This window comes from Ruegeria sp. YTSA219 (genome assembly GCF_059609985.1).
Map to the genome: position 1 here is coordinate 57088 of NZ_JBXWMT010000008.1, position 111934 is coordinate 169021.

The window sequence follows — 111934 nt, forward strand, 5'->3', positions numbered from 1 at the left end:
AACCGCCCGGTGTCCACACCGGGCGGTTTTTCCTTCAGATCATCTGAAAGATGATCCCTGCGATCACTGCGCCGACTATCCCCAGGCCCAGATAGGTCACAAACACTTTCGGCCTGACCAGCGACCATACCGCAGCCATGGCCGGGATCGAGCTGACCGCACCCGCGATCATAAAGGACATTGCTGCCCCGGCGCTCATCCCCTGCTCCATCAGACCTGCCAATAGCGGCGGCGCGACGTATGAGTTCAGATAGGCCGGCATCCCAACAAGTGCCGCGATGATTATGGGCAACACGCCGTCTCCTCCGACCGCGCGTGCGATCAGATCAGCGGGTACATAATTGATCAGCAACGCCTCGAGAACATAGGCAAGCGCCAGCCATTTCAACAAGAACAGGCCGTTCCGAAAAAACTCGCTACGAAATCTATTCCGGCGCGCAGGGTCATGCCAGAATTTCCAGACCGGTTTGTCCTCTTGCTTAGGTCCACAACTGCCGCATCCAGCTGGTTGGTAGTTCCGCAAAGGTTGGGTCAACACACCGCTGCGCGTCATGGTGCGCACGACGAATCCGCCAAACAGGCCAAGTGCCACTGCGGCTAAGGCTTTTCCGATAGCAAAGGGCCATCCCAAAGCGCCAGCCGTAATCAACAGCGTCGGCGGGTCGATCAGCGGAGAGCTGAGCCAGAACGCCATAACCGCAGACAGTGGCGCCCCAAGCGCCAGTAAACCAGCAATGAACGGGATGACCTCGCAGGAACAGAATGGGGCCAACCCGCCAAACAGGGCAGCCAAAAGGATCATCCGCGTCTCGCGGCCTTCAAAGGCTCGGGCCACCATGACTTCGGCACCGGTGGCCTTGAGGTATGACAACAGCAGCACAGCAAACAGAATATATTGGCCGGTATGGGCCAGTGCCTTACCGGCAAATGTTATCACCTCGGTAAGATTGCCTGGGTCGAGTATCGCCACCGCGATCAGAATAGCGACAATCACCGCCCATGGGGTTTTGATCAGGTCGAAGACGGTTTTGAACGGAGCCCGAGGGCTCTGAGTAAGGTCAGCCATCGTTTGCCGCCTTTCCAGTTTCGTCCGCACAACATTCCGACAGAATGAACTGCGCGAGGTTTCTGAGATGGTCATACCGGGCACGGTTGATCGTGGTGCGCCCGATCTTTTCCTGTTCGACAACGTCACCGGCCGCAAGAAACCGGAGGTGATGGGCCAGCGTCGACGGGGCGATGCCGGTCCTCTCTTGGATCTGACCTACGGTCAGCCCGGCCTCTCCGGCGCGAACGAGTGTCTTGAGGACTTTCAGTCGCGCCTCTGACCCCATCGCCGAAAATCCTGCTGCAGCGGTTTCCCACATATCCACAACTCCAATAAACTAGATTTCTAGTTATATAGAGATATGGAAAGGCGCCGTCAACAAATTCTGATCAGAATTCGTGAAAAGGGCGTAAGTCCAGATTGCTCAATCAATAAGGCCACTCTATAAGGTCTTATGGGGATTTCAGTAGATACGTTCTTTCTAGAGCTGAATGGGCAAGGCACCTTGCAGGCCCAGATTCAGCAAATGATTGCAGAAGGTATCCTGTCAGGCCGTTTCCATGTCGGAGAAAAACTGCCCTCGTCGCGTAAACTGGCCTCGCATCTGGGTGTCAGCCGGATCACCGTGACATTGGCTTATACCGAGCTGTTGGCCAATGACTACCTGACGGCCCGGGGCCGATCTGGGTATTATGTGTCGGAAAATGCGCCAGTACCGCCTAAATACACGCCCATCCAACGGGGCACTGAGACCGTGGATTGGGACAAGGCGCTGGCCCGCCGGTTTGTAGATTCGGATGTGTTGCCCAAGCCCTGGAATTGGCGGGACTATACCTATCCTTTTATCTATGGTCAGGCGGACCGAACCCTGTTCGATCATGCCAACTGGCGACTATGCGCAGTGCGGGCATTGGGGCACAAGGATTTCGAATCGCTGACCCGCGACTATGTCGATCAGGACGATCCGTTGCTGATCGAGTTCATCGCCCGCCACACTCTGCCCCGCCGTGGAATCTCGGCACGCCCCGAAGAAATATTGATCACACTGGGGGCGCAGAACGCACTTTGGCTGGCGTCGCGCATTCTGCTGACTCACAATCACACCGCCGTCATCGAAGACCCCTGTTACTATGCGCTGCGCAGCCTGTTGAACCATTGGGACTGCGCGGTCGTACCCATTGGCGTGGACAAGGATGGCCTGCCACCCGAGGCGCTGCCCGATGAAACGGATGTCATCTTCACCACGCCCAGCCATCAGAGCCCGACAACCGCAACCATGCCGATCACCCGTCGCCGCCAACTTTTGGATCGTGCCCGGGATCTGGACGCAATGGTGGTCGAGGATGACTATGAATTCGAAATGGCGTTTCTGGGGGCGCCCTCACCCGCGCTGAAGTCCATGGACCGGGATGGACGTGTCATCTATGTGGGCAGCTTCTCAAAATCGCTGTTCCCTGGATTGCGCCTTGGTTACATGGTTGGATCCGAGCCGTTTATCCGCGAGGCGCGCGCGCTGCGCTCTTTGGTGCTGCGCCACCCGCCGGGCCACATTCAGCGCACTGCAGCGTATTTTCTGTCTCTGGGACATTACGATGCTCAGATCAGGCGCATGTCCAAAGAGCTGTCCAAGCGGCGGGATGCAATGGACAAGGCTATCGACGAATACGGGCTGTCGGTGGCCGGGCGCGGTGTGATGGGCGGATCTTCGATGTGGATGTCCGCCCCCGAACATGTCGACATGTCCCAGCTGGCGCGCAGCCTGCAAAACCAAAGCGTTCACATCGAGCCTGGTGCACCGTTTTTCGCAGGGCCAGATAGGCCACAGAACTTCTACCGGCTCGGATACTCATCCATCGCGCCCGACCGCATCGCTCCGGGCGTGAAGCTGATCGCGGATGTCATCCAAACGCAGTAGCCCGCGTCTGGACCTAATCCGCATTTCGTTTTGGACCTAACGCCATTCCGTCCCTTGGGCCACAACCGTACCCAAAGGCTGGGCTGATCGTCCGGCTTCATCCACAAATCCGCGGAGACAAATCAGATGAAAATGACCACCGAAGAGGCCTTTGTTAAAGTTCTGCAGATGCACGGGATCGAGCATGCGTTTGGGATCATCGGTTCGGCGATGATGCCGATCTCGGATATTTTTGGAAAAGCTGGCATTACGTTCTGGGATTGCGCACACGAAGGCTCGGGCGGGATGATGGCTGACGGGTACACACGCGCCACCGGCAAAATGTCGATGATGATCGCGCAGAACGGACCCGGGATCACCAACTTTGTTACTGCCGTCAAAACCGCCTACTGGAACCACACCCCGCTGCTGCTGGTGACCCCTCAGGCCGCAAACAAGACCATGGGTCAGGGCGGTTTCCAGGAGATGGAACAAATGCGCATGTTCGCGGACTGCGTCTGCTACCAGGAAGAAGTACGCGACCCTTCGCGGATGGCCGAAGTTCTGAGCCGCGTTATCACCAAAGCCAAGCGCGCCTCGGCACCGGCACAGATCAATGTTCCACGTGATTTCTTCACTCAGGTTGTCGATATCGAACTGCCTGCCGTAGTTGAATTTGAACTGCCTTCTGGCGGCGCATCAGCCGTTACCGAAGCCGCCGCGCTGCTGTCGGATGCCAAGAACCCTGTCATCCTGAACGGCGCGGGCACGGTTCTGTCCGCTGGCGGCATCGAAGCCTCGAAAGCACTGGCCGAGCGTCTGGACGCCCCGGTTTGTGTTGGCTACCAGCACAATGACGCCTTCCCGGGCTCGCACCCGCTGTTTGCTGGCCCGTTGGGTTACAATGGCTCGAAAGCCGGTATGGAGCTGATAAAAGAAGCAGACGTGGTTCTGTGTCTCGGCACTCGCCTGAACCCGTTCTCGACTCTTCCTGGCTATGGTATGGAATACTGGCCGGCGAATGCAAAGATCATTCAGGTTGACATTAACCCCGACCGCATTGGCCTGACCAAGAAGGTATCTGTCGGTATTGTTGGCGACGCAGCCACCGTTGCAACCAATATCCTGGCACAGCTGTCGGACACCGCAGGTGACGAAGGACGCGATGCACGCAAAGCGAAGATTGCGGAAACCAAGTCACGCTGGGCGCAGGAACTGACTTCGATGGACCACGAGCAGGACGATCCGGGTACCACCTGGAACGAACGCGCCCGTGCAGCCAAGCCCGACTGGATGAGCCCGCGCATGGCGTGGCGCGCCATTCAGGCAGCCCTGCCGAAAGAGGCGATCATCTCGTCCGACATCGGCAATAACTGTGCCATCGGCAACGCCTACCCATCCTTTGAAGCGGGCCGCAAATATCTTGCCCCCGGGCTGTTCGGCCCCTGTGGATACGGATTGCCATCTGTCATGGGTGCCAAGATCGGTTGCCCGGATGTGCCTGTCGTTGGGTTCTCGGGTGACGGCGCCTTTGGTATTGCTGTAACCGAACTGACCGCAATCGGCCGCGATGAATGGCCCGCAGTCACCCAGATCGTTTTCCGCAACTATCAGTGGGGTGCTGAAAAGCGCAACTCGACCCTGTGGTTCGACGACAACTTTGTCGGAACCGAACTGGACACCAAAGTGTCCTATGCCGGTATCGCTCAGGCCTGTGGCCTGAAAGGTGTCGTGGCCCGCACACAGGACGAGCTGACTGCAGCCCTGAATCAGGCCATTGAGGATCAGAAGAATGGGATCACCACGCTGATCGAAGCCATGATCAACCAGGAACTGGGCGAGCCCTTCCGTCGGGACGCAATGAAGAAACCGGTCGCGGTGGCAGGCATCAGCAATGACGACATGGAACCGCAGGCGGGGGTATAATCCGCGTGAAACCGCTGCGCGCCATTCTCGGGACGGCCAGCGCGTCGGACAAGATCATCGCCCTGTCAGAGGGCGATGATCCCCGCGTCGTGGAAGGTGCGGTCAGGGCCGTAAAAGAGGACGTTGCACGGATCATCTTGATCGGCGACGGGGCCAAAATTTCGGCCCTTCTGGATGCGCATGAAGGATTTGATCCCACTCGGATAGACATTCTTGACCCGGCGCATTCCTCAATCACCCCGGAACTGGCTGAAGCGCTGTTTAATCGCCGCAAGCACAAGGGCATGACCCTTGAAGAGGCAGTGCAACAGATCACCAACAGGCTGACCTTTGCCGCCATGCTGGTGCATCAGGGTATCGCTGACGGCACCGTGGGCGGAGCGGTTGAAACCACCTCTGACACAGTTCGCGCGGCGTTGCAGATCATCGGAACAGCGCCGGGTACAACAATGGTATCCAGCTTTTTTCTCATGCTGTTCTGTCAGGATCATCACGAGGTCAAAGGCGCGCGCATCTTTGCCGATTGTGGCCTGGTGGTGGATCCAAACGCCGAAGAAATGGCGGAAATTGCCCGCGCATCAGCCGCATCCTATTCAGCTTTGACTGGAAACACGGCGCGTGTGGCGATGCTGTCTTTTTCCACCTCGGGAAGCGCCGAACACCCAAAAGTATCCAAGGTCGTCGAGGCAACCCGGATCGCACGTGAAAAAGATCCGAACCTTCTGATCGACGGAGAGCTGCAGTTCGATGCCGCCTTTGTCCCCGAGGTTGCGGCGCAAAAGGCGACGGATTCGCCACTGAAGGGCGAAGCAAATGTCTTTATCTTCCCCAGCCTGAATGCGGGCAATCTGGGCTATAAGATCGCACAGCGCATCGGAGGGGTTGAGGCAATCGGGCCAGTCCTACAAGGCCTGGCCAAGCCGGCAAATGATCTATCGCGCGGCTGTACGGCAGAGGACATCCTTCACATGATCGCCGTGACTGCTGTTCAAGCACAACATGGCGAAAACGGAATATAAGTCTCGACAAGTCCGTGAAAAACAAATTTTATTCCGGTTCCCGGCAATACTCGGGGGAATACCGGTCTGCAAACTACAGGGGCGCCTATGAACCAGCCAGTGATTGACACCTCGCCCAAAGTCTCGGACGAGATCCGGCAGACCACCTGTTACATGTGCGCCTGCCGCTGTGGCATCAACGTTCACATGAAAGACGGCAAGGTCGCCTATATCGAGGGCAACCGAGACCACCCAGTGAACAAAGGCGTTCTGTGCGCCAAAGGGTCCGCGGGCATTATGCAGGTCAACGCGCCGTCGCGCTTACGTAAACCGCTGCGCCGTGTCGGCCCGCGCGGATCGGGCGAGTTCCGCGAGATCGAATGGGACGAGGCAATCAGCACCGCCGTCGGCTGGATGAACGAGTTGCACGAAACCGCACCGCACAAGCTGGCCTTCTTTACCGGACGCGACCAAAGCCAAAGCTTCACCAGCTTCTGGGCACAGAATTTTGGAACCCCAAACTATGCCGCCCATGGCGGGTTCTGTTCCGTCAACATGGCAGCAGGGGGCATCTATACGATGGGCGGTGCGTTTTGGGAGTTTGGCCAGCCCGACTGGGACCACACCAAACTGTTCATGCTGTTCGGCGTGGCCGAAGACCACGACAGCAACCCGATCAAGATGGGGATCGGCAAGATCAAGGCACGCGGCGCACGGGTGATCGGTGTGAACCCGATCCGATCAGGCTATAACGCTGTGGCCGATGACTGGGTCGGGATCACCCCCGGCACCGATGGGTTATTCATCCTATCGCTGATCCATGTGTTGATGAAGGCGGGCAAGATCGACCTGGATTACCTCAGCCGTTATACCAACGCGCCTGTTCTGGTGAACGCATCCGAAGGCCCCGAGAAGGGTCTGTTCTTGCGCGATAGTGACGGCAAACCGCTGGTGATCGACCGGGCCACAGGCGAACTCACTGCGTTCGACAAGCCGGGCGTGCGCCCGGACTTGTCGGCTACTTACGAAAAGGACGGCGTCACCCATCGCCCGGTTTTCCACCTGATGGCCGAGAAATACCTAAGCGACGAGCACGCCCCTGAGGCCGTGGCTGACCGCTGTGGCATCCCGGCCAGTCGCATTCGCGCCATCGCGGCGGAAATCGCCCGCGTCGCCTTTGACGAGGCGATCGAGTTGGATCAGGAATGGACCGATTTCCGCGGCGAATCCCATGCTAAGATGATCGGTCGCCCGGTCAGCTTCCACGCCATGCGTGGCATCTCGGCCCATGCCAACGGGTTCCAGACCTGCCGCGCGCTGCACGTGCTGCAGATCATCCTCGGCACGGTCGAAGTTCCGGGCGGTTTCCGCTTCAAACCGCCCTATCCCAAACCAGTCGAGGCGCACCCTACCCCGCATGGCGACCGCCGCCCCGGCAGACCCCTGGAAGGCCCCCATCTAGGCTTCCCCCGCGGGCCCGAAGACCTGTTGCTGGACGACTGCGGCACTCCCCAACGGATCGACAAAGCATTCACATGGGAAAACCCGATGTCAGCCCATGGGCTGATGCATATGGTAATCTCAAACGCCGCCGCCGGTGATCCCTACAAGATCGACACGCTGTTCATGTATATGGCGAATATGTCGTGGAACTCCTCCATGAACACTAAAGGTGTGATGGAGATGCTGACCGCCAAGACCGAAGACGGCAAATACGTCATCCCAAACATCATCTATTCCGATGCCTATTCCTCGGAAATGGTGGCCTATGCCGACTTGATCCTGCCCGACACCACCTATCTTGAACGGCACGACTGTATCTCGCTGCTCGACCGCCCGATCTGCGAGGCAGACGCCGCCGCCGACGCAATCCGCTGGCCGGTGATCGAGCCCGACCGCGACGTGCGAGGCTTTCAGTCGGTGCTGGTGGAACTGGCCAACCGCATGAGCTTGCCAGGCTTTACCAACGAAGACGGTACGCCGAAGTGGAAAGACTACGCTGACTATATCGTTAACCATCAGCGAAAACCCGGTATTGGCCCGCTGGCCGGGTTTCGAGGCGAAAATGGCGACAAAGAAGGTCGTGGCGAGGTCAACCCCGACCAGCTAAATCGCTACATCGAAAATGGCGGCTTCTACGTCGCGCATATCCCCGAAGGGGCGGATTACTACAAACCCTGGAACGCTGCCTATCAGGATTGGGCAGTGGGGATGGGTATCTACGACAGCCCGCAACCCTATCTGTTCCAGCTCTATTCAGAACCGATGCGCAAGTTCCAACTGGCCGCCGAAGGCCACGGGGACCGGCAACCGCCGGAAAATCTGCGCCAGCGCCTCAAGGACACCATGGACCCGCTGCCGATCTGGTACGAAACCGATCAGCAGGGCAATGAAGGTTTCACAATCAATGCCCTGACTCAGCGCCCGATGGCGATGTATCACTCATGGGGCACCCAAAACGCCTGGCTGCGCCAGCTACACGGGCGCAACCCGCTTTATGTGCCAACCAACCTGATGCGCGAACACGGGATGCAGGACGGCGACTGGGCCAAAGTGACGTCTCCGCACGGGGAAATTACTGTTCCGGTCATGGAGATGGCCGCGCTGAATGAAAATACTGTCTGGACTTGGAATGCCATCGGCAAACGCAAAGGTGCTTGGGCCCTGCAGGAAGACGCACCAGAGGCCACCAAAGGCTTTTTGCTGAACCACCTGATCCACGAACTGCTGCCGTCAAAAGGCGATGGAATGCGCTGGGCCAATTCTGATCCGATTACAGGTCAGGCGGCTTGGTTCGACCTGAAGGTCAGGATCGAAAAGGCGGCGCCACCTTCGGATGCAGAAAGCCAGCCCGAATTCAAACCGATCAAATCACCGGTCGGCACCGGACCAAAAGATCTGGCGTGGAAGGTAGGAAAATGACCCAGCTCCCCCAATCCACAGACAAGAAAATGGGTCTGGTCATCGACCTGGACACCTGTGTCGGCTGCCATGCCTGTGTGATATCCTGCAAAGGCTGGAACACCGAAAACTACGGGGCGCCCCTGTCGGATCAGGACGCTTATGGCGGCAACCCGTCCGGCACCTTCCTAAACCGGGTACATTCCTACGAGGTCCAACCCGAACAGGGTCACGCCCAGCTGATCCACTTCCCCAAATCCTGCCTCCATTGCGAGGACGCGCCCTGCGTCACCGTCTGCCCCACCGGGGCCAGCTATAAGCGGGTCGAGGACGGTATCGTATTGGTCAATGAAAGCGACTGTATCGGCTGCGGGCTTTGCGCCTGGTCCTGCCCTTACGGCGCGCGTGAGATGGATATGGCCGAGGGCGTGATGAAGAAATGCACCCTCTGCGTGGATCGCATCTATAACGAGAACATACCCGAAGTGGACCGCGTGCCATCCTGTGTGCGGACCTGCCCCGCCGGAGCCCGCCATTTCGGTGATCTGGGCGACGCAGATAGCGATGTCAGCAAATTGGTCGCCGAACGTGGTGGCATGGATCTGATGCCTGAAATGGGCACCAAGCCCGTTAACAAATACCTGCCACCTCGCCCTAAAGATCAGATCGAGGACCAGGTCGACATTCTCGCGCCCCTTCTGGCCCCGGTAGCCGAAGAGCCCAAGGGCTTTCTGGGTTGGCTCGACAAGACACTGGAGAAGCTCTGATGCATCCGGCCCCATCTGTCATTATCTTCACTACCTTGTCCGGTCTGGGCTTTGGGCTGCTGTTTTTTCTGGGCCTTGGGATGCCGGATGTCACCGGGTGGGTGGCCTTCGTATTCTATGCCATGGCCTTTGGCCTGTCGGTGGGCGGGCTGATGGCCTCGACCTTTCACCTGGGCCATCCTGAACGTGCGTGGAAAGCATTCACCCAATGGCGGTCAAGCTGGCTCAGCCGTGAGGGTTGGTGCGCAGTGATCGCCTTGATTCTTCTGGGCTTCTACGCGCTGGGCGCCGTCTTCTTTGGACAGCGTTGGGGTGTTCTGGGCGTCCTTGGCGCGTTGTTTTCGCTGGCAACAGTTTTCACCACCTCAATGATCTACACCCAGCTCAAGACAATCCCACGTTGGAACATGAAACTGACACCAATCATGTTTCTGAGCTTCAGCCTTGCCGGTGGCTCGCTTCTGGCCGGTCAGGTCAGCCTTGCCGTCCCTCTGTTGGTGGTCGCTGCCGTTGCGCAGGCATTTTACTGGTGGCAAGGGGATAAGGCATTTGCGAACTCAGGAACAAACCTTGGCACCGCTACGGGTTTGGGGCAGCGCGGGGCAGTGCGTGCGTTTGAGCCTCCACATACAGGTACAAACTATCTTCTGCGCGAATTTGTCCACGTGGTTGGCAGGAAACATGTGGACAAATTGCGGGTCATCTCGTTTGTGCTGGCCTTCCTATTGCCGGTCATCCTGCTGATCCTGCCGTTCAACCACTTCTTCGCTCTTCTGGCTGCGCTGTCGCATGTGGCCGGCGTTGCAGTTTCGCGTTGGCTGTTCTTTGCGCAGGCCGAGCATGTCGTGGGTCTGTATTACGGCAAACGGTAAAGAAGGGTTACAGCAGACCTGCGTGGTTCATGGCTGCGTCAATGGCTGATTTGGTGCTGTCGTCCAACGTGGTCAGCGGCGAGCGAACTTCTTCGCTGCACAAGCCCAGCTTGCTGAGGGCGTATTTGGCCCCGACCAGACCGGGTTCGATAAAGATCGCCTCATGCAGAGGCATCAGGCGGTCCTGATAAGTCAGCGCTTTGGCATAATCCCCCTGCAGGGTGGCCTGCTGGAATTCGGCACATAGCTTGGGCGCAACATTCGCCGTGACCGAGATACAGCCCACACCACCATGCGCATTGAAACCCAGCGCCGTGGCGTCTTCGCCCGACAGTTGGCAAAACTCAGGCCCGCAAGAGGCGCGCTGTTGGCTGACACGCCCCAAATCTCCGGTTGCGTCTTTAACCCCAACGATCCTCGGCAACTCGGCCAGCTCACCCATCGTCTGGGGCGTCATGTCGATGACGGAACGGCCTGGAATGTTGTAGATGATGATCGGAATATCAGAACAATCATGTAGTGTGCGGAAATGCTGAATTAGGCCCTTCTGGGTCGGCTTGTTGTAATACGGGGTCACCACCAGAGCGGCATTCGCGCCGACTTGCTGCGCAAATTGAACGAATCGGATCGCCTCGACAGTGTTGTTCGAGCCCGCACCAGCGATCACCGGGACACGACCGGCTGCGGCATTGACAACTTCTGCCACCACCGTTTCGTGTTCTTCATGGCTTAGGGTTGGGCTTTCACCGGTGGTCCCCACCGGCACCAAACCGGTCGAGCCTTCCTGAATTTGCCATTCCACCAAACGTTTGAGCGTGCCCAGATCCAACTCGCCATTCGAAAACGGGGTAACGAGGGCTGGCATCGAGCCTTTGAACATGACACGCTCCTTGCTGTGCGGTTAGCAATTTTTGCGCCTTGGGCAATCACATTCCTAGCAATGTGTGTTGATCCCGCCGGCGCAAGGTTTATCCTAAATGGCTCTATCCTTGGTTGGTTGGGAAATGCAAGGCATGACACGCGTTCTGGCGCTTTTGACAGCGGTGATTCTGGCATCCTTCGGGCCGGCCCAAGCCGACTCGGTGGGCGATCTGCGCGCTGGCATGTATGAAATGCGAAAGGGCGATTGGAACGCAGCGCTGCAAGAGGCAGGCCCGCGCGGATCTGTGTCACGTGACATCATCGTATGGCATTGGCTGCGCGAGGGGTTCGGAAGCTCGGGCGATGTGCTGGTATTTCTGAACCGCAGGCCGGATTGGCCGGGGCTGGCATGGTTACGGCGCGAAAGCGAACCCGCCTTTACCGGGGCGGACCCGGACCGGGTGTTGAAATTCTACGCCGGCACTGCCCCGCAAACGGCGGAAGGGGCGCTGAATTTCGCCGTAGCGCTGAAGGCTAAAGGGCGGCAGGGTGATGCGCAGGCGGATATCGTTACCGCCTGGCGTACGATGCCGATGGGATCGGGCCTGCAGAAAGACTATATCGAGAACTTTGAAACATTGCTGAAACCCCACCACGCGGCGCGGCTAGACCGGATGCTGTGGGACGGTCATCTGATCAGCGCAGGACAAATGCTGCCATTGGTGAATGACGATCAGCGCAAGCTGGCCGAGGCGCGGATTGCATTGCAAAAACGTGCGCCGGGTGTTGATGCCAAAGTAGGGGCGGTTCCCGATTCCGTGGCCGGATCGGCGGGGCTTGCCTTTGACCGCTTTGTCTGGCGAGACAAAAAGGAACTGGATGACAGTGCGATTGATCTGATGCTGGCGCGGTCATCCAGCCCGGATGCTCTGGGCGAGCCAGACAAATGGGCCGAGGGCCGTCGCCGGTTGGCCCGGCTTGAGATGCGCAACGGTGATATGAGCCGCGCATACAAGATTGCCTCTAGTCACCATATGACGCCGGACATGGGCTATGCCTATGCCGATCTCGAATGGCTTTCCGGATTCCTTGCCCTGCGTCGGTTGAATGATCCGGCAACGGCTGTGCGGCATTTCCAGAACTTCTCGGGCGCGGTGCAGTCACCGATTTCCAAGGGACGCGGCGGGTATTGGCTGGGTCGGGCCTATGCCGCGCAGGGGGATGCGGAAAAGGCTTATGAGGCCTATGCCATGGGTGCTGATCACCAGACCTCGTTCTACGGGCTTCTTGCCGCCGAACGGATAGGGCGCCCTTTCGACAGCGATCTGGCAAACCCGCGAAGGGCACCGCACTGGAAACAAGCGGAATTTGCCGATTCCAGCGTTCTGGAAGCGGGGCTATTGCTGTTGCGCGCAGGTGAGGCAAACCTATCCGAGCGGTTCCTGACCCATCTGGTTGAGGGGCTCGACCCCGTTCAGGCAAGCCAACTGGGCGATCTGGTCATCGAACTGAACGAACCACATCTGGCGGTGATGATCGCCAAGCGCGCCGCGACCACCGGCGTTGTCCTGCCCGCCGCGTATTACCCGGTTCATCCCGTGGCAGATCTGGGCCTGCCCATGGCCAAAGAAATGACGCTAGCAATCGCCCGGCGCGAAAGCGAGTTTGACCCGGTTGTCATCAGCGGCGCGGGCGCGCGCGGGCTTATGCAGGTGATGCCCGCGACGGCAAAAGTTGTGGCCCGGAACATGGGCATTCTAAGCAGCCACCAAACCGGAAAACTGACTTCGGACTGGCGATATAACGCCAAATTGGGGGCGAATTACCTGTCCGAGCTGGCAGCAGAATTCAACGGCAATGTGGTGATGATGGCTGCGGGGTATAATGCCGGGCCGGGCAGGCCGATCTCGTGGATGAAACGCAATGGCGACCCGCGCCGGGGTGAGGCCGATATCGTCGACTGGATCGAATTCATACCCTTTAGCGAGACCCGCAACTATGTCATGCGCGTCGCCGAAAGCCTGCCTGTGTATCGCGCACGGTTGGGGCAGCAGGCGTTGCCGGTGCCATTTTCCGAAGAACTGATCGGGTCAACTCTGGCGTCGTTCGCGCCATAAGGTGAACAGTCCGGCGGCAATAACCAATGTGGCCCCTGCAACAACCGCGGGTCGCAAGCTTTCACCAAAGACCGAGATTCCCAGAATGGCGCTCCACATCAGGTGAAAATAGGCAAAGGGCTGCACGGCGCTGGCCTCGGCCATTTCGTAGCACTTAATCAACAACCAATGTCCCAGAACTCCGGTCAGGCAGAGCAGGCCCATCCAAAGCCAGTCACCGCCCTGCATAGGCTCCCAAAACCACACGCCCACGGCCGTCATGGCAACCGCCCCGGCGATGCCGGTCCAGAAAAAACTGGTGGCGGTAGTGTCGCGCCGCGCCGCATAGCGGGTCAGCAGGCCATAGACGGCAAACATCAGGGCCGAGATCAACGGGATCACCGCCCACGGATTGAACACTCCCACCCCGGGCTGCAAAATGATCAGAACACCAATACATCCCACGCCGATGGCTGACCACCGACGCCAGCCGACCTTCTCGCCCAGAACGGGTCCGCTGAGCGCCGCCACCAGCAGCGGATAGCAGATGAAAACGGCCTGGCTTTCAATCAGGCCCAGGATGGTAAAGGCATAAACCGCGACGCAGATCTCTCCGGCCAGAAGCACCCCGCGCAGGATCTGCAGCCCAAGCTGGTTGGTGCGGGCCGTGGCCGCGATACCGCCGGGTGCGCGCAGCGCCTGAGCGACGACAAACGCAGCGAAGAACCAATAGCGGATCATCACGACCATATAGGTGTTATAAGTCCCGGCCAGATGGCGCGAGATACCGTCCTGCAGCGCAAACACCACGGTAGCCGCGATCATCAGCGCGATACCGGCGCGGGTGTTGTTCTGTTGGGTCATGGCTTGACCGCCCGAGTCATGTGGCGCTTGCGCCCATAGCCCGGTGCGCGGGTGACGGTGAACCCTACGTCCTCGAGCCCGCGCCGGACGAACCCGGCGGCGGTATAGGTAGCCGCAGAGCCATTGAGCGCCGTGTGATCGGATACCTGCTGCATCAGCTCTGCGTCCCAAAGTTCGGGGTTCTTGGCCGGAGAGAACCCGTCCAGAAACCAGGCATCGGCCTGCCCCGACCATGCGGACAGGGTGGACCGCGCGTCGCCCTCGATAACCTCAAGCTGCAGGGTGCCCAGATCGCAGGTACCGCCCTGCCATTGGGACAGGAACCGGTCGGCCCAAGGGGACAACTCAGGAAAGGCGGCCAGAGCACGCGTCATGTCGTCTGGCGCCATTGGATAGGCTTCGAAACTGGTGAATGTCAGCGGGGTCGTTTGGCCAGCCTTTTCCCATTCGGACCAGACAGTCAGCAAGTTCAGGCCGGTGCCAAAACCAAGCTCGGCAATATGAAACCCCGGCGCAAACCGCGCGGGCAGGTCATTGCCCGCCAAAAACACATGCCGCGTCTCCTCCAGCCCGTTCTGCAACGAGAAATAGGGGTCGTCGAAACGGTCTGAGACAGGTATCTGCCCGTCTTTCCAGGTCAGTTCGGCGCGCTGGTCTGCCATCGGGGAATCCTGTAGCTAAGCGGCGCGACACTGAACAAGGAAAAGGGGAATGGCAATGGTCGATGTGACGGTGCGAGGCGCGGGCATTTTTGGCCTTTCGATCGCCTGGGCCTGCGCTAGACGCGGCGCAAAAGTTCAGGTCATAGATCCTTTTGGCCCCGGTGCCGGGTCCAGCGGCGGCCTTGTCGGGGCTTTGGCCCCGCATGTGCCCGAGAACTGGAATGCCAAGAAAGCTTTTCAATTCGAAAGCCTGATCATGGCCGAACCCTTCTGGAAACAGGTTGAGGCGACCGGAGGCGTCTCAGCCGGATATGCCCGGTTGGGTAGGCTGCAGCCCATCGCAGATAGCCGCACGCTGGATCTGGCCCATGCACGTACGGTCACCGCCGCAGAGCTATGGCAGGGGCGGGCCGAATGGCGCGTTGTTGCAATGGATGAGGTCGGGTCGTGGTGTCCTCCCAGCCCTACCGGCTTTGTGATCCACGACACGCTTAGCGCCCGGATGCACCCAAGGCGGGCATGTTCTGCACTGGTTTCGGCGCTGGCGGTGATGGGGGTTGAGGTCAAAACCGATGCGGCCAATCAAGGGCATATCATTCACGCCACCGGGCTTTCTGGCTTGCTAGAACTGAACGACGCCTTTGGCAAAACGGTCGGCAATGGCGTCAAGGGACAGGCGGCTTTGCTGCGGTTCGATGCCGGGGACGTCTCCCAGCTGTTTGCAGATGCCGTTCACATTGTCCCGCATGCAGATGGTACATTGGCCATCGGATCAACCTCGGAACGGGATTATGACAATCCGACCAGCACCGATGCGGCGCTGGATGATGTCCTGGACCGGGCCACACGGGCGGTTCCGGTCCTGCACGGTGCCGAAGTGATCGAACGCTGGGCCGGGATCCGACCCCGCAGCAAAAGCCGTGCGCCGATGTTGGGTGCGCATCCGCTGCACGCCGGAGAATTCATCGCGAATGGAGGGTTCAAGATCGGCTTTGGTATGGCGCCCAAAGTGGCAGAAGTCATGGCCGAACTGGTGCTTGAAGGACGCGATGAAATCCCCGCAGATTTTCAACCCGAGGCTTCTTTGTGACCTCCCTCGACGACACCCCAGTTCGCCTGCAACCGGACGATCCGATATTGCCACAGGTGTTACGCCTGATCCGCCACAGCTTTGCATTCATGGAGGGGCGTATAGACCCGCCCTCGTCAATGCATCGCCTGACCGAGGAAACGCTTAGGCAACAGGCCCGCGACCACGAGGTTTGGATCATAGGCAATCGCCCGGATGCGGTCGTCTTTTTGACACCCAAACAGGACTGTCTGTATCTGAGCAAACTGGCTGTGGACGAAACCCGACGTGGTCAGGGGCTGGCACAGCGTCTGGTCGATCTGGCATCCGCGCGGGCGGTTGAAATAGGTTTTGCGACGCTGGAACTGAAGGCACGGGTCGAATTGGTCGAAAACCATGCCTCCTTTGCCCGGATGGGCTTTGTCAAAACGGCGGAAACGGCGCATCCCGGGTTCACCCGGGCGACCTCGATTACCATGCAGAAACATTTAGGCTGAGGCTTCGGCAATCATACATTGGCGCCCGTCTGCCGCACGCACCCACAGGGTATTGCCCCTCCGGCACAGGCTCGCAGTTTCGAAATGCATCAATGCCGAGGTTGCGCGGAAAGAAAACTGCGCCAATGGGCCCATCACATCTTCCGCAAACAACATCAGGTGCTGCGCCAAAAGCGGGCCATGCACGACCAGCCCGGCATATCCTTCGACATCACGGGCATAGTCGATGTCATAGTGAATGCGGTGTCCGTTAAATGTCAGGGCCGAGTAGCGAAACAGCATTGTGCTGTCGAAGGACAGCTCGCGATGTTCGGTTTCATCCTGCCTGGCCAGTGGTGCCGGAGGGGTGGCCGTATCTGCCGAGGGGTCTTGGCGGTAAACCAGATCCTGCCATTCGGTCAGGCGCAGCGCACCGCTCTGCCAAACCTCGTGGCGCAACGTGACAAAGCCCAAGGGGCCGGTGCGTCCCGATTTCGAACTCGAACTTTCACATAGCGATCGCCGTTCGGCTAACTGACCTGCTATCAGAGGCGCGAAAAACTCCAAGCGTCCGCCTGCCCACATTCTGCGGGGTAAGCCCATATCGGGGATCAGGCCCCCGACTTTGGGATGTCCGTCGCGCCCAAGTTGGCCGGGTGGCTGCGGAGTCCAGAAGTACAGGTGATGAAAGAACGGCGGCAACGCAGTGCCGCCCCTCACAGTTGCCTGTTTCCTAAGCGCCATCTGCAACGCGCCAGCACGGGCTGCGTCCATCACATCTGTCTGAATTTCCATCGACATAGCGCAAGATTAGGCGGCCTGCCCCATACGGGCAAGCAAACCGGCAGTTTCAGAAACCGGCCTCTGACCGCAAGTTCCTCATCAAGGTCCGAAGGGCGTTTTCATAGCGTTCGTTAACCAGCTTGCCCTGCGCGTCGAATTCGTTCGAACTGTCGGCCAGATGAATTTCCGGCCCTTGCAAGATGCGCGTCTGGAACGGAACCATATAGCTGCGCAGTATCATCTGTGCACGTTCCCCGCCGGCACGACCCGCAGCGGCAGACATCACCGCAACCGGCTTGTTCGCCCAGGGCTTATCCTTGGTGCGACTTACCCAATCCAGCGCATTCTTCAACACGCCGGACGGCGCTTTGTTATATTCCGGCGTCGAAATGATCACCGCATCCGCACGGGCGATCTGACCGGCCAAAACCTGAACGCCCTTGGGGATGCCCTCGCCTTCTTCAAGATCGCCGTCATAGAGCGGCAAGTTCAGGTCAGCCTCGATATGGGTGCCCGGCTCAAACAGCCGCGCCGCCTCGCGAAGCAGTTTTCGGTTGGTGGCATTTTGGCGCAGCGAACCTGACAGGCTCAGAAGGATCGGTTCGGACATAAAGGTCTCCGTTCAGGCGTTTTCCAGAAGGTAGCTCCTGATCACCGCCAGCCAAAGCCCACTTGACGCGCAGTCAATGTGCAAAAACGGGCACCTTGACGGTGCCCGGTCACATCAGGTGTTGCCGTTGGGGATGATTTCGATATCAACCCGACGATTCCGCGCCTTCCCTTCGGGTGTGAGATTCGAGGCCGCAGGTCGGTTCTCACCCAAACCGATGGTGCTGATACGGGCCCCGTTCACACCATTGGCTTGCAGAACATCCGCCACGGACCTAGCCCGACGCTCAGATAGGGCCTGATTATAAGAGGCTTCGCCATCACTATCCGTATGGCCAATGACCTGAACGGCCGAGTTGGGATATCTCACCAAATTCTGACCCACCCGGACCAAATCAGAACGCAATGCAGGCCGTACGGTCGAGCTGTCGGTGTCAAAGGTGATGTCGTTGGGGACGGTAACAATCAGGCGGTCGCCCGCGTTGACGATTGTGATGCCGTCATTTGCCAGCTGCTGGCGCAACTCAGCCGCCTGACGGTCCAGTTGATTGCCGATAAGGCCGCCACCTGCCGCACCGATTGCACCACCAGCCAGCGCACCCAAAAGCGGATCCGAGTCGTTCGCAATGGCCCCGACACCGGCACCAACCAACCCACCCAAAAGCGCACCCTGTTTGGTATTTTGATTGGGGTCCGAGGGCAAGTTCAGCGTTCCGGGGTCGGTGCAGCCCGCCAAGAACAAGGCCGAGCAAAGCCCAGCAGAAACAACAAGCTTGGAAATCGTCATGATATCACCTTCTGCTCAGAGGCCCGTTTGCCGGGTCCCATTATTTGGCACAGTATATCGCCCTGCCCCCCCGCAGGCTCAAGCAACAATCAGGTGATATCGGCGAATACCCGCCGTTCAATGGGCCTCGGCAGGGGAACCCCATTGGTTCTGCTCCTGCCAGATCTCCCGCAGCGGCTGCCCTTGGCCGCAGAAATGATCGTCAACCATTTCGCAGGCCCAGACGCGATCGGTCCGAAAATGGCGAAAACCGTTGCGCAATTCGCACCACGCAACCAGCATCGTGCACTCGATATGATAGATCAGGGCAACCGGACGGACGACCCGTTCGGAGCGAACGTCTTGCGAGCTGACATATGTGAGGCGAAGCTTGCGCTCGTCCCGGATGGCTTCGCGGTAATTCACGACCGGGATACAGCCCTTGGCCGGATCATCAACCGGAGCCCCCCAAGGCGCGACCTGCAACCAGTCGGGACTTGCGCGCAGGCCTTCTATTTTCCGGCAAATGCGTTTGGCGGCCTCTTGCAGGGTACTGTCGCCGGTCCGTGCCAGCATTGACAGACCGACCCAAAGCGCCTCGACCTCTTCAGCGTCGAAGTTCAGTGGTGGCAAGTCATAGCCCCGCCGCATCAGATACCCGACGCCGGCTTCGCCCTCGATCGGTGTGCGTTGGGCCTGCAGTGCCGCGATGTCGCGATACACCGTGCGCACCGAGACTTCGAGCTTTTGCGCCAGCATCTCAGCGGTAACCGGGGCGTCGGCGGCACGCAGAATCTGGATGATTTCAAACAGGCGGGACGAACGGCGCATGGCAAACTCCGGTTTCTCTGCTGACACCTTAGCACACCCCCCTGACAACGCGCTGTCAGGAGTGATGCGGGATGCTGGTTCAACAATTCACAGGAGATTACTGATGCCCAGCCTCGACAATCACGTAATGATGACACTGCAACTGGGACGCTGGTCCCAGGACCATACCCTGCGCGCCTTTGAAATCGAACGCGAGATCATGGCCAGCCGACAGCCCTGCGCCCCAAAGAAACGCACCAGACGGTTTTCGTTGGGCAATCTCAAGCTGCTTTGGACCAATCCCGCCTGAGCCTAGAACCCGGCCTTGGCGCGAAACTTCATCGACGTCCCGCTATCGGGGCTTTTCAGGCGCAATTCCTCGGAATGCAGCATGAGGCGCGGAAAGGCCCGTGCCTCACCTTTTGCATAGAACGGATCACCCAAAATCGGATGCCCTAGCGCCAGCATGTGAACCCGCAGCTGGTGCGAGCGCCCGGTTTTCGGGAACAGGCGTATGCGGGTGGTGTTGCCTTCGTATTTGACCACGCGCCAATCCGTCACCGCAGGTTTGCCGGTCTCATGACACACCATTTGCAGCGGCCTGTTGGGCCAATCCACAATCAACGGCAGATCAACGGCTCCGGTCTTTGCCTCGACCAGACCCCAGACCCGGGCGATATAGGTCTTGCGAGTTTGACGCTGTTCGAACTGCATGCTCAGATTGCGCTGAGCATGAGGGGTTTGGGCAAAAACCATCACGCCCGAAGTGTCGCGGTCCAACCTGTGTACAAGCAGGGCTTGCGGGAACGCCGCCTGCACACGGGTCAACAGACAATCGGCCAGATGCTCTCCGCGACCCGGTACGGACAAAAGCCCCGAGGGCTTGTTCACCACAATCAGATGCGCATCTTCGTGCAGCACATCCAGCGGTGTTTTCGGGGGATCGTAGGTCTCGCTCATGCGGGTCTGCCTATCGCAAGCGACAACCTCCCGCAACGTCGTGCTTGCCTGAACTGAATAGTTCAGCAAATCATGCGACAACTCGGAGGAGAAACAATGCACCCAACAATCGAACAACTCAAAGATGTCATCACAAAAGGCGATGACAGTCTGATTCACGAGTTTCTGGCCGAAGACGTGCGTTTTCTGCCGCCGACCTACTACAGCACCTGGGCCGGGCGCGAACCCGTGGCGGCTCTGCTAGGGCATGTGGGGCAGGTATTCTCGGACTTCAGCTATCGTCGGATCATGGGTGACGGCAAAGACTGGGCGCTGGAATTTCAGTGCAAGGTTGGTGATCTGGATGCGGTTGGTGTGGACTTGATCCGGCTGAATGATGAAGGCTTGATCGAAAAGTTCGAAGTGGTCATGCGCCCACTTAAAACTATTGCAGCCCTGCGCACCGAGATGATGGCACGCGTGGCAAAAGACCCTCGCTTTACCAATTTCAAGGACGCTTTGGGTTGACCAAGCCTTCCCGGATCGGAGCTGATCAGTTTCTGAGATTACCGCTGTTGCCACTATTGGCGGCACAGGGGATTTCAGTTCGACGAAAGGCGCGGTTCCTGCCCGAACCGACCGGGCCGCGCGAAGGCCGTGAAGGGCGCGGCCCGCGTTTGCGGTTGCTAATCGCAGGCGACAGCTCGGCAGCAGGTGTTGGCGCTGGCACCCAGGCGCAGGCTTTGTCCGGGCAGTTGGTCGCACAGCTAGCAAAAAGCCACAGTGTCGAATGGCGGCTCGAGGCTATGACAGGGCATACAACGCTGGATACACTGAAACGCCTTGACGGTCTGACAGATCAATTTGATGCCGCCATTACGGCGCTTGGCGTCAATGACGTCACCCGTGGCGTCACTAAAAAGCGGTTTGTCGAACACCAATCCCGTCTGATGCAACTGATCACCGACCAGCTTGGAGCCCGGCGTGTCATTGTAACGGCCGTTCCCCAGATGAGTCGGTTTCCCGCCTTGCCGCAACCGCTTGCCTGGGTGCTGGGGCGTCAGGCTGCCCGCCTGGACCAAGGCCTGCAACAGATTGCGACCGGCTTCCCGCAAATCCGCCATCTGTCCATTGATTTACCCGACGACCCGGCGCTGGCCGCCTCGGATGGCTATCATCCCAGCCCCAAAGCCTATGCGATCTGGGCGCAGAAGGCCGCCGAATTGCTGCGTCAGACCTGAGCGCGTATCTGCCGGATCATCGGGATCGAGTAGACCACAAGTGCGGCCCAGATCAGCGGAAACGCAATCATGCGGCCACGGTCAATCTGCTCTCCAAAAACCGCGATGGCAGTCACAAAAATCATGGTCGGCGCGATGTATTGCAGGATGCCCATCGTCGACAGGCGCACCAGTTTGGCACCATTGGCATAGATCAGCAACGGCACCGCGGTAACCACCCCTGCCCCGGCCAGCAGCATGGTGTCGGTTGCGACCAGCCCGAAATGCCCCGTCCCGTTGATCCCCAGCCAAGTCACATAAACCAATGCGGGGATCAGCAGGATCAGCACTTCCAGCAAGAACCCCTGATTTGGCCCGATGGGGAGTGAGCGTTTGAAGAAGGCGTAGAACCCCCAGCTGAACATAAGCCCCAACGCCGCCCAAGGCAGGCTTCCGGCCTCTACAACAAGAACCACCACCCCGGCTGCGGCCAACCCAACAGCAATCAGCTGCGTCCGGTTCAAAGGTTCGCGCAGCAGCACCGCGCCCAGCGCGATACTGAACAGCGGATTTATGTAATAGCCCAGCGCTGCGTCCAGCGCGTGCCCACTGGCTATGGCCCAGACATAGATCGCCCAGTTCACCGATATCAACGCAGCCGTCAGACAGGCCATGCCCAGCATCTTGGGATCGCGCAAAGCTGACTTCAGATCCCGCGTCCGCCCCAGTGCGATCAGCAACAGCCCGGCCAAAGGCACCGACCAGATGATACGATGCGCCACAATCTCAACCGGCGCGATATGGGCCATCGCCTTCATGTATATGGGCAAGAAGCCCCACAAAACATAGGCCGTTACCGCCAGAACAAGTCCTTTTGGCGTATCGGCATTCTGTGTGGGTGTTGCGTCAGCCATTGCGGATCTCCGGGAATACCGGTCGTCTTTACGGCAACCCGGACATACTTGGGAACCGCGAAAACTGTGAAGCAACCCATCAGGATATTTGATATGTGAGACCAGAACAAAGCCGGAGCGCCGCAGCGCTCCGACAATTTGATTACACTTTGACGCGTTCGGATTTCGGATCGTACATCGGTTTCAACGTCGCCTCGGCCTTTACCTTCACGCCGCACACGTCGATCTCATAGGTTGACCCCAGAACATCCGCCGCATTCTCACCCTCGCAGGGCACATAGCCCATACCGATAGCGCCACCCAAAGTATGACCATAATTGCCCGAGCTGAGATAGCCGACATATTCCCCGTCCCGCACGATCGGTTCATTATGGAACAACAGCGGTTCCGGGTCGGTCAGGCGGAACTGAACTAGGCGGCTTTTCGGCCCGCTTTCCTTGCGGGCAATCACTGCTTCGCGCCCGATAAAGTCACAGCCTTTGTCCACCTTGACCGCAAAACCAAGCCCGGCATCCACGACGTTGTCCTCGCACGTGATGTCATGACCAAAATGGCGAAAGCCCTTTTCGATCCGGCAACTGTCCATCATGTGCATGCCACAGAGTTTTAGGTCCATGTCCTGACCGGCCTCATGCAGCGTTTCGAACACATGGCCCGCCATATCGGCGGACATGTAGATCTCCCATCCCAGCTCGCCCACATAGGTCACCCGATGAGCGCGGGCCAGGCCCATGCCGATCTCGATCTCTTGTGCGGTGCCAAAGGGGTTGGTCGCGTTCGAGAAATCCGCCGGCGAGACCTTTTCCAGCAAAGCGCGCGCATTGGGGCCCATCACGGCCAAAACGCCTTCGCCAGCGGTGACATCGGTTATGACCACGTTGAAGCTACCCACATGGCGCATCATCCAGGTCTGATCCGCCAGCCGCGTCGCCGCCGGGGTCACGACCAGATAGGCGGTCTCGGTCAGACGGGTCACCGTCACATCCGCCTCGATCCCGCCGGTGCGGTTTAGGAACTGGGTATAGACGATCTTGCCGTTCGGCACCGAATAATCGCCGCCCCCAATATAGTTCATGAACGCCTCGGCATCCGGTCCTTCAACGCGAATCTTGCCAAAAGAAGACATGTCGTACATGCCCACATTCTCGCGCACCGCGCGGTGTTCAGCAGCTGAGTTCTCGAACCAATTCTGACGTTTCCAACTGTACTGGTATTCGCGCTCCTGCCCCGGATTTGCGTACCAGTTTGCACGCTCCCAGCCCGCCAGTTCACCAAACACCGCGCCCTGCTCTTTCAGATGGTGATGGAACGGGGTGCGCCGAACACCGCGCGCAGTGGCTTTCTGGCGATAGGGGTAGTGGTCGGCGTACAGCAGGCCCAGCGTCTCTTTCGAACGCTCAAACAGATATTGCTTATTGCCCTGAAACGGCTGCATCCGGCTGATATCCACATCGCCCAGATCAAACGGTTTCTCGCCGCTATCCATCCATTCCGCCAGCGCCATGCCCGCACCGCCCGCAGATTGAATGCCGATCGAGTTGAAGCCCGCCGCGACCCAGACATTGTCCATCTCGGGCGCGAGACCGAGGTGATAGGCATCGTCGGGGGTAAAGCTCTCTGGTCCATTGAAGAATGTATGAATCCCAGCCTCGGCCAACATCGGCATCCGGTTACACGCAGCTTCTAGAATGGGCTCAAAGTGGTCGAAATCCTCGGGCAGCTGGTCAAACTCAAAGCTCTCTGGGATGCCGTTCATCCCCCAGGGCTTGGCATTGGGCTCAAAAGCACCCAGCAGGATTTTGCCCGCATCTTCCTTGTAATAGGCGCATTCATCCGGCACCCGCAGAACCGGCAGTTGCGACAGTCCGTCAATGCCTTCGGTGACGATGTAGAAATGTTCGCAGGCGTGCAGCGGGACGTTCACACCGGCCATCCGGCCGACCTCATGCCCCCACATGCCGGCGCAGTTCACCACCATATCACATTCGATATGGCCCGAGCCGCTGCCGTCATCGGCAACCCAGTCCACGCCCGTCACGGTACGGCCCTGTTTGGTGATGTCGGTGACCTTCACCCGTTCCTTGGTAATGGCACCGCGTTGCCGTGCGCCCTTGGCCAGGGCCAGCGCGATATTGGCCGGGTCACCCTGCCCGTCCAGCGGAAGATAGACCGCGCCCTTGACGTCTTCGACATTCAGATGCGGATACATTTCCTTGACGCGCTCATTGGAAATCTCTTCGACCTCAACGCCAAAGGCACGTGCCATGGCAGCCAGGCGATAGATCTCTTCACGGCGTTCCTCAGTCAGTGCCACGGTAATCGATCCACAGCGTCTAAGCCCGGTGGACACGCCGGTTTCCTCTTCCAGCGCGCCGTAAAGCTCCTGCGTGTATTTTGCCAGTTTGGTCATGTTGGACGAGGCCCGCAGCTGAGCGATCAGACCCGCCGCATGCCATGTGGTGCCGCTGGTCAACTGCTTGCGTTCAAGCAGCACAACATCGCTCCAACCTTTCTTGGTCAGATGATAGGCAACCGAGCATCCGATGACGCCGCCGCCGATGATGACAACTCGGGCTTTGTTTGGAAGATCAACCATCCTGAGGTCTCCGCTGAATCAGGTTTTGGGCACGTTGCCATGGAAGATCGGCAATAAATGCACCAAAAGCGTCATGTTATAGGCGATTTTCACCTATGTGACGCAGCCCGTCTTTCGCGCCTCAGAACAAAGGGCGTGACCCCGAAAAAGCTTTTGTAAACCGAGGAGAAACCGTTCGGAAAGCCGCAGGCCAGACCGATTTCCCGAACGCTCATCGTGGTGTTCAGCAGCAGGTTGTTAGCCTTCGCCAGCCGCATCTCGCGATAGAAACCGTTTGGACTGGTGCCAAAGAAAGCTTTGAATTTTCGCTCAAGCGATCGGTTCGAAAGATTTAATGCCTCGACAATCTGCTGGATGGGTAAGGGGTCTTCGATATTGGCCTGCATCAGCTTGATACATTGATCCAGCTTGGCGTCCCCAGTAGCTGTCAGTTGCGCCCCCGAGAAAGGCTGCATCGATGAAAAGTCGCGGATATTTTCGTGCAGCATGATATTGGCCACCGTCATCTTGGCAGGCCCCGAGATGTGGCGTCCGATCACGGACAAAGCAACATCGGTTGTCGCCTCCATCCCTGCGCAGGTCACGACTTGGCCCTGTTCTGTGGCTATCGACAGCTTCGCCTCGAACCGGGCCCCGCGTTCACTCAGGAAAGAGGCGTTTTCCCAATGGGTCGCCATGTCTGCGGTGCCAAATTCGTCAATATAGCGGCTGGCAGCTTCGGCCAGCAAAAAGACCTGAGCGCCTCGGAACGTATAGTCCGATACAACCCGTCCGATAGACAGATCGGGGTGGTCAGGGTCGGAATTTCCGATCACAAACAGATAATCCGCCTTGGGATGGGTTGATACGGGTTCAGTTTGGACCGTCGCATCGCTGCTGCTGGCAATGGGCCCACCTTTCAGAGACCGATAGGTAAAGCTGAAGGGCGGGTTGGGGCAGACGCGGTTGGCCAGCCTCAGAACCTCAATCAATGCGGCAAGCTCCAACAGCACATAGCCCGGCGCGACCAGAACATCGAAATGTATCTGCGCCTTGTCGGTCAAGCTATCTGGTCGTTGCCGCATCTTTACCCCCTTCAGACGATGCTGTGGCCAGCAGCGCACAGCCGATCTGCCAGTCGCTGAATGTGATCGGGACCGACTTCGCAGCATCCGCCGATGATAGTTGCACCCTGCGCCACCCACCCCATCGCCTGATCAGCATATTCATCCGGCCCAAGGTCGTGGCGCTGTTGCAGCGCATCGACGGTTGGGGCGTCTTGTAGAAATTCCTGGGTAATCCCGGTGAAGCCATTGGCATATGCCCCAAACGGACGCCCGAAGGTGGCGATAATATTCAGCGCAGCGGGCACCGCCTCGGGGCGCGAGCAGTTGATCAGCACGGCCTCAGGCGTAAAGCGATCAACCAAAGATGCTATTCCCGACAATGGCTCACCCGACCGAAGCCGCGTCCCATCATCATCCATCACGGACAGCGCCAGCCAGACCGGCTTGTCTGCCTGTTCCGTTCCACGCAACGCGCCTTCGGCCTCTTGCACCGACGACACGGTTTCGATCAGGAACAGGTCAACGCGATCTGCCATCATCGCCACCAGTTCGGTGAATTTCTCTGCCGCCTCTTCGACCTCTGGATTCAGGTCCGGCCGGTAAGAGGCGAGAAGCGGACCCAAAGCCCCAGCGATGCGCCTACCCGCCGGGCGCGCACGCTCGGCCTGCGACAGGGCCGCCTCGATCAGATCTGGCAGCTGATCACCCAAGCCGACACGGTCCAGACGCGACCGGTGAACAGCATAGGTATTTGTCGTGGCCACAGTCGCACCGCGTGAGAAATAATCCGCATGCACATCCCCGACCAACTCGGGATGGTCCATCATCACCCGGGTCGACCACAAAGGCGTCGGCGCATCACCGCTGCGTTTGACCAGTTCCTGTCCGATAGACCCATCCAGAAGGGTTATATCTGCCATCAATGAACCTCCTCAGGGAACCAGAACCAGTTTTCCCGGAAACGTTTTTGACTGAAAGTCCTCTTGCGCCGTCGCAATGTCTTTCAGCGGATAGGTTTTTGAAATCAGGGGCTTGATCCGCCCCGCATTCATCAGTTCGACCAGGCGACCGAAGACTTCGAACGGCTGATGGGTGCTGCCGTGAATGGTAATGTCGCGCAGATAGATATCCCGCAGATCGGCTTGAACAATCGGGCCAGCAATCGCACCCGCGACGGCATAGTGACCGCCCGGTTTCAGCGCCAGGATCAGGTCAGCCCATGCAGGTCCGCCCACCACGTCAATGACCACGTCGAACATGTCGGTGGGCAGCGACGCATCCCGGTTGAACGTGGCGGTCGCGCCCTGGCTTTTCACCGCTTCGGCCTTGGCCGCACCGGTCACGCCCCAAACCGAGGCACCGCGCAGCGCCGCCAGTTGCACAGCGGCAAGGCCGACGCCACCGGATGCGCCGGTGATCAGCACCTTTTGCCCGGCAGTCACACCGGATCGGGTCAGCATAGCCTCGGCGGTTCCAAAGGCGCAGGGGATGGCAGCGATTTCATTGTCGGACAGGGGTGAGGCGCTGACATCATAAAGGTCATCGGCCTGCACCAAACAATATTGCGCAAAGGCGCCGTCAATCTCGGACCCAAGCACGATGAAGCCTGTCGGGTTGCCCGGTCGCGGACGTGGCAGGTTGATCGGACAGGTCACGCGCTGGCCCGGGGTGAACCCGGTCTCGGGCCCCGCGATTTCGACGATGCCGCACAGGTCACCGCCCTGAATGCGCGGGAAATTCAGCGCGCCACCCCAGCCTCCGGCTTCGACCTCTTGATCCACCGCATCCGTAGCGCCGGTCACATCCGAGGAGTACCAGCCGATACGAGTGTTGATATCGGTGTTGTTCACCCCGGCTGCGGCCACACGGACCAGAACCTGCCCCGGCGCAGGGGTTGGGACGGGTATATCGTCACGCCATTCCAGCGCCTCGGGCCCGCCGTGACAGGTCAGGAATACACCGGACATCGTTTTAGGCAGTGTCATGATCAGACCTCGTCATCGGGATGAGGCGGCACAGAGCCCATCGGGACAATGTCAAACCGCGCGTTCAATTCGGCCATTTTCACCTCATCGGCGAAGTCCGCCTCAGTCATCTTGGCCAGCTCAGCAAGGAAGCCGTCAAAACCGGCAGGCTGGAAAATCATCAGCATCTTGGCTGGTGCTTTACCAGCAACGCGGCAGGCATGCGGCATACCGGGCGGCACATGCATCGTGCTGCCCGGCCTACAGCGATGCCAGTCGCCATCAACGTAGAAGTCCACTTCGCCTTCCAGAAAATAGAAGCTTTCGGCATGGGTTTCATGGCGATGAAGGCCAAGCGCAAAGCTGGCCTTCAGATTGTCTTCCATGAGCGTATAGGCGCCATCAGTATCCCGGGTCGAAACCTTCACAAATGTGTGGTCATTTTCCCAGTCATAATTGAGGCCCTCTCCGGGCCCCAGTTTTGAATAACGCGTGCTCATGCAGGTCTCCTTCGGGCGATCAGGCGCGCAGCCGCTCGTTTTCTGGATCCCAGAGCGGTTTATCGTCCTGTACCACGGCGCGCCGCTTTTCACCGAAGATTTCGATTTCAAGCTCGGTACCTGCCACCGCCAATTCGGGACGGATCATGCCCAGCGCAATGGATTGGCCAACGCGATACCCCCAAGCGCCCGAGGTGGTTTCGCCAACGATCTCGCCGTTGTGCCAGATACAGGACATGTAGGGTGCATCCGCGTCACCTGCCTCGACCAACATAGTGGCAAACGCCTTTTTCACGCCCTGCTGCTTTTCGTTCAGGATCGCGGCCTTGCCGGGGAAGTCCTGCGGTTTGTCAAGTTTGACGAACCGTTCCAACCCGCCTTCCAACAGAGAGTAATCAGTGGACAGATCGCCTTTCCAAGCCCGATAACCCTTTTCGATGCGCAGAGAGTTCAGGGCGTACATCCCGAACGGTTTGGCACCAGCGTCAAGGATCGCGCCATAGATCGCGGGCATATGGTCGTTCAGCGCGTGAACCTCCCAGCCAAGTTCTCCTGCAAACGAGACGCGGATCAGGAATGCGGGCTGACCTGCAACCGTGGCCGATTGATGGGTCAGCCAGCCACTGGACAGGTCCGCATCGCTCAGCCCCGCCAGAATGTCGCGCGATTTTGGACCTGTCACGATCAGCGTGTCACGAGTGGTGGTGACATCCTCGACGGTGACGCCAGTGGGCATTACCTCGGTCAGGATATCGCGGTCATGCCATTGCGCTGTAGCGGCCGTGATCATGACGAACTCGTCATCGCCGAGGCGGATACAGGACATTTCGGTCAGGATCCGGCCGCGACCATCTGAGATATAGACCAGGTTGATGCGACCCACCTTGGGCAAACCGCCGGTGACCAGCGACCGCAGCGCCTCGGCGGCACCCTCACCTTTTACGATGAAACGCGAAAATCCGGGCAAGTCCAATACGCCGCAATGATCACGGACAGCCTCGCACTCTTCCTTGATCCGCTTCTCCCATGGCCCCGAACGGCCCCAGGTATGGGTCGCTTCTTCAGAGGTATCGTCGCCCGGTTGCGCAAACCAGTTGGCGCGTTCCCAGCCGTTATAGGGCCCCATCACGCCGCCCAATTCCTTGACCTTGGTGTGGACAGGCGACAGCTTTTTGTCGCGCGCGGCGGGCCATTCATGGTGCGGGAAATGCATGGCGTATTCGTTGCCATAGACCTCAAGCCCCTTCTGGTTGCAGTAATCCTGATCGGTGTAATCGGTGTAACGGCGCGGATCGACGGCCCACATATCCCACTCAGTTGCACCATCGACGATCCATTCGGCCAGCACCTTGCCGGCACCACCGCCCTGCGCGATGCCGAAGGTAAAGGTATGCGCCTCAAACGCGTTGGTCACGCCCGGCATCGGGCCAACCAGCGGCAGCCCGTCCGGCGCGTAGGGGATGGGTCCGTTGATCACCCGGCCCACGCCCGAGGTCCCCATCAGCGGCACCCGCTCCATCGCGTCGGTGACGATGTCTTCGATCCGGTCCAGATCATCATTCCATAGCTGGAAACTGAAATCCTCGGGCATCGGATCATCCTCGGTCATCCAGTGGCCCTTGCAGTTGGGCTCATAGGGGCCAAGGTTGAATCCGTTCTTCTCCTGCCGAAGGTAATACGAGATATCCACGTCGCGCAGAAGCGGCAGCTTTTTACCACCATTGGCCTTGGACCATTCCTCGATCTCGGGCACTTCGTCGGTCAGCAGGTACTGGTGGCTCATCACCATGGCCGGAACGGTGCGACCGCCGAAGGGCTTGAACCATTCACCCACACGCTGGGCGTAATACCCGGCGGCATTGACCACGTGGTCCGCTTCGATATCGCCCTTGTCGGTATGCACGATCCAGGTCTTGTCTTCCTTCTGGGTCACACCCGTGGCCGGGCAGAAACGCAGGATCTTCGCCCCCATGTCGCGCGCACCCTTGGCCAGTGCCTGGGTCAACTGCGCCGGGTCGATGTCGCCATCGGTCGGGTCGAACAGAACACCCTCAAGGTCATGAGTTTCCAGGAACGGGTAATGCTCTTTGGCCTGTTCGGGTGTCCACATCTCCATCTCGATGCCCTGATAACGGCCCATCGCCATTGCCCGCTCGAACTCCTGCACCCGCTCTTTCGAATGGGCCAACCGGATTGAGCCGGACTGGTGATAGTTCATCGGATAGTCGACCTCTTCACCCAGCCGCGCATAAAGCTCGGTCGAATAGCGCTGCATGTTCATGATCGCCCAAGAGGTCGAAAAGGTCGGCACGTTGCCAGCTGCATGCCAGGTCGACCCGGCGGTCAGCTCATTTTTCTCCAGCAGAACACAATCGGTCCAGCCCTTTTTGGCCAGATGATACAGGGACGATGTCCCCACCACTCCGCCACCGATAATAACCACGCGGGCTTTTGTCGGAAAATCACTCATGTCTTTCAGTCCCTGTTACTGTGCCTCTTGAGGCAGATCGTCCGTGATGTCGTAATAGTCGCCCTTGTCGGCCACAAAGATATGGCGGGCGAGGGTCAGGCCGGTGGGTGCATCCAGCGCCCCCATAGCAATGGCAATCCGGTCTTCGTCCTTATGCTGCCAGAACAGATAAGAGCCGCAGGCGTTGCAAAATCCCCGTCGGGCGATGTCGGTAGCACGAAACCAGCTCAGCGTATCGCTGGCGGTGAAGGTGATGTCGTCTTGATGGGCCGAGGTCGAGGCCCAGACATGACCCGACTGTTTGCGGCATTGACCGCAATGGCAGGCCGAGGCGGCAGGAAGATCGCCTTCGATCTTGAACGCAACCGAGCCGCACAGACAGGAACCTGTATGCATTTCGCTTATCCCCTTGCTGCTGGCGCGCTGGTGGTGCCCAGCAACACGCCATAAATGATGAAACAGGTGGCCATGACCCGGCGCACCCAGATGTTGAACACGGCCCCCAGTGCGGCCCGCCCCATAAGCGCACCTAGAAGAGTGAACCCGATGTAGCTGAGCGTTGTGATGATCAGCGCCGTTGGCATGATGACCAACATTTGCTCCCAGATCGGCACATCCGGCTGCACGAATTGCGAGAATGCAGCAAGATAACCCGCGACGCTTTTGGGGTTGATTGTCGCGACGGCCAGCGCGTGCAGATAGACATGCCGTGCAGGGCGTTCGGAAATAGGGGCGGGATTTGCTGCAGCCTTCCAGCCTCGGACACCCAGCCAGATCAGAAACCCTGCGCCCACCAGCTTGGCGATGAAGAATCCGGTGGGTGAGGCCGCGATCAAGGCCGTCACCCCAAGCGCCGACAAAACCAAAAAGGCGCTGGCTTGGGTCAGGATCGCCAAGACACCCAGCATCGCTTTTGCGAAGGGCAGGCTCATCCCGTTCGAGATACAGTTCACCGCGTTAGGCCCCGGTGTGGTTACAAACACCACCCAGAACAGCGCGAATATGGTCCAGGCCTCGAAACTCATCAGTACACCGGAGGTGCGATGACCCAGATGACCACAGCAGGCTCATCATGAGGGTTCGCCCAAATATAGGGTTCGTTCTTGATCCGAAAACTGTCACCGGGCCCAACCGAAAAGCTTTGCGCGCCGATGGTCAGATTCAACTGACCGGAAATCACATAGCCAACCTCTTGCGTGGGGCGGTCCGCCGGATTCTGCATCTTGGAATGCGGCTCAAAGGTGGAATGCACCATCTCAAAATCGTCAGTCAGATCGGGTGACAGCAGTTCCTCGATCAGACCTTCTTCGCCCGACCCCATAGGGCGGCGCGACCCGGCGCGCACGACATAGCCTTGTTCATTGGCGGGGGCGGCAGAATGGGCGAACAGCATGGACATCGGCACACCCAGACATTCCGCGATCTGACGCAGGTCTGAAATTGACGGTTCGGACTTGTCGCGTTCAACCTGGCTGAGCCATCCGACCGACCGGTTCAACCGCTCTGCGATCTCGGTCAGCGTCAACCCACGCGCCTTACGCAATGCGCGAATGTCGGCTCCGAGCGTTGCACTGTGGGGGGCTTGGCTGTTCACCGAACTCTCCGATTTCTGGTGAAATTTTCCTCGTGTTTTTCACGATGCCGCGAATCGGTGAAAATTCCAAGCATTTTTTCACTTGGGAAAATCGACGCATTTAGCTATCCGTCAGCTATGTGGATTGCGGTTATATACCTGTGGGTCATCAACGGCCTGACTTTGCTGGCCTTTGGTTGGGACAAGCTGCGCGCCAGACGCAGAAAAAGCCGGGTTCCGGAACGCAGGCTATTGTGGCTGGCGGCACTGGGCGGCAGTCCCGGTGCGCTGGTCGGGCGTAGGATTTTCAATCACAAGTCCCGAAAAGGCCGGTTTTCCCTGTCGCTGTTTGCGATCTTTGCGACTCAGGTCGGGCTGGCATATTTCCTAATCACAGACATTCTGTAGTTGGCTTGATCCGCAAGCCACGTAAGATCCCGATGGGATCTAGGAAATGTCGCAGACATACATATCGGTATCGTCGGTGGAGTGAGCTGAGGATCGCGTGAACCCCGATTTCTGTAGCACACGGGCAGAGGCGGGATTGCTGTGCTCGACCCCGGCCAAAAACCGAATGGCGCGGCTCGTGCCGCAGGCCGCGATAAAGCCGGACACAAGTTCGGTTGCATAGCCACAGCCCCAGGCTCGTTCGGCAAACAGATATCCAAGGTGAATGGCTGGTGCGGCCTGATCTTCGGGTTCTGAGGCCAGTATCAGCAGTCCGATCAGCTGATTATTTTGCCTTAGCCGAACAAGAAGAACATCGCTTTCGGTCTTGCGTGCCGCGATCCAGTCGGTCATCCCGCTGGGCGTTTCTTCGACCTGCATCGAAGGCGGCAGGGGCTCAAGAACCGCTGGTGTCAGGACGGTTGCCAACTCGGCCGTCAACGCTGAAAGGCGACCAGCTTCAGAGACTTCCACTTGCCAGTGGCAGACGGCAAGCCGCTCTGTGGTGAATTGGTCCGGGATCATGCCTTGGCCAGTCGCAATTAGTATCCATTCCAGTCTAACAGACGGGCTGATTTTGCGTCAGGCCCCTCTTAACTCACCCGAAAACGCCTTTGACAATATGGCAGACAGCTTTTCTGCGTCCTCATCCGTGAACGCATCCGGCTGGTCACTGTCGATGTCAAAAACCGCGATGACCTCGCCCGAGGCATTGCGCACCGGAAGCACCAGTTCGGACTGCGTAGACGAGGCGCAGGCAATGTGACCTGGAAACGCATGCACATCCGCCACCAACTGTACCTTTCCGGTCCGCGCCGCGGCACCACAGACACCGCGCCCGAAGGGAATAACCAGACACCCGTGACCACCCTGATAGGGGCCGATTTTCAAAATGCCCGGATCTGTTACGCGATAGAACCCCGTCCAGTCAAACCGATCATCGGCGTGATGAACCTCACAGGCGATTGTCGCCATCAGAGCAACTTGATCTGTCTCGCCTGCGGTTAGGGCGACGATTGTCTTGGTCAGCGTATCGTAGTCAACGGTCATGGGGGGCGGGTCCGGTCAGTGATCTTGTAAACAGGTTCTACAGCACCGGACCTATGGTGGAATCGGCCCCGCGTCAAACGCGCTCAATCGCGATTGCAGTCCCCTCTCCACCACCGATGCAGATCGCCGCCACGCCGCGTTTCAGATCCCGCTTTTCCAACGCGTTCAGCAGGGTGACCATGATACGCGCTCCCGAAGCGCCGATAGGATGACCCAGAGCGCATGCACCACCATTCACATTTACCTTGTCACGCGTCAGACCCATCTCATGCATGAATGCCATCGGCACCACGGCAAAGGCTTCGTTTACTTCCCACAGATCCACATCATCATTGGACCAGCCGATTTTGGCCAAAAGCTTTTGCGCAGCGGGAACTGGCGCAGTCGTGAACAATCCCGGAGCCTGCGCATGGCTGGAATGACCCAGAATGCGCGCCCGAACCGAGAGGCATTGCGCTTCGGCGGCTTCAGCTGACGCCAGAACCAGAGCTGCCGCCCCATCAGAGATCGACGACGCGTTGGCCGCCGTCACCGTTCCACCCTTGCGAAAAGCCGGTTTCAGCGAAGGTATCTTTTCCGGGCGGGCGGTTTTCGGCTGCTCGTCCGCGGACTGCGTGACCTCGCCTTTCCTTGTACGGACGGTTACCGGAGTGATTTCACCGTCGAACGCGCCGCTGTCCTGCGCGGCCAGCGCGTTGGATAGGGACTGCAGGGCGTATTCGTCCTGCGCTTCGCGGGTGAACTGGAACGCCTCGGCACAGTCTTCGGCGAAAGTGCCCATCAGACGACCTTTGTCGTAGGCGTCCTCCAGCCCGTCCAGAAACATGTGGTCGACGACCTGAGCGTGCCCCAAGCGCGCACCCTCACGCATTTTGGGCAACAGGTAGGGCGCGTTCGTCATACTCTCCATCCCGCCTGCGATCATTGTGTTGGCATGGCCCAATGCGATCTGATCGAAGGCCATCATCGCAGCCTTCATCCCTGATCCGCACATCTTGTTGAGCGTCGTGGCCGGGACCTCTTGGCCCAAACCGGCTGCAAACCCAGCCTGACGTGCAGGGGCCTGACCCTGACCGGCTGGCAGAACGCAGCCCATCAGTACTTCGTCAACCGTTTCAGCACCGGCACCCTGCAGCGCGGCCCGGATCGCGGCTCCACCCAGATCGGCGGCAGAAACACCATCGAACATTCCTTGAAATCCACCCATCGGGGTACGTGCTGCTCCGGCGATTACAACTTGCTTCATCTGGGCGCTCCTAAATTCTTGTCATTCAATGGATACCGAATGGTAAGAATTCCCGTCTAGCGTATTTCTACGAGCGATTTCAGTTAAAGGACCGTCACGTATGGGCCTGTCCAGTACTACGACCAACAATATTCAAATAATTACTGTACAATCCAACCGGATTGATGCCGCAATGGCCATTCAGTTCAAAGAAAACATGCGCACGGAAACCGAAGGTGGGGCTGTGCGCGTGGTTCTGGATCTCAGCGGTGTCGAATTCATTGACTCCAGTGGTTTGGGCGCCATTGTCGCAGCCATGAAACAACTCGGGGCTGAACGGCGCCTGGATCTGGCAGGTCTTCAGCCTTTTGTGGAAAAGGTGTTTCGTCTTACGCGCATGGACACAGTGTTCAAGCTTTACCCAACGATGGATGACGCACTGTCCGGTGCGCCGGATTGAACACAAGGAGAAACTGAACAGGCGCAAGGCTAATGTGTAACGGCATCAGTTTCGATTTGAGCTTCGCTGCGACCGAGGTCGAAGCAAGCTCTGGCATTGCCAAGTTGAGCCAGGCACTGTCGTCCAAAGGGCTGCCTGCACACAAAGCGGCTGATGTCAGAATTGCCCTGGCCGAAGCCATTAACAATGTCGTTGAACACGCCTATGCCGGAACCACGCCCGCCAGCGTAAAGGTACACTGCCGCCTGCATCAGAACTGGTTGGAAATCCTCATCTCGGATACCGGCAATCCCCTTCCTGGCTTTCGCGTACCAGAAGGTGCACCTGCACCTCTGGGGGAAAGACGTGAAGACCTGCCCGAGGGGGGATTTGGATGGTTTCTGATCCACCAACTGACCAGTGAAATCCGCTATGACCGTAGCGAAGGCTGCAACCGGTTGTCACTGCGATTCAGTTTTCTCGACGCGGATTAGGGCTATAAAACGTCACAATAAGGCCCTTTTCGAACCATTGTAGCGCCGCAAACAAAGATCAAAGTCTTAACTGTAGCTCAGATAGCTTCCCTCGGCATCGTATGTCACAGCCCCCACCCAGTGAACGATGCCGAGGAACTTCCCCTTTGATTTGACTGGACAATACCCGGACGCGCGATACCTTCTGCGCGATCACACGGGAAGGCAGCGCAATGCGGGATTTTCAGGCACCAGGCAGATCCGAAGTTTTTTCGACCGAAGGGATGTGCGCCACATCTCACCCGCTGGCAGCCCAAGCGGCCCTTGGCATTCTACAGCAAGGTGGCAACGCGATGGACGCAGCCATCGCCGGGGCAGTGCTTTTGGGATTTTGCGAACCACAAATGACCGGCCTGGGCGGAGATTGCTTTGTTCTGTACAACCGCGCCGGAGAAGATGAGGTTCGGGCCCTCAACGGCTCTGGCCGGGCACCGGCAGCAGCCAACGCTGGCAGCTTGCGCGATAAGGGCCTGACTGCAGTTCCGCTCAATACACCGGATGCGGTCACCATTCCCGGCGCGGTCGAGGCGTTCTGCCAGCTGGCCGAAACCGAGGGCAAACTAGGGCTGGACGCCATCCTGCAACCCGCCATCCGCTATGCAGACCAGGGCGTGCCGGTCGCCCCACGTGTGGCTTTTGATTGGGGCCCGGGTGCTAACACGTTGCAGGGGGCAGCCAGGAACCACTATCTGCTGAAAGGAGACGTTCCAAAGACCGGAGACATGTTCCGGTCCGCCGGGCAGGCAGAAGTGCTGCGCAGAATCGCCAAATACGGACGAAAGGCGTTTTACGCGGGCGAGGTCGCCGAAGATATTATCTCGACCCTGACGGCCATGGGCGGGGTACACACAGCAGAAGATCTGGACGCGACCGCTGCCACACCCACAGTTCCGGTCGCAGGGCACTATCGTGGCTTGGACCTGCTGGAACATCCGCCCAATGGCCAAGGTGCAACCGCCCTTTTGCTGCTGAATATCCTCAAGAACTTTGACCTCGGATCCATGGATCCGCTATCCGCAGAGCGTCTGCATATCGAGGCCGAAGCCTCAAAACTCGCCTACGATGCCCGCAACAGGTTCATCGCCGATCCGGATCATACGACACACGCAGACAGGTTTTGGGACCAGACAACAGCCGATCGGCTGGCAGAGCTTATCAATCCAAACCATGCCATGCCCGCTGCTGCCCCACTGACCGAAGCCATTCACAAGGACACGGTTTATATCACGGTGGTCGACAGGGACAGGATGGCGGTATCGCTGATCTATTCGATCTTTCATAGCTTTGGATCGGGTATCGCCTCTGAGAAATTCGGCATTCTGCTGCAAAACCGCGGGTCTGGATTTACGTTGCAATCAGGCCATCCGAACGAGTTTGGCGGCGGCAAACGCCCGATGCACACGATCATTCCCGGCATGTTGAAACAGAAAGGCAAAATCCTGATGCCCTTCGGCGTGATGGGTGGTGCCTTTCAGCCCACAGGACATACAAAGCTGGTCTCGCTGCTAACTGACGATGAGTTTGCGCTGCAGCAGGCCATAGACGCACCGCGGGCCTTTGCAGACGGACCTGTCTTGAAACTGGAACGCGGAATTTCGCGGAAGGTCGCGCAACAATTATCTGAAATCGGCCACAAAGTTCTGATTTCAGAAACACCTCTTGGCGGGGCTCAAGCGATCCGAATCCAGAAGAGCGGCGTTTTGCAAGGCGCAAGCGATCCGCGAAAAGATGGGTGCGCGCTTGGTTATTGACAGTATGGGCCCGGTTTCACCCGCGCTTCCATTTTTAGTTCAAATGGAAATGCAACGGATATGCGCCGTTTTCAAACGGACCAAACATATCGGGGATATCCGGATGCTCGACCGGTTCTCCGGACTGGTCGGCAATCAGATTTTGTTCAGAAACATAAGCAACATAGAAGGATTGGTCATTTTCCGCCAACAGATGATAAAACGGCTGATCCTTGATCGGCCTGCTGTCTTCGGGAATGGCCTGATACCATTCTTCGGTATTTGAAAACTCTGGGTCCACGTCAAAAATCACCCCTCGGAAGGGATGTTTTTTGTGGCGGACGACTTGGCCCAGCCGGTACTTTGCTTGTGTCTTTAGCATCACGTTTGCCCCCAAAGGTCTTACTACCCGTTTCCTCATAGGAATGCCAATCATTGATCTAAAATAATGGGAAACAGTCTGTGAACCTCTTACTGACAGTACTCGAAATCGTGGCCCCGGTCTTCCTCTTGGCGGGGATCGGGTTTGCCTGGGTCAAACTTGGCTTTGAATACAGGCTGCAATTTGTGACCCGCCTTGCGGTGACGCTCGCCGTGCCCAGCCTGATTTTCGTGGCCCTGATGCAAACCCAGATCCCGCCCGGAGAGCTGACCCGGTTCACTTTGGCCGCCATCACAGGCCATGTCGGGCTGGCGGTCGCATTTGGCGTATTTGTCCGGGCCAGCAAGCTGGAAAGGCGCACCTATCTGGCGCCGCTGATATTCGGCAACACGGGGAATCTGGGCCTGCCTCTGGCCATTTTTGCATTTGGGCAGGCAGGCTTGGGTTTCGCGGTGATATTTCTGGCCGTTACCGCCCTGTTTTCCTTTACTTACGGGATCTACCTGGTGGCGGGAAAAGGCGCTTTCGGCAAGGTAGCACGTGAACCCATGGTTTGGGCTACTCTGCTGGGGGCGCTGTTTCTGTGGCAGGGCTGGCAAACACCTGTCTTCGTGACCAATACGCTGGACCTGCTGGGACAGATGGCGATTCCGATGATGCTGATCACGCTTGGTGTTGCGATTGCGCGGCTGACCACCAGAAAGCTAGGGCAAGCGGTCTGGCTATCGGCGTTGAAACTGATCGTGTGTTTTGCCCTGGCATGGGCAATCGCAAAAGGGTTTGATCTGGATAACGTCGCGTTCGGCGTTCTAGTGGTGCAGATGTGTACGCCGGTTGCCGTAACCTCATACCTGCTGGCCGAACGGTTCGAGGCGGATTCCGACGCTGTTGCCGGGCTGGTTATGGTCTCAACCCTGATGTCCGTCGGCGCTTTGCCTATAATTCTAGCTATTGTTCTGTAGCGATTGTGATTTCCTAATCGCTCAATCTGCGCTAGAATGAAGAAAAAAGGCACGAGGCACATGAGCAGAATTCTTATCGTACTCTTCGGGGTGCTGCTTTTGGCATCCTGCGGGGGTGGTTCCAAACAACCGCCCAGCAAGCTGAATGATGCATGCAGCATTGCACGTGAACGGCCGGAATACATCAAGGCGTTCAAAAGCACCGAACGGAAATGGGGCATCCCCGTTCACGTTCAGATGGCGACGATCTATCAGGAAAGCCGCTATAAACACGATGCGCGCACACCGCATCAATATGTTCTGGGTGTGATCCCGATGGGCCGCCAGAGCAGCGCCTATGGCTTCAGCCAGGCGCTGGACGGGACATGGGATGAGTATCAGCGCGAAACCGGCAAACGCCGGGCCAAGCGGGACCGTATCCGCGACGCTTCGGATTTCATCGGCTGGTACATGAACAAAAGCTATGAGCGGAATGGCATCCAGCCAAGCGACACGCGCAATCAGTATCTGGCCTATCATGAAGGCCATACCGGTTATGCCCGCGGCAGCCATTACAGCAAGACGTGGTTGCTGAACGTGGCCAATGATGTGGATGCGCGCGCCCGGATGTACCAGGCGCAACTGTCAGGCTGTCGTTACTGAACAAACAGCGGGTCAGCGATTGCCTGACCCGCTTCTGTTCTTGTTCGAAAACAAGCTGCTGCTTAGATTTTTTTCGGTATCAAGCTGTCCCAGCAGAACCGTTGTCTGTCCGCCTGCATTATCGTGGATCACCCATTTTCGCAGCTCAACCGGATCGCCAGTGAACATCAGCTCAATTCGACCGGAGTCAGGGTTTTTCGGGTCCTGTGCTGTCACGACAGTGGCCGTTCCGTCAAAGTCATGCCCAACCACCATATTAGCCTGACCCAGATCGACATTCCGTGCCAGAACCAGAGACAGAGGTGTTCGCTTTAACGGATACTGCTCGGGCGGTTGATTGGATTTCGGATCGAAAATCTGAACGGTGCCAGCGCGTGCCAACACAACGGCGCTGTCTGGCGGGTCATATTCGAACCGCATCTTTCCAGGCCGTGCGATCCACAGCTTTCCTGTGCTCAGTGAGCCATCATCATTGACCTGTGTAAATGTCGTCTCGACAGTTTTCAGACCATTCAGGTAATTCGATATCTGCGACAGCGGCAACTTGTCCGCAGCCCAGGCGGCGGGTGTGGCCAGTGTCAGTGCAAGGGCAAAAGCAATCTGTTTCATAAGACCCAGATAAGCGCTCTGCCCTTGTTATTAAATATCCTATTGCTCTGGCACCAGGATTTCGCGTTTTCCGACGTGATTCGCCGATGAAACAATGCCTTCGTCCTCCATCTGCTCAACCAGACGCGCAGCTTTGTTATAGCCAATGGCAAGTTTCCGCTGGATATACGAGGTCGAGCATTTGCGATCCTTGATCACAATCGCCACGGCCTGATCGTAAAGGGCGTCTTCGCCATTGGTGTTGCCCCCGGTGTTCAAACCCAGAACAGCGTCGATATTATCAGCCTTTTCCTCGGTCGGTCCATCGACCACACCGCTCATATAATCCGGCGGGCCGAATTGCTTCAGATGGTTGACGATTTCCTCGACCTCTTCATCCGAGACAAACGGACCGTGGCAACGTGTGATCTTCGCGCCACCCGCCATATACAGCATGTCACCCTGACCCAGCAGTTGTTCGGCGCCCATTTCACCAAGAATGGTGCGGCTATCGATCTTTGACGTCACCTGGAAGGAAATCCGGGTCGGAAAGTTCGCCTTGATCGTGCCGGTAATCACATCGACCGAGGGGCGCTGCGTGGCCATGATCAGGTGGATACCCGAGGCCCGCGCCATCTGCGCCAGACGTTGGATGCAGGCCTCGATCTCTTTGCCAGCGACCATCATCAGGTCGGCCATCTCGTCGACAATAACAACGATATAGGGCATCGACTCGGGTGCGAATTCCTCGGTCTCGAACATCGGTTCACCCGTTTCGTCGTCAAAACCGGTCTGGACCGTGCGGCTGAACATTTCGCCCTTGGACAGCGCGTCCTTCACGCGGCCGTTATAGCCCGCGATGTTACGCACGCCCATCTTGGACATCTTGCGATAGCGATCCTCCATCTCTCCCACGACCCATTTCAAGGCGACAACCGCCTTCTTCGGGTCGGTCACCACGGGTGAGAGCAGATGCGGGATGCCGTCATAGACCGACAATTCCAGCATCTTGGGGTCGATCATGATCAGGCGGCATTCATCCGGCGTCAGCTTATACAGCAACGACAGGATCATCGTGTTGATCGCCACCGATTTACCGGAACCGGTGGTCCCCGCGATCAGCAGGTGGGGCATCTTGGCCAGATTGGCCACAACGGATTCACCGCCAATATCCTTGCCCAGCGCCAAAGGCAGCGCCTGATTGCCGTCTCCGAAGTCACGGCTCGAAAGGATTTCGCGCAGCACCACCATTTCACGGTTTTCATTGGGCAGTTCGATCCCGATGACCGAGCGGCCCGGCAGGGTCGAAACCCGCGCCGAGAGGGCCGACATCGAGCGGGCAATGTCATCCGACAGACCAATAACACGGCTGGCTTTCAAACCCGGAGCCGGCTCAAGTTCGTACATGGTGACAACCGGACCGGGGCGGACGCTGACGATCTCACCTTTGACGCCATAGTCATCCAGCACATTTTCCAACATCCGCGCATTCTCTTCCAGGGCCTCATCGCTCAGGTGATGGCGCTGAATGCTGGAGGGGTTGGACAGCAGGCCCAGCGGAGGCAGTTCGAAATCGGAGTGCTTTTCTTCGAACGACAACGCGGGCTGGGCCTCGGCCTGGGCCCGGCGCGAGGGTGGCGGGGTGCGGCGCACGGGTTGAGCAACCACCGGCTTGCGCGGCTCGGCCACGGGGATTTTCATCGCCGGGCGGGCTTGCGGCATCTCATCGGCGTCATCCTCGAAAACGGCCTCGTCATCGAAATCCGGCTCGGGCGCAAAATCCTGATGCAACGGTTCCTGCCATTCTGTTTCAGGCTGCGCTGACAGCATCGGCTCGGGCGGCAGCCCGGTTGATGTCACCGGCGGCTCTGGCGGCAGTTCGTCGGCATGACCTGCATTCAGGATCAACGGATCAGGTCCACGGCCCCGCCCTTTGGTCAGCGGCAGGTCGGGATCGGGCTCAGGAGCCATCTCTCCGACTGCAACCTTACGGTTGCGCACGGCGGCAGAAATCTTTGAACGGATACGGTCCTCACCCGGCATTTCCTCGTAACCCGCGACAGGTTCACGGTCGATCAGCTCGGGTTCGGGCATAGGGTCCGGGCGGCGGATCAGATCAGGAATGCGCGACAGAAGGCCGGTCTTTACCGGTTCGGGCGCTTCCAGAAGTGGCTCGTTGAAAACAGGGTCCGCAAAGGCAATCTCGTCGTCGAACACGGCCCCTTCGGCGCGGGCCAACTTGCGTTCGTCCCATTGGGCACGACGTTCGCGCGCAGCCTCCGCTGTTGCGGCAGCCCCACGGCCCAGCAGATTCATCAATATGTCATAGGACATGACCAGCCCCAGCAGGAAGGCGCGGAACCCCTTGCGCACGTCATCCTTGGTGAAACCAAGAACAAACACGCCCAGCGTCAGCATCCCAATAGCCATCGCCAGAGACATCAGCTTGACAATAAAATGCGAGGATATGGGCAACAAGGTCAGGAAGGCCCCCATGACCGTATCCCCAAACAATCCACCCAGACCAAAACTATGCGTTACGCGCCAAGCCTCACCCGGCACTAATGTCGCCGCATAGACCGAGACAATGGCGATCCAGATCGGTGCAAATATCAGGCGCGCGACGGCACGATCTTCACCGAAATGCCCGGCAAAACGCACACCCCAGCCGATCAAAACCAACGCGATGCTCCAACTGCCCCAACCGACAATCATGAACAATGGCGCCGCGATCGAGGCACCAACACGACCCATCCAGTTCTGCACTGGTGCATCCGTCGACACCATCCAGTTCGGGTCATCCGGTGTGTAGGACCAGATCATCGCCGCCGAAGCCAACCCAAGTAGGATCAGGGCGATGCCGATCAACTCTTTGCTGCGCCTTTCGATGGCGGCCTGAGTCGTGCTGTCCAGCAATGGATCGCGGTTGCGCGCGTTATATGATGCCATTTTGCCCTCGTACCTCACGAATAGATGCAGTCGCGGAGCGTGATCAGCCCCTGCCGCATCTCTGTTTTTGGGGCCACCATAGCGACCCGGATAAATTGCTCGCCCGGGTTTTGCCCCGGATCACCTTGAGAAAGATATGCACCCGGCAGCACCCGAACTCCGGTCTGCTGCCACAGTTTCAATGCGGTTTCCTCGCCATTCTCGACCGGCAGCCACAGAAAGAACCCTGCCTCGGGCGGCATATAGCCCTGGATGCCTGCAAACACCTGGTCTGCGATGGCGTATTTTTCCTGATAGAGCGCGCGATTCTCGTCCACATGCGCCTCATCGGCCCAGAGCCTTGCGGCGGCGGCCTGCAACGGCAGCGGCAATGGCGCGCCTGCATAATTGCGTAACTGCTTGACCCGCTTGATCGTTTCCGGCCCGCCTGCAATCAGGCCAGACCGCAGCCCGGCCACGTTCGACCGCTTTGACAGCGAGTTGAACAGGGTGATCCGTTCAGGATCAGCGCCCAGTTCCTTTGCGACCGTCAGAACACCTGTAGGCGCTGTGTCGCGGTAAATCTCGGAATAGCATTCATCGGCGAAGATGCGGAAATCATATGTTTCAGCCAACCGGATCAGCTCGACCCAGTATTCACGCGTGGCAACTGCGCCCTGCGGGTTGGCCGGTGAGCAGATATAAGCGGCGACAGTGCGGTTCAGCACATCCGCGGGCAATCCCGCATAGTCCGGCAGATGATCTGTGGCCGCCGTGGCCGGGACAAAAACCGGATCAGCCCCGACCGAGATCGAGGCAACCATATAGACCTGATAGAACGGGTTCGGGCACAGAACGACCGGTTTTTGTCCGTATTTCTGTTCGGGGCACAGCGCCATGGCGGCGTTATACAGCCCTTCGCGCGTCCCGTTCAGGGCCATAACCTGCGTGTCCGGATCCATCGTGACGCCATAACGGCGTGCAATCCAGTCAGTGATCGCACCGCGCAGCTCGGCCGAACCCTCATTCGGCGGATATCCCTGAAAACCGGCAGCATTTTCCGCAATCACGTCGCTGACCCAGGCCGGAAAAGCGTGCATCGGCGCGCCAATGGTCATGTGAATCACTTCACCGCCCGGTTGGTGATGATCCAACAGGGTGCGCAGGCGCGGGAATGCGTATTCCGGAAGGTTCGAAAACCGCTCGGGGAAATTCATAACTACTGCCTCAATATCGGGATCATTTCGCCCCGTTTTCAAGCAGGTTACAGTCCGGGCGGGGCTTCGTCCAGACAAAGCGGTGCCGAACCAGGGGATTGTGGCATTCAGGCCAATGCGGCCTCGGCCGCGGAACCAAGCCGCAAAAGCGCCTCTTCGGACCCCGGATAACCCATCATCATCAGCCCGCAGCCCGGTTTTCCGGTCGGCAAGGTCAGCGCTGCCAGCCCCATGAGGTTGCCGATCCGGGTGTTCCGCAAAGCCAGCAGGTTTTCGGTGACGTAATAGTCATGATCGCTCATCAGCCGTTCAAGATTAGGCGGCAGGATCGGTGCAGTTGGGGCCAAAACGGCGTCAAACCCGGCAGTGGCCACGTCCCATGCACCGCGACACGCCTTCAGCCTTGACCAGGCTGCAACATAATCGGGGCCCGAAGCATTTCGTCCGGCACGGAACCGTTCGAGTATTTCGGGATACATCACATCTGGGTTGGCCTCAATCACATCGCGCCACAGGCCATAGGCTTCGGTGGTGTAAAGAACCCCCGACAGCCCCATCGCGTCGGCTAGTTCAGGGACCTCAAGAGGCAGGATATCTGCACCGGCCTCACGCAACCGATCCAGGGCATCCTCGTAAGCGACACGCGGCTCTGCGCGCAAATCATCCTTGGCGACAGTCTGCAAATCCGCGAAACGACGCCCCTTTAGATTGGCTCCGCGCAAATCAGCTGGCGTCCCGCCCTCCAGCACGGCCAGCATATGGGCCGCATCTTCGACCGAGCGGGCCAGCGGTCCAACGGTATCAAACCGCAGGCACAACGGGACTGTACCCTCCAGGCTGACCCGCCCGGCAGTGGTTTTCAGCCCGACCAGATTGTTCCAGGCTGACGGTATCCGCACTGACCCACCGGTATCCGAGCCGATCGCGCAAGCTGCCAACCCCCAAGCCACGGAAGCCGCAGCCCCCGAGGATGAACCGCCGGGAACCGCATCCTCATCATCGATGCAGGGCGGTGTTCCGGTGATCGGGTTCAGGCCCAGACCCGAGAAAGCCAGCTCGCTCATATGGGTTTTGCCAAGACATACAGCGCCCATGGCACTGGCATTTCGCAGCACGACTGCATCAGTTTTGGGAACCCGGTCTTTCAGCAGTGCCGTTCCTGCCTCGGTGGCAGTCCCGGCAGTATCGAACAGGTCTTTCCAACTGATCGGCACCCCATCCAACAATGATCGGCGCAATCCCAGCTTGGCCCGCTCCTGCGCCGCCTCAGCCTCGGCTCGGGCGCGCGCTTCGGTCACGCGGGCATAGATTCGGTCGCGATGCGGGTGGGCTGCTATCGCAGTCAGAAAGGTCTCTGTCAGTTCAACCGGGTCAATCTGGCCCATGCCAATGCCCCGACCCAGATCACAAGCCGTCATCGACAACCAATCCTGCATCACTGCCCCCTTCGATTTCTGCATTCCCAGCGACGGTAGCGACAGGACCGCACATGGACAATCCCGAATGGGCGCGCATAGTGCGCAGCATGGAACAGAGCTCGGATATCCTGATCGTCGGCGGCGGCCTGAATGGCCCCGCTTTGGCTTTGGCACTGGCACAAACAGGGCACAGAGTTACCGTCATTGACGCGCTGGCCGAAAAGGTTCGCAAAAATGCGGCTTTTGACGGCAGAGCCTATGCGTTGGCCCTGGCCTCGCAGCGCCTGCTAGAGGCGATTGGGGTTTGGACACGGGTTGCCAAACACGCCCAGCCAATGCTCGAAATCAAGGTCACCGATGGCCATGCAGGCGCTGGCCCGTCGCCGTTTTTCATGCATTTCGACCATGCCGAGATCGAAGAAGGTCCGATGGGCTTTATGGTCGAAGACCGCCACCTGCGCCGTGCCTTTCTGGACGCGATGGCCGCGGAAAAGGCCATTACCCAGATCAGCGGCAAGACGGTAGTGTCACAGCAGACCTCGGGAACAGGCGTCAGCCTGACATTGGATGATGGCGCGGTCGTCAAGGGTGCGCTGCTGATCGGATGCGATGGGCGTCGCAGCGGCACTGCGGAACGTGCCGGGATCAAACGCACAGGATGGGATTACGGGCAGACCGCGCTGGTCTGCGCCATCGAACATGACTTGCCGCATCATGGCATCGCGCATCAGTTCTTCATGCCACCCGGCCCTTTGGCCATTCTGCCTCTGACCGGCAATCGCAGCTCTATCGTCTGGAGCGAGCGAACAGAAATGGCCAAGCGCATCAACGCCCTGCCCGAGGAGGACTATCTGCAGGTCCTGCGCCCCAGATTCGGCGATTTCCTGGGCGAAATCCGTCTGGCCGGAGATCGGTTTACCTATCCGCTGAACCTGACCATCGCCAACTCTTTCATCGGAGAACGGATGGCACTGGTCGGAGACGCAGCCCATGGAATGCACCCGATTGCAGGCCAGGGCCTGAATGCGGGCCTGCGCGACGTGGGCGCCCTGGCCGAGGTGCTGACCCTGGCCGGACGGCGCGGGGAAGATATTAGTTCGCCACTGGTTTTGGAGCGTTTTCAGGAATGGCGACGGTTTGATACCGCGTCTTTGGCGATGGCGACGGATATGTTCAACAAACTGTTTTCCAACGACAATCCTCTACTACGGATCGGACGGGATATCGGGATGGGCGTCGTCGGGTCACTACCCGGCCTGCGTCGCGGTTTCGTGCGCGAGGCCGCCGGCCTGACTGGGGACCTGCCAAAACTACTGCAGGGTCGGGCGATCTAGTCCAGCTCGCGCGCCTCATCCACCAACATGACAGGAATGCCATTGCGGATAGGAAAGGCCAAACTCGCCGCTTTTGACACCAGTTCCTGCTTTTCAGCGTCATAATGCAGCGTTGTATGCGTCTTCGGACAAATTAGCGCCTCAAGCATGTGGCGGTCAAAAGCGTGTTCAACGGTGGTCATTGTAGTGTTTCCTCATTCGCTCCGCCGCGCATGGCGAATTCAATCAGTGTCACCAAAGTCTCGCGCCGGGTGCGCAAACAGGGAGCCTCTAGCAAGGCTTGTTTTTCTTCCGGATCAAAATCCAGCAACATCGACAGCGAATTCACAAGCAGTTCATCATTCGCGTCTTTCAACATATCCCAATCAGCCGACAACTTTCGCGACGAAAAGAACTTTTCCAACAGCTTCATAAGCCCCACGCGATCAAACCCCTCGTCGTGCTCGACCTTGCCAAGATCACGGTCAAACCCGCGCCAGGTCACGTTACAACGGCGGTATGGGGTAAATGCATCCAACTCGGCCTGAATACGGAACCGGGAGATGCCAGTCAGAGTGATCAGATAGCGGCCGTCTTCAGTTTCGGAAAACTGCGTCACCCGCCCCGCGCAGCCAATTTGGTGCAGCTTGTTTTCGTTGCTTTGACAGGGATTCGGTTGAACCAACCCGATCAACCGTTCCTGGGTTTTCAAAGCGTCGTCCAGCATCTGCAGATAGCGCGGCTCAAATATATGCAGCGGCAAGCGCGATCGGGGCAGCAACAGCGCCCCGGGCAAAGGGAAAACGGATACCGTTTCCGGCAGATCAGCGGGATGCATCATGTACCCGAGTGTAGCTCTGATCCAGAATTAGGCAAATATCATCGAGCTGAGCTTGCGCCGCCCGTTCAGAACAATCGGATCATTAGGTTTGAGCGCATCAAATATCGTGAACAGCTGAGACTTGGCCGCGCCGTCGTTCCATTCACGGTCGCGGCGGAACATTTCCAGCAGCTGCGCCACCGCCTCTTCAACCTCGCCATTGGCATGCAGGGCCTGCGCCAGATCGAACCGTGCCTGATGATTGTCAGGATCGGCCTCAACCGCTGCGGTCAATTCGGCCACCGGGCCGGCATCTGCCGCTTGCTTGGCCAGTTCCAACTGTGCGTTTGCCGCTTCAAGCTCTGGCGATGTGGAAATCTCCGCCGGGGCCCCGTTCAGAATTGCTTCGGCCTGCTCCAGATCACCCGTGGCGATATGCGCGCGTACCAGCCCGCCATAGGCAGCGGCGTGGTTCGGATCTTCGCCCAGAATGGCGGCAAAGGTCTGTGCCGCATCCCCCGCAGCACCTTCGGTCAACATTTCCTCGGCAGCCTCGACAGCATCGTCCAGTTGACCACCCGGGCTTTCGCCACCTGTCGCCTCGATCACGCGATCTACAAATGCTTTGATCTCGGATCCGGGCACTGCGCCCTGAAATCCGTCGATCGGTTGGCCTTTGTGAAAGGCATACACGGTCGGGATAGACTGAACGCGCATCTGTGAAGCGATCATCTGTGCTTCGTCCACATTGACTTTGACCATCTTGACCGCACCCTTGGCGGCGGTCACAGCCTCTTCCAACAGCGGGCCCAACGTTTTGCATGGGCCGCACCACGGCGCCCAGAAATCAACGATGACCGGCACGTCCTGCGAGGCTTCGACCACATCCGCCATAAAAGTGGCTTCGGTCCCGTCCTTGATCAGATCGGTGGCGGGGGTGTCTGCGCCGTTCAGAAGGTCCATGGCTGTCACTCTTTCGATTAAACTTGCGCTCTATATGCAGTCGCTTGACCCGGAAACCAAGGGCAGAGTTTTACGTCAGACGTCAAAGGTCGCAAAGACCGGGGCGTGATCACTGGGCTTTTCCCACCCGCGCGCGTTGCGCAGAACGCGGCTGGAATGGCCTGCATTCGAGATATCCGGGGTCGCCCAGACGTGATCCAGCCGCCGCCCCTTGTCGGCCACGTCCCAATCCCGCGCGCGATAGGACCACCAGCTATAAAGCTGCCCTTCGGGGATGTCCTGCCGGGTGACATCGACCCAACCGCCTGCGTCCTGCGTTTCGGCCAAAGCCTCGACCTCGACCGGTGTATGCGAAACGACCTTGAGCAACTGTTTGTGCGACCAGACATCATCCTCACGCGGAGCGATATTCAGATCACCAACCAGAATGGATTTTTCCGGCTTTTCCGCGTGGAACCAGTCACGCATATCGGTCAGGTAATCCAGCTTCTGGCCAAATTTCTCATTCACCTCACGATCCGGCACATCACCGCCCGCAGGGACATAGAAATTGTGAATCGTCACGCCGTTTTCCAGCCGCCCCGCGATATGGCGCGCATGGCCGAGATCTGCGAAATCCATGTCGCCCGCCTCGACCATCGGCAGGCGAGACAGGATCGCAACGCCGTTGTAGCCCTTTTGCCCGCGCGCAACCATGTGAGTGTAACCCAGTTCGGCAAACCCTTCGGTGGGGATCTTGTCCACCGGAGACTTGCATTCCTGCAGGCACAGAACATCCGGCGCCTCTTCGCGCAACAATTTCAGCACGATAGGCTCGCGCAGGCGGACCGAGTTGATGTTCCATGTGGCAAGAGTAAAAGGCATAGGGAATTCCTCTGTCGCGGTTGGCGCACCCTAACGCGGTGCTTTCACAGGTACCATCGTAAAAGAAATTATCAGGACGGATGCCCTGAGGATTGGGGCGCATCATCGCAAATCTCGTACCAATGCGGTTTCTCAGATACGGATTCGTGAAACTGGACTTTCAGATCAAACGGAGTGTCCAGCGCATTGGCCGCAATCGGAAAACTGTCCGCATCAGCCAGAATTTCACCAAACGACGTCCCACAGGTATCGCAGAAACACCTGCCATATTTATAGGGCGGTTCAGGTTGGTAAGTGACAACTCGGTCCTTACCGTCCAGCCAAACAACATCATCTTTCTTGACGAAGACAACAGTGCTTGCACCTGCCTTCCGACAACGCGAACAATGGCATGTTCCCATAACCGAAGGTTCACTGGTAAGTTGGAATTTTACGGCGCCACACAGGCAACTTCCATGAATCACTTTCGCCTCCAATTTTGCACTCCAGAAATAGAACATTACATGAACAAATACTTTGTCGCAATCCGCTAGGAGCCGCAAAACATTTTGCAGCACAAACAAAAAAGGCCGGGCCATCAGGCCCGGCAGTCCAACAGGGAGGTACATGTCATTACCCGGACATGTACGGGTTGGGAGTAACTTAAAGATGTCTACAGGGTATCACTTTGATCCAAGTCAATCCACATCAAGTTACGATACCAAGCGATATCCACCCGATTCTGTGACCAAAAGGCGCGCGTTGGATGGATCGGGCTCGATCTTCTGACGCAGGCGATAGATATGAGTTTCCAGCGTATGTGTGGTGACACCGGCATTATAGCCCCAGACCTCATGCAGCAGAATGTCACGGGCGACGACACCGTCGGCGGACCGGTACAGGAACTTGAGGATATTGGTTTCCTTCTCGGTCAGTCGAATCTTGCGGTCTTCGTCGGTGATCAGCATCTTCATCGCCGGCTTGAAAGTATAAGGCCCGAGCACAAATACCGCGTCTTCTGATTGTTCATGCTGGCGAAGCTGTGCACGGATACGTGCCAGAAGAACCGGAAACTTGAACGGCTTGGGAACATAGTCATTGGCACCGGCATCCAAACCCAGGATGGTGTCCGCGTCACTGTCATGACCGGTCAACATCAGGATCGGGCTTTTCACACCTTGCTTGCGCATCAGGCGGCACAGCTCGCGCCCATCCGTGTCGGGCAAGCCAACATCCAGAATGACCAGATCGTAAATCGCCTCGCGAGCCCGCTCCATGGCTGATGCCCCGTCCGACGCTTCGAATACATCAAAATCCTCGGTCATCACGAGCTGTTCGCTCAACGCTTCGCGCAGATCCTCATCATCATCCACTAGCAGGATTTTCTTTAGCTGTGCCATATCCGGTCCTCCTAAGCCCTTTTCCACCACTTGCGCGCGAAAGATGCAATCAACAAGGTTTGCTGCAACCGTTTCACGCCCTCGTGTCCCAGGATGAGGAATTGTTTCACATTTCCTTTTGATCAGGCTACATGAAGGGCTGATCGTTACAGGGTAACAATAGATGAGTCTTATCCCGGATATCTCGGAACTGCTTGCTCGGGCACGGGCTGACCTGCGCATGGGCTTGCCGGTCGCCCTGACGGATGACACCGGCTTTAGCGTATTGGCCATTGCGTCGGAAACGCTGAGCGCACAGCGGCTTGCCGACTTGCAAGGTCTGGGTGGCGATCCTGTAGTCGCAGTGACTGTCCGACGGGCCGAGACATTAAAGGCACGGGCCTATGACGGTGACCTGGCGCGTGTGATCGTTCCGGCAGATGCCGATGTTGCCTGGGTGCAGGCGGTGGCCGATCCCTCGGACGATCTGAACGCGCCTATGAAAGGCCCACTGATGACAGAGCGTCAGGGCAACGCCAATCTGCATCGCATTGCCATTGCTTTGACCAAGTCAGCCCACCTTCTGCCGGCGGCAATCGTTGTTCCTGTTCAAGATGGTCGAACCTTCGCTACTGCACATGGCCTGACATGTATTGACCATACCCGCGCCGCGCCACATCTGTCGGATCGAAGCCTTTTGAATGAGGTCGTGGCCGCCCGACTGCCGATGGAGGTATCCGAAGCCGGGCGCCTGCACGTTTTTCGCCCTGAAGATGGCGGCGAGGAACATTACGCAATAGAGATCGGCCGCCCCGACCGCAGCAAACCGGTATTGGCTCGGCTGCATTCGGCCTGCTTCACCGGTGATCTGATGGGCAGCTTGAAATGTGATTGCGGGCCACAACTGCGTGGGGCCCTGGCCCAGATGGGGTCTGAAGGGGCAGGAGTACTTCTGTATCTGAATCAGGAAGGCCGCGGGATTGGCTTGGCCAACAAGATGCGCGCCTATTTCCTGCAGGATCAAGGGTTCGATACAGTCGAGGCCAATCACCGTCTCGGGTTCGAGGATGACGAGCGCGATTTCCGTCTGGGCTCGGACATCCTGAAATTGCTCGGCTTCAGTTCCGTAAGGCTGTTGACCAACAACCCCGCCAAGATCGCGATGATGGAGAAGACCGGCATCGCCGTCACCGAGCGCGTCCCGCTGAAAGTCGGCGAAACTGCCCATAACCGCGACTATCTGGCCACCAAAGCAGCCAAGTCGGGACATTTGCTGTGACACCCGCAGATCTGGTTCTAACCCGCCGCGGCGTTCGTTTTCGCGGCGGGTATTTTCCCTGTTCGATCGGGAAAGGTGGGTTAAGCAACAGCAAGCGTGAGGGGGACGGCGCCACGCCGACCGGCTGCCTCAACATCGTTGGTATGCTGTACCGGCCCGACCGGCTCGCAAGACCGTCGCCTTGGGCCATCCCAATCGGTCCTCAGGACCTCTGGTCAGATGATGTGGAAGACGCGCAGTACAATCATATGGTCAGCGCACCTTATCCTTTCAGCCACGAAAAACTCCGCCGCGCGGACCCGCTTTACGATCTGGTTCTGATCACTGACTGGAACTGGCCCAATGCGGTGGCCGGGCGCGGTTCAGCAATTTTCCTGCATCAATGGCGACGGCCTGGTTTTCCTACAGAAGGCTGCGTTGCCTTTCGGCGCGACCATCTGCGGTGGATCGCACGTCGAATCGAGCCAGGCACGCGGCTGATTATCCCTCAGGCTTAACTCGTTCACCGAAAATGGCCGAACCGACGCGCACATGGGTAGCGCCAAGTGCAATGGCCTGCTCGAAATCGCTGCTCATCCCCATGGATAGCCCTTTCAGACCATTGCGTTCAGCTATCTTGGCAAGCAAGGCGAAATGCAGAGATGGCTCTTCCTCGACAGGCGGAATGCACATCAGGCCCTGAATCGGAAGGTCGAGCCCGCGGCAATCGGCAATAAATGCATCCGCCTCGGCGGGTAGGATTCCTGCCTTTTGTTCTTCTTCACCGGTATTGACCTGAATGAACAGATCCGGGCAAGTGCCGACCTCTTGCGCGAGCCGGGCCAGAGTATTGGCCAGTTTGGGGCGGTCAACAGAATGGATCGTGCTGAACAGATCCAACGCCTGGCGGGCTTTGTTCGTTTGCAGGGGGCCAATCAGGTGCAAATCGACATCCGGATATTGCAGCTTGAATCCCGGCCATTTTCCGACGGCTTCTTGAACCCTGTTTTCACCGAAACAGCGATGCCCTAAAGCAAGCACTTCCGCTACACGCTCATTCGGCTGAACCTTTGACACGGCGATCAGCTTCACGGCCCCGACGTCCCGCCCCGAGGCAGTTTCGGCTTTGGTTATCCGGGCAGATATTTCTTGCAGCGACATTTGGGTCCTCGATCAGTTATGGGCGAAGAAAAACACTATGTCGGACAAAAAGAAAAGGGCAGGTCCGAAGACCTGCCCTTAAACCTTGCGGCTCAGAACAACTTAGAAGTTGAACTGTGCACCAAAGTCGGCACGTGTGGTCGAGTCGTCGCAGACGTCACAGTCGCTGACACCTACACCACCGCGCAGCGATACACCGCCACCCAGGTCGTAGATGGCGCCGATGCCGTACTGCTGCGTGTCCGCATCAGCGTTACCGTCACCGTAGGCGAAGGTCAGAGTGGTCGCGGCGCCAACATTGTAGGCACCCGATACACCCCAAGCAGTGCCGTCGGTCAGGTCGTTTTCGGTTTTATCGTCAGCAACAAACAGCGTACCCGAGAAGTCGCCGAATTCTGCACCCAGGGTGAAGACCAGCAGGCTTGGGTCGTCGCCAGCATCGCCCGCGTCAGTTTGACCATAGGCCAGCGCTGCAGTGATGTTGTTGAAGGTGTAAGTCGCGCTTACGTCCCAACGGTCAGCGCTCGTGGTGTTGCCACCGCCCTGGAAGATGGTCGCTTGATCGTACGACGCACCAAAGGCGAAGTCACCAACTGCGTACTGGAAGAACACAGCGTTCGAACCCGAACCGGTCGACGAGTAACCCAGGAAGCCATAGTCAACGGCAGAATACTGACCGATGAAGTTTTCCAGGCCAGGCTCGTTACCGTAGTAGTTTGCCAAGTTGTCGAAAGCACCAGCAACGTTGCCGGCGTCAACACGCAGACCACCGTAGATGACCGAGAAGCGCGCGCCGTTCAGGCCAGCCGAATTGGCTTCGCCGGTGGACGAGTCTTCGTCAGCCTGCAGACGTACACGAGCCGAGAACTCAACGCCGCCATCGGTTTCGGCTGTGCCGTCGATGTTCAGGCGGAAGCGCGAGACCAGGATTGTGTCGTCAGTGTCGTTCGCGAACACGTTAACGTTCTGAACAGTTGCACTACTTGCAGTAGTGGTGGTGGTAGTGGTGGTGGTGGTGGCCGCTGTGCGGTCCTCCTGATAACCAATACCAAAACGGCCGTAGCCGCTGAACTTAACTTCGGCCGCTGCAACACTTGCGGTTGCAATCAGTGCGGTCGATGCGAAGAGAACTTTTTTCATCTTGTTTCCCTCGGTTTCAAAAGTTTTTTAACTCGACACGTGCTTAGGCACATGTCTCAGCACGGGAACCGTTTCGCCCTTTTTGCCCCTGTCACGCAAGCTTGGCATAAAAACTGACGCGCATTGGCCTAGAATTGGTGCAAGGATGCCACAGTCTGATTTACCCACTGAATCAACCCCGAAGCCTGCTCTGGATGTGACAAGATTAAGCTTGTTGACGAACCAGACCTTGTCTAGGAGTAACGTGAATAACCTAAAACCAACGAAACGGAACCTGTCCAACATGCGCCTGCAGACAATTTTCGGTTTGATCATAGTGACAGCCGCGGTGTCGGCTTGCGGACAGAATCGCAACGCAGAACCCAGTGCAACGCCACTCAATGTGGATGGCGGTCGCTCGGACGAGCGTGAGCTGAACGATCCGAATCGCTCAACGATCTGGGATGTATTCAACACCGCAGACGCCGAGCAGGTTACCAATGTGAACCGCTATCTGTGGGCTGCCTCGCTGGATGTCCTTAACTTTCTGCCTGTGCAGGAAGTCGATCCCTTTACCGGTGTAATCGTAACAGGTTACGGCACGCCTCCGGGTGGTGGACGGCAATACAGGGCCACAGTTCACATCAGCGATCCCGCCCTGGCGGCACGATCCTTGTCGGTTGCGCTGCAGACCAGCGGGGGTGCACCGGTCAGCGCGGCAACCACACGCGCAATCGAAGATGCAATCCTGTCCCGCGCCCGTCAGCTGCGCATTGCGGACAACAAGCTCTAGCAACCCGCTTCAAATCGCAATATTACCACGCCGGGTTCATGCCCGGCGTTTTCATTACGAAGGACCGCACGATGTCGCGCTATTCGGCCACCGAAATCGAAGCAAAATGGCAAGAGGCCTGGGACAAGGCTGGAATCTTCACCGCCAACCACAAGGCGGACAAGCCGAAATACTATGTGCTTGAAATGTTCCCCTACCCGTCTGGCCGGATCCATATGGGACATGTGCGCAACTATACGATGGGCGACGTAATCGCGCGCCACAAGCTTGCGACCGGCCATAACGTGCTGCACCCGATGGGATGGGACGCGTTCGGGATGCCTGCAGAAAACGCTGCGATGGCTATTGGTGGTCACCCGAAAGACTGGACCTATGGCAACATCGCCGACATGCGCAGCCAGATGAAGCCTCTGGGCCTGTCCATCGACTGGTCCCGCGAATTCGCCACCTGTGACCCAGAATATTACGGCCAGCAACAGGCGCTGTTCCTGGATATGCTGCAGGCCGGTCTGGTTTACCGCAAGAACGCAGTGGTGAACTGGGACCCGGTCGATATGACCGTACTGGCCAATGAACAAGTCGAAGGCGGGCGCGGCTGGCGCTCGGGCGCATTGGTTGAACGGCGCGAGCTGACGCAATGGTTCTTCAAGATCAGCGATTACTCTGAGGAATTGCTGGATGCGCTGGACACGCTGGAGAACTGGCCGGCAAAAGTGCGCCTGATGCAGGAAAACTGGATCGGCAAGTCGCGTGGATTGCAGTTTGGCTTTGAACGCGTCGATGGTGGTGAGCCAATCACCGTCTATACAACGCGCCCCGATACGCTGATGGGGGCGTCTTTCGTCGGCATCTCGCCAGACCATCCGATTGCCAAGCAACTTGAAGCCGAAAACCCCGAAGTGGCTGAGTTCGTTGCCGAATGCCGCAAGGGCGGCACCACGGAAGAGGCCATAGAGACCGCCGAAAAGCTGGGCTATGACACTGGTATCAAGGTCAAACACCCGCTGGATCCGAATTGGGAGCTGCCGGTCTGGATCGCCAATTTCATCCTGATGGATTACGGCACCGGTGCCATCTTTGCCTGCCCGGCCCACGACCAGCGCGACCTGGATTTCTGCCGTAAGTACGGTTTGCCCGTCGTCGACACGTTCTTTGCGCTTGATAATGACACACCGGTCGACAAAACCGCATACGTTCCGCCGAAAACCGAAAAAGTCCGCTGGGTAAACCATTTTGCCGGGCTGACCGACGCCACCGGTGATGACGCAATCAACACCACCGTCGATTTCGCCGAAAAAGCGGGTTGGGGCGAAGGCGTTACCAAATACCGTCTGCGCGATTGGGGTCTGTCGCGTCAGCGCTATTGGGGGTGCCCGATTCCCGTGGTGCATTGCGAATCCTGCGGCGTGGTGCCCGAAAAGAAAGAAAACTTGCCGATCCGCCTGCCCGACGATGTCACTTTTGACAAACCGGGCAATCCTCTGGACCGCCACCCGACCTGGCGCGACTGCGCCTGCCCGTCTTGCGGTGCGCCATCCAAGCGAGAAACCGACACGATGGATACGTTCGTCGATTCGTCGTGGTATTTCGCCCGCTTTACGGCTCCGCACGCGGAAAAGCCGACCGATCTGGCCGAGGCTGAATACTGGATGAATGTCGATCAATATATCGGCGGCATCGAACACGCTATCTTGCACTTGCTCTATTCCCGCTTCTTTGCACGGGCGATGCAGATCACTGGCCATTTGCCGAAAAAGGCCATCGAGCCCTTTGGTGCCTTGTTCACCCAAGGCATGGTCACGCACGAGATTTATCAAACCCGCGACGCCAATGGCCGTCCGGTCTATCACCTGCCCGAGGATGTGACCGACGGCAAACTCGCCGACGGCACGGAGGTCGAAATCATCCCCTCGGCCAAGATGTCGAAGTCCAAGAAAAACGTGGTCGACCCGGTCAGCATTATCTCGGCCTTCGGCGCGGATACCGCGCGCTGGTTCGTGTTATCCGATTCACCGCCCGAGCGGGATGTGGAGTGGACAGCATCAGGCGCAGAGGCTGCCTTCAAGCACCTGAACCGTGTCTGGAACCTCTGCGACAAGATCGGCGCGATGGACCCCGAGGCAAAAGGCGACGGGGATCAAGACCTGCTGCGCGAGATGCACAAAGCCATCCATGACGTGACGCTTGGTGTTGAAAGCTTCGGCTTTAATGCCGCCATTGCAAAGCTCTATGCGTTTACCAATACGTTGGCAAAATCTAAAGCGGGTGCAGCGGCCCAAAAGCAGGCGATAAAGACGCTGGCACAGTTGATGTCGCCGATGACACCACATCTGGCCGAAGATATCTGGGCGCATCAGGGCGGCGAAGGTTTGATCGCAACAGCCCCCTGGCCCGTCGCGGACGAAGCTATGCTGGTCGATGACACCGTAACCCTGCCGATCCAGATCAACGGCAAACGCCGCGCGGAAATCAGCGTTCCAAAAGATATGGACAAGGCAGAGGTTGAAAAAATCGCGCTCAGCACCGAAGCTGTGCAAAAGGCACTGGACGGTGCCGCGCCGAAGAAAGTGATCGTTGTTCCAGGTCGGATCGTGAATGTCGTTGTTTAATCGCAGAAGCCTTTTGTTGACGCCGCTGGCTGCTTGCTTGCTGGCGACCGCATGCGGGTTCCAACCCGTTTACGCGCCGGGCGGAACAGGTGAAGCATTGCATGGTAAAGTTGCTGTAACTGAGCCAAATTCCGTGGAAAGCTATTTGCTTGTCCAGAATTTGGAACAGAGGCTGGGCCGGGATGCGAGCGCACAAAAGCTGTATGATCTGGATGTTAAGGTTGCTACGGCCACGCAATCTGCAGCGATCACGACTACCAACGAGACGAACCGGTATACAATCGAAGGGCGCGCGGAATTTTCCCTTAGGTCCGCTGAAACCGGGCGGATTCTGGTATCAGGAAATGTCCATGATTTCGTGGGCTATTCCGCTGCAGGCTCAACCGTCTCGACGCTTGCGGACGAACGTGACGCGACCGAGCGGCTGATGATCATTCTGTCCGATCAAATCGTGAACCGCCTTTATGCAGCACCGGGCCTGACCCAATGAAGCTCAGCCCGCGCGAGGCTGAGGGGTATTTCGCCAAACCGGACGCGGGCAAGGCAGGGTTGTTGATTTACGGATCCGATGCGATGCGTGTGGCCTTGAAACGGCAACAGGTCTTGTCAGCCCTGCTGGGCGAAGGCGCCGAAGAGGAAATGCGCCTGACCCGAATGCCAGGTGGTGATCTGCGCGGGGAACCGGCTCTGTTGCTGGACGCGGTCAAGGCTGTCGGGTTCTTCCCCGGCCCACGTGCAGTTTTCGTCGAAGATGCAACTGATGTCGCCGCCCCTGCCGTCATTACCGCATTCGAGGATTGGGCAACGGGCGACGCTCAGATCATCGTGACTGCTGGGCAGCTCAAACCCAGTTCAAAGATCCGTAAGGCATTCGAGTCGCATCCCGCAGCCTATGCCGTTGGGATCTATGACGATCCGCCCTCTAGGGCCGAGGTTGAACGGGTTCTGGCACAGGCCGGAGTCAATAACATTCCACCGGATGCAATGTCGGCCATCACCGAACTTGCCACGGCCATCAGCCCCGGGGACTTTACGCAAACCATTGAAAAATTGTCTCTTTACAAGCGCGGAGACGATACTGAATTGGCTCTCGAAGATATCGAGGCCTGTGCACCCAGCTCGACCGAAGCCGCCCTGGACGATGTCCTGAACGTGGTCGCCGAAGGCAGAGCCGGAGAGATTAGCCCGCTGATACGACGGCTGCAATCGCAAGGTACAAATGCGGTCAGCCTGTGTATCGGAGCAACCCGGCACTTTCGAACGCTTTACGCCTGTGCCGCCGATCCCGGTGGTGCGGCACAGGGCGTCGGCAAGCTGCGCCCACCCGTCTATGGAAAGCGGCGTGATCGTATTCTGCGACAAGCACAGGGATGGGGGGCACCCAAACTGCAGACCGCTTTGACCGTTCTGACTGATACTGATCTGTCATTGCGGTCAGCTGGGCAAACGGCCCCAGCCATGGCTTTGGTCGAACGTGCCATGATCCGTCTGGCGATGCTGGCAAAGTCGCGTTAAGCGGTCCGCGCCAGCCAGTTTGCAGCTGATCGCCCGGCCCATCGCCCTGTCGCCAGACAGGCAGTTAGCAGATAGCCACCGGTCGGAGCTTCCCAATCCAGCATCTCGCCGGCACAGAACATTCCGGGCCTGGATTTCAGCATCAACCCTTCGTCCAAAGCGCCTTGCCGAACACCTCCGACGGTTGAGATTGCCTCATCCATTGGCCGCAACCCCGCGTGGCTGAGGGGCAGAGATTTCAACGTTTCGACACTCAGACCGCTTCCCCTGTTCATCTCGTGATACAGAGCGATCTTTTGCGGAGACAGATGCAGAGATTTCTTCATCCATTGCGACTGCGTCGTCTTGGATTTCTTGGCTGCAATTTTCTGCTGCAAGGTAGTTACATCCAGATCGGGAACCAGATCAACACTCAACGGCGCTCCTTCTCGCAAAGCGGGCGTCAGGGAATAGAGCCCTCCGCCTTCAAGGCCTTTGGATGAAATCGTCGCCTCGCCGCGACTGATCACACCCCCGGCAGCCCACCCAACGGATTTGATCGCAGCCCCGTAATGCGGCTGCATATGTGCGCTCCAATCCACTGACAGGGCCGAGTTCGCCGGGGCAAATGGCGACAGGTCGACACCCGCCCCTTGCAACAGTGGGGCCCAAGCTCCATCCGATCCCAATCGCGCCCAGCTTGCGCCGCCCATGGCCAGAATCGTCGTGTCAGCCTCGATCTGCCGGTGACCTTCCGGAGTATCAAATTCCAGAGCATCGCCGTTCCATCCGGTCCACCGCCATCGGGTTTTGATTTGCACACCAGCCGCATCAAGACGCCCCAGCCAAGCCCGCAACAGAGGTGAGGCCTTCATTGCGCTTGGAAACACTCGCCCCGTTGAGCCTGTAAATACCTCTTGCCCCAGATCACGCGCCCAGTCCTGAACGGCGGCAGCATCAAATTCCGCCAACGTAGGGCGCAGCCACTCAGCACCGGGGCCATAAGACAACAAAAGTGTTTCGAGCGGTTCATTCTTGGTTAGGTTCAGGCCAGACTTCCCCGCCATCAAAAGTTTTCGGGCAACCGAGGGCTTGGCCTCGGCCACCAGCACATCATGACCTGCGGCGGCAAGTTCACCCGCCGCCATCAGGCCCGCTGGCCCGCCTCCGATCACGACGGCTTGTGCCATTGCTGTCCTCTTGCCTTTCGCGCCCTGCGGCGCGACGTTACGCTGATATGACCGACCGCGACCCGATCTGCCCCCTCTGCGACCGGCCGATCCCCGATGGGAACGGCAGCCTGCACCATCTGATCCCAAAACTGAAAGGGGGCAAGGGCGGCCCCACGGTTTTTCTGCATGTGATCTGCCACAAAGAGATCCACGCCACCCTGACCGAAGCGGAGCTGGCACGGGGTTTCAAAACGATCGAAGCTTTGCGCGCCCACCCTCGCCTAGAAAGATTTCTGAGCTGGATTCGCAAACGGCCCCCTGATTTTCGATCGAAAGTGCCGGGAAAACGGCGTCGTCGGTAATCAGCCCGGCAGGACAGGGTCGCCAAAAGCATCATGGCCGGGCTGGGTCAGGCCCTGCATCTCAAGCCCTCGGAAATCGGGGGTCCGAGCAAACGTAGCACCTGCGCTGTGCTGAAACTCGAGCGTGGTATAGGGGCGTTTCCAAAGCCATTCGCGGTTCTCAACAGACCACAGGTCGGCATTAGGGGGAACCTCGTCGGTGAAAGCATAAAAGTGCAGATCGAACCCATATTGTGCCACATCCTGCACAGATAGCAGCTGCATCCCCTGTGCACGACAAAAGGCATCCTCGGCCGCGATATTCCCGGTGCGCAAGGTGATCTGTCCAATACGCGCATCCGCGAAAGGGGTCTTGGGATCGGCGATACCGTCCGGGCGATTGCCACGGAAATCGTGTTGCAGCAGTTCGATCACGAAACCCTCGGGATCAGTCAGGTGGCACATATAGCCGATATCCAGAAACTGGTCCGGCTCTGAAACCTCGATGCCTTTTTCGCGCAAATAAGCGGCAGCCAGATCAACATCCGGCAGGGTGATGCCGATCTTCCAATATCTCTGGCCCCGATCATGTGTGTACCCGCCGCCGCCCGGCATCAAAAGCAGATCGGCATCCTGCCCGGCATATCCCAATCGCAGGCTTGCGCCCTGCCGGCGTGCAGTCATACCCATTGCATCCCCGTAAAACTCGGCAAGACGATCCGTGTCAGCCACGCGCAGACGCAGGGCAGACAACCTCATGAACATAACCGCGCAATACCGGTCGCAATTTCAGGATTGGCGGCGACACTGTCAGCCACCAGATCGAGGGAGGTCTGCATCAGGTCTTCAGGTGCAACCACGCGATCGACCAGCCCAAAGGCATAAGCCTCATCCGCAGTGATCTTTTGCCCGGCCATCAAGATCATCTTTGTCCGAGCCGGACCGATCAGGGCCGCCATGCGTGCGGGATCGGAGGGTTGTGGCAGAAAACCCAGCTTCATCACCGGATAAAAGAACTTGGCTTCCGGTACGGCAATGCGGATATCGCAGGCCAGAACCATGCCATTGGCCCCACCAGCCAGCGTTCCGTTCAGTGCGGCAACCGTCAGGCAGGGTAACGCGGCGATAGCAGCCGACAACCGCTCCCACAGATCCGAGGTCGCCAGGCCGGCGCGCGCCTCTTCCAGATCGGCGCCGGCGCTGAACACTTTGCCAGCCCCGGTCAGGATCAGCGCACTTGCGTCGGTCGCGGCCTCGGCAATCTCGCACAGCTCGGTCAGCATCGCACCGGTCAGCGCATTTGCCTTGTCGGGATTGTTGAGCGTGACTGTCCACAGCCCGTCCGCTTTGTTCAATTCAATCACGTCAATCCAACCCTTTGCCGAATATCCTCACGTCGCAGCGAAATTTCGGTGCCTAGAAACTCATCCGCGTCTGACGAACACATCCACAACAGCGCCCGCGCCGGCCAATCGGCGGGGATATGATCGGTCCAATCCAACTGGCTGACGGCGTTGATCCCGCTGGCCTTGATGACCCGCTGCATATCGGTTGCAACCGTGCCGGGCGACAGGCCCATGGCGCGGATCCCATGGGAGGATTCCTCAAGATGCAGACATTCCGTCAGCATCTTGGCCCCTGCCTTCGAGGCGCAATAATGGCTCCAGGCCTCGACTGGGTTCGACGCCGCACCGGAAGAGACCGTCAGGACAGTGCCGCCACCCGCGGCACGCATGACCGGCAGCGCGGCGCGCATTCCGTGAAATACGCCCTTGAGGTTGATGTCGATCGCTTTACCCCAGGACGCGACATCGGCGCTGGATAAATGGAAAATCGGGTCAATGACACCAGCATTGCCTATCAGAACATCCAACCCGCCAAACTTGTTTACACACTCTGCCACGGCCAGCTCGACCTGGGCGAAGTCACTGACGTCGCAGGCCAGTGCAATAGCGTTTTCACCAAGCGACGACGCCAGTACCTGAATTTGATCCCGATTACGAGCCACTAGCACGACATTAGCCCCTGCTGCGGCAAATACGCGCCCTGCCTCGGCCCCGATGCCGCGACTGGCCCCAGTGATCAGTACGGTTTTCCCCTGCATAAGGTTCCAGTACCTCCATTGTCCTGAGAATTAATGAACCTCTATCCTGCGAACGGGGAATGGGTCCAGCCCTTCCCCCTTGACGCCCGCCGCCACCGGCATCACCATGCGCGCAAATTTGATCAAGAAGGGTTCTATGATGTCCGTTTTTCTCCGCCGCACCTGCGGCGCAGTTCTGGCCTACACTGTCATTTCGCAGGGGGCGCTTGCCGACGTTACTCCACAGGAAGTCTGGGATGACTGGCAGTCCTATCTGGCGCAGATGGGCTATACTGTTTCAGGTGACCAGACAGATACCGGCAATGGTATCACCATCGAAAACCTGACGATGTCGATGGACCTCCCGGAAGAAGAGGGATCGTTCAGCATGGCCATGCCTGAAATGACCCTCACCGACAATGGCGACGGTAGCGTCAATATTGGTGTCCCGGAAAGTTTCCCCATGACCGTCACCGGCAATGTCGATGGTCAGGACGAGTCATTTACAGTCGATATCGAATACGTCCACAGCGGGCTTGTTATGACCGTCTCTGGCGATCCGGATGATGTGACTTACGATTACTCTGCAGACAGCCTTGGAATCAAACTGGGTAACATCGAAGTCGACGGTGAAACGTTGCCGCCCGAAGTGGTTGGTGGCTACCTTGAAATGGCAGATGTGAGCGGCAGCTCGCAAATGAAGATCGGCGAAAACCGCGATATCGACCAAAGCTTTACCGCATCAGAGATGACCTACAGCTTGGCATTTCAGGATCCCGAAAGCGAAGACGCCGGGAAATTCGACGGCACGCTTGGCGATCTGGCCTTCGACGGCACCAGCATTATCCCTTCAGATTTCAATTTCTCTGACCCGCAGGCATTCTATGACGCTGGCTTTGCCTTCTCGGGTCTCTTTACTTACGGATCGGGCCAGTCTTCGATGGCGGGCAGCAGCGAAGGCGAAGACTTTTCGATGGCCAGCGAATCCGAAGGCGGACGGCTTTCCGGCAGCATCGACGCCAACCGAATTGCTTATGACGTCGAACAAAACAGCGCCAAAGTTGCTGTAACAACGGCGGAACTGCCCTTTCCAATCGAAATTGCCATGGAAAGTGGCGGTTTCAAGTTCGAATTCCCGGTACAGGAATCCGAAGAGATTCAACCCTTTGGGCTGGCGATAAACTTGACGGACTTCACTATGTCAGACGTGCTGTGGAGCATTTTTGACCCTGCAGCCGCCCTGCCACGCGATCCGGCCACGATTGCGCTGGATCTTTCCGGTACGGCCAAAGTGCTGACCAACTTCTTTGACCCCGAGGCCGTAGAGGCGCTTGAGTTTGCGGACGAAGCGCCGGGTGAATTGCACTCTCTGACGATCAACGAGTTGCTGGTCTCTATGGTCGGTGCGGAACTGTCCGGCGATGGCGACTTCACCTTCGACAATTCCAACACTGAGGAACTGGGCGGTCTGCCGACCCCCGCTGGCGTTGCGAACCTGCAACTGGTTGGTGCGAATGCCCTGATCGACACTCTGATCGGTATGGGTCTGATTGCCGAGCAAGACGCAATGGGCGCGCGAATGATGATGGGTCTCATGGCAGTGCCAGGGGAAGAGCCCGACACGCTGAATTCGACAATCGAGTTCAAGGAAGATGGTCAAATTCTGGCCAATGGACAGCGCATCAAATAAAAGAAACAGGGAAGGCGGCCCGGCTGCCTTCCCTTTTACGACGAGCGCCGGCGAACACGCCGGAACAGCACCGACCCACCGCTGCTGACACGTTGATCGTAGGCAAACCCAAGTGCCGAAAGATGATCGAAACAAGCCTTGATCCCATGCAATCCGATCTTACGGGTGTGGACCTCAAGATAGACTTTCTGGACATTCACAAGATCGACCCCGTCGAACAGAAACTTCTCGCCCCCTTCGATATCGACGATCAGCACGTTGGCTTCAAAGTCCCGCAGAATTTCTGACAGAGGACGTTCCGGCACGCTGACCTCACTGACATAGTCCGGATCAGGGTCCAGAGATGAGGACCAGAACGGTTCACGTATGTAAAATCGGGCGGTTCCGGGAACCCGTGTATCGCCGAGAGCAACCGCGTTCACCACCTCGACATTCGCAATGTCATTTGCCTTGTGGACACGGCCGATGAATTCACACAGCGTCGGGTTCGCCTCGATGCACATTGCGTGGCGTACACCAAGTTGCGTCACCAGATAGGATGAGATGAAGCCGATCCCAGCGCCCAGCTCTACCACTCGATCCTTCGCGTCGATGAATTTCGGCAGACCGGTCACTTCGTCTTTTTCGTAACGCTCGGCCAGGATTGAACGCTTGACCTTAGGCGTAATGATCTGCGGATCATCGGGGATTGTAACCCCGCGCAGCGATAGATTGTTCTGCATGTTGTGGCCTGCCCGTTCTTCCTGCCCAGTCGTCTCATTCTCATCCACTTGGATCAACTACTAACCTACGGCTACGGACAAAACAGCGGAATTATTGCAGCCACATGCGAAATTCGCCTTTCTGGCCTTTCTGCAAACCCCCGAAAATGACCGCAGGTCTTGCGGGACGGACGGGCGGACGATAGGTCCAAAGAAACAAGACCGGAGGCCACATGATGCGCACACCCGAAGAGATCAGCCAACACCTGCTGGATGCGGCTCGTAAGGCCGGGGCCGAGGCCGCGGATGCCATTGTGCTGGAGGAGTCTTCGGTCTCGGTCGAGGTACGATCCGGTGCGCTTGAGGCCGCCGAACGGTCCGAGGGTACCGATCTGGGGCTGCGGGTGTTTCTGGGCCAAAGACAGGCCATCGTCTCTAGTTCAGACAGCCGGTCCGAAACTCTGACAGCCATGGCCGAACGCGCCGTCGCTATGGCCCGCGAAGCCCCCGAAGACCCGTTTACCGGCCTGGCGAATGAGGCTCAGTTGATCCGGGATTGGGACATTCAGGCATTGGAACTGTGCGATCCCGCGCCGGAGCCCACTGCTGAAGATCTTCTGAATGATGCGCTGGCGGCGGAATCTGCGGCGCTGGCGGTTGAAGGCGTCTCACAGGTTTCGGACGCCGCGGCCGCCTATGGTACCCATCGGGTGCATCTGGCAGCCACAAACGGCTTTTCCGGCGGGTATGAGCGCAGCAGCCGGTCAACCTCCTGCGTAGCGATCTCGGGCCAAGGTACCGGAATGGAGCGCGATTATGACGGCGACAGCCGCACCTTCCAAAGCGATTTGCGCAACCCGGACCAGATTGGCCGGACCGCAGGCGAACGTGCTGTTGCGCAGGTTGGCGCGCGCAAGCCTGCAACAGGCGTCTATCCGGTTCTGTTCGATGAACGGATTTCATCTTCGTTGATCGGGCATCTTCTGGGCGCCAGCAACGGTATCTCCATCGCGCGCGGCTCGTCCTGGTTGTCGGATTGTCTTGGACAACAGGTTCTGCCGGAACATCTTTCGCTGATCGAAGACCCACATCGCCGGCGCATGTCCGGGTCGCGCCCCTTTGATGCCGAAGGCCTGCCCACACAACGCCGGGCGATAATCGAAAACGGTGTATTGACGGGCTGGACATTGGACCTGTCCAGCGCACGCAAGCTCAAGATGGCCTCGACAGGAAATGCTACGCGGGGCGTGTCTGGGCCTCCGTCCCCAAGCAACTGGAACCTCAGCTTGACTCAGGGCGAGCGCAGCCGTGCAGAGCTGCTGCGCGATATGGGTACTGGATTGTTGGTCACGTCGATGATCGGATCGACCATCAACCCCAATACCGGGGATTATTCCCGTGGTGCCTCGGGGTTTTGGATCGAGAATGGCGAGATTACCCACCCGGTCAACGAATGCACCATCGCCGGGAACCTGCGCGATATGCTGCTGCGGATCATTCCGGCCAATGACGCCCGCCCCTATTTGTCGCGCGTGGTTCCATCGCTGCTGATCGAGGGAATGACACTTGCCGGCAACTGACCTGCCCCTGCTGATTGAAGCCGCGCGCGAGTCCGGAAAGATCGCAACCCGGTATTCCGGGTCAAAAGCACAACGCTGGGACAAGCCCGATGGCGCAGGCCCGGTGACCGAGGCTGATCTGGCCGTGAACGCGATGCTCGAACAGCGTTTGCCCTCTGCCCGACCGGGTTACGGATGGCTCAGCGAAGAGACCGAAGACACCCAGCACCGCCTGTCCCGGGACCGGGTTTTTATCATTGACCCGATCGACGGCACCCGTAGCTTCACCGAAGGTTCCTCGACCTGGGCGCATTCTCTGGCTGTGGCGGAACACGGTCAGGTGACGGCGGCGGTCATTTACCTGCCCTTGCGTGACCTGTTGTATGCGGCGGCCAAGGGCCAAGGGGCCACACTAAACGGCGCGCCGATTGTCGTATCGGACACCCAAGACATCACGACGGCCGAGATCCTGGCCGCGAAACCCAATCTGGACAGCCGGCACTGGTGTCAGGGCCGGGTTCCTCAATTCCGTCGAAACTATCGCCCGTCGCTTGCCTATCGGTTGGCATTGGTCGGGCAGGGTCGCTTTGACGGAATGTTGACACTGCGCCCCAGCTGGGAATGGGACATCGCGGCAGGGGATTTGATCGTCCAAGAGGCAGGTGGCATATGTACGGACCGGCTTGGCGCCCCACTGCGCCTTAACAACCCACATCCGCGCCTGAATGGTGTCATCGCGGCAAACCCGCCATTGCACCGGCAACTGGCGGATCAGATTGACCCAGACAGTGCGGGCATTGCGCCATGAGCAAACCGCGATCCCTTAGTCTGGCGGCCTATCGCGTGCTTTCGTGGGGCGTACCCGGCAACGGGGACCAACCCTATGTGCCCCGACCATCAGGAGATCTGATCTGGATTCACATTGCCAATCCGGGTCGCCTTCACGCGATGATGGATTTCTGCCACAGACTGCTGCAGTCGCGCCTGGGCCTGTCGGTTGTCCTGTCGGCCCCACCCGAAGCGGACCTGAGTCAGTGGGACTGCGCGAAATACATACTTGTGAACCTACCTTCGGAACAAACCGGCGCCGCGCGGGTGTTTCTGGACCATTGGCGCCCGAATATTGGCATTTGGGTTGGCGGCGGGCTGATGCCCAATGTGATTACCCGTGCCCACGAGCGCGAAGTGCCGTTGATCCTGATCGAAGCTGAAATCGACCTGAACACCGCGCGTGGGACCCGGTGGCTGCCCGATATCAGCCGGTACACTCTCGATTGCTTTCAACGAATTCTGGCTACCAGCAACGAAACGGCCCGGCAGATCCGCAAACTGGGAATCGCCTTCACCAAGGTCAGCGAGGCGCCTCCTCTGCTGATAAGTCCGAACCCTTCTCCGTGGCCCGAAGACGAACTGATCGAAACCAATCACGCCTTTTCAAGCAGACCCATATGGCTTGCGGCCTGGGTGAAGGATAAAGAGTTCATCTCGGTCCTCAGCGCCCACCGTCAGGCCATGCGGATGCTGCCCCGGTTGACCTTAATCCTGCATGTCGCCGACATACAGGAAGCCGCCCCACTGCATCGGCGGCTCGAAGCCATGGACTTGCGCTGCATCAACTGGGACGATGGCGGCATGATTGAAGATACCACACAGGTCGTCTTGTCCTCGGACCCAGAGGATTTGGGCTTGTGGTACCGTGTTTCGGCAGTGTCCTTTATCGGCAACTCGCTCGAACGGGGCGACGGGGGACAGGATCCGTTTGGTGCGACCGCCCTGGGATCGGCTGTCATACATGGCCCACATGTTGACCAGCATCAGACAGCCTACGATCAGCTGGACCAGGCAGGCGCCGCTTTGACGGTCAGAACCGCAACCGAACTTGGGGATGCCGTGGTAGAGTTACTTGCGCCTGACCGCGCGGCGGATATGGCTTTGGCAGGCTGGCAGATCGTGACCGACGGCGCGCCGCAATCAGATCAGCTGATCGAACTGGTACAGGACTATCTGGACGAACGGAGCACCGACGATGCGGGCACCTGACTTTTGGAACACCGCTCCGGATCAGTTGGACCTCAGGGCCCGGCTGCTGTCCCCATTGGGACGGGTTTATGCGGCGGCGACAGCCCGCAGGCTGGCCTCGGAAACAGGTTTCAACGCAGGCGTCCCCGTTATCTGCATTGGAAACCTGAATGCAGGCGGGACCGGCAAAACACCAACCGTGATCTGGATGATCGAACAGCTGCGGGACGCGTGGCATCAGACCCATGTTGTCACCCGAGGCCACGGCGGCGCACTGACAGGACCTGTGCGCGTCGATCCTGGCAAACATACGGCGGCAGAAGTCGGGGATGAACCGCTGCTGCTGGCCGCATTTGCGGATGTCTGGGTGGCCAAGGACCGCGCCGAGGGCGCAAAAGCCGCAGCCCAGGCCGGGGCAACCGTAATCCTGTTGGATGACGGGTTTCAGAACCCCTCGGTCGCCAAGGATTTCTCGGTCATCGTGGTGGATGCCGAGCGGGGGTTCGGCAACGGATTGTGCCTGCCTGCGGGTCCACTGCGGGAACCGGTCGATGTGGGGCAGCAACGGGCCGATCTGGTGCTGTCGCTGGGCGGTACAGACGCGCAGACACAGTTCGCCGCCCGCTGGGGGGGAAATCTGACGGTTCCACATGCGACCGGTGCGGTCGAACCGCTGCAGACAGGAATGGATTGGACGGACACGCCGGTTCTCGCCTTTGCCGGTATCGGCCATCCGGAGAAGTTCTTTGCCACCCTGCGCCAACAGGGCGCCAAATTGCTGCGGGCCGAAGCGCTGGACGATCACCAGCCCCTGACACCGGCCCTGATGACACGGCTAGAGAATGAAGCGCACCTGCTCGGCGCTCAGATGGTCACGACGGAAAAAGATGCGGTCCGCCTGCCAGCCGCCTTTCGCAGCAAAGTCATCACCCTGCCCGTCCGGCTGAATATGGACGAGGGCGACCGGGTCAAACAGTTGCTACTGCAGGTCGCGCCTTCGCCCTGAAGGCGACCGGCCCTGACAGGCCGGTCGTGTTTGGATTTAGCTGCCCAGTTCGGCGTCGATCAGCTTTTTGAATTCTTCGTAAGACTGATTGTCGACCTTCTTGCCGTTCACAATAAAGGATGGGGTTGCTCTGATATCGTCGCGCTCGGCGTTTTCCTGATACCAGGCCACCAACGTCTGCGCACGCGTTCCGTCCTGCAGGCAGGCATCAAGCTGGTCGTTGCTGATTCCGGCCAAACGTCCGATCTTGCGCAGCTCGTCCACGATTTCCGCAGGTCCTCCGGCGCGAGTCCATTTGGACTGATCCTTGTAGATCAGATCAGAAATGCCGAAGAACTTCTCGGGGCCGCCGCAGCGCGCGACCATCGAGGCCCAAAGTCCGTATTTGTCAAAATACACCTCACGGTAGGTGAATTTGACCTTGCCGGTGTCGATATAGTTCTTCTTCAGCTCTTTATACGTCCCCTGATGGAAGGTCGCGCAATGGGGGCAGGTGTAGGACGCATATTCGACGATCTCGACCGGCGCATCCGCCGAGCCCTGAACCATTTCGATGATGGTCGAGGTATCCAGATCGGTCTGTTGTGCCTCGGCGCTGCCAACCAGCGGGTTGGACGGAGTAGAATTCGACTGCGTCAGCCAATAGCCGCCTGCGGCTATGGCGATGGCGGCGCAGATTCCGGTTGCAATACGGCTCATGAATCAGCCCTTTCTCAGCATTTTTGCTTGGATAAAACGTTACGGCCCAGACGTTCAAGGGCTGCGCGCAGATCGCCATCATGGACACCCTGCGCGGCCCGGTCTGCCTCGGCTATGATTTCTGGTTTGATTGTGGGTTTCGCCTGTTTCGGCTTGTGGTCGAAACTGGCCTGCCCCTCGGCAAATCCTGTCGGAGCTGTCTGGGTGATGCGCACCCGGCTGATGGCATTATAGCCATAAACCGCATTCACCTTGCCGCGCAGCTGTTCCTTTTGCATCTCAAGCATCGGCGCCTGCGGACCGGTGGTCAGCACCGTCAGCGTGGCCCCCATACCGCCCTTGCCATAGCCCACGTTAACCGGCCGCGCGATCGAGGCCACATCCTGTCCGACGATCTCGGCCCAATGGGTCAACAGGCGTGAAACGGCGAATCCCCGGCTTTCCCCGGCGCGCCTGATCTGGCCGTTCAGCAATGTCGCAGTACGTTTAAAGCCGCGTGTCGAAGAACGTCTGGGCTGCATCTGGTTTCCAACTCCTGTCTCTCTATTGTAAAGGGCAGAACACCGGGCGCCAGCGAAACCCGACAAGGAGATATGTAAAACTTGCGTGACACCCACGAAATTGACTTCAGCAATGAGTTGCTGGCCTGGTACGACCGCAATGCCCGTGAAATGCCATGGCGCATCGGTCCTGCCGATAGGTCTTCCGGAATGCGTCCTGACCCCTATCGGGTTTGGCTGTCCGAAGTCATGCTACAGCAGACAACTGTGGCAGCGGTGCGCGACTATTTCCTGCGGTTCACATCCCGGTGGCCGACAGTTGAATCACTGGCCGCAGCGCCTGACGAGCAGGTCATGGGAGAATGGGCCGGTCTGGGATATTATGCCCGCGCCCGCAATCTGCTGAAATGCGCGCGCGTTGTGGCTGAAAGTCATGATGGCTGTTTTCCCGACTCACACGATGAGCTGCTAAACCTGCCGGGCATAGGCCCGTATACAGCCGCCGCGATTGCAGCCATTGCCTTTGATCGTCCGGAAACCGTGCTGGACGGCAATGTCGAACGTGTCATGGCCCGCCTATACGACATTCACGATCCGCTGCCGGGGTCAAAACCACAACTCAAGCAACGGGCAGCTGCATTGACCCCAGCAGTGCGCCCGGGCGACTATGCACAGGCCGTGATGGATCTGGGTGCGACTGTCTGCACCCCAAGATCCCCGGCATGCGGGATATGTCCAATGCGCACGCGTTGCCGCTCCCACGCTGCGGGTACCCAGGCCGATCTGCCCCGCAAAACACCGAAAAAGCCAAAACCCACACGTTATGGCCATGTCTATATCACCCAGACAGCGGACGGGGCGATGTTGCTTGAACGCCGCCCAGACAAAGGGCTTTTGGGCGGTATGCTGGGATGGCCGGGATCCGAATGGTCCGATGCGCCGTCTGACACCGCGCCATTTGCGGCGGACTGGCGCGTTCTACCGGGCGAAGTGCGCCACACGTTCACGCATTTCCACCTGATCCTGCAGGTTTGGGCAACCTCTTTACCGCCCGGTGCGGCACCGGAGGACGTGATCTTGCTTGATAAACATGCCTTTCGGCCCAGCGATCTGCCGACGGTCATGCGCAAGGCATTTGACCTCTGGCGCAACCAGTAACACATTATGCTGAAACACGACCTACGGATAATCTGTCCCGCGTCGACCGGAGCTTTTGATGATCGCATCTGAAACATTGACTCGCTGGCAATCCACCCTTCCATTCTGGGTCTCGTTTTTGCTGATTCCATTGATTTGGGCCACGGCCTTTGTGGGTGGCTGGTGGGTCTTGCTGGTGCCGCTTTCAACATGGTGGATATTTGCCGCGCTGGATCAGCTCACCGGGCTCGACCTCGAAAATGCTGACCCAGAGACACCGGACAGCATGTTGCGCTGGTATATCCTGCTGACCAAAGCCTGGGTTCCGGTACAGTTCATGACCCTTTACGGGCTGCTTTGGTATGTGACGCACAGCTCTCACCTGTCTTCACCAGAAAAGATCGGCCTGTTCTTTGGCATGGGTGTGATCTCGGGGACGATTGGGATCAACTACAGCCACGAACTGATGCACCAGACGGGCCGGCTGGAGCGCGGGCTGGGAGACATACTGCTGGCCATGGTCTTGTACTCGCACTTCCGGTCCGAACATTTGCTGGTTCACCACCGCTATGTCGGAACCCCGCGCGATCCGGTAACAGCACGATACAACGAAGGCTTTCATCGCTTCTATCCGCGCGTTCTGTGGCAATGTCTGGCCTCCGCCTTTCATGCAGAGCGCGAGAAACTGGCGCGCAAGAACCAACCCTGGACTGACCGCGCAAACCCGTTCTGGCGGTATTGGATGTTACAGTGTGGTATGCTGACCCTGGCAGGTTTGATTGGAGGATGGTCCGGCCTTGTCCTGTTCCTGATTCAGGCCGGCGTCGCCATCTGGCAGCTTGAACTGGTGAACTATGTCGAACATTACGGGCTGACCCGAAAATATCTGGGCCAGGGGAAATACGAACACGTCCTGCCCTGTCATTCGTGGAACGCGTCGCAAAAAGCGTCGAACTGGCTGCTGATCAATCTACAGCGCCACTCGGACCATCACTACAAACCCAACCGTCGATTTCCACTGCTTCAACATCACGATCAGAACACCGCACCGCAACTGCCCTACGGATACCCAGTGATGACGATCGCCGCGATGATCCCACCGCTCTGGCGGCGTGTCATGAACCCCCGTGTGCGGGATTGGCGCCACCGGTACTACCCCGAAGTCACAGACTGGCAACCCTACAACAAGTCACAAAACCCGATGCCAGGGTCCTGACCGCAGCGCGCCTCGGCGCGCTGCCCGGCCCAACGACTGGCCCTGCGTCTTTGATGCATGGTCCATCGGCCAGAGAGCCCTGAGCTACATCACCCAGATATCCATCGGATATTCGACACCGCGCACAGGGTGGCCCTTGTTTTCGGTAAATTCGGCTGTCAGTTCGGAGGCACTGCTCCCTTCCTGCTCAAGCTGCAGGCGCACCGCATCACTCAGCACGATCCGGGCCTGCAGCTCGCGGGTCATTGCCTCAAGTTTCGCAGCGACATTTACCGCATCACCGATCACAGCAAATTCCAGACGGTTGGCACCAATATCCCCCAGAACAACCGAGCCATAATGGACACCGATGCCAACATGAATCTCGGGCTCTCCGGCACGTCTACGTTCTATGTTCCACCGGTCAATCACAGTCACCATGCCGCGCGCGCAGGATACCGCGTTGGTCGCATCCAACGGTGTCGTCACCGGGGTCCCGAAAGTTGCCATAAGACCATCGCCTAAGTACTTGTCCAATGTCCCATGATGGCGGAACACTTCGGCCTCCATCCTGGCGTGAAATCCACGCAGCACCTCGATCACGTCATAAGGATCACGACCCGCCGCATATTTGGTGAACCCCACAATATCGATGAAGAGCACTGCGACATTCTCTTTTCGCACCTGTTTGAGCGGATCATCATTTTGGCTCAGTTCCTCCACCACATTTGGTGAGAAATATCGCGACAGGTTCGCTCGTTCCCGTTCCAACCCAGCATTGGTCATCAGCAAATGATTGAGCCGCCGCATCGACACGCCCAGCGTCACCGCCACCATCAAGAACACAATCACTTGCTGGATTCGGATCGAAGATCTGAAACTATTTGGATCCAACATCTCGGCTACATCCGGATACCCCTGCAAGGCCTCGGCCACTTTCTCACTTATGCCGGGAATCGGAAACGCAACCCACCAGGCGATCACCCATCCGGTAGTCCAGATTATTGCAGTCCATGTGCCTATGGCAATCACCGTGCGCCAGGAATAGGCCATGGTTCCTGCTGCAAGAATGACGAAGAAATACTGAAAGTTGTCAAACCGGAATTGCATCGCCAACGGGCGCACATCATCGCTGAACGGGTTGGGAATGATCATCCCCAAAGTCATAATCAAAAGGTCAACAAAGATTAGTAGCAACTCTGTCCGAGATTGCCCCACACGGCCTGCCCGTCGGATCATCCAACCATTTGCGCAAATCAGCAAAAGGATGAAATGATACCAAAGGACCTCCCAATGCGGGTTCAGGTAGATCAGCAAAAGGCCAGTCAGACCCATTGCGATCCAGCGGGCCCGGACAGCAAGCTCCAGCCCCTCGCGCTTGTGCCGTTCCAGCGCAGCTTCGGTGTATTTATTCTCGATTTCTACTTCGTTCGGACGGGTGAAAAAGAACCGCCTAGCCCGAGGTTCGCTGGCTGCTGTGTCCGACATTGCGAAAGCTCCTACACTGCGCCGATTGCTTCAATAGGCTCATATCGGAACTCATCAGGGAAAGAAACAAAAGACCCCGCCGTTGATCGGCGGGGCAAGGCTTAGTGCCTTGTGTCAGGCCACAGGCACCGGCGGTATTGGTCTATCAGTTGTGCATCTCGGACCGGATCTGCTGACGCAAGACGTCGATCGGCACGGTTTTGCCGTCGCGCTTGAAGCACCAGTAGGTCCAGCCGTTGCAGGAGGGCGCATTCTCGAGATGGGCGCCAACCTGATGGATCGAACCCTTGATATTTTGCCCCACCAGTGTCCCATCGGCGCGGACCTTGGCCTTGTGACGCTGGTTCATGGAATAGAGTTCCTCGCCCGGGCGTAGCATGCCGCGTTCGACCAACTGGCCAAAGGGCACGCGTGGCTCGGCGCGTTTGCTGGCGCTGACCTCCAGCGCCTCGCGGTCGAATTTACGCACTTTCGCGATGCGCTTTTCGGCCACTTTGCGATAACTTTCTTCGCGCTCAATCCCGATGAATTCGCGACCCAGCATCTTGGCCACGGCCCCTGTAGTCCCGGTGCCAAAGAACGGGTCCAGAATAACGTCACCCGGATTGGTTGATCCAACCAGCACGCGGTGCAGCAATGATTCCGGTTTCTGCGTCGGATGCGCCTTGTCGCCGTTTTCATCCTTGAGCCGTTCTTGGCCAGTGCAGATCGGCAGCACCCAGTCGCTGCGCATCTGGACGCCTTCGTTCAACGCTTTCAGTGCCTCATAGTTGAAGGTGTATTTCGCCCCTTCACGCTTGGAGGCCCAGATCATTGTCTCATGCGCATTGGTGAACCGCTTGCCACGGAAATTCGGCATCGGGTTCGATTTACGCCAAACTACATCGTTGAGGATCCAATACCCAGCATCCTGCAACGCAGACCCAACACGGAAAATGTTGTGATACGATCCAATCACCCAGATCGCGCCATTGGGCTTCAGCAGGCGATGGGCCGCCTTCAGCCATTCCCGCGTGAACTGGTCGTAGACGCCAAAGCTGGAAAACTGGTCCCAGTGATCATCGACTGCATCCACTTGGCTGTTATCGGGGCGGTGCAGTTGCCCTTTCAACTGCAGATTATATGGGGGATCGGCAAAAATCAGGTCAACCGAAGCCTCGGGCAGACTGTTCATCACTTCGATGCAGTCCCCGGATAGGATCGTGTTTACAGGGAGCGCTGTCGCGCCCTTTTTGGTAGTCGTTGTCATATCGCTGCCTCAAGTTCCACGGCGCTTATGCGCTCATTTGGTTGAGACAAGGATGAGTCAAAGACGATTCGCCGTCAATTTCTTTTTTGAATCAGCGGCTTACGATTTACTCTTGATACAACATATTGTGGACGGGCTTGAACGAAACTCTATGGTGAGGGGTCACACCAAGATTTCGCAGCGCATCCTTGTGTTGTTTTGACGGATAACCGGCATTTGTCTCCCAGCCGTATCCCGGATGCTGTTGCGCCAAATCCACCATCAGTTGATCGCGCCAGTTTTTGGCAAGGATCGAAGCTGCGGCGATCGACACGGAATGGGCATCGCCTTTGACCACTGCCTGCGCCGGAATGGCCAGTCCGCGCGGAATCATATTTCCGTCGATCAACAGATAATCCGGGGGGGGATCCAGCGCCGCCACCGCGCGCTCCATCGCCAGATGCGAGGCACGCAAGATGTTGTGCTCATCAATCTCGGCCACCGAAGCCTCGGCTACCGCGAATTCGGCGCAGCCACGCAGGGCAGTATCCAATGCGGCCCGGCGCTTGGCCGACAATTTCTTTGAATCATTCAATCCTTCGGGCATGTCCGCAGGATTCAGGATCACTGCAGCAGCCACAACAGGACCGGCCAGCGGCCCCCGCCCAACCTCATCGACGCCGGCAATCCGCAGATATCCCTGCGCAAGCGCGGCTTTTTCAATCTCATAATCCGGTGTGGTCATGTTTTGGGAAAATCCTGTTTTCCCCCATTGCGCAAGAAAAAAGAGAGGACAGCAATCGCTGCCCTCTCCGACGTGATGCTTCTAAGGCACCACTCCTGCTCGAACCGTGTTACTTGTAAACGACGCGGTATCCCTGTTGGCGCAGGCAGGCGGGTTCATAGGCCCGCTTGACCTTATTGCCATTCCAGAAACCGACCTTGCACTTTTTGGGCAGGCTATTGGCGTATTTGTAGTGCTTATCCAGGCAGCGCGTCCCCAGAAGCGGGCGCTTTTTGCCATAGCCCTTGAAGGTTTCCAGGCACCTTTGCGGCAGACTATAGCGCGCAACGCGCTCGGGCAAGGGACGGATATGGTTCGGCCGATGCCTGGGGGTCCTCTGGATGTGCTGTTTGGGGGCCTGATACACGTGGTTGTAGTTGCGGGTAACCTTTTTGCTGTCACCTTGCTTGTCAAAATGATGGATGGCAGCGCCAATCAAGGCAATCGCCGCCAGCCCGCCAAGAATATCTTCTGCATCAGCGGCACGGGCCTGGGATGCAGAAACGCCGGTAATTGCGACTGCAGAGGCAATGATCAGAGCGATGAATTTCTTATGCATGGTGCTGTCCTTTCGGGTACTCGGTGGACGTGATGACAGTCCGTAAATTCGATGACCCGACATTGGGGATGTCCCCTTCAGACAAGCAATAACGCCGTTTTGTTATCTGATATCAGACCGCGAAACCCCTTTGCGTTATTGAATATCAACCAAAGCCATGCGCAGGATGCGGCCTATGAAACAGATCCTCTCTTCTCTGGCCATCGGGGCCCTGATATCGCTTGGTTCCATGGCGTCAGCAGCGGACTGCTATGCCGATTACAAGGCCAAGCAGGACAATCCGTTGCGCCTGCATTATGGCGTCATGCAGGTTTCGTCCTGCGGCAAAGGAAAAGCCAAAAAAGAGGTCGCGCAACGGCTGCGCGGCTCGGGCTGGACCCTGCTGAACGTCATGTCCGTTTTTGGACCGGAAGGGTTGGATAAAAGGAAGGCCAATGCCGGAAAATTCTATCTCCGTTACTGAGGCACGGCGCTCGGGCGTCAGGTTGGTTGGCGCGGGCATCACAGTAATCGTTGTCATACTTGTGGCCTCTGCCGCCTTTCTGTTGTGGACATTGCCAGATGCAAACGCGTTCAATGCCCGCGTCGAACGTCTGTTCGTCGAGAGTGATCTGACCTCGCAGACCGAGATTCGCCTACTCGAGATTCTGGCCCAGTCCGGCACTGCCTTTGCCGATACATTGTCCAGTTACCGCATGGTTATCTTTGTTTTGCTGGTTTTCGCCACTGCAATGCTGATTGCTGCGCTGGTGTTTCTGGTCATGCTGGTGCTGTTGAACCGACGCATGGCACAGATTGAGCGCACTGGGATTCAGGTCACTTCACTTTTGATCAGCCGGGAAGAGAATACCGTCTATCTCAATAACATGGATTTCAAACTGACAGCGTCGGCGATGGAAACCCTGTCAGTTCTTGCCGAATCCCGGTTGGATGACGAGGTTCTATCCGGCATTCAGATCGAGGCGATGATTTCCGGCAAAAGCACAGCTGATTGTGACGAGGCTGCTGGCGCGACGCGGATCAAGCGCCTGCGCGATGCTTTGGGCAATCAGATGGTCAGCGAGTTGCTGGTCAAGAACATTGCTAAAAAAGGCTATATGTTGTCGATCGAAAAAGACGTCATTCAGATGATTTGATATTGGGAAAATCCTGCTCTGCCCCTTGGAAAACACGGATCAAACGCCCATCCTATAAAGACCCGTGCCGGGGAGGATGATTATGAACGTTCACGTGACTCCAAATATCAAAGGCTATGGGATCTCGGTCGAACCACTTGTCGGCCGTATCGCAATCTACCGGGATGAGATCCTTCTGGCTGAAAGCTTTGATGCCAAGGTAATGTACGAAACTCGGTTGCCGCCGATGATCTACATCCCCCGTCAGGATGTACATGTCGATCTCAGCGATGAGACCGAACTTCAGACATTCTGCCCGTTCAAAGGCACCGCCACTTACCACGATGTCGTTCTGGCGGATCAACGATTGGCCAACTCCGTCTGGGCCTACGAGAACGCCCTGCCCGAAAGCGCCGCGATCCAGGGCCATATCGGCTTTATGCCCACCGCATATACGCGGATTGAGCTGGGTGAAAACAACCTGCGCAACCCGGAAGACGGCAATATCAGCGGGCCGCTGATTGATTGGCTGATGCGGGGGGCCAGTGATCTAAGCACGCCCGAAGCATTCACCAAAGCGCTGGCCGAGAAGATGCTGGAACATGGAATTGCCATTCAGCGCCTCAGTATCCTTGCCTGGTCCCTACATCCGCTGATCGCGGGCAAACACTATATTTGGGAAAAAGGTGAGGCCGAGATTTCGACCAATGTGCCCACCTATGAAATCCACGACCACCCCGCCTATATCAACAGCCCTCTGCGCCACGTGTCCAACGGTATGGGCGGCGTGCGCCAAAGGCTGAATGACGAGAACCCTCAGCACAGCTTTCCAATCATGGAAGACCTGCGCGCCAAAGGGGCGACTGACTATGTCGCGATGCCCCTGCCATTTTCAGACGGGCGCACCAATGTCTTGACGCTGACTTGCGATCACCCCGACGGGTTCACAACGGCCAATCTTGGGCTGGTGTTCGAATGCTCCTCGGTGATTGCCCGGTTCTACGAAGTCTTCATGCAGCGCGAAAACGCCCAGGTATTGCTGGAAACCTATGTCGGAAAGCGGACCGGAGCGCGTGTCCTGGGCGGAGAAATCCGTCGTGGCGACGGGGATGAGATTGATGCAGCCATCATGTTCTGCGACTTGCGCAATTCTACCCTGTTGGAAGAAAAGCTGGGCCGCGCCGCCTATATCAATCTGCTGAATGACTTCTTTGAAACGGTCTCGGACATCGTCGACGAAAACGGTGGTGAAGTTCTGAAATTCATCGGGGACGCTGTTCTTGCTGTATTCCCGGCAGGCGAAGATTCTGCTTTAGCCCGCGAAAACGCGCAGCGATCAGCAGTTGGAATCGTTGAAAGGTTAGGAGAGCTGCGCAAGTCTGGGTCCGACATGCATTGCGATTGTTCGATTGGCGTCGCCTATGGGCGCGTAACCTACGGCAATATCGGGTCGCGCGAACGGTTGGACTTCACCGTGATCGGACAAGCTGCGAACGTCGCCGCCCGACTTGGGGAATACAGCAAGATCGTAAATCACAGGATTGTTGTGACCAAAGACATCGTGCCGGCCTGTACAGACGCTTTGCCACTTGGAGAGCTCAAGCTGCACAACGTGTCACAACCCGTGTGCTCATACGCGCTCAAAACCTCGGCGGACGCGATTCTGAACGGATAGTCGCGCGAAGTTGCGTTTGATACTCACGCATCTTGCGATAGGGACAGCATTATCCGCCCAGCAGAAGCAACGCGGTTTGGGCCGGGGAAATTGTGCTTTGAAGCTGCGTGATCTGACTGCGCGCAAGGTATCTGTCGGTCAAATCCCCGATCGCCTCTTCATCCGCGAACTGCGCTAAATCGTCAGATCCAGTCAGGTTCGACAACCTATCCTTGAACACCTCAAGCTGCTTGTCGATGTCCAACTGACCAAAGCTTGAGGGCAGCCCAAGCGCCGTCTCCATCATCTTTCGCAACGGCGGAAGGCCCATCAAGTCGAACCATTTCGTGTCACCACTGCTGTCTTGCGATGCCAACTCAGCCAGCGCATGTTGTGCATACAGGGATATGCGCATTGACTCGTCCTGTTCACCCACGGCGACCTCAAAGCGTGAGGTCACGTTGTCCCGGGCAATATCCTCCATAAATGTCGAAAGAATGGTTCTTCGAATTTCGCCAGGGCCCAGTCCAAATGCCTCAGAGAATTCACGGTATCTTTTATCAGATAGGCGATTGGACAATGCATCATCTGCGCTCGTTCCATCTGACAGGATTTTCTGGATGAAATAGCGGTTGTCGATGTCGCTCTCCAGACCAAATGCGCCCAAGGCAACCTGTAGCAGCCGGCGGTCAGAAACCAGATCTTCAGCCGTCTGAACCTTGCCGATGTTTTCCCGGAAATACGTCGCCTCACGCTCATTGACCGACGAAGAGGAAAAGCTGTTCAACTGGCCTTCGTAGGTGCGTTGAAGGAACCGCCAGCCAACAATGCCACCTGAGGGTATGACCGGCTGAAAGGTCATTGCTGGTAGGCCATGAGGCGCTCTTCTCGCGGTAGCAGAGCACGCAGGGATTTAAGGCATTTGTAATACTGCTCGGCCAACAAGGCTTCGGTTGCCTCGGCCAAAACTCTGCGGCTGTCCGCATCCGTAAACACTTGGCTCAACTCTTCCACCCGACGCAGCAGTTGTTGGCGGGCGCTTTCAGCTTCCATGTCTCCAGACAGAACCAGTTGCGTCGCATAGCACACTCTGCGAACGGGTGTGTTCACCTCATCAGGATGTATCGCATCGCGCAAACGCAGGACATTTGCCTGTGGTGTCATGATTGAAAACCGACTTCTACGATCGCCGTTTTCCACAACTACACCATTAATCAGCACGCGTTCTTTTGGTGCTAGCTTCAATACCAAACCCGCCATCAATTCGCACCCATTTGCCGAAGACCTTTAAGAACGGCCATGTTTATTTCCAGAAGAGGCTCTACCGAAGCCTTATTGCTGAGTATCTGGCTGCTGTGCTGTTCGGTGAACTCAGCTAGATAGAAAATCCGGGCGCGAAGGTCATTCGGCAAGGCGTTATCGGAATCGGCGACCCCGTTTGCCAACACAGACCAAAGCCTCCGGTTTTCATGCAAAGCCTGAACAAACGCTCCAAAGTCGGTTTTGTGCCGCGCGGCCGCAGCCTTCAACCGATGCGTGATCTTGGAAATCGCCTCATATTCCGTATCACGCGGTGTGCGCGTCGGAGCAGCGGTCTGCGCATAGACGCGTTGTGCAAGAGTTTGCGGTGTCACTTGAAATCCTTCCAAAAGGCCGTCTTACGGCGGTCAAAGCCGGGGCGCGTCTCCACGCCCCGGCCAGGGTCCTGAACTTAGCGGAACAGAGACAGGATCGACTGCGGCGCCTGGTTGGCAATCGACAACGACTGCGTTGCCAGTTGCTGCTGTACCTGCAGGGCCTGCAGACGGGCCGAAGTTTCTTCCATATCGGCGTCAACCAGCGCTCCGATACCGGACTTGAACGAGTCAGAAAGATTCGAGATGAATTCTTTCTGCGTTTCGATCCGGCCCTGAGACGAACCAAACGCCGCAGATGCATCAATGGACGTGTCGATCAAGGTTTCGATAGTGCCCAGCGCCGCCTGAGCACCAGCATCTGTCGAAACATCAATCGAAGCCAACGCCCCCAGGCCACCTGCATTGGCATTGGTGAACTGCGCCGAGACAGTAACGTCCCGATCAGCGTCGGCGCCAGCCGTCGCAGCACCGGTTACAAATGTCAAAGTGCCCGGGTTGGCCGAGTCATAGTCGATTGCGACACCCGTGATCCCCAAGGAATCGATCTGATTTTTCAGGCCAACGGCAACAATGGCATCCGTATAAGCGGCGTCATATGTTCCAGATGGGTCCAGATCAGCAGCTTGCACCGTGTAGGACGCAACCTTGTCACCAATAGTGATCGAGATCTTGTCACCAGCAGCAAAGTTGTCCGTTGAACTGTCCACCACGATGTCGCCGGTTCCACCAGCTTTGTCCATCGTGAAGCCCGCGGCGTCATTGTCGGTTGTGACGTTGTCCGAGCCGGCCAGAACACCTTTGCTGGCATACCCACCTGTGGACAGGTTCTGCGAGGCCACCGAAATCGAAGATGCGGTTACGTTGCCACTGGAGTCACGATCCAGAGACGACAGGATCGAGGCTGTACCCGCCGAACCGTCAACCAGGTTGAGCCCGTTAAACTGCGCCGCTCCAACCACCGATGCGATCTGATCTTTAAGAGCAGTCACGTCGTCATTGATTTTGCCGCGGTCAACGTTGTCTTCCTGTGCCGCAACGATCTTCTCTTTCATCTGGGACAGCAGGTCAGTGACTGTCTCGGACGCATTCCGGGCCACCGCAACGGTCGATTCACCCAGTGCCAAACTGTCTTTGATGGCGTTGAACCCCTTAACGTCCGACTCCATGACTTTGGAAATCGCCCAGACGGCTGAATTGTCCTTGGCTGTGGCGACGTCCTTACCAGTTGAAATCGCGTTCTGGGTCTGCGCCAGGTTCTTGTTGACCGATTTCAGGGTTTGCAGCGCAACCATTGCGCCGTTGTTTGTCAGAATGCTGGACATAGCTTTCTTCCTTTTCCGTTCGGGCCTTTTGCGCCCTTGCTTACCCCGCAACATGTACGGGCTTTGACGTCTTTCTGATCACTGCGACCCGCCGTCGGGCTGTTCGCGCCATCTGAGTTTCCAGATGCAGGATCACCTTTGACGCCGATCTCCTAACGGAGTGCTAAGACTCGAAAATCAGAAAGCTCGGATTTGATTCAATCCTCGCGCTAGGCCCGCTTTTCCAGCTTTGCGTGACTGCGAACGGTAAAATCGCTGCGTTGCCCATCCGCTCCATAAGTACTGAATTCCTGACGCACTCGGCGCAGTTCAGCCATGCGCCCGGCAACCGCCCGAATCCCTTCGGCCGCACTGTTCAGCAGAGCCTGATTCCGGTCGACTTTCTTTTGAACCCCGATCAGTTCATCACTATCAATCACCTCAAGATCATTGATCGCACCGATCAGCTTTTCCTTTTCCGGGACCATGTGATTCAACCGATCCAGATCCCCGGTCACCAAGGCGTTGCGTTCAAGGTCCAGAACTTCTTCAAGAGATTTGATCAGGTCATGTTCAGACTTGTTAGGCATTGGTATTCTCCTTCATGGACTGAAACAGGATTTCGGACAGGCCAACACCGCCGGACCTGGCAAGCTGCAGTGCCTGCTGCTGAACAAGAAACGATGAAAACTGGTCTTCACCCGCACCGCCGCCGAACGAATCTCGGGATTCGCCCAGACCTGCGGACTTAAGCATTTCAGACAGGAACGCCGCCTCAAGCTCTACCGCAGCATCTTTCAGCTTTTGCTCAACAGACAAGGGCTGCGGCGCCGCTGGAATACCAGATAGCTTCATCGCTTTCTCCGAAAATTGCATCGAACTTTCTGGATCAAATATGAAAGCGGTTAAAATAAACGTAACTTCCTGCGGGCAAATTCCTGGTTACGCAAACCGGAGCCGGAGCAAAATGCCCAACCCTCTTATATTGTCCACATCCTCGACCGCCAGCGCCGCAAAATCTGAAACTGCCGCCAAGGGACACCCAATCTCGGAAGGGGCTGACACCTTTGCTGAGGTAATGGAGCAGGAATTGCAGCGTTCCGAAGGTGACAGCTTGAATGAGGACGTGCCCGAACTGACCATTAATGCCGAGGTGCAGGTTGAAGAGGATGTGGTCGAAGAAGACTCTGTTGATCTTGCGACCAGCCTGTCGGGAAAACCTGAAACTGACCCGCCCGCCCGCGCGTCGGCGCAGGACGAAGAGATGGCACCTGAGGAAACGCCGACATCGCTGCCCGAACCTGACAAGGCCGTAATATTCGCAGCGCCAAACAATGCGGCCCCCGATCCTAGGGGTGATGCGCCTGGAAACGCGGCGCAGCGCGCCCGATCTGAGGTTCCGGCTTTGTTGCAGGCGAAAACCGCACAGCAAAAACCGGAACACAATCTGCCGCAAACCACTATTGCAAAGGGCTATCGGACCAAGGCGTCGATACCCTCGGATTCTGCGCCCGGAAAACCCGAAGTGCCAGAACCAAAGCTGGTTTCGCGAGATACACCCGATGCGGCTCAGGCTCCCAAAGCCACCGGTTCACCGCCGACAACACAATCCGTTCCGACATTTGTTCAAATACAACTGATGGCGTCTGCCAAGGTGCAGGACGTTGATTTGGTATCAGACCCGGATGCCGAGGGGATTCTGCCCGCGCGCGAAAGCCAGCCATTTTCAACGGCACGAGATACGTCAGCAAGCCATCAGCACTTTTTAACCTCAGCACGGGCAGAAACGGCGCGGGCAATCGCGGGGCAAATGGCCGCTGCGATACATGCAAGACCACAATCCGGCACGATTGAACTGACCTTGAATCCGGAAGAGCTGGGCAAGATCTCAATCGTCATGAATGGCCGGGATGACGGGTTGCAAATGACGATCGCAGCCGAGCGGCCGGAAACTCTGGAAATGATGAGGCGACATCTTTCGGTTCTTGAGGCTGAGTTCAAAAACCTCGGGCTTGGCGATCTGTCTTTCAATCTGGGTGGTTCGTCAGACGGCCAGTCCGAAAGCGCGGATAGACACGCAGATTCCGGTCTGAATACAACCCAGACCGAAATGGATCAGGCCAGCGAGCCGGTCTTAACCCGGATCGGCCATAGTGGCCGCGTTGATATGAGGCTTTGAGCATGATCACACCCGCACAGAATACAGGCGCTAACGCCACACAGACCCAATCTTCGGCGCAATCTGGAACGTCCGGTCTGGCCTCGGATTTTGAAACCTTCCTTCTGATGCTGACCGCCCAGGCCCGCAACCAAGACCCGCTGGAGCCGCTGGATTCATCAGAATACGCCTCGCAACTGGCTCAGTTCTCGATGGTCGAGCAGCAGGTTCAAACCAACGATCTGCTCTCAGCGCTTGCCTATTCGCTTGGCAGTGTAAACCTTGAAGAGCTTGCCAGCTGGGTCGGGATGGATGTGCGAACCGCCTCGGCCTTTCATTTCGACGGTTCACCAGAAACGCTGTATGCGCAGGCCGACCCCGGGGCGGACAGCGCCTATATGGTGATCCGCAACGAGTCCGACGAGGTCGTTGAACGCATCGCTGTTTCAACGACGGAATCCGAGTTTGTCTGGGCCGGAACCGATGACGATGGCGCCCCGTTACCGGCAGGAAATTACACTGCAACGATGGAAAGTTATGACGGCGATGAACTGCTGTCTGAACGCATCGCCGCAGCTTATAATCAGGTTCTGGAGGCGCAGGTCGGCACTGATGCAGTGTTGCTGACGCTTGCTGGCGGAGAGGTGGTGCCAGCAGGAATAGTCACTGCGGTGCGAACAGGAGCTTGATCTACGGTTAACGACAGGCGAAACCAAGGCAATGCCCGACTCGTTGACTGATTGGTGATCTCCCTGCCTCAAATACCGTCCCCACCGCGCGACCTTGTTGCTCAACTTGTCAGGCTCGGATTTGCCAGCGCTGGGGCACAGTTCGAAACTCTGTATGGTGGCAGGACAAACCGGGTGTGGAAGGTGCTGGGCGACGACAGTGATCAAGTATTGAAACTGTACCGCTCGGACCTGGAAAACCCATTGTTTCGCAACGATCCCGCATTGGAAGCCGCCTGTCTGCGGGCACTGGCTTCTTCTGGGGTTGTGCCGCGATTGCGGGCAACGGGACAAGATGACAACGGATATTGGGTGTTCTACGACCACGCACAGGGCACCCCCTGGCGGTCTGACCCGGCCCCAGTGGCCCGGTTGCTGCACCGCCTGCATTCGCTCAACCTAAACATAGAGAACGCACCCACCGGTAAAAACGGTAGCGCAGATCTGGCCGAACATGGTCAAAGCATTCTGGCGATGTGCACATCGGATCGACGGGCTCAGCTGGAAAAGATGCAACCACAGCATCATATTTTGCGGTCGGATCACACTTGCCTGATTCACGGCGACCCGGTGGCGGGAAACATCCTCGTCGCACCCTCTGGTCTGACGCTGATTGACTGGCAATGCCCAGCCGTTGGTGATCCTTGCGAGGACCTTGCGCTGTTCCTGTCACCCGCCATGCAATATCTTTACAGAGGTGCGGTTTTGACCGTCGACGAGCAACAGTCCTTTCTTTCGGCCTATGACCGGCAGGAAACCGTAATCCGCTACCGGTCTTTGCGCCGCTGGTACGGGTGGAGGATGGCGGCCTACTGCCTATGGCGCGCAGAACATGGGGCACCGGATTATGAACAAGGGCTCGAGCTGGAACTGGCCGCTTTGTGAGTGTCAGAGGTCGGCCAGTGCCATTAACGCATAGGCTGGCGGCATCAGCGCCCGCCGCCAGGACCCAAGTGGAAAACGCCGCGGGGGTCGGGCCATTGGCTCAGGCAATTCCGCATCCTGTCCAAGCACCATGCGACTAAGCGCCCGCCCACAATAGGTACCCATCGCGACACCGTTTCCATGATAGGCCAGCCCGGCAAACATCCCATTCTGACCCGGAACGGGCCCTGCGAACGGCGTCAGATCCTGGGTAAGGCACACCATCCCTGACCACATATTGGTCACGTCCACATCGGCCCATGTCGGAAACATGGCCTTGAAATCACGCTGCACCTTTTGCCGGATCGCAGCCTCGGCCTTAGGTGATGAGCGCAGGCCACCGCGCATCCCAAACAGAAACCGTCGATCCGGCATAAGACGAAAATAGTGCAGAAGATTTCGTGTATCGTAAGACATCTGATCCGAGGTCCAGCCCTGCGCCGACACCTCAGCCTCGGTCAATGGGCGGGTCACCAGAACGGTTGATTGCGCTGGCATATAGCGCCCAGACAGCCATTCAGGCATGTTTTCACTGGAATATCCGTTGGTGCAGATCAGTACATTCGACGCTTTGATCCGCCCTGACCCGGTTCGAACATCAAAGCTCGCGCTGGTTTTGGTGATGTCTCTGGCCATGGTTTTCTGAAAAAATCGGACCCCAACGGAAGCGGCCGCATTTGCAATGCCGAACAGGTATTTCCGGGGGTTCAGACCAAATCCGACCGGCACGCTATAGCCCCCGAAAAAATCCCCTCCCAACCCGAGCCCGGGCAGGTCGGCCGCCTCATGCAAGCAGCCCCCGTCATCCGCCGAGCGTCGCAATTTCTCCATGGCGCGGGCGGTGTGGGCCAGGGCGGTCTCGCCCTTGGAATGAACGTCCGCTTCGATCTGATGCGCCTCAAGCAGGTCGGCGACAAGATTGACCGCATCCACTTCGGCCTGGGCAAAGCTTTCGGCCCCCTCGACCCCATATCGCCGAGCCATGCCACGATCGCTCAGCTTTGACCCACCTCGGCAGCAAAACCCACCATTGCGACCCGAGGCACCCCACCCCGGCGTCTCCGCCTCGAGAACTGCGACGGATAGGCCTGCCTGCCCCAGGAAAAGCGCGGCTGTAACACCTGTGAACCCGCCGCCGATGATGGCGACATCCACGCTCAGATCATCCTGCAACACCGGCCAGTCTGGTGCTGCGATAGTTTCATCCCACCAGCACCCTGTTCGCGGTCCAGATCCATAGGTATACTCAGGGAACAGACGTTTCATTCCGCACGCACTGCCGCCATCTCATCCTGTTTTTGCCGAACCATCGCGCGCTTGGTGACCAAAGATGCTGCTATGACACCGACCGTCACGACCGCAATCATGATCGTGGATAGCGCATTGATTTCAGGGCTGACGCCCAGCCGCACAGCTGAGAAAATCTTGATCGGCAGAGTCGTGGCTGACGGGCCCGATGTGAATGATGCGATCACCAGATCATCCAGCGACAGCGTAAAAGCCAATAGCCAGCCTGAAATCACCGCCGGGGCGATGATCGGCAGGGTGACAAGACGGAAGGCTTGTGCGGGTGAGCACCCAAGATCCAACGCTGCCTCTTCCAGAGACTGATCAAACGTGACCAGACGTGAGGATACAACAACCGACACGAAGCACATTGAAAAGGTCGTATGTGCCAGCACGATGGTCAAAATACCCCGGTCCAGTCCAATTCCGATGAACAGCAGCAAAAGCGACAAGCCAGTGATCACTTCGGGCATCACAAGAGGCGCATAGATCATGCCTGAAAACAGAGTCCGGCCAAAGAACCGCCCACCGCGTACCAGCACATAAGCCGCCGCCGTACCCAGAATGGTGGCTAGGGTCGACGAGAATACTGCAACCCGCAAGGTGACCCAGGCAGCATCAAGAAACGCTTCGTTCTGGACCAACTCACCATACCATTTGGTCGAAAATCCAGCCCAAACCGTGACCAGTTTGCTTTCGTTAAAAGAGAAGATGATCAAAATGAGCATCGGGATATAGAGAAACGCGAAACCAAGCGTCAACGAGACGACGTTGAACCAGCTTAACCTGTTCATTGCTCAGCCTCCGTCTGTTTCTGCTGGTTGCGCTGGAACAGCACGATGGGAATCACAAGGATCAGCAACAGCACAACTGCCACGGCACCGGCCACCGGCCAGTCGCGGTTCGAGAAGAACTCCTCCCACAACACTTTGCCGATCATCAATGTCCCGGATCCCCCGAGCAATGATGGGATCACAAATTCGCCGATCACCGGAATCATCACCAGGAAACAACCCGCGATGATACCCGGGCGTGACAAGGGGATCGTTATCAGCCAGAAGGCCTGAATACGCGAACAGCCCAAATCCTCTGCGGCCTCGATCAGCGACTCGTCCATTCGTTCAAGCGCGGAATAGATCGGCAGAATCATGAAGGGCAGATAGGTATAGACGATACCGATATAGACAGCTGTGTTGGTGTTCAGAATGGTCAGCGGGGTCGAGATGATGCCCGTCCACAGCAGCAGTTGGTTCAGGTAACCTTCGTTGCTGAGAATACCCATCCAAGCATAGACCCGGATCAGGAACGACGTCCAGAACGGCAGAATTACCAACATCATCAACGTCGGGCGCCACTCAGCCGGTGCGCGGGCCATGCCATACGCGATAGGATACCCCACCAGCAAAGTCAGTATGGTTGAAATCAACGCGATTTTGACACTGGACAGGTAAGCTTTCCAATACAGGTCATCTTCGGTTAGCCAGACGAAATTCTCAAAATCCAGCTGGCTGAAGAAATCCCTGAGCCCGGCCCAGCCCTGAGATAGATCCAGTGTCGGCGTGTAAGGCGGGATGGCCAGCTCCGTGTCCGAAAGCGAGATTTTCAGAACGATGAAAAATGGCACCAGAAACAGCGCCAAAAGCCAGACATACGGGACGGCGATCAGAAGGGCGCGGCGCATCAATCCGCCAACAGAACCGCGGCGGTGGCTGTCCAGGACAGCCAGACCGGGTCTTCCCATGTAAAGGAACGACGCGAAATGCGACGGGTATTTGCCGTCTGCGCCTTGATAATCGTGCCGTTATTCAGTTCGACGTGATAAGTGGACAGATTGCCCAGATAGGCAATGTCAAGCACCTTGCCCTGCACTGCGTTGATTGCATCCGCTGGACGATCAACCGAGATCGTCACCTTCTCGGGGCGGATCGCCAGATGACAGAGCTGACCGTTCGAAAACTCTGTGGTCGAGGACGCAGTCAAAGGTGCCTGACCTTCAGCCCAGTCAATCTGATAGGTCTCATCGGCGCTTGCCGTGGCCCTGCCCTGGATGATGTTCACGTCGCCAATGAAATCGGCCACATAGACCGAACTGGGATTCTCATAAATCCGGTCGGGTGTCGCCACTTGTATCAGATTACCCTGATCCATTACCGCAACCCGGCTGGCCACGGTCATCGCCTCTTCCTGATCATGGGTCACGATCACAAAGGTGGTGCCGGTCTTTTCCTGAATATCCATCAGCTCGAATTGCGTATCCTGTCGCAGTTTCTTATCCAGCGCCCCCAAAGGTTCGTCCAGCAACAGCAGCTTTGGCGCTTTGGCCAGGGATCGCGCAAGCGCCACGCGCTGACGCTGACCACCCGAGATCTGGTGCGGTTTGCGACGGGCGAATTGTTCAAGCCGGGTCAGGCGCAACATCTCTTCGACACGATCCATAAGATCATGCTTTGGCATATTGTCCCGACGCAGACCAAAGGCGATGTTTTCCCAGATAGATAGATGCGGAAACAGGGCGTAGGATTGGAACATCATGTTCACAGCCCGTTTGTTCGGCGGAATGGGATCTATATCCTGCCCGCCCAGCAAAATATGCCCTTCGGTCGGTTTTTCAAACCCGGCCAACATTCGCATCATCGTGGTCTTGCCGCAGCCCGAGGGCCCTAGCAGAGCAAAGAATTCTTTCTCAAATATATCCAAGGACAGATTGTCGATGGCCGTGAACTCACCAAACCGTTTGGTGACATTCTGGAACTGGATCAGAGGTTTCGCCTGTGGGTCTTCCCACGGCACAAAAACAGTAGAATTCAAAACGGCCCCCGTTCGGCAATCTGAAAAGAATGGCAGGGCGGTTGGTCCGCCCTGCTGAAACAAGCCGGATCAGGTGCCCGATTTGATCTTGGTCCACAAACGGGTCACGACCCGCTGTATCTTCGACGGGTAAGGCGTCGTGATATAGAGGTTTTGCATGGTCGCATCATCCGGATAGATGGCCGGATCACCGATCACGTCTTCCTCAAGAAATTCTTGCGAAGCCTTGTTGCCATTGGCGTAGTAAACATAGTTCGAGGCCGCAGCCATATTGTTGGCATCCAGAATGAAATTCAGGAATTTATGCGCACCCTCCGGGTTCGGAGCATCAGCCGGAATCGCCATCTGGTCGAACCACATCAACGACCCTTCAGCAAAGGGATGATACTCAATTTCAACACCATTATCGGCTTCGGCCGCACGATCGCGGGCCTGCAGGATATCACCCGACCACCCCACGGCGACACAGATGTCGCCATTGGCCAATGCGTTGATATATTCCGAGCTGTGGAACTTCTGAATGTGCGGTCGAACGCTGGTCAAAACCGCCTCGGCCTTGCCAATAACATCTTTGTCATGGCTGTCCGGGTCTTCACCCAAATATTGCAGAACCATCGGAATGATTTCTGCCGGAGCATCCAGGAAATGTACGCCGCAGGATGCAAGTTTCTCCATATTCTCGGGTTTCAGAACCAGATCCATGCTGTTCAGCGCAACATCCTCGCCCAACGCTTCTTGCACTTTTCCAACATTTACACCAAGCCCGGTTGTGCCCCACATGTAGTTGATAGAATAGGCGTTGTCCGGATCATACCCGGCAGTACGTTCCTGAATCACATCCCACAGATTGCCTGAATTCGACAGCTGTGCAGCGTCAAGCGCCTGAAAGGCTCCAGCCTGGATCTGACGCTGAAGGAAAGTACCCGAAGGCACCACCACGTCATAGCCTGATCCACCGGCCAGCATCTTGGTCTCCAATACCTCGTTGCTGTCAAAAACATCATAAATCAGAGTCAGACCGGTATCTTCCTCGAACTTTGTCAGAAGCTCTTCGTCGATATAGTCGGACCAGTTGTAAACACGCACCTCTTCAGCGAAGGCCGCCGAAGTCCCCAATGCGATGACCGCTGTCATGGTCAGCGTTTTGATTGTCATATTATTCTCCCTGCAAGTGTACGCGCTATTTTCCCGTTTTTTTGGATTTGATCAAGTTTTGCGTTTTCGCACGATCCGTCGTATGGTTTCACGAGGTCAGAAACCTGACAAGTCAACATAGCGGGAAACAGGGCAAACCACTTGGATTTGATCAAAAATAAGGCATCCAGCACTGACGGTGCGCGTGAAAAACGACCTGCGCATGAACAGGTCTATAATACCCTCAGATCACAAATCATGTACGGTGAATTGGTGCCGGGGCAACCCGTCACGATCCAGGGTCTCACTGATTCGCTGGGTGTTGGAATGACCCCTGTGCGGGAGGCGATCAGGCGCCTGATATCCGATGGTGCTCTGGTGTTTCAGGGCAACCGCCGAGTGAGTGTTCCTCTTCTGACCGACGGCGACGTCGAACAGATGATTTATTCAAGAATCAAAATAGAATCAGAGCTTTCGAGGCGTGCAACTGCGAATGTGACACCTCAGGACATTGATCATCTTGAGCAGATCGACCAACGTCTGGATCGCACTATCAGCGATGGAGACGTCAGCGGCTATCTGCGCCTCAACCACCGGTTTCACGAAACGCTTTACGGCCATGCAAACGCCCCGATTCTCAATGATCTGGCCGAGCGCCTGTGGCTTAGATTCGGGCCGTCTTTGCGCGTTGTATGTGGTAGATTCGGCACTCAGAGCCTGCCGGACCGCCACAAGGATATCATTTCGGCGTTGCGCAATCAGGACGCGGATATGGCAGCAAAAGCAACCGCACAAGATATCGAACAGGGCATGGAGCTGATGGCAGACGCCTTAGTCAACGCTTAGATCTGTCCGATTCGATTGACAGGAAAAAATTTGATCATATTGTAGCTGCCAATCGCTCTTGCAGGAGATTTTCCGATGTCGACCATCACAAACCATTTGCCCACGGCCCAGCTGCAGGCCTTGGACGCCGCCCACCACATGCACCCTTTTTCGGCCAATGGCGCCCTAGGGAAAGAAGGCGCGCGCGTGATCACCCGTGCGAAGGGCGTCTACCTTACGGACAGCGAGGGTGAAGAAATACTCGATGCAATGGCGGGCCTGTGGTGTGTCAATATCGGCTATGGTCGCGATGAACTGGCCGAGGTCGCAGCCCGCCAGATGCGCGAACTGCCGTATTACAATACCTTTTTCAAAACGACCCACGTCCCTGCCATCGCGCTGGCCGCGAAGATCGCGGAACTTGCGCCGGGCGATCTGAACCATGTGTTCTTTGCAGCCGGCGGGTCTGAGGCGAATGACACAAACATCCGTCTGGTTCGGACCTATTGGGCCGAAAAAGGCCAGCCCGACAAGAACATCATCATCAGCCGCCATAACGCCTATCATGGCTCTTCGGTCGGCTCGGCGTCGTTGGGCGGCATGGCAGGGATGCACGCGCAGGGTGGAATCCCGATCCCGAATATCCACCATATCAACCAGCCAAACTGGTGGGCCGAAGGTGGCAGCATGTCACCCGAAGAATTCGGCCTGGCCCGCGCGCGTGAGCTGGAAGAAGCAATCGAGGAGCTGGGCGAAAACCGCGTCGCGGCCTTTATCGCCGAACCCGTTCAGGGCGCAGGTGGCGTGATCGTTGCACCGGATACCTACTGGCCTGAAATTCAGCGCATCTGTGACAAATACGATATCCTGTTGATCGCGGATGAGGTCATCTGCGGCTTTGGCCGCACCGGCAATTGGTTCGGGTCACAAACCGTCGGCATTCGCCCCGATATCATGACCATCGCCAAAGGCCTCAGCTCGGGCTATGCGCCGATTGGCGGATCCATCGTAAGCGATGAAATCGCCGAGGTCATTGGTGGCACCGAGTTCAATCACGGCTACACCTATTCCGGCCATCCGGTCGCCGCCGCCGTGGCACTGGAAAACCTGCGCATCCTCGAAGAAGAAAAGATCGTCGAGCATGTCCGCGATGTGGCCGCGCCGTATCTGAAGGAAAAATGGGAGGCGCTGGCCGATCACCCGCTTGTGGGCGAGGCCAAGATCGTCGGCATGATGGCCTCGATTGCGTTGACCCCGGACAAGGCCAGCCGCGCCAAATTCGCCTCCGATCCGGGTACAGTCGGCTATATCTGCCGCGACCGCTGCTTTGCGAATAACCTGATCATGCGCCATGTGGGCGATCGGATGATCATCTCTCCTCCGCTGGTTCTGACACCCGCGGAAATTGATGAGATGCTCGTACGCATCCACAAATCTCTGGACGAGGCACAGGCCGAGATCATCGCACAGGGCCTGATGAAAGCGGCCTCCTGACCCGCGCAGCTTCATCTGGCTGAAAATACCTCGGGGGAGGCGCCGTCAGGCGACGGGGGCAGAGCCCCCTCCCCTACCTCAACCGCTCTAACAGCGGCGCGGACGCATAGCCGTCCGGCAAAAGCCCCTGTGCCAGTTGATAGGCCCGAACCGCCTCGGTGGTGTTCGGGCCGGTGCGCCCGTCGATCCCCTGCGTATCGAACCCGGCTTCGGTCAGCCGGAGCTGCAATTCCTTCTTCTCAGCAAAGCTCAACGCCCGATCACCCCGAGGCCACTCGGCCTGAAACGCCGCGCGGCCCGCCAGACGGTCGGACAAATGTCCAATGCCGATCACATAGGCATCTGCACCGTTGTATTGCTCGATCACGCGGAAATTTTCGAAGACCATCAATGCAACGCCTTCACCACCCGCTGGCAACAAGATCGCTGCCTGACCATGATCCGCAAGCGGCTGTCCATCCCACGCAACCACGCCCAGCGCCGCCCAGTCTGACGGCAGCAGCGTGTAATCGCGTCTCGCGGCCGCAAAATCGAACCCGGCGGGCAGGCGCACTTCAACACCCCATGGCTGTCCCTTGGTCCACCCATGACGCGCCAGATAGGCCGCTGTCGAGGCCAGCGCGTCGGTCGGGTCATCCGCCCATATATCCCGCCGCCCATCACCGTCGAAATCCACGGCGTGATCCAAAAACGCGGTCGGTATGAACTGCGTATGCCCCATTGCTCCGGCCCAGCTTCCGATCATCGTTGCGGGGCTGACATCGCCTACCTGAATGATCCGCAAGGCGGCAATCAGTTGCGTTTCAAAGAACTCAGCCCGTCGGGCATCAAAGGCCAGCGTCGCAAGCGAACGGATCGTCTGATCCGACCCCCGAAATGTGCCGAAAGATGTCTCAAGCCCCCAAATCGCGGCCACGACCTCTTTTTCGACGCCATACTGCGCCTCAATCCGGGTCAGCACCGCGGCATGGCGTTCCAACCCCGCGCGACCGTCCGCGACGCGCCGATCAGAAACGGCCGCATCCAGATAGTCCCAGATGGGCTTGGTAAACTCAGCCTGATTACGATCGCGCTTGATGATGTCCTTGTCATAGGCCAGCCCCGCAAGCGCGCGGTCCAAAGTCCCGGGCAGGATGCCCTGCGCCTGTGCCCTCGCCCGAAAATCACCAAGCCACGCCTGAAACCGGGCGCTTCTTTCCTCTGACACGCGATACATTTCCTCCGATGGTCGGACGACCGGTCGGATTGAGACTGTAAGATCAGCCGACGCCAATTGTATCGGCTGTGGCCCTTCCGGGCTTTTGATGGACTCCGCCTGTACGATGGATGCCCATAATGCTGCGGTCATAACGCCGCTTACGCATCTACGCATTCCGAATTTCCTGATAACTGCTCAACCACAGGATAGCGCAAAAATGGCAAATCTCAAAGCGCTCAGCTTTCCGAGTCGCGGTCTCTCGCCTCTCGCTCGGACCGCAGCCGGTTCAGAGCTTCGCGCAGCAGGGGGACCCGATTGGGCCGGAACGAGGCCCCGGTAATCTGCATCTCTTGCATGCGATCCAACCGAAACACGCGGAAATCCTGCCGCAACAGACACCAGCTGATCAGCACGCTGGCGCGGTCCATGTAAACGATGCTCAACGGATTTACGCGGCGATGGGTCTCATCGCCTTTGGCATCCCAATAGGAAAATTCGATCGTCTGTTCGTCCCAGGTGGCCCGCCGCAGTTCAGCGACATCCACCGTTGGTTTCGCCGGCCGGTCAAACCGTGTGGCGGTCAGCACCGCATGGCTGAGGCGCTGAGACTGGCGCGGTGGCAAACGACCCTGCAGCTTGCGTAGGACTTCGCTGGCAGCCTCTGAGAGGCCGGGATCACCAATGGATTGTACCTCGCGCAGGCCAAGCACCAGGGCCTCAAGCTCATCATCGGTGAAGCCAAGCGGTGGCAGGGTGGCGTCCTCGATCAGGGTGAACCCGAACCCCGCCTCTCCGTCGATCACGGCGCCGAGGCTACGCAATGAATCGATGTCTCTGTGAATCGTGCGCGGCGAAACGCCCAGATCCTGAGCCAGCTCAATCGACGTTCTTGGCGACGGGCCAGAGCGCAAGGATTGCATTAATTGGAACAAACGGGCGGTGCGGGTCATAATGCAGGTTACTTTATCTCTAATGACAAAAACTGTCATTAGGCCGGCGTACCCATCACATATCCCCATGATGGAGCCCAAGATGCTGACCCTTTTGACCTACCCCTCTGCCTTTGGCCTGTTCAGCGCCAGCCCGTTTTGCGTGAAAACCGCACTAATGCTGCAAACATCGGGCCAACGCTGGCAGCGATCTGACCTTCTTGACCCGCGCAAGATGCCGCATCAAAAGCTGCCGGTTCTGCGCACGCCCCAGCGTCTGATCCCCGACAGCGACCTGATCCGCGACTGGCTTGAGACACAAGGCACCGATTTTGATCACGGGCTGGGCGATCTGCAAAAAGCCCAATCTCGTGCTCTGATCCGCCTGGCTGAGGAACATTTGTATTTTCAGATCGTTCAGGACCGTTGGGCCAATGACGAAGTCTGGCCGATTCTGTATAAGACCTTTTTCACTGGCATCCCCGCCCTGATCCGCAAACCAGTTGCCAATTCTATCCGCAAGAACGTTGTTAAAGGATTGGGGTTTCAGGGCGTCTCTCGATTCTCAGATGCGGAACGTCAGGATAGGCTGGAACGCGATCTTGAGGCGATCTCGGCCTATCTGTGGCAGTCGACTTATCTGATGGGAGAAACCCCGACCTCAGTGGATATGAGCGTGGCCCCGATGCTTGCCGCGATGCGCGCGACGCCGGCCAATACACCGCTGACCCAGCGGATCAAACAGGATAAGCTGTTGAGCGACTACATAGACCGGATGGAGCAGGCGATACCGCTGTCATGACACAATTTGACGATCCCGCAGTGGCAGCGGCCTATCAAGCCCTGCCCGAAGGCACACGTGTCGGGGCGCTTGCACTGCGTCAGTTGATCCTGGAAACCGCCACTTCGTTGCCCCGCGCGCAGCCGTTGCAAGAGGCATTGCGCTGGGGGCAGCCCGCCTATCTGGCGCCCAAGGGATCCACGATCCGATTGGGCGGGCACAAAGCAGCCCGCTTTGCCCTGTTCGTGCATTGTCAAAGCCGGTTGATGGGCGATTTCACCTCGGCCTTTCCGGGCGAAGATCGGATAGACGGCAACCGCGCTGTTCTGTTTGATGACCCGGGTCAGATCGACGCCACCCGCCATGGCTGGCTGATCGCCCGCGCGTTGACCTATCACCTTCCCGGAAAAGGCTAACTTACATTCGCCTTGTTCCCGAGATGCGAAATCACTTCTGACGGCGTTTGCGTTCCACCTTGCGTTTGATCTTGTCCTTCTTGCGCTTGGTGCTGACCGCCTTGCGTCGCGTTGGGCGCTTGGATGCTCCTCCGCGCCCCGTCGGCAGGGCCTGATCGTCGATCGACAACAGCTCCAACTCCAGCCCGCCCGTCACAGGTGTCGCCTCGGTCAGACGCACGGTGACGCGTTGGCCGATGGCTATGATCAGCCCGGTGTCCGACCCCATCAGGGTTCCGGCCTCGCGGTCGAAATGGAAGAACTCGCGCCCCAAGGATCGCACCGGTACCAGACCGTCCGCGCCGGTCTCGTCCATTTTCACGAAAGCCCCAAACCGGGCGATACCACTGATCCGACCCGAGAACTCAGTCCCAACGCGCTCGCTCAGATAAGCCGCCAGATACCGGTCGGTCGTATCTCGTTCCGCCATCATCGAGCGGCGTTCGGTATCCGAGATATGAGTGGCAGTTTCGTCCAGCCGGGCGATCTCATCCTCGGTCAGCCCATCGGTACCCCAGCCATGGGCCGAGATCAGCGCGCGGTGCACGATCAGGTCGGCATAGCGCCGGATGGGCGAGGTGAAATGCGCGTAATTCCGCAGCGCCAGCCCGAAATGGCCGAAATTTTCAGCGTTGTAATAGGCCTGCGCCATCGACCGCAGGGTGGTCAGATTGATCAACTCTGCATCCTCGGTGCCCGCAGCCGCATTCAGCAGTGCGTTCAGGTGGCGGGTCTGCAACACCTGCCCCTTGGCCAAATTCAACCCCGCCGCCTGAGCCGTTTCCCGCAGGCTTTCCAGCTTCTCGGGTGCTGGTTCTTCGTGGACACGGAACAGCAGCGGGCGGCGCTTGGCGATCAGGGTTTCAGCCGCAGCGACATTGGCGAGGATCATGAACTCTTCGATCAGCTTATGCGCGTCCAGACGGTCGCGGAAAGCCACGCTTTGAACGTCGCCCGAATCGCTCAGGATAATCTTGCGTTCCGGCAGGTCCAGTTCCAGCGGTTGCCGCACACCCCGCGCCTTTTTCAGTGCAGCATAAGCAGCATAGAGCGGCTTCAATACGGTCTCTAACAGAGGCCCGGTGCGGTCATTGGGGGCACCATCGATGGCCTCCTGCACCTTGGCATAATGCAGCGAGGCGGCGGAGCGCATAAGCCCCCGCACGAACCGGTGGCCGATCTTGTTGCCCTCGGCGTCGATCTGCATCCGCACGGCGATACACGCGCGCGGGACGCCTTCGTGCAACGAACACAAATCACCGGACAGCCGATCCGGCAGCATCGGCACCACGCGGTCGGGGAAATAGCTGGAGTTGCCCCGCTTGCGCGCCTCGCGGTCCAGCGCCGTACCGGGCTGCACATAGGCGGCGACGTCAGCAATGGCGACCCAAATAACATGCCCCCCGGGGTTCTTAGGATCATCGTCAGCATGGGCGAAACAGGCGTCATCATGATCCCGCGCGTCTGAGGGGTCGATGGTCAGCAGCGGCATATCGCGCAGGTCTTCGCGCCCTTTCAGGCCAACGGGTTTGGCCTTGTCGGCCTCTGCAATCACTGTGTCGGGAAAGTCATCGGGAATGCCATGCTGATGAATGGCGATCAGCGACACGGCCTTGGGGGCCGACGGGTCGCCCAGCCGTTCGACAATGCGGGCACGTGGCAGGCCCATGCGGGTCTTGGGTCCGGCCTGTTCTGCCTCGACCAGCTCACCGTCTTTTGCACCCAGTACGGCACCTTCATTGACCAACCACTCGTTCTGCCCGGCCTTGTCGATGGGCATGATCCGTCCGCCCTCGGTCCCTTTGCGGAAGATACCGACGATCTTGCGCGGGTTGGTTCCGATCCGGCGGATCAGGCGGGCCTCGTAATTATGGTCTTCCTCATGCACCACGGTCAGACGGGCCAGAATGCGGTCGCCTTCACCCAGCGCCGGGTCACTGGCGCGAGTGATCATCAGAACAACCGGCTCGACCCCTTCGCCATGCCATTCCAGCGGGCGCGCGAACAGATCACCATCGGCATTCGGCGCCTTCACCTGCAACACGCTGACAGGCGGCAAACGATCCGGGTCACGATAGCTGCGATTGCGCTTTTCAAGATGCCCTTCGGCCTCAAGTTCCTTGAGGATCCGTTTCAGGTCGATCCGATCCGCGCCCTTGATGCCAAAGGCTTTAGCAATGTCGCGTTTCGAGGTCAGGGTGGGGTTCGCTGAGATCCAATCGAGGACCTCTTGCTTGGTAGGGATGCGAGTCATGATTTCGGCCTATCACGGAGATGCGGCGGCGTCATGACCAAAAAGGGTCAGGCTTGCAGATCAGCAACCGTGTCGACATCGCGCAGCTGATCCAGCATCTCCACCCGGCATCCGGGGATCGAGGCCAGCGTGTCGGCCAGCGCATGTTCCGTCGACCAGCGCACGTTTTGAAACAGGCTCTGTGGCAGGGCACCAATGCGTTGCGCCCCGACCAGCCAATATCCGCCATCCGGGGCCGGACCAAACACCATCTGGTTGCGCCCCAATGCCCGGAACGCGCGCGCGATATGCCCCCGTGTAACCCCTGGGATATCCGCACCGATCAGACAGACTGGCCCTGTTGGCATTTCCCGCAGCATCCGCCCCATACGATCGCCTAGATCCCCACGCCCCTGTGGCGCACGTGGCAGATCAGCGGGCCAGATGCGGCTGGTCAGCCCTTCGCGGTCCGGCGAGACCGCCAGCACGATCTGCCAGCGCGGATCGCGCAGGCGCCGGATCAAAGAGCGGGTCTGATGCCGAAACCACCACGCCGCACCGACCATACCGATATCGCGCCCCAACCGGGTTTTGACACGGCCCGGGCGCGGTTCTTTCGCCATGATCACCAGGGTGCGCTGCATGAATCAGGAAAAATAGTCGGTCAGGATACGGGTATAGACCGCCTTGAGCTGTTCAATCTGCGCCACCTCAACGCATTCATCCACCTGATGCATGGTTTTGCCGACCAAACCAAATTCGACAACCGGACAATGATCCTTGACGAAACGCGCGTCCGAAGTACCCCCGGTTGTTGACATCTCGGGCGTGACCCCGGTTTCAGCCGCAACCGCTTTGGCCACCAATTCCGACAGAGGGCCAGGAGGGGTCAGAAAGCTTTCGCCCGATATCTTGATCCGCACATCAACATCAACGCCAAACGCGGCGGCTACATCGCGCGCCTGCGCTTGCAGCCAATCGCTGAGGCTGGCGCCGGAATGCAGGTCGTTGAACCGGATGTTCACCGCCCCGCTGCACTGTGCCGGGATGACATTTGTGGCGGAATTACCCGTGTCGATCGCCACAACCGCCAGCGTCGAGGCGTCAAAATGATCAGATCCCCGGTCCAACTCGTGACTGGCCAGCCTGTCCATCAGCCGGGCCATGGCGGGCAGTGGGTTCTTTGCCCGGTGCGGATAGGCCGAATGGCCCTGCACACCTGTTACGGTAAACCAGGCGGTCATCGAGCCGCGACGGCCAATCTTCATCATTTCACCCATCCTGTTCGGGCAGGTGGGTTCACCGACCAGGCAGACGCTCATCCGCTCGCCGCATTGATCCATATGGTCAAGCAGGGCGGTGGTGCCATGCAGCGCATCAGCCTCTTCGTCACCCGTGATCGTCAGGATGATCGCCCCGTCGGGCGGCGTGTCGCGTACAAAATCCACTGCCGCCGCTGCAAAGGCCGCCACACCCGATTTCATGTCAGTGGCCCCGCGTCCATACATGAACCCTTCCCGGATTTCTGCTCCGAAAGGCGGTGTGGTCCAAGCGGCCTCGTCGCCCACCGGAACAACATCGGTGTGACCGTTGAAACCAAAGCTTCGGGCGTGACCTTTTGCACCCCATCGCGCAAACAGATTGCTGATGCCGGCGCGATCAACACGGGTACAATCAAACCCCGCCTGCGACAGGACATCCTGCAGCAGGACAAGGGCACCGCCTTCTTCAGGTGTGACCGATGGGCAACGGATCAGGTCGGCCGTCAACGCAATCGGATCTGTCATGGTGGGCCCTTTCCATAAAATTTCTTTCAGGTTCGCGCACAGATTCAACGAATTGGCCCGATTGCCAACCCCAACAGGCCAGAAACCGCGGGCTTTTTCCACCTTGTATCGAACTGACACCCCCGGAAAACATGGGGCCTTACGCTGCGATTGCCTTGTCTGCCGGTTCGAATATGCGCTAGAGGGCCGCGAAACAGGTGATTTTACGATGACACGTGCTCTTTTCGCATTGATCTGCCTGACTTTCGCCGTTCTCGGCCAGCAAAGCCAGGCCCAGACGCTGACGGTTTCGACCGTGACACGGCCTCCGTTTTCTTTTGTCGAAGATGGAGCCCAAACCGGATTCTCGATGGACCTGCTTGAGGCGTTGGCTGAATCCCTGAATTGGGACTATTCCATCCAACGTTCCGACGCCTTTGGCGACATGCTGGGCGCAGTGCAGGACAGATCCGCCGATCTGGCCATCGCCAATATCTCGATCACTGCTTCGCGAGAAACGCAGATGGACTTCAGCCAGCCGATTTTCGAGGCTGGTTTGCAGATCATGGTGCCATCGGACGCGGTGCGCCGCCCGTCACTGCTACATGCGTTACTGTCGCGCGAATTGTTCATTGCTATCGGGCTTGCCTTTGCCATCCTTCTTGGCGGCGGCATGCTGATGTGGGTGTTCGAGCGCCGCTCGCAGCCCTATTTCGACCGCAAGCTAGACGAGGCCTGGTTCCCCTCATTCTGGTGGGCCTTGAATCTGGTGGTCAATGGCGGGTTTGAGGAACGAATGCCGCGCACGCCATTTGGTCGAATTCTGGGTGTAGTGCTGGTTGTATCTTCGCTGTTTATCGTCTCGGTCTTCACTGCGCGGATCACCTCGGTCATGACAGTGGATGCAATCAGTGGCAGCGTGAATTCGATAAATGACCTTTACGGCAAAGAGGTCGGAACAATCTCGAATTCAACCGCTGCTAACTTTCTGAACCGCCGCGAGATCGAGTTTACCAACTATGATGGGCTCGACCCCATGCTTGAAGCCTTTCGCAACGAGGAACTGGACGCCATAGTGTTCGACGCGCCGATCCTGTCCTATTTCGCCGCCCATGAAGGACGCCGGATCGCCTCGATGACAGGCGGTATATTCCTGCGCGAGAATTACGGCATTGCCTTCCCTACCGGGTCCCCGCTGGTCGAAGACGTCAACCAGGCGCTGCTGGCGCTGCGCGAAGACGGCACCTATGACGAGATTTATCGCAAGTGGTTTGGGGCGCGGAACTAAGCCGTCTCTTCATCCCCGAAAAACGGGGTCATCTGCGCCACGATCACTGCATTTTCATCCAGCGCGCGCTGCATCAGGGCCCGTTCATCCGGGTCGATCTCGTGACCTTGCGCTTCACGTTCAGCCAAAGTGCCATAGCCTGTGACATCCAAAGGCGCGGTATCTGCCTGTTTCAGGATCGCCACCGTTTCGCGCACGGCCTCGGCCTCGTCGACGCCGCTGGCAAAACACATCAATGCCGCCCCGGTTGCGCCGTCGGGCAGGCCATCGCCATCCCTGCGACCGATCTGCACAAGCAGGGTATAGACCTGCTGACGCGAAGGTTTCTTTTGCTTTTCCATGCAAGGGGCCATAGCCGCGCACCTGCCTGCGGTCAAGCAGCCGGGGAATTGCAGTGGATCGCCTGTGCCGCCATAGTGCCCGCAGTAACCTGACACCGATCACAAAAGGACGTTGCCATGACTTATCCGGATTTCATCACAGGATTCCCAAGCCTCGACGTGCCCTTCCCCGAAGATGTGGTGCAAACGGCCGTGATCAGATCAGACGCGGGGCTGGTGGCGTTTTTTACCTTTCTTCAGGATTTCGAACTGCCCCTTCATTCCCATCTGGCACAATGGGGAACTGTGGTCGAAGGTGAGATTGAGCTGACCATTGGCGATGAAACCAAGAGCTATGGCCCCGGTGACAGCTATTCGATCCCCGCAGGAGTGGAGCATGGCGGCAAGATCAAAGCCGGGTCGCGCGTCATTGATGTGTTCGAAGAACCGGACCGCTATCCAGTCAAAGAGTAAGCGATAACAAAAAAGGGCCGCAGCGGATCGCGCTGCAGCCCCCTTGTTTGATCCGCGCCCAGTATTAGTCGCGCAGCAGCTCGTTGATCCCGGTTTTCGAGCGGGTCTTTTCATCCACCCGTTTCACGATCACGGCGCAGTAGAGGTTGATGTTGTTCTTGGACGGCATCGAGCCCGCAACAACCACCGAATAGGGCGGAACTTCACCATAGGTGACCTCGCCGGTTTCGCGGTCGACGATCTTGGTCGATTTGCCGATGAACACGCCCATGCCCAGAACCGAGCCTTCGCGCACGATGCAGCCTTCGACCACTTCGGACCGGGCGCCGATAAAGCAGTTGTCTTCGATGATGGTCGGACCCGCCTGCATCGGTTCCAGAACGCCGCCGATCCCAACACCGCCCGACAGATGGACGTTCTTGCCGATCTGCGCGCATGAACCGACGGTGGCCCAAGTATCAACCATTGTGCCCTCGTCCACATAGGCACCCAGGTTCACAAATGACGGCATCAGAACCACGCCGGGCGCAATAAAGGCGGATTTGCGAACGACGCAATTCGGCACCGCGCGAAAGCCAGCGGCCCGCCATTGGTTTTCACCCCAACCCGCGAACTTGCTGTCCACCTTGTCCCACCAGCCGCCGTCCTGAGCGCCGCCGGTCTGGATTTCCATATCCTTGATGCGAAAGCCCAGCAGAACCGCTTTTTTCGCCCACTGGTTCACATGCCAGTCGCCGCTGTTCTGCTTTTCCGCCACCCGCAGCGACCCGCTGTCCAGCGCGTTCAGCGTATCTTCGATCGCTTCGCGAGTCTCGCCGGTGGTGGCGGGGGTGATGGCATCTCGCGCCTCCCAGGCGGCTTCGATGGCGGCTTCCAGTTGCGCGTTGGACATTTGGCGGCTCCCTGCAGATTCTGTTCACGCTTGTGTTGCCTATACGCAAGCGACGGACTGGCTGCAATGCGACGCTGAGCGCACGCTTTGCGGCTGTCTGTTGCGGTTTCAGCCGTTCAGAGGGTCCGGTGAGATATTTCCGCCGCAGATCAGCACCGCCACCCGCTCGCCCGGCTCTGGCGTGTAAGCCCCCGAAAGCAGCGCAGCCAAGGCGGTTGCGCCTGCCGGTTCCACCAGAATCCGATGCGCCCGCCACAGGGCCTTCTGCGCCTTCGCGATGGCCTCATCACTGACCAGAACTGATTGCACGCCCTGTGCCAGATCGAAACAAATCGAGCCGATCCGCCGCGCGCCCAGCGCATTTGCCGCAATGCCCGAGACGGATACATCCACCGGTTCTCCCGCCTGCAGGGCTGCATTCAGCGCGCAGGAGGTTTCTGGCTCAACCGCCACGACCTTGCGCGTGCCTTGCAGCCAGGCCAGCGCCCCGGCGATCAGGCCGCCACCGCCCACCGCGATCAATACGGTATCGGCCTGCAGGCCCTGCGCCTCCCACTCGGCAAAGCAAGTGCCCTGTCCAGCAACGGTTGCAGGCGCGTCATAGGCATGGATCTGCATCGCGCCCGTGGCCTCCTCATGCGCCCGCGCGGCTGTTAAGGCGTTGGCATATTCACCCGGCATCACGCTCAAATCCGCGCCGGTCTGTTCGATCAGCGCGATCTTGGATGGCCCCGCCAGTTCGGGCACGAAAATCTTGGCCGGATAGCCCAGCGCCTGCGCGGCAAAGGCGGCCGCTGCGCCGTGATTGCCGCCCGATGCGGCCACAACACCAGCCTCAGGCACATCCGTGCTGATCAGAGTGTTAAACGCCCCGCGCGCCTTGAAACTGCCGGTGTGCTGCATATGCTCCAGCTTCATTTCCACCGAATAACCCAGACCCAAGGCACGGCTTTCCATGACTGGCGTCACTTGTGCATAGCCGGTTATGCGGTGCTGTGCCGCCAGTATTTCGCTCTTCCAATTCATTCTCATCTTTCCGTGACTGGCACTCTGCGCCCGAACCCTATAGCTGTTTGGAAAACACGCAAGCAGGGATCGTTACCCCATGAGAGAAGACCGCCTCAGCCCGTTTCGCGACGCGCAGACCGACCGTTCGACCGCAAGCGAGGTACCCGACACCCCGCAAACCCGCTCACCCGCCTATCGCCTTGCCTTTGCCGATGAGGATTTCCTGTGCCGGGATGAGCTGCGCCCGGTGCGCTTGCAGCTGGAACTGCTCAAGCCCGAGATGATCATGACCGAGCGTGAGATCACCTCGACCATCGTCATGTTCGGCGGCGCGCGTATCCCTGAGCCGTCACAGAAACACACCGCGCGGACGGAAACGCTGGCCGGGCTGTCGGAATATTACGACGAAGCGCGCGAGTTTGCCCGGTTGATGACCGAGAAATCGAACGAAACCGGCGGGCGCGAGAATGTAATCGTCACCGGCGGTGGCCCCGGCGTGATGGAGGCTGGTAACCGCGGCGCACAGGATGCGAACGGCTGTTCCATCGGTCTCAACATTGTGCTGCCGCATGAACAGGCACCGAACCTGTACGTTACGCCCGAGCTCAGCTTTAACTTCCACTATTTCGCCATCCGCAAGATGCATTTCCTGATGCGCGCCCGCGCCATCACCATCTTCCCCGGCGGCTTTGGCACCATGGATGAGCTGTTCGAGTCCCTGACCCTGATTCAAACCGGCCGTATGGAGCGCGTGCCTTTCCTGCTATTCGGTCGCGCGTTCTGGGAAAAGGTCATCAACTGGGAGGCGCTGGCCGACGCCGGCACCATCTCGGACGAGGATCTGGACCTGTTCCGGTTCGTCGATACCGCGCAAGAGGCGGTCGACATAATCGAGAAATGGGAACCCACCCCGCCCCGTGACGAAATACCGGGGCGCTAAACGATGGGGCGCAAGACCGGCGAGATGCTGCATCTGCGGGGCAACGCACTGACCAAGGGCGAGCCCGTGGCCCTGCCCCTGACCCAAAGCAGTATGTTCCACCTGCCCGGCGCGCCGGACGGGCATGATTTCTACGGTCGCGTCAACAACCCAACCTGGGAACATCTGGAACAGGTTCTCGCCCATCTTGAAGACGCCCCCTGCCTGGCTTTCCCGTCGGGCATGGCGGCGATTTCGGCCGCGTTGTTTGCCACGGTCAAAGCCGGGTCGCGCATCCTAATCCCGTCTGATGGCTATTACGTCACCCGCGTGCTGGCCGACCGATTTCTGTCTGGTCTGGGTGTCATAGTGACAGAACGCCCGACAACCGCCTTTTCCGAAGGTGGGTTCGACGGCTTCGATGTGGTCTTTGTCGAAAGCCCCTCGAACCCTGGCCTGGATATGATGGACCTGCCAGCCATCGCGTCGTCCGTGCGCGCGGCAGGCGGCATCACCATTGCCGACAACACAACCCTGACGCCACTGGGCCAACGCCCGTTGGATATGGGCCTAGACATCGTCGTATCCTCGGACACCAAGGCCATGGGCGGGCATTCCGATCTGCTGATGGGACATGTGGCCAGCCGGAACGCAGATATCATGGAGCGGGTCGAGGAATGGCGGCGTGTCTCTGGCGCGATCCCCGGTCCGCACGAGGCCTGGTTGCTGCATCGCGGGTTGGAAACGTTGGATGTTCGGTTCGACCGGATGTGCAGCTCGGCCCAGGTGTTGGCGGAACGGTTGGCAGCGCATCCAGCTGTAAAATACATCCGCTATCCCGGCCTGCCGGGCGACCCGTCCTACACCTTGGCACAGGCTCAGACCACGCGGTTCGGATTCCTTCTTTCGATCACGTTGGAAACCCAGGCCAAGGCCGAAACCTTCATCAACACCTGTCCAATGCTGCGCCCTGCGACGTCTTTTGGCGGCGTTCATAGCTCGGCCGAGCGCCGCGCCCGTTGGGGCGACGACGTTGACCCCGCTTTTGTCCGTCTGTCCGTGGGATGCGAGCCGGTGGTTGAGCTTTGGCAGGCAATCGATGCCAGCCTGAACGCACTGTAATTACTTTTTGGGCGTGCTCAGCTCGGTGAACACGTAGATCGGCAGCACTACGCTGGCGATCAGCGCGCCCAGCCAGACCAGCAGTGTCGCAGCCAGCAGGTTGGAAATTCCGCCAACCGTCAGCCCATTGGTCACCAGATCGGTCACAAGCAGGCCGACAAAGGTCACGATCAACGCGATCCCGCCTTTCAACGAAGGCGCCCTTTTCTCACCCAACTTCAGGATTAGCGGCTCGGCCACCACCTGCACCAGCGTGAATACGATCACCACAACGATGAATGAAATCGGCTTGATTGCAAAACCGGTCAGTAGCAAAGCGGCCAACATTAACCCAATGGCATTGCCCGCCAGCAAGGCCAGAACCGATTTAAGTCTGCGCGTCATCGGCTAATCTCCGTCAATGAATAATATGAAACAGCCTGATAGTATCAGAGATTACGAAACTTGCGAACCAATTTAGCCACCGGTTCTTTTTGACCTGTTGAAATCACGTGATAAAATACCTTCATCATGATCAGCCCTTCCCCCATCCATGAGAGGTGAGATGAGCGACGATCCCTATGCCGCACTTGGCGTGGCCAAAGATGCCAGCGACGCTGAAATCAAAAAAGCGTATCGGCGCATTGCCAAGGAATGCCACCCGGACTTGAAACCCGGGAACGCCGAGGCCGAAGCCAAGTTCAAGGCCGCCGCCGCGGCCTATGATCTGTTGAAAGATCCTGAGACGCGCAAACGCTATGACAATGGTGAGATTGATGCCTCGGGACAGGAACGCCCGCAACAGCAATACTATCGCGATTACGCCGAAGCCGCCGGCAACCCCTATCGCGGGCAGGCGACGGACCCCGACGACATGTCGGATATCTTTGCCGAATTCATGCGGGGTCGCGGCGGATTTGGTGGGCAAGGCGGCCGCGAGTTTCACGCGCCCGGCCACAATCTGAACTTCACGCTTCAGATCAGCTTTCTGGATGCGGTGTTTGGCGCCAGCCAGAAACTGACCCTGCCGGATGGGGACCGGATCGAGGTCAAGATACCCGCAGGGATCACAAGCGGTCAGACCATTCGCCTGCGGGGCAAGGGTGCCGCTGGCTATGGTGAGGGGCCGCGCGGCGATGCGCTGGTGACAGTATCAGTCGCGGATCATCCGGTATTCGACCGTCAGGGAAATGACATTCACATCACGCTGCCCATCACGATTGATGAGGCGGTGCTGGGCGGCAAAGTGGCGGCGCCCACGATCGATGGGGGTGTAAACGTGACCGTCCCGGCGGGAACCAGCAGCGGCAGAACCCTGCGCTTGCGGGGTAAGGGCGTGAAGAAGCGCGGCTCGGCCGAACGGGGCGACCAGTTGATCGAGCTGACCATTTCAATGCCCGATCAAATCGATGATGAGTTGAGGCAATTTATGGATTCATGGCGAGAAACCCACCGCTATGACCCACGCAAAGGAATGCCGTCATGACCCGCACCCTGACCGAAGAGGAACTGATCACCGCCGTAGCCCGGCTGACTTCGACCCGATTGACAGAATATCTGGCCGCCGAAATCGTGATCCCCGAACAAACAGATCGCGGATTGGTCTATCACAGCCTCGACGTTGCCCGGCTGGAGTTGGCCTGCGAGTTGCACGACCAATACGAAATGGAGGCAGACGCAGTGTCGATGATGATTTCCCTGATCGACCAGATGCATGGGTTGCGCGCAGAACTTCGAGAGGTCCTGAACGCCGTCGCAGCGCAGCCAGATCCGGTTCGTCAGCAACTGATCAAAGTGATCGGCACCGCGAGATTTGGGTGAGAGAGGCCTAATTGTCGACCAGATATTCTTCGGGAACGAAGAATGTGTAATCTCGGTCGGCAACCGCCTCGTGGCAATCGTGGCAATACGCAACTGCGTTGGCGCGATCCCCCATCGTGTCCCCAAACAATGACCCATCCGGCATGACCATGATATAACGCCAATCAGCCGTAGCAGGGTTGGCGCCCTCGGCCAGTTTCTGCATGACGAACATCGCGCCGGGATGGCTTTTCCCCTCATCCGTAACGGTCACGCTGTCCTTGGCCAGCACAGACCCCACCGGAAGCTTTTCGCCTTCCGTCAAGGTTGCATAATTATACGCCATCCGGTTTGCATAGCTGTTCACAAATCGCCGACCATGGGTTTCAGATATATAGGGCGCATCGTTGTACAGCGGCCAGTTTTGGTAATTCAGAAGCAGATCCAACTGCGCTGCGGCATAGCCGCGTGCCATCCGGCGCTGCAACGAGTCATAAATTTCACGCGCGTCGTCCTTGGTCAGATCAGCCGGATTTTCGATAGCCAGATGAGCATCCTCATCATTTGACTGCGCAACAACATCAGTTACGGCGACGGCCGCACAAGCCAAAACTAAAACAAAATTAAAGTACGGAATTTTCAATCGAAACATCATAGAGATAACCCAACTCGTAACCTGTTATGCCGCAATCGGCACACGGAGCTGAAATACAAGGTAGCCGCCGTGAACGAATTTGCCACATGCCAGCCACCGAACTCACCCTATTGTGCGCAAGTGAGCCTGGTGCATCCACACCTAGCCAATGAAACATATCAAATTTTGCATTCGATAGACAGCGCCCCAAAAATTAATTTTGCGACGCTCTTCTATTCAGCCGCTTATCCGCGGTCGAGACCGGCCTCGGCCTCAATCTGCTTGCGCGATTTACGGGCGCGTTCGGTGGCCGATTTCAGCTGACCGCAGGCCGCCATAATGTCCTCGCCCCGCGTCTTGCGGATGGGCGAGGCATACCCGGCCTGATAGATGATATTGGCAAAAGCCCGAATACGATTGTTTGAGCTGCGCTTATACGGCGCGCCGGGCCATTCGTTGAACGGGATCAGATTGATCTTGGCCGGGATTTTGTGGCGCTTGATATGTTCGATCAGACGATGCGCATCCTCATCGCTGTCATTCACACCATCAAGCATCACGTATTCAAACGTAATCCGTTCCGAATTGGAAACCTTGGGATAGCTGGCCAAAGCCTGCAGCAACTCTTCGATATTCCAGCGTTTGTTGATCGGCACCAGCACATCGCGGACTTCATTGGTCGTCGCGTGGAACGAAATTGCCAGCAGGCAGCCGATTTCCTTCGCGGTACGCGCAATCTCGGGCACCACGCCCGATGTCGACAGGGTAATCCGGCGGCGAGACAGCGAGATACCTTCGGGGTCCATCGCGATTTTCATCGCGTCGCGGACGTTCTCAAAATTGTAAAGAGGCTCGCCCATACCCATCAGAACGATGTTCGACAGCAGGCGGGTTTCGTCCTTGGGCGCACCCGGTACCGGCCACTCGTCAAGATCATCCCGCGCCATCATCACCTGACCGACAATTTCCGCCG

At 58.0% G+C, this 111934-nt stretch carries 118 protein-coding genes (1 of these 118 cut by a window edge); 49 read left to right on the forward strand and 69 right to left on the reverse strand.

Annotated elements, in window-relative coordinates; translation table 11 throughout:
• Positions 1–34: 34 nt before the first annotated feature.
• Positions 35–1066 carry a permease gene (locus AC2FFB_RS12615; RefSeq protein WP_496874978.1) on the reverse strand — a complete coding sequence of 344 codons (1032 nt, stop codon included), beginning with the start codon at positions 1064–1066 and terminating at the stop codon, positions 35–37.
• Positions 1059–1367, reverse strand: a complete 309-nt coding sequence (locus AC2FFB_RS12620) for an ArsR/SmtB family transcription factor (protein ID WP_496728999.1) — start codon at positions 1365–1367, stop codon at positions 1059–1061. Before AC2FFB_RS12620 ends, AC2FFB_RS12615 begins: the two co-directional genes overlap by 8 nt.
• A 135-nt stretch (positions 1368–1502) precedes the next feature.
• Between AC2FFB_RS12620 and pdxR the strand changes: the two genes are divergently transcribed.
• The 6 genes from pdxR (at position 1503) to AC2FFB_RS12650 (ending at position 10406) form a co-directional block, all read left to right on the forward strand.
• Positions 1503–2963: a MocR-like pyridoxine biosynthesis transcription factor PdxR gene (gene pdxR, locus AC2FFB_RS12625; protein ID WP_496874979.1), complete on the forward strand. Its 1461-nt coding sequence runs from the start codon at positions 1503–1505 to the stop codon at positions 2961–2963.
• 126 nt (positions 2964–3089) lie between these two features.
• Complete coding sequence (gene xsc, locus AC2FFB_RS12630; protein ID WP_142637005.1) at positions 3090–4868, forward strand: sulfoacetaldehyde acetyltransferase; 1779 nt, start codon at positions 3090–3092, stop codon at positions 4866–4868.
• 5 nt (positions 4869–4873) lie between these two features.
• Positions 4874–5887 (forward strand): phosphate acetyltransferase, encoded by a 1014-nt coding sequence (pta, locus tag AC2FFB_RS12635; protein ID WP_496874980.1) that lies wholly within the window; start codon positions 4874–4876, stop codon positions 5885–5887.
• A gap of 87 nt (positions 5888–5974) precedes the next feature.
• Entirely contained in the window at positions 5975–8788 is a 2814-nt protein-coding gene (locus tag AC2FFB_RS12640) for a molybdopterin oxidoreductase family protein (RefSeq protein ID WP_496874981.1), read from the forward strand.
• Positions 8785–9534: a 4Fe-4S dicluster domain-containing protein gene (locus AC2FFB_RS12645; protein WP_142637011.1), complete on the forward strand. Its 750-nt coding sequence runs from the start codon at positions 8785–8787 to the stop codon at positions 9532–9534. Before AC2FFB_RS12640 ends, AC2FFB_RS12645 begins: the two co-directional genes overlap by 4 nt.
• A complete protein-coding gene (locus AC2FFB_RS12650; protein WP_496874982.1) occupies positions 9534–10406 on the forward strand; it encodes a dimethyl sulfoxide reductase anchor subunit family protein in 873 nt (290 codons plus the stop codon). Before AC2FFB_RS12645 ends, AC2FFB_RS12650 begins: the two co-directional genes overlap by 1 nt.
• Before the next feature lie 7 nt (positions 10407–10413).
• Here AC2FFB_RS12650 and dapA read toward each other — a convergent pair whose 3' ends face one another.
• Positions 10414–11286, reverse strand: coding sequence for a 4-hydroxy-tetrahydrodipicolinate synthase (dapA, locus tag AC2FFB_RS12655; RefSeq protein WP_496692491.1), 873 nt, complete (start codon positions 11284–11286; stop codon positions 10414–10416).
• A 133-nt stretch (positions 11287–11419) separates the two neighbouring features.
• On the opposite strand from dapA, the gene AC2FFB_RS12660 reads away from it, so the two are divergent.
• On the forward strand, positions 11420–13384 hold the full coding sequence (locus tag AC2FFB_RS12660; RefSeq protein ID WP_281995464.1) for a lytic transglycosylase domain-containing protein: 1965 nt from the start codon (positions 11420–11422) through the stop codon (positions 13382–13384).
• Here the strand turns inward: AC2FFB_RS12660 and AC2FFB_RS12665 are convergent.
• Positions 13358–14227 carry a DMT family transporter gene (locus AC2FFB_RS12665; RefSeq protein ID WP_496694151.1) on the reverse strand — a complete coding sequence of 290 codons (870 nt, stop codon included), beginning with the start codon at positions 14225–14227 and terminating at the stop codon, positions 13358–13360. The two genes, AC2FFB_RS12660 and AC2FFB_RS12665, sit on opposite strands and share 27 nt — an antisense overlap.
• The gene (gene mnmC2, locus AC2FFB_RS12670) at positions 14224–14889 is read right to left on the reverse strand and encodes a tRNA (5-methylaminomethyl-2-thiouridine)(34)-methyltransferase MnmC2 (RefSeq protein ID WP_496874983.1); all 666 of its coding nucleotides are present in this window, start codon (positions 14887–14889) and stop codon (positions 14224–14226) included. Before mnmC2 ends, AC2FFB_RS12665 begins: the two co-directional genes overlap by 4 nt.
• A gap of 49 nt (positions 14890–14938) precedes the next feature.
• Here mnmC2 and AC2FFB_RS12675 point away from each other — a divergent pair, with 49 nt between their 5' ends.
• Positions 14939–15979: an NAD(P)/FAD-dependent oxidoreductase gene (locus AC2FFB_RS12675; RefSeq protein WP_496874984.1), complete on the forward strand. Its 1041-nt coding sequence runs from the start codon at positions 14939–14941 to the stop codon at positions 15977–15979.
• A complete protein-coding gene (locus AC2FFB_RS12680) occupies positions 15976–16455 on the forward strand; it encodes a GNAT family N-acetyltransferase (RefSeq protein WP_271949719.1) in 480 nt (159 codons plus the stop codon). Before AC2FFB_RS12675 ends, AC2FFB_RS12680 begins: the two co-directional genes overlap by 4 nt.
• Here the strand turns inward: AC2FFB_RS12680 and AC2FFB_RS12685 are convergent.
• The 4 genes from AC2FFB_RS12685 to AC2FFB_RS12700 all read right to left on the reverse strand — a co-directional run bounded on the left by AC2FFB_RS12685 (position 16447) and on the right by AC2FFB_RS12700 (position 19423).
• The gene (locus tag AC2FFB_RS12685) at positions 16447–17235 is read right to left on the reverse strand and encodes an HTD2 family dehydratase (RefSeq protein ID WP_496874985.1); all 789 of its coding nucleotides are present in this window, start codon (positions 17233–17235) and stop codon (positions 16447–16449) included. The genes AC2FFB_RS12680 and AC2FFB_RS12685 overlap by 9 nt on opposite strands.
• A gap of 49 nt (positions 17236–17284) precedes the next feature.
• Positions 17285–17827, reverse strand: coding sequence for an NADPH-dependent FMN reductase (locus AC2FFB_RS12690; protein WP_142637034.1), 543 nt, complete (start codon positions 17825–17827; stop codon positions 17285–17287).
• Between the two features lie 114 nt (positions 17828–17941).
• Positions 17942–18613 (reverse strand): YiaD family glycine zipper/OmpA-like lipoprotein, encoded by a 672-nt coding sequence (locus AC2FFB_RS12695; protein WP_142637036.1) that lies wholly within the window; start codon positions 18611–18613, stop codon positions 17942–17944.
• Between the two features lie 117 nt (positions 18614–18730).
• A complete protein-coding gene (locus AC2FFB_RS12700; protein ID WP_271949714.1) occupies positions 18731–19423 on the reverse strand; it encodes a helix-turn-helix transcriptional regulator in 693 nt (230 codons plus the stop codon).
• Between the two features lie 103 nt (positions 19424–19526).
• On the opposite strand from AC2FFB_RS12700, the gene AC2FFB_RS12705 reads away from it, so the two are divergent.
• Entirely contained in the window at positions 19527–19712 is a 186-nt protein-coding gene (locus AC2FFB_RS12705) for a hypothetical protein (protein ID WP_142637040.1), read from the forward strand.
• A gap of 2 nt (positions 19713–19714) precedes the next feature.
• Here AC2FFB_RS12705 and AC2FFB_RS12710 read toward each other — a convergent pair whose 3' ends face one another.
• Complete coding sequence (locus AC2FFB_RS12710; RefSeq protein ID WP_496708162.1) at positions 19715–20398, reverse strand: RluA family pseudouridine synthase; 684 nt, start codon at positions 20396–20398, stop codon at positions 19715–19717.
• 60 nt (positions 20399–20458) lie between these two features.
• Here AC2FFB_RS12710 and AC2FFB_RS12715 point away from each other — a divergent pair, with 60 nt between their 5' ends.
• Together AC2FFB_RS12715 and AC2FFB_RS12720 are read left to right on the forward strand one after the other, a co-directional pair.
• Entirely contained in the window at positions 20459–20869 is a 411-nt protein-coding gene (locus AC2FFB_RS12715) for a nuclear transport factor 2 family protein (RefSeq protein ID WP_496874986.1), read from the forward strand.
• Complete coding sequence (locus tag AC2FFB_RS12720) at positions 20866–21582, forward strand: SGNH/GDSL hydrolase family protein (RefSeq protein WP_496874987.1); 717 nt, start codon at positions 20866–20868, stop codon at positions 21580–21582. The genes AC2FFB_RS12715 and AC2FFB_RS12720 overlap by 4 nt, the downstream gene beginning before the upstream one ends.
• Here the strand turns inward: AC2FFB_RS12720 and rarD are convergent.
• The 10 genes from rarD to AC2FFB_RS12770 form a co-directional block, all read right to left on the reverse strand.
• Positions 21573–22475 (reverse strand): EamA family transporter RarD, encoded by a 903-nt coding sequence (gene rarD, locus AC2FFB_RS12725; RefSeq protein WP_496874988.1) that lies wholly within the window; start codon positions 22473–22475, stop codon positions 21573–21575. The genes AC2FFB_RS12720 and rarD overlap by 10 nt on opposite strands.
• Before the next feature lie 142 nt (positions 22476–22617).
• Positions 22618–25071, reverse strand: coding sequence for a GcvT family protein (locus AC2FFB_RS12730; RefSeq protein ID WP_496874989.1), 2454 nt, complete (start codon positions 25069–25071; stop codon positions 22618–22620).
• 89 nt (positions 25072–25160) lie between these two features.
• On the reverse strand, positions 25161–26135 hold the full coding sequence (locus AC2FFB_RS12735) for a GlxA family transcriptional regulator (protein ID WP_142637047.1): 975 nt from the start codon (positions 26133–26135) through the stop codon (positions 25161–25163).
• An 11-nt stretch (positions 26136–26146) separates the two neighbouring features.
• Complete coding sequence (locus AC2FFB_RS12740; protein ID WP_142637049.1) at positions 26147–27037, reverse strand: homocysteine S-methyltransferase family protein; 891 nt, start codon at positions 27035–27037, stop codon at positions 26147–26149.
• A 12-nt stretch (positions 27038–27049) separates the two neighbouring features.
• Positions 27050–28102 (reverse strand): alcohol dehydrogenase family protein, encoded by a 1053-nt coding sequence (locus AC2FFB_RS12745; RefSeq protein WP_496874990.1) that lies wholly within the window; start codon positions 28100–28102, stop codon positions 27050–27052.
• A 2-nt stretch (positions 28103–28104) separates the two neighbouring features.
• On the reverse strand, positions 28105–28581 hold the full coding sequence (locus AC2FFB_RS12750; protein WP_496874991.1) for a cupin domain-containing protein: 477 nt from the start codon (positions 28579–28581) through the stop codon (positions 28105–28107).
• Positions 28582–28600: 19 nt separating this feature from the next.
• A complete protein-coding gene (locus tag AC2FFB_RS12755) occupies positions 28601–31051 on the reverse strand; it encodes a GcvT family protein (protein ID WP_496874992.1) in 2451 nt (816 codons plus the stop codon).
• 15 nt (positions 31052–31066) lie between these two features.
• Positions 31067–31447 (reverse strand): GFA family protein, encoded by a 381-nt coding sequence (locus AC2FFB_RS12760; protein WP_496689920.1) that lies wholly within the window; start codon positions 31445–31447, stop codon positions 31067–31069.
• Between the two features lie 5 nt (positions 31448–31452).
• The gene (locus AC2FFB_RS12765; protein ID WP_281973074.1) at positions 31453–32076 is read right to left on the reverse strand and encodes a LysE family translocator; all 624 of its coding nucleotides are present in this window, start codon (positions 32074–32076) and stop codon (positions 31453–31455) included.
• The gene (locus tag AC2FFB_RS12770; RefSeq protein ID WP_142637059.1) at positions 32076–32645 is read right to left on the reverse strand and encodes a helix-turn-helix domain-containing protein; all 570 of its coding nucleotides are present in this window, start codon (positions 32643–32645) and stop codon (positions 32076–32078) included. Before AC2FFB_RS12770 ends, AC2FFB_RS12765 begins: the two co-directional genes overlap by 1 nt.
• Before the next feature lie 117 nt (positions 32646–32762).
• Here AC2FFB_RS12770 and AC2FFB_RS12775 point away from each other — a divergent pair, with 117 nt between their 5' ends.
• Positions 32763–33032, forward strand: a complete 270-nt coding sequence (locus tag AC2FFB_RS12775) for a DUF1294 domain-containing protein (RefSeq protein ID WP_496874993.1) — start codon at positions 32763–32765, stop codon at positions 33030–33032.
• Positions 33033–33071: 39 nt separating this feature from the next.
• Here AC2FFB_RS12775 and AC2FFB_RS12780 read toward each other — a convergent pair whose 3' ends face one another.
• The 3 genes from AC2FFB_RS12780 to AC2FFB_RS12790 all read right to left on the reverse strand — a co-directional run bounded on the left by AC2FFB_RS12780 (position 33072) and on the right by AC2FFB_RS12790 (position 35367).
• Entirely contained in the window at positions 33072–33596 is a 525-nt protein-coding gene (locus AC2FFB_RS12780) for a GNAT family N-acetyltransferase (RefSeq protein WP_142637062.1), read from the reverse strand.
• 57 nt (positions 33597–33653) lie between these two features.
• On the reverse strand, positions 33654–34121 hold the full coding sequence (locus AC2FFB_RS12785) for a GAF domain-containing protein (RefSeq protein ID WP_271949692.1): 468 nt from the start codon (positions 34119–34121) through the stop codon (positions 33654–33656).
• A gap of 73 nt (positions 34122–34194) precedes the next feature.
• Entirely contained in the window at positions 34195–35367 is a 1173-nt protein-coding gene (locus tag AC2FFB_RS12790) for a thiolase family protein (protein WP_142637066.1), read from the reverse strand.
• A gap of 100 nt (positions 35368–35467) precedes the next feature.
• On the opposite strand from AC2FFB_RS12790, the gene AC2FFB_RS12795 reads away from it, so the two are divergent.
• The 3 genes from AC2FFB_RS12795 to AC2FFB_RS12805 all read left to right on the forward strand — a co-directional run bounded on the left by AC2FFB_RS12795 (position 35468) and on the right by AC2FFB_RS12805 (position 38069).
• Positions 35468–35806: an STAS domain-containing protein gene (locus AC2FFB_RS12795; RefSeq protein ID WP_142637067.1), complete on the forward strand. Its 339-nt coding sequence runs from the start codon at positions 35468–35470 to the stop codon at positions 35804–35806.
• A 32-nt stretch (positions 35807–35838) separates the two neighbouring features.
• A complete protein-coding gene (locus AC2FFB_RS12800) occupies positions 35839–36279 on the forward strand; it encodes an ATP-binding protein (RefSeq protein ID WP_496823692.1) in 441 nt (146 codons plus the stop codon).
• Between the two features lie 212 nt (positions 36280–36491).
• A complete protein-coding gene (locus tag AC2FFB_RS12805) occupies positions 36492–38069 on the forward strand; it encodes a gamma-glutamyltransferase family protein (protein ID WP_496874994.1) in 1578 nt (525 codons plus the stop codon).
• A gap of 34 nt (positions 38070–38103) precedes the next feature.
• On the opposite strand, the gene hspQ is transcribed toward AC2FFB_RS12805, so the two are convergent.
• Positions 38104–38430 carry a heat shock protein HspQ gene (gene hspQ / locus AC2FFB_RS12810; RefSeq protein ID WP_142637073.1) on the reverse strand — a complete coding sequence of 109 codons (327 nt, stop codon included), beginning with the start codon at positions 38428–38430 and terminating at the stop codon, positions 38104–38106.
• An 80-nt stretch (positions 38431–38510) separates the two neighbouring features.
• Between hspQ and AC2FFB_RS12815 the strand changes: the two genes are divergently transcribed.
• Both AC2FFB_RS12815 and AC2FFB_RS12820 read left to right on the forward strand, forming a co-directional pair.
• A complete protein-coding gene (locus AC2FFB_RS12815; protein WP_496713367.1) occupies positions 38511–39392 on the forward strand; it encodes an AEC family transporter in 882 nt (293 codons plus the stop codon).
• A 60-nt stretch (positions 39393–39452) separates the two neighbouring features.
• Positions 39453–40034 (forward strand): transglycosylase SLT domain-containing protein, encoded by a 582-nt coding sequence (locus AC2FFB_RS12820; RefSeq protein ID WP_142637077.1) that lies wholly within the window; start codon positions 39453–39455, stop codon positions 40032–40034.
• 12 nt (positions 40035–40046) lie between these two features.
• Here AC2FFB_RS12820 and AC2FFB_RS12825 read toward each other — a convergent pair whose 3' ends face one another.
• From AC2FFB_RS12825 to AC2FFB_RS12840, 4 genes are all read right to left on the reverse strand, one after another.
• Positions 40047–40643 carry a LolA family protein gene (locus AC2FFB_RS12825; RefSeq protein ID WP_142637078.1) on the reverse strand — a complete coding sequence of 199 codons (597 nt, stop codon included), beginning with the start codon at positions 40641–40643 and terminating at the stop codon, positions 40047–40049.
• 39 nt (positions 40644–40682) lie between these two features.
• Positions 40683–43571: a DNA translocase FtsK gene (locus tag AC2FFB_RS12830; protein WP_281995414.1), complete on the reverse strand. Its 2889-nt coding sequence runs from the start codon at positions 43569–43571 to the stop codon at positions 40683–40685.
• A gap of 14 nt (positions 43572–43585) precedes the next feature.
• Entirely contained in the window at positions 43586–44767 is a 1182-nt protein-coding gene (locus AC2FFB_RS12835) for an aminotransferase class I/II-fold pyridoxal phosphate-dependent enzyme (protein WP_496694164.1), read from the reverse strand.
• A gap of 107 nt (positions 44768–44874) precedes the next feature.
• Complete coding sequence (locus AC2FFB_RS12840) at positions 44875–46203, reverse strand: amidase (RefSeq protein ID WP_496875024.1); 1329 nt, start codon at positions 46201–46203, stop codon at positions 44875–44877.
• Between the two features lie 89 nt (positions 46204–46292).
• Between AC2FFB_RS12840 and AC2FFB_RS12845 the strand changes: the two genes are divergently transcribed.
• Positions 46293–47519, forward strand: coding sequence for an FAD-dependent monooxygenase (locus AC2FFB_RS12845; RefSeq protein WP_496875025.1), 1227 nt, complete (start codon positions 46293–46295; stop codon positions 47517–47519).
• On the opposite strand, the gene AC2FFB_RS12850 is transcribed toward AC2FFB_RS12845, so the two are convergent.
• The 6 genes from AC2FFB_RS12850 to AC2FFB_RS12875 form a co-directional block, all read right to left on the reverse strand.
• A complete protein-coding gene (locus tag AC2FFB_RS12850) occupies positions 47516–47701 on the reverse strand; it encodes a Trm112 family protein (RefSeq protein ID WP_496874995.1) in 186 nt (61 codons plus the stop codon). The two genes, AC2FFB_RS12845 and AC2FFB_RS12850, sit on opposite strands and share 4 nt — an antisense overlap.
• A complete protein-coding gene (locus AC2FFB_RS12855) occupies positions 47698–48339 on the reverse strand; it encodes an LON peptidase substrate-binding domain-containing protein (protein WP_496692517.1) in 642 nt (213 codons plus the stop codon). The genes AC2FFB_RS12850 and AC2FFB_RS12855 overlap by 4 nt, the downstream gene beginning before the upstream one ends.
• A 27-nt stretch (positions 48340–48366) precedes the next feature.
• The gene (trxA, locus tag AC2FFB_RS12860; protein WP_496874996.1) at positions 48367–49281 is read right to left on the reverse strand and encodes a thioredoxin; all 915 of its coding nucleotides are present in this window, start codon (positions 49279–49281) and stop codon (positions 48367–48369) included.
• A gap of 75 nt (positions 49282–49356) precedes the next feature.
• On the reverse strand, positions 49357–50145 hold the full coding sequence (locus AC2FFB_RS12865; protein ID WP_142637090.1) for an exodeoxyribonuclease III: 789 nt from the start codon (positions 50143–50145) through the stop codon (positions 49357–49359).
• A 71-nt stretch (positions 50146–50216) separates the two neighbouring features.
• Positions 50217–50609 carry a GFA family protein gene (locus tag AC2FFB_RS12870; protein ID WP_281995419.1) on the reverse strand — a complete coding sequence of 131 codons (393 nt, stop codon included), beginning with the start codon at positions 50607–50609 and terminating at the stop codon, positions 50217–50219.
• 228 nt (positions 50610–50837) lie between these two features.
• The gene (locus AC2FFB_RS12875) at positions 50838–51524 is read right to left on the reverse strand and encodes a response regulator transcription factor (protein ID WP_142637092.1); all 687 of its coding nucleotides are present in this window, start codon (positions 51522–51524) and stop codon (positions 50838–50840) included.
• A gap of 163 nt (positions 51525–51687) precedes the next feature.
• Between AC2FFB_RS12875 and ribA the strand changes: the two genes are divergently transcribed.
• Both ribA and AC2FFB_RS12885 read left to right on the forward strand, forming a co-directional pair.
• Entirely contained in the window at positions 51688–52782 is a 1095-nt protein-coding gene (ribA, locus tag AC2FFB_RS12880; RefSeq protein WP_271949672.1) for a GTP cyclohydrolase II, read from the forward strand.
• Positions 52779–53279: a L,D-transpeptidase family protein gene (locus AC2FFB_RS12885; RefSeq protein WP_281995420.1), complete on the forward strand. Its 501-nt coding sequence runs from the start codon at positions 52779–52781 to the stop codon at positions 53277–53279. Before ribA ends, AC2FFB_RS12885 begins: the two co-directional genes overlap by 4 nt.
• Here AC2FFB_RS12885 and AC2FFB_RS12890 read toward each other — a convergent pair.
• Together AC2FFB_RS12890 and AC2FFB_RS12895 are read right to left on the reverse strand one after the other, a co-directional pair.
• Positions 53263–53922, reverse strand: a complete 660-nt coding sequence (locus AC2FFB_RS12890) for a YggS family pyridoxal phosphate-dependent enzyme (RefSeq protein ID WP_496874997.1) — start codon at positions 53920–53922, stop codon at positions 53263–53265. The genes AC2FFB_RS12885 and AC2FFB_RS12890 overlap by 17 nt on opposite strands.
• Positions 53923–54024: 102 nt before the next feature.
• Positions 54025–55062 (reverse strand): porin, encoded by a 1038-nt coding sequence (locus tag AC2FFB_RS12895; protein WP_281973064.1) that lies wholly within the window; start codon positions 55060–55062, stop codon positions 54025–54027.
• Positions 55063–55345: 283 nt separating this feature from the next.
• Between AC2FFB_RS12895 and AC2FFB_RS12900 the strand changes: the two genes are divergently transcribed.
• The 4 genes from AC2FFB_RS12900 to holA all read left to right on the forward strand — a co-directional run bounded on the left by AC2FFB_RS12900 (position 55346) and on the right by holA (position 59958).
• Positions 55346–55834 (forward strand): DUF3576 domain-containing protein, encoded by a 489-nt coding sequence (locus tag AC2FFB_RS12900; RefSeq protein ID WP_142637277.1) that lies wholly within the window; start codon positions 55346–55348, stop codon positions 55832–55834.
• A 71-nt stretch (positions 55835–55905) separates the two neighbouring features.
• Positions 55906–58443, forward strand: coding sequence for a leucine--tRNA ligase (gene leuS / locus AC2FFB_RS12905; RefSeq protein WP_496694167.1), 2538 nt, complete (start codon positions 55906–55908; stop codon positions 58441–58443).
• Positions 58430–58933, forward strand: coding sequence for an LPS assembly lipoprotein LptE (gene lptE, locus AC2FFB_RS12910; RefSeq protein ID WP_496874998.1), 504 nt, complete (start codon positions 58430–58432; stop codon positions 58931–58933). Before leuS ends, lptE begins: the two co-directional genes overlap by 14 nt.
• Positions 58930–59958, forward strand: coding sequence for a DNA polymerase III subunit delta (gene holA, locus AC2FFB_RS12915; RefSeq protein WP_496874999.1), 1029 nt, complete (start codon positions 58930–58932; stop codon positions 59956–59958). The genes lptE and holA overlap by 4 nt, the downstream gene beginning before the upstream one ends.
• Here holA and AC2FFB_RS12920 read toward each other — a convergent pair.
• Entirely contained in the window at positions 59955–61127 is a 1173-nt protein-coding gene (locus AC2FFB_RS12920; RefSeq protein ID WP_496875000.1) for a TIGR03862 family flavoprotein, read from the reverse strand. The two genes, holA and AC2FFB_RS12920, sit on opposite strands and share 4 nt — an antisense overlap.
• 47 nt (positions 61128–61174) lie before the next feature.
• Between AC2FFB_RS12920 and AC2FFB_RS12925 the strand changes: the two genes are divergently transcribed.
• Complete coding sequence (locus AC2FFB_RS12925; protein WP_496875001.1) at positions 61175–61471, forward strand: HNH endonuclease; 297 nt, start codon at positions 61175–61177, stop codon at positions 61469–61471.
• Here AC2FFB_RS12925 and AC2FFB_RS12930 read toward each other — a convergent pair whose 3' ends face one another.
• The 3 genes from AC2FFB_RS12930 to AC2FFB_RS12940 are packed head-to-tail and all read right to left on the reverse strand — an operon-like array spanning position 61472 to position 63554.
• Positions 61472–62209, reverse strand: a complete 738-nt coding sequence (locus tag AC2FFB_RS12930) for a VOC family protein (protein WP_496875002.1) — start codon at positions 62207–62209, stop codon at positions 61472–61474.
• A complete protein-coding gene (locus tag AC2FFB_RS12935) occupies positions 62206–62814 on the reverse strand; it encodes an enoyl-CoA hydratase/isomerase family protein (protein WP_142637113.1) in 609 nt (202 codons plus the stop codon). The genes AC2FFB_RS12930 and AC2FFB_RS12935 overlap by 4 nt, the downstream gene beginning before the upstream one ends.
• Positions 62811–63554 carry an SDR family oxidoreductase gene (locus AC2FFB_RS12940; RefSeq protein WP_271949652.1) on the reverse strand — a complete coding sequence of 248 codons (744 nt, stop codon included), beginning with the start codon at positions 63552–63554 and terminating at the stop codon, positions 62811–62813. The genes AC2FFB_RS12935 and AC2FFB_RS12940 overlap by 4 nt, the downstream gene beginning before the upstream one ends.
• A 139-nt stretch (positions 63555–63693) precedes the next feature.
• Between AC2FFB_RS12940 and AC2FFB_RS12945 the strand changes: the two genes are divergently transcribed.
• Positions 63694–65223, forward strand: a complete 1530-nt coding sequence (locus tag AC2FFB_RS12945) for a DUF2125 domain-containing protein (RefSeq protein ID WP_271949649.1) — start codon at positions 63694–63696, stop codon at positions 65221–65223.
• A 35-nt stretch (positions 65224–65258) separates the two neighbouring features.
• Here the strand turns inward: AC2FFB_RS12945 and AC2FFB_RS12950 are convergent, their stop codons facing one another.
• On the reverse strand, positions 65259–65993 hold the full coding sequence (locus AC2FFB_RS12950; protein ID WP_496875003.1) for an FkbM family methyltransferase: 735 nt from the start codon (positions 65991–65993) through the stop codon (positions 65259–65261).
• 164 nt (positions 65994–66157) lie between these two features.
• On the opposite strand from AC2FFB_RS12950, the gene AC2FFB_RS12955 reads away from it, so the two are divergent.
• From AC2FFB_RS12955 to lpxK, 4 genes are read left to right on the forward strand one after another with little or no spacing between them, the layout of a single operon-like run.
• Complete coding sequence (locus tag AC2FFB_RS12955; RefSeq protein ID WP_496694173.1) at positions 66158–67504, forward strand: TldD/PmbA family protein; 1347 nt, start codon at positions 66158–66160, stop codon at positions 67502–67504.
• Positions 67491–68291: an inositol monophosphatase family protein gene (locus AC2FFB_RS12960; protein ID WP_142637123.1), complete on the forward strand. Its 801-nt coding sequence runs from the start codon at positions 67491–67493 to the stop codon at positions 68289–68291. The genes AC2FFB_RS12955 and AC2FFB_RS12960 overlap by 14 nt, the downstream gene beginning before the upstream one ends.
• Entirely contained in the window at positions 68288–69523 is a 1236-nt protein-coding gene (locus AC2FFB_RS12965) for a 3-deoxy-D-manno-octulosonic acid transferase (RefSeq protein ID WP_496694174.1), read from the forward strand. Before AC2FFB_RS12960 ends, AC2FFB_RS12965 begins: the two co-directional genes overlap by 4 nt.
• Positions 69510–70508 carry a tetraacyldisaccharide 4'-kinase gene (gene lpxK / locus AC2FFB_RS12970; RefSeq protein ID WP_496694175.1) on the forward strand — a complete coding sequence of 333 codons (999 nt, stop codon included), beginning with the start codon at positions 69510–69512 and terminating at the stop codon, positions 70506–70508. Before AC2FFB_RS12965 ends, lpxK begins: the two co-directional genes overlap by 14 nt.
• Before the next feature lie 36 nt (positions 70509–70544).
• Here the strand turns inward: lpxK and AC2FFB_RS12975 are convergent, their stop codons facing one another.
• Complete coding sequence (locus AC2FFB_RS12975) at positions 70545–71207, reverse strand: DsbA family protein (protein WP_271949636.1); 663 nt, start codon at positions 71205–71207, stop codon at positions 70545–70547.
• 14 nt (positions 71208–71221) lie between these two features.
• Entirely contained in the window at positions 71222–71728 is a 507-nt protein-coding gene (locus tag AC2FFB_RS12980) for a DUF721 domain-containing protein (RefSeq protein ID WP_496713347.1), read from the reverse strand.
• 81 nt (positions 71729–71809) lie between these two features.
• Here AC2FFB_RS12980 and mutY point away from each other — a divergent pair, with 81 nt between their 5' ends.
• Complete coding sequence (gene mutY / locus AC2FFB_RS12985) at positions 71810–72865, forward strand: A/G-specific adenine glycosylase (protein WP_496875004.1); 1056 nt, start codon at positions 71810–71812, stop codon at positions 72863–72865.
• Between the two features lie 58 nt (positions 72866–72923).
• A complete protein-coding gene (locus AC2FFB_RS12990; protein ID WP_496875005.1) occupies positions 72924–74060 on the forward strand; it encodes an alkane 1-monooxygenase in 1137 nt (378 codons plus the stop codon).
• Positions 74061–74144: 84 nt separating this feature from the next.
• On the opposite strand, the gene AC2FFB_RS12995 is transcribed toward AC2FFB_RS12990, so the two are convergent.
• From AC2FFB_RS12995 to AC2FFB_RS13010, 4 genes are all read right to left on the reverse strand, one after another.
• Positions 74145–75527 carry an adenylate/guanylate cyclase domain-containing protein gene (locus AC2FFB_RS12995; protein ID WP_496703285.1) on the reverse strand — a complete coding sequence of 461 codons (1383 nt, stop codon included), beginning with the start codon at positions 75525–75527 and terminating at the stop codon, positions 74145–74147.
• Positions 75528–75672: 145 nt separating this feature from the next.
• Positions 75673–76776, reverse strand: coding sequence for a site-specific DNA-methyltransferase (locus AC2FFB_RS13000; RefSeq protein WP_496875006.1), 1104 nt, complete (start codon positions 76774–76776; stop codon positions 75673–75675).
• 106 nt (positions 76777–76882) lie between these two features.
• Positions 76883–77500: a ribonuclease HII gene (gene rnhB / locus AC2FFB_RS13005; RefSeq protein ID WP_496694180.1), complete on the reverse strand. Its 618-nt coding sequence runs from the start codon at positions 77498–77500 to the stop codon at positions 76883–76885.
• A gap of 109 nt (positions 77501–77609) precedes the next feature.
• The gene (locus tag AC2FFB_RS13010; RefSeq protein ID WP_142637143.1) at positions 77610–78098 is read right to left on the reverse strand and encodes a hypothetical protein; all 489 of its coding nucleotides are present in this window, start codon (positions 78096–78098) and stop codon (positions 77610–77612) included.
• 175 nt (positions 78099–78273) lie between these two features.
• Here AC2FFB_RS13010 and AC2FFB_RS13015 point away from each other — a divergent pair, with 175 nt between their 5' ends.
• The 3 genes from AC2FFB_RS13015 to AC2FFB_RS13025 all read left to right on the forward strand — a co-directional run bounded on the left by AC2FFB_RS13015 (position 78274) and on the right by AC2FFB_RS13025 (position 80888).
• The gene (locus AC2FFB_RS13015) at positions 78274–78561 is read left to right on the forward strand and encodes a hypothetical protein (RefSeq protein ID WP_142637145.1); all 288 of its coding nucleotides are present in this window, start codon (positions 78274–78276) and stop codon (positions 78559–78561) included.
• Entirely contained in the window at positions 78533–79234 is a 702-nt protein-coding gene (locus tag AC2FFB_RS13020; protein WP_496689945.1) for a winged helix-turn-helix domain-containing protein, read from the forward strand. Before AC2FFB_RS13015 ends, AC2FFB_RS13020 begins: the two co-directional genes overlap by 29 nt.
• Before the next feature lie 82 nt (positions 79235–79316).
• Positions 79317–80888, forward strand: a complete 1572-nt coding sequence (locus tag AC2FFB_RS13025) for a DUF427 domain-containing protein (RefSeq protein ID WP_496875007.1) — start codon at positions 79317–79319, stop codon at positions 80886–80888.
• 49 nt (positions 80889–80937) lie between these two features.
• Here the strand turns inward: AC2FFB_RS13025 and AC2FFB_RS13030 are convergent, their stop codons facing one another.
• From AC2FFB_RS13030 to AC2FFB_RS13055, 6 genes are all read right to left on the reverse strand, one after another.
• Complete coding sequence (locus tag AC2FFB_RS13030; protein ID WP_271949615.1) at positions 80938–81729, reverse strand: DUF1217 domain-containing protein; 792 nt, start codon at positions 81727–81729, stop codon at positions 80938–80940.
• Entirely contained in the window at positions 81726–82127 is a 402-nt protein-coding gene (gene flbT, locus AC2FFB_RS13035; RefSeq protein WP_271949613.1) for a flagellar biosynthesis repressor FlbT, read from the reverse strand. The genes AC2FFB_RS13030 and flbT overlap by 4 nt, the downstream gene beginning before the upstream one ends.
• Positions 82127–82501, reverse strand: coding sequence for a flagellar biosynthesis regulator FlaF (flaF, locus tag AC2FFB_RS13040; RefSeq protein WP_496694182.1), 375 nt, complete (start codon positions 82499–82501; stop codon positions 82127–82129). The genes flbT and flaF overlap by 1 nt, the downstream gene beginning before the upstream one ends.
• A 77-nt stretch (positions 82502–82578) precedes the next feature.
• Positions 82579–83826, reverse strand: coding sequence for a flagellin N-terminal helical domain-containing protein (locus AC2FFB_RS13045; protein WP_496692542.1), 1248 nt, complete (start codon positions 83824–83826; stop codon positions 82579–82581).
• Positions 83827–84035: 209 nt separating this feature from the next.
• The gene (locus AC2FFB_RS13050; RefSeq protein ID WP_281973048.1) at positions 84036–84395 is read right to left on the reverse strand and encodes a flagellar biosynthesis protein FlgN; all 360 of its coding nucleotides are present in this window, start codon (positions 84393–84395) and stop codon (positions 84036–84038) included.
• On the reverse strand, positions 84388–84660 hold the full coding sequence (locus AC2FFB_RS13055; RefSeq protein ID WP_496694183.1) for a rod-binding protein: 273 nt from the start codon (positions 84658–84660) through the stop codon (positions 84388–84390). The genes AC2FFB_RS13050 and AC2FFB_RS13055 overlap by 8 nt, the downstream gene beginning before the upstream one ends.
• Before the next feature lie 112 nt (positions 84661–84772).
• Here AC2FFB_RS13055 and AC2FFB_RS13060 point away from each other — a divergent pair, with 112 nt between their 5' ends.
• The 3 genes from AC2FFB_RS13060 (at position 84773) to AC2FFB_RS13070 (ending at position 87576) form a co-directional block, all read left to right on the forward strand.
• Positions 84773–85984, forward strand: coding sequence for a flagellar hook-length control protein FliK (locus AC2FFB_RS13060; RefSeq protein ID WP_496694184.1), 1212 nt, complete (start codon positions 84773–84775; stop codon positions 85982–85984).
• Positions 85985–85986: 2 nt separating this feature from the next.
• Positions 85987–86652, forward strand: a complete 666-nt coding sequence (locus AC2FFB_RS13065) for a flagellar hook capping FlgD N-terminal domain-containing protein (RefSeq protein WP_496689949.1) — start codon at positions 85987–85989, stop codon at positions 86650–86652.
• Between the two features lie 174 nt (positions 86653–86826).
• Positions 86827–87576, forward strand: a complete 750-nt coding sequence (locus tag AC2FFB_RS13070; protein WP_496875008.1) for a phosphotransferase family protein — start codon at positions 86827–86829, stop codon at positions 87574–87576.
• A gap of 3 nt (positions 87577–87579) precedes the next feature.
• On the opposite strand, the gene AC2FFB_RS13075 is transcribed toward AC2FFB_RS13070, so the two are convergent.
• The 5 genes from AC2FFB_RS13075 to AC2FFB_RS13095 all read right to left on the reverse strand — a co-directional run bounded on the left by AC2FFB_RS13075 (position 87580) and on the right by AC2FFB_RS13095 (position 92865).
• The gene (locus AC2FFB_RS13075) at positions 87580–88881 is read right to left on the reverse strand and encodes an NAD(P)/FAD-dependent oxidoreductase (protein WP_496875009.1); all 1302 of its coding nucleotides are present in this window, start codon (positions 88879–88881) and stop codon (positions 87580–87582) included.
• Positions 88878–89696 carry an ABC transporter permease gene (locus tag AC2FFB_RS13080; protein ID WP_142637169.1) on the reverse strand — a complete coding sequence of 273 codons (819 nt, stop codon included), beginning with the start codon at positions 89694–89696 and terminating at the stop codon, positions 88878–88880. The genes AC2FFB_RS13075 and AC2FFB_RS13080 overlap by 4 nt, the downstream gene beginning before the upstream one ends.
• Complete coding sequence (locus AC2FFB_RS13085; protein WP_142637171.1) at positions 89693–90583, reverse strand: ABC transporter permease subunit; 891 nt, start codon at positions 90581–90583, stop codon at positions 89693–89695. The genes AC2FFB_RS13080 and AC2FFB_RS13085 overlap by 4 nt, the downstream gene beginning before the upstream one ends.
• Positions 90583–91710 carry an ABC transporter ATP-binding protein gene (locus tag AC2FFB_RS13090; RefSeq protein WP_142637173.1) on the reverse strand — a complete coding sequence of 376 codons (1128 nt, stop codon included), beginning with the start codon at positions 91708–91710 and terminating at the stop codon, positions 90583–90585. The genes AC2FFB_RS13085 and AC2FFB_RS13090 overlap by 1 nt, the downstream gene beginning before the upstream one ends.
• Before the next feature lie 69 nt (positions 91711–91779).
• Positions 91780–92865, reverse strand: coding sequence for a polyamine ABC transporter substrate-binding protein (locus AC2FFB_RS13095; protein ID WP_142637176.1), 1086 nt, complete (start codon positions 92863–92865; stop codon positions 91780–91782).
• Positions 92866–93006: 141 nt separating this feature from the next.
• On the opposite strand from AC2FFB_RS13095, the gene AC2FFB_RS13100 reads away from it, so the two are divergent.
• Positions 93007–93690, forward strand: a complete 684-nt coding sequence (locus tag AC2FFB_RS13100; protein ID WP_271949594.1) for a GntR family transcriptional regulator — start codon at positions 93007–93009, stop codon at positions 93688–93690.
• Between the two features lie 75 nt (positions 93691–93765).
• Entirely contained in the window at positions 93766–95163 is a 1398-nt protein-coding gene (locus AC2FFB_RS13105) for an aspartate aminotransferase family protein (protein WP_281995446.1), read from the forward strand.
• Between the two features lie 73 nt (positions 95164–95236).
• On the opposite strand, the gene AC2FFB_RS13110 is transcribed toward AC2FFB_RS13105, so the two are convergent.
• Both AC2FFB_RS13110 and AC2FFB_RS13115 read right to left on the reverse strand, forming a co-directional pair.
• Positions 95237–96535 carry a lytic murein transglycosylase gene (locus tag AC2FFB_RS13110; RefSeq protein ID WP_496875010.1) on the reverse strand — a complete coding sequence of 433 codons (1299 nt, stop codon included), beginning with the start codon at positions 96533–96535 and terminating at the stop codon, positions 95237–95239.
• 62 nt (positions 96536–96597) lie between these two features.
• Positions 96598–97311: a helix-turn-helix transcriptional regulator gene (locus AC2FFB_RS13115; protein ID WP_496689953.1), complete on the reverse strand. Its 714-nt coding sequence runs from the start codon at positions 97309–97311 to the stop codon at positions 96598–96600.
• Positions 97312–97393: 82 nt separating this feature from the next.
• On the opposite strand from AC2FFB_RS13115, the gene AC2FFB_RS13120 reads away from it, so the two are divergent.
• Positions 97394–98092 (forward strand): glutathione S-transferase family protein, encoded by a 699-nt coding sequence (locus AC2FFB_RS13120; protein ID WP_496710126.1) that lies wholly within the window; start codon positions 97394–97396, stop codon positions 98090–98092.
• Complete coding sequence (locus AC2FFB_RS13125; protein WP_496689955.1) at positions 98089–98487, forward strand: DUF1801 domain-containing protein; 399 nt, start codon at positions 98089–98091, stop codon at positions 98485–98487. The genes AC2FFB_RS13120 and AC2FFB_RS13125 overlap by 4 nt, the downstream gene beginning before the upstream one ends.
• A gap of 31 nt (positions 98488–98518) precedes the next feature.
• Here the strand turns inward: AC2FFB_RS13125 and rnr are convergent, their stop codons facing one another.
• The 3 genes from rnr to dapE are packed head-to-tail and all read right to left on the reverse strand — an operon-like array spanning position 98519 to position 102546.
• Positions 98519–100780, reverse strand: coding sequence for a ribonuclease R (rnr, locus tag AC2FFB_RS13130; RefSeq protein WP_496875011.1), 2262 nt, complete (start codon positions 100778–100780; stop codon positions 98519–98521).
• 47 nt (positions 100781–100827) lie between these two features.
• Positions 100828–101403 carry a TIGR04282 family arsenosugar biosynthesis glycosyltransferase gene (locus AC2FFB_RS13135; RefSeq protein ID WP_496875012.1) on the reverse strand — a complete coding sequence of 192 codons (576 nt, stop codon included), beginning with the start codon at positions 101401–101403 and terminating at the stop codon, positions 100828–100830.
• 3 nt (positions 101404–101406) lie between these two features.
• Entirely contained in the window at positions 101407–102546 is a 1140-nt protein-coding gene (dapE, locus tag AC2FFB_RS13140) for a succinyl-diaminopimelate desuccinylase (RefSeq protein ID WP_281995451.1), read from the reverse strand.
• A gap of 208 nt (positions 102547–102754) precedes the next feature.
• Between dapE and AC2FFB_RS13145 the strand changes: the two genes are divergently transcribed.
• A complete protein-coding gene (locus AC2FFB_RS13145) occupies positions 102755–103813 on the forward strand; it encodes a transporter substrate-binding domain-containing protein (RefSeq protein WP_496689957.1) in 1059 nt (352 codons plus the stop codon).
• On the opposite strand, the gene AC2FFB_RS13150 is transcribed toward AC2FFB_RS13145, so the two are convergent.
• Positions 103810–104154: a DUF8846 family protein gene (locus AC2FFB_RS13150; protein ID WP_496875013.1), complete on the reverse strand. Its 345-nt coding sequence runs from the start codon at positions 104152–104154 to the stop codon at positions 103810–103812. The genes AC2FFB_RS13145 and AC2FFB_RS13150 overlap by 4 nt on opposite strands.
• Before the next feature lie 117 nt (positions 104155–104271).
• On the opposite strand from AC2FFB_RS13150, the gene AC2FFB_RS13155 reads away from it, so the two are divergent.
• Complete coding sequence (locus tag AC2FFB_RS13155; RefSeq protein ID WP_496875014.1) at positions 104272–104607, forward strand: cupin domain-containing protein; 336 nt, start codon at positions 104272–104274, stop codon at positions 104605–104607.
• A gap of 64 nt (positions 104608–104671) precedes the next feature.
• On the opposite strand, the gene dapD is transcribed toward AC2FFB_RS13155, so the two are convergent.
• Both dapD and AC2FFB_RS13165 read right to left on the reverse strand, forming a co-directional pair.
• Positions 104672–105499 (reverse strand): 2,3,4,5-tetrahydropyridine-2,6-dicarboxylate N-succinyltransferase, encoded by an 828-nt coding sequence (dapD, locus tag AC2FFB_RS13160; RefSeq protein WP_281973038.1) that lies wholly within the window; start codon positions 105497–105499, stop codon positions 104672–104674.
• Positions 105500–105607: 108 nt separating this feature from the next.
• Positions 105608–106525, reverse strand: coding sequence for a threonine/serine dehydratase (locus tag AC2FFB_RS13165; protein WP_496713325.1), 918 nt, complete (start codon positions 106523–106525; stop codon positions 105608–105610).
• A gap of 79 nt (positions 106526–106604) precedes the next feature.
• Here AC2FFB_RS13165 and AC2FFB_RS13170 point away from each other — a divergent pair, with 79 nt between their 5' ends.
• The gene (locus AC2FFB_RS13170) at positions 106605–107447 is read left to right on the forward strand and encodes an LOG family protein (RefSeq protein ID WP_142637203.1); all 843 of its coding nucleotides are present in this window, start codon (positions 106605–106607) and stop codon (positions 107445–107447) included.
• 3 nt (positions 107448–107450) lie between these two features.
• On the forward strand, positions 107451–108548 hold the full coding sequence (locus tag AC2FFB_RS13175) for a cystathionine gamma-lyase (protein ID WP_496689958.1): 1098 nt from the start codon (positions 107451–107453) through the stop codon (positions 108546–108548).
• Here AC2FFB_RS13175 and AC2FFB_RS13180 read toward each other — a convergent pair whose 3' ends face one another.
• A complete protein-coding gene (locus tag AC2FFB_RS13180; protein ID WP_496875015.1) occupies positions 108549–108932 on the reverse strand; it encodes a hypothetical protein in 384 nt (127 codons plus the stop codon).
• A 160-nt stretch (positions 108933–109092) separates the two neighbouring features.
• Here AC2FFB_RS13180 and AC2FFB_RS13185 point away from each other — a divergent pair, with 160 nt between their 5' ends.
• Together AC2FFB_RS13185 and AC2FFB_RS13190 are read left to right on the forward strand one after the other, a co-directional pair.
• On the forward strand, positions 109093–110013 hold the full coding sequence (locus tag AC2FFB_RS13185) for a DnaJ C-terminal domain-containing protein (protein ID WP_496875016.1): 921 nt from the start codon (positions 109093–109095) through the stop codon (positions 110011–110013).
• Positions 110010–110348, forward strand: a complete 339-nt coding sequence (locus AC2FFB_RS13190) for a hypothetical protein (RefSeq protein ID WP_281973035.1) — start codon at positions 110010–110012, stop codon at positions 110346–110348. Before AC2FFB_RS13185 ends, AC2FFB_RS13190 begins: the two co-directional genes overlap by 4 nt.
• A 7-nt stretch (positions 110349–110355) precedes the next feature.
• On the opposite strand, the gene AC2FFB_RS13195 is transcribed toward AC2FFB_RS13190, so the two are convergent.
• Positions 110356–110979: a cytochrome P460 family protein gene (locus AC2FFB_RS13195; RefSeq protein ID WP_496875017.1), complete on the reverse strand. Its 624-nt coding sequence runs from the start codon at positions 110977–110979 to the stop codon at positions 110356–110358.
• 227 nt (positions 110980–111206) lie between these two features.
• Positions 111207–111934: the 3' portion of a dual-specificity RNA methyltransferase RlmN gene (rlmN, locus tag AC2FFB_RS13200; protein WP_496713321.1), read on the reverse strand. Its footprint extends 463 nt past the window's final position; only the last 728 of its 1191 coding nucleotides appear in the window; the start codon falls outside the window, past its right edge — the gene reads right to left on this strand; it ends in the stop codon at positions 111207–111209.

Coding starts and splice junctions, on each gene's coding strand:
- AC2FFB_RS12615 (WP_496874978.1), bottom strand. CDS start 1,066: ATGGCTGACCTTACTCAGAGCCCTCGGGCTCCGTTCAAAACCGTCTTC.
- AC2FFB_RS12620 (WP_496728999.1), bottom strand. CDS start 1,367: ATGTGGGAAACCGCTGCAGCAGGATTTTCGGCGATGGGGTCAGAGGCG.
- pdxR (WP_496874979.1), top strand. CDS start 1,503: ATGGGGATTTCAGTAGATACGTTCTTTCTAGAGCTGAATGGGCAAGGC.
- xsc (WP_142637005.1), top strand. CDS start 3,090: ATGAAAATGACCACCGAAGAGGCCTTTGTTAAAGTTCTGCAGATGCAC.
- AC2FFB_RS12640 (WP_496874981.1), top strand. CDS start 5,975: ATGAACCAGCCAGTGATTGACACCTCGCCCAAAGTCTCGGACGAGATC.
- AC2FFB_RS12645 (WP_142637011.1), top strand. CDS start 8,785: ATGACCCAGCTCCCCCAATCCACAGACAAGAAAATGGGTCTGGTCATC.
- AC2FFB_RS12650 (WP_496874982.1), top strand. CDS start 9,534: ATGCATCCGGCCCCATCTGTCATTATCTTCACTACCTTGTCCGGTCTG.
- dapA (WP_496692491.1), bottom strand. CDS start 11,286: ATGTTCAAAGGCTCGATGCCAGCCCTCGTTACCCCGTTTTCGAATGGC.
- AC2FFB_RS12660 (WP_281995464.1), top strand. CDS start 11,420: ATGACACGCGTTCTGGCGCTTTTGACAGCGGTGATTCTGGCATCCTTC.
- AC2FFB_RS12665 (WP_496694151.1), bottom strand. CDS start 14,227: ATGACCCAACAGAACAACACCCGCGCCGGTATCGCGCTGATGATCGCG.
- mnmC2 (WP_496874983.1), bottom strand. CDS start 14,889: ATGGCAGACCAGCGCGCCGAACTGACCTGGAAAGACGGGCAGATACCT.
- AC2FFB_RS12675 (WP_496874984.1), top strand. CDS start 14,939: ATGGCAATGGTCGATGTGACGGTGCGAGGCGCGGGCATTTTTGGCCTT.
- AC2FFB_RS12685 (WP_496874985.1), bottom strand. CDS start 17,235: ATGTCGATGGAAATTCAGACAGATGTGATGGACGCAGCCCGTGCTGGC.
- AC2FFB_RS12690 (WP_142637034.1), bottom strand. CDS start 17,827: ATGTCCGAACCGATCCTTCTGAGCCTGTCAGGTTCGCTGCGCCAAAAT.
- AC2FFB_RS12695 (WP_142637036.1), bottom strand. CDS start 18,613: ATGACGATTTCCAAGCTTGTTGTTTCTGCTGGGCTTTGCTCGGCCTTG.
- AC2FFB_RS12700 (WP_271949714.1), bottom strand. CDS start 19,423: ATGCGCCGTTCGTCCCGCCTGTTTGAAATCATCCAGATTCTGCGTGCC.
- AC2FFB_RS12705 (WP_142637040.1), top strand. CDS start 19,527: ATGCCCAGCCTCGACAATCACGTAATGATGACACTGCAACTGGGACGC.
- AC2FFB_RS12715 (WP_496874986.1), top strand. CDS start 20,459: ATGCACCCAACAATCGAACAACTCAAAGATGTCATCACAAAAGGCGAT.
- rarD (WP_496874988.1), bottom strand. CDS start 22,475: ATGGCTGACGCAACACCCACACAGAATGCCGATACGCCAAAAGGACTT.
- AC2FFB_RS12730 (WP_496874989.1), bottom strand. CDS start 25,071: ATGGTTGATCTTCCAAACAAAGCCCGAGTTGTCATCATCGGCGGCGGC.
- AC2FFB_RS12735 (WP_142637047.1), bottom strand. CDS start 26,135: ATGCGGCAACGACCAGATAGCTTGACCGACAAGGCGCAGATACATTTC.
- AC2FFB_RS12740 (WP_142637049.1), bottom strand. CDS start 27,037: ATGGCAGATATAACCCTTCTGGATGGGTCTATCGGACAGGAACTGGTC.
- AC2FFB_RS12745 (WP_496874990.1), bottom strand. CDS start 28,102: ATGACACTGCCTAAAACGATGTCCGGTGTATTCCTGACCTGTCACGGC.
- AC2FFB_RS12750 (WP_496874991.1), bottom strand. CDS start 28,581: ATGAGCACGCGTTATTCAAAACTGGGGCCCGGAGAGGGCCTCAATTAT.
- AC2FFB_RS12755 (WP_496874992.1), bottom strand. CDS start 31,051: ATGAGTGATTTTCCGACAAAAGCCCGCGTGGTTATTATCGGTGGCGGA.
- AC2FFB_RS12760 (WP_496689920.1), bottom strand. CDS start 31,447: ATGCATACAGGTTCCTGTCTGTGCGGCTCGGTTGCGTTCAAGATCGAA.
- AC2FFB_RS12765 (WP_281973074.1), bottom strand. CDS start 32,076: ATGAGTTTCGAGGCCTGGACCATATTCGCGCTGTTCTGGGTGGTGTTT.
- AC2FFB_RS12775 (WP_496874993.1), top strand. CDS start 32,763: ATGTGGATTGCGGTTATATACCTGTGGGTCATCAACGGCCTGACTTTG.
- AC2FFB_RS12780 (WP_142637062.1), bottom strand. CDS start 33,596: ATGATCCCGGACCAATTCACCACAGAGCGGCTTGCCGTCTGCCACTGG.
- AC2FFB_RS12785 (WP_271949692.1), bottom strand. CDS start 34,121: ATGACCGTTGACTACGATACGCTGACCAAGACAATCGTCGCCCTAACC.
- AC2FFB_RS12790 (WP_142637066.1), bottom strand. CDS start 35,367: ATGAAGCAAGTTGTAATCGCCGGAGCAGCACGTACCCCGATGGGTGGA.
- AC2FFB_RS12795 (WP_142637067.1), top strand. CDS start 35,468: ATGGGCCTGTCCAGTACTACGACCAACAATATTCAAATAATTACTGTA.
- AC2FFB_RS12800 (WP_496823692.1), top strand. CDS start 35,839: ATGTGTAACGGCATCAGTTTCGATTTGAGCTTCGCTGCGACCGAGGTC.
- AC2FFB_RS12805 (WP_496874994.1), top strand. CDS start 36,492: ATGCGGGATTTTCAGGCACCAGGCAGATCCGAAGTTTTTTCGACCGAA.
- hspQ (WP_142637073.1), bottom strand. CDS start 38,430: ATGCTAAAGACACAAGCAAAGTACCGGCTGGGCCAAGTCGTCCGCCAC.
- AC2FFB_RS12820 (WP_142637077.1), top strand. CDS start 39,453: ATGAGCAGAATTCTTATCGTACTCTTCGGGGTGCTGCTTTTGGCATCC.
- AC2FFB_RS12825 (WP_142637078.1), bottom strand. CDS start 40,643: ATGAAACAGATTGCTTTTGCCCTTGCACTGACACTGGCCACACCCGCC.
- AC2FFB_RS12830 (WP_281995414.1), bottom strand. CDS start 43,571: ATGGCATCATATAACGCGCGCAACCGCGATCCATTGCTGGACAGCACG.
- AC2FFB_RS12835 (WP_496694164.1), bottom strand. CDS start 44,767: ATGAATTTCCCCGAGCGGTTTTCGAACCTTCCGGAATACGCATTCCCG.
- AC2FFB_RS12840 (WP_496875024.1), bottom strand. CDS start 46,203: ATGCAGGATTGGTTGTCGATGACGGCTTGTGATCTGGGTCGGGGCATT.
- AC2FFB_RS12845 (WP_496875025.1), top strand. CDS start 46,293: ATGGAACAGAGCTCGGATATCCTGATCGTCGGCGGCGGCCTGAATGGC.
- AC2FFB_RS12850 (WP_496874995.1), bottom strand. CDS start 47,701: ATGACCACCGTTGAACACGCTTTTGACCGCCACATGCTTGAGGCGCTA.
- AC2FFB_RS12855 (WP_496692517.1), bottom strand. CDS start 48,339: ATGATGCATCCCGCTGATCTGCCGGAAACGGTATCCGTTTTCCCTTTG.
- trxA (WP_496874996.1), bottom strand. CDS start 49,281: ATGGACCTTCTGAACGGCGCAGACACCCCCGCCACCGATCTGATCAAG.
- AC2FFB_RS12865 (WP_142637090.1), bottom strand. CDS start 50,145: ATGCCTTTTACTCTTGCCACATGGAACATCAACTCGGTCCGCCTGCGC.
- AC2FFB_RS12875 (WP_142637092.1), bottom strand. CDS start 51,524: ATGGCACAGCTAAAGAAAATCCTGCTAGTGGATGATGATGAGGATCTG.
- ribA (WP_271949672.1), top strand. CDS start 51,688: ATGAGTCTTATCCCGGATATCTCGGAACTGCTTGCTCGGGCACGGGCT.
- AC2FFB_RS12890 (WP_496874997.1), bottom strand. CDS start 53,922: ATGTCGCTGCAAGAAATATCTGCCCGGATAACCAAAGCCGAAACTGCC.
- AC2FFB_RS12895 (WP_281973064.1), bottom strand. CDS start 55,062: ATGAAAAAAGTTCTCTTCGCATCGACCGCACTGATTGCAACCGCAAGT.
- AC2FFB_RS12900 (WP_142637277.1), top strand. CDS start 55,346: ATGCGCCTGCAGACAATTTTCGGTTTGATCATAGTGACAGCCGCGGTG.
- leuS (WP_496694167.1), top strand. CDS start 55,906: ATGTCGCGCTATTCGGCCACCGAAATCGAAGCAAAATGGCAAGAGGCC.
- lptE (WP_496874998.1), top strand. CDS start 58,430: ATGTCGTTGTTTAATCGCAGAAGCCTTTTGTTGACGCCGCTGGCTGCT.
- holA (WP_496874999.1), top strand. CDS start 58,930: ATGAAGCTCAGCCCGCGCGAGGCTGAGGGGTATTTCGCCAAACCGGAC.
- AC2FFB_RS12920 (WP_496875000.1), bottom strand. CDS start 61,127: ATGGCACAAGCCGTCGTGATCGGAGGCGGGCCAGCGGGCCTGATGGCG.
- AC2FFB_RS12925 (WP_496875001.1), top strand. CDS start 61,175: ATGACCGACCGCGACCCGATCTGCCCCCTCTGCGACCGGCCGATCCCC.
- AC2FFB_RS12930 (WP_496875002.1), bottom strand. CDS start 62,209: ATGAGGTTGTCTGCCCTGCGTCTGCGCGTGGCTGACACGGATCGTCTT.
- AC2FFB_RS12940 (WP_271949652.1), bottom strand. CDS start 63,554: ATGCAGGGGAAAACCGTACTGATCACTGGGGCCAGTCGCGGCATCGGG.
- AC2FFB_RS12945 (WP_271949649.1), top strand. CDS start 63,694: ATGTCCGTTTTTCTCCGCCGCACCTGCGGCGCAGTTCTGGCCTACACT.
- AC2FFB_RS12955 (WP_496694173.1), top strand. CDS start 66,158: ATGATGCGCACACCCGAAGAGATCAGCCAACACCTGCTGGATGCGGCT.
- AC2FFB_RS12965 (WP_496694174.1), top strand. CDS start 68,288: ATGAGCAAACCGCGATCCCTTAGTCTGGCGGCCTATCGCGTGCTTTCG.
- lpxK (WP_496694175.1), top strand. CDS start 69,510: ATGCGGGCACCTGACTTTTGGAACACCGCTCCGGATCAGTTGGACCTC.
- AC2FFB_RS12975 (WP_271949636.1), bottom strand. CDS start 71,207: ATGAGCCGTATTGCAACCGGAATCTGCGCCGCCATCGCCATAGCCGCA.
- AC2FFB_RS12980 (WP_496713347.1), bottom strand. CDS start 71,728: ATGCAGCCCAGACGTTCTTCGACACGCGGCTTTAAACGTACTGCGACA.
- AC2FFB_RS12990 (WP_496875005.1), top strand. CDS start 72,924: ATGATCGCATCTGAAACATTGACTCGCTGGCAATCCACCCTTCCATTC.
- AC2FFB_RS12995 (WP_496703285.1), bottom strand. CDS start 75,527: ATGTCGGACACAGCAGCCAGCGAACCTCGGGCTAGGCGGTTCTTTTTC.
- AC2FFB_RS13000 (WP_496875006.1), bottom strand. CDS start 76,776: ATGACAACGACTACCAAAAAGGGCGCGACAGCGCTCCCTGTAAACACG.
- rnhB (WP_496694180.1), bottom strand. CDS start 77,500: ATGACCACACCGGATTATGAGATTGAAAAAGCCGCGCTTGCGCAGGGA.
- AC2FFB_RS13010 (WP_142637143.1), bottom strand. CDS start 78,098: ATGCATAAGAAATTCATCGCTCTGATCATTGCCTCTGCAGTCGCAATT.
- AC2FFB_RS13015 (WP_142637145.1), top strand. CDS start 78,274: ATGAAACAGATCCTCTCTTCTCTGGCCATCGGGGCCCTGATATCGCTT.
- AC2FFB_RS13020 (WP_496689945.1), top strand. CDS start 78,533: ATGCCGGAAAATTCTATCTCCGTTACTGAGGCACGGCGCTCGGGCGTC.
- AC2FFB_RS13025 (WP_496875007.1), top strand. CDS start 79,317: ATGAACGTTCACGTGACTCCAAATATCAAAGGCTATGGGATCTCGGTC.
- AC2FFB_RS13030 (WP_271949615.1), bottom strand. CDS start 81,729: ATGACCTTTCAGCCGGTCATACCCTCAGGTGGCATTGTTGGCTGGCGG.
- flbT (WP_271949613.1), bottom strand. CDS start 82,127: ATGGCGGGTTTGGTATTGAAGCTAGCACCAAAAGAACGCGTGCTGATT.
- AC2FFB_RS13045 (WP_496692542.1), bottom strand. CDS start 83,826: ATGTCCAGCATTCTGACAAACAACGGCGCAATGGTTGCGCTGCAAACC.
- AC2FFB_RS13050 (WP_281973048.1), bottom strand. CDS start 84,395: ATGCCTAACAAGTCTGAACATGACCTGATCAAATCTCTTGAAGAAGTT.
- AC2FFB_RS13055 (WP_496694183.1), bottom strand. CDS start 84,660: ATGAAGCTATCTGGTATTCCAGCGGCGCCGCAGCCCTTGTCTGTTGAG.
- AC2FFB_RS13060 (WP_496694184.1), top strand. CDS start 84,773: ATGCCCAACCCTCTTATATTGTCCACATCCTCGACCGCCAGCGCCGCA.
- AC2FFB_RS13065 (WP_496689949.1), top strand. CDS start 85,987: ATGATCACACCCGCACAGAATACAGGCGCTAACGCCACACAGACCCAA.
- AC2FFB_RS13075 (WP_496875009.1), bottom strand. CDS start 88,881: ATGAAACGTCTGTTCCCTGAGTATACCTATGGATCTGGACCGCGAACA.
- AC2FFB_RS13080 (WP_142637169.1), bottom strand. CDS start 89,696: ATGAACAGGTTAAGCTGGTTCAACGTCGTCTCGTTGACGCTTGGTTTC.
- AC2FFB_RS13085 (WP_142637171.1), bottom strand. CDS start 90,583: ATGCGCCGCGCCCTTCTGATCGCCGTCCCGTATGTCTGGCTTTTGGCG.
- AC2FFB_RS13095 (WP_142637176.1), bottom strand. CDS start 92,865: ATGACAATCAAAACGCTGACCATGACAGCGGTCATCGCATTGGGGACT.
- AC2FFB_RS13105 (WP_281995446.1), top strand. CDS start 93,766: ATGTCGACCATCACAAACCATTTGCCCACGGCCCAGCTGCAGGCCTTG.
- AC2FFB_RS13110 (WP_496875010.1), bottom strand. CDS start 96,535: ATGCGTAGATGCGTAAGCGGCGTTATGACCGCAGCATTATGGGCATCC.
- AC2FFB_RS13115 (WP_496689953.1), bottom strand. CDS start 97,311: ATGACCCGCACCGCCCGTTTGTTCCAATTAATGCAATCCTTGCGCTCT.
- AC2FFB_RS13120 (WP_496710126.1), top strand. CDS start 97,394: ATGCTGACCCTTTTGACCTACCCCTCTGCCTTTGGCCTGTTCAGCGCC.
- AC2FFB_RS13125 (WP_496689955.1), top strand. CDS start 98,089: ATGACACAATTTGACGATCCCGCAGTGGCAGCGGCCTATCAAGCCCTG.
- rnr (WP_496875011.1), bottom strand. CDS start 100,780: ATGACTCGCATCCCTACCAAGCAAGAGGTCCTCGATTGGATCTCAGCG.
- AC2FFB_RS13135 (WP_496875012.1), bottom strand. CDS start 101,403: ATGCAGCGCACCCTGGTGATCATGGCGAAAGAACCGCGCCCGGGCCGT.
- dapE (WP_281995451.1), bottom strand. CDS start 102,546: ATGACAGATCCGATTGCGTTGACGGCCGACCTGATCCGTTGCCCATCG.
- AC2FFB_RS13145 (WP_496689957.1), top strand. CDS start 102,755: ATGACACGTGCTCTTTTCGCATTGATCTGCCTGACTTTCGCCGTTCTC.
- AC2FFB_RS13150 (WP_496875013.1), bottom strand. CDS start 104,154: ATGGAAAAGCAAAAGAAACCTTCGCGTCAGCAGGTCTATACCCTGCTT.
- AC2FFB_RS13155 (WP_496875014.1), top strand. CDS start 104,272: ATGACTTATCCGGATTTCATCACAGGATTCCCAAGCCTCGACGTGCCC.
- dapD (WP_281973038.1), bottom strand. CDS start 105,499: ATGTCCAACGCGCAACTGGAAGCCGCCATCGAAGCCGCCTGGGAGGCG.
- AC2FFB_RS13165 (WP_496713325.1), bottom strand. CDS start 106,525: ATGAATTGGAAGAGCGAAATACTGGCGGCACAGCACCGCATAACCGGC.
- AC2FFB_RS13170 (WP_142637203.1), top strand. CDS start 106,605: ATGAGAGAAGACCGCCTCAGCCCGTTTCGCGACGCGCAGACCGACCGT.
- AC2FFB_RS13175 (WP_496689958.1), top strand. CDS start 107,451: ATGGGGCGCAAGACCGGCGAGATGCTGCATCTGCGGGGCAACGCACTG.
- AC2FFB_RS13180 (WP_496875015.1), bottom strand. CDS start 108,932: ATGACGCGCAGACTTAAATCGGTTCTGGCCTTGCTGGCGGGCAATGCC.
- AC2FFB_RS13185 (WP_496875016.1), top strand. CDS start 109,093: ATGAGCGACGATCCCTATGCCGCACTTGGCGTGGCCAAAGATGCCAGC.
- AC2FFB_RS13190 (WP_281973035.1), top strand. CDS start 110,010: ATGACCCGCACCCTGACCGAAGAGGAACTGATCACCGCCGTAGCCCGG.
- AC2FFB_RS13195 (WP_496875017.1), bottom strand. CDS start 110,979: ATGTTTCGATTGAAAATTCCGTACTTTAATTTTGTTTTAGTTTTGGCT.